General features: G+C 39.9%; 86 protein-coding genes, 4 tRNA genes, 3 rRNA genes, 5 pseudogenes and 3 CRISPR repeat arrays (1 of these 101 cut by a window edge). Of the genes and pseudogenes, 88 read left to right on the forward strand and 10 right to left on the reverse strand.

The genetic code is table 11. The annotated features are described in order from the left end of the window. Nucleotides 1-956: a CRISPR direct-repeat array (repeat unit 33 nt; unit sequence GTCGCACTCCGCATGGAGTGCGTGGATTGAAAT); it begins 359 nt to the left of the window's first position. Between the two features lie 632 nt (nucleotides 957-1,588). The 16 genes from MKY28_RS30685 to MKY28_RS30760 all read left to right on the forward strand — a co-directional run bounded on the left by MKY28_RS30685 (nucleotide 1,589) and on the right by MKY28_RS30760 (nucleotide 18,051). Beyond that, nucleotides 1,589-1,780 carry a hypothetical protein gene (locus tag MKY28_RS30685; protein WP_340938295.1) on the forward strand — a complete coding sequence of 64 codons (192 nt, stop codon included), beginning with the start codon at nucleotides 1,589-1,591 and terminating at the stop codon, nucleotides 1,778-1,780. A gap of 73 nt (nucleotides 1,781-1,853) precedes the next feature. Next, nucleotides 1,854-1,967 (forward strand): hypothetical protein, encoded by a 114-nt coding sequence (locus tag MKY28_RS30690; RefSeq protein ID WP_340938297.1) that lies wholly within the window; start codon nucleotides 1,854-1,856, stop codon nucleotides 1,965-1,967. Between the two features lie 1,702 nt (nucleotides 1,968-3,669). Then, on the forward strand, nucleotides 3,670-6,126 hold the full coding sequence (gene cas3, locus MKY28_RS30695; protein ID WP_340938299.1) for a CRISPR-associated helicase Cas3': 2,457 nt from the start codon (nucleotides 3,670-3,672) through the stop codon (nucleotides 6,124-6,126). An 80-nt stretch (nucleotides 6,127-6,206) separates the two neighbouring features. Further along, nucleotides 6,207-6,929, forward strand: coding sequence for a type I-C CRISPR-associated protein Cas5c (cas5c, locus tag MKY28_RS30700; RefSeq protein WP_340938301.1), 723 nt, complete (start codon nucleotides 6,207-6,209; stop codon nucleotides 6,927-6,929). Beyond that, on the forward strand, nucleotides 6,926-8,857 hold the full coding sequence (gene cas8c / locus MKY28_RS30705) for a type I-C CRISPR-associated protein Cas8c/Csd1 (protein WP_340938302.1): 1,932 nt from the start codon (nucleotides 6,926-6,928) through the stop codon (nucleotides 8,855-8,857). Before cas5c ends, cas8c begins: the two co-directional genes overlap by 4 nt. Further along, nucleotides 8,858-9,727, forward strand: a complete 870-nt coding sequence (gene cas7c, locus MKY28_RS30710; protein WP_340938303.1) for a type I-C CRISPR-associated protein Cas7/Csd2 — start codon at nucleotides 8,858-8,860, stop codon at nucleotides 9,725-9,727. It begins immediately after the preceding gene. After that, on the forward strand, nucleotides 9,714-10,373 hold the full coding sequence (gene cas4, locus MKY28_RS30715; RefSeq protein ID WP_017690349.1) for a CRISPR-associated protein Cas4: 660 nt from the start codon (nucleotides 9,714-9,716) through the stop codon (nucleotides 10,371-10,373). Before cas7c ends, cas4 begins: the two co-directional genes overlap by 14 nt. Beyond that, nucleotides 10,370-11,401 (forward strand): type I-C CRISPR-associated endonuclease Cas1c, encoded by a 1,032-nt coding sequence (gene cas1c / locus MKY28_RS30720; RefSeq protein WP_101314297.1) that lies wholly within the window; start codon nucleotides 10,370-10,372, stop codon nucleotides 11,399-11,401. Before cas4 ends, cas1c begins: the two co-directional genes overlap by 4 nt. A 9-nt stretch (nucleotides 11,402-11,410) precedes the next feature. Next, the gene (gene cas2 / locus MKY28_RS30725; protein ID WP_340938307.1) at nucleotides 11,411-11,701 is read left to right on the forward strand and encodes a CRISPR-associated endonuclease Cas2; all 291 of its coding nucleotides are present in this window, start codon (nucleotides 11,411-11,413) and stop codon (nucleotides 11,699-11,701) included. Between the two features lie 193 nt (nucleotides 11,702-11,894). After that, nucleotides 11,895-12,264: a CRISPR direct-repeat array (repeat unit 33 nt; unit sequence GTCGCACTCTGTATGGAGTGCGTGGATTGAAAT). A 460-nt stretch (nucleotides 12,265-12,724) separates the two neighbouring features. Beyond that, a 16S ribosomal RNA gene (locus MKY28_RS30730) occupies nucleotides 12,725-14,277 on the forward strand. Nucleotides 14,278-14,520: 243 nt separating this feature from the next. After that, nucleotides 14,521-17,446, forward strand: a 23S ribosomal RNA gene (locus MKY28_RS30735). 78 nt (nucleotides 17,447-17,524) lie between these two features. Further along, nucleotides 17,525-17,641 (forward strand): 5S ribosomal RNA (rrf, locus tag MKY28_RS30740). Together the 16S, 23S and 5S rRNA genes with 4 tRNA genes alongside form the textbook arrangement of a ribosomal RNA operon. Before the next feature lie 93 nt (nucleotides 17,642-17,734). After that, nucleotides 17,735-17,806: transfer RNA gene (locus tag MKY28_RS30745), tRNA-Glu, on the forward strand. 6 nt (nucleotides 17,807-17,812) lie between these two features. Next, nucleotides 17,813-17,889 (forward strand) — tRNA-Met (locus MKY28_RS30750). 6 nt (nucleotides 17,890-17,895) lie between these two features. Beyond that, nucleotides 17,896-17,969: transfer RNA gene (locus tag MKY28_RS30755), tRNA-Trp, on the forward strand. A 9-nt stretch (nucleotides 17,970-17,978) separates the two neighbouring features. After that, nucleotides 17,979-18,051 (forward strand) — tRNA-Lys (locus MKY28_RS30760). A 295-nt stretch (nucleotides 18,052-18,346) separates the two neighbouring features. Here MKY28_RS30760 and MKY28_RS30765 read toward each other — a convergent pair. From MKY28_RS30765 to MKY28_RS30780, 4 genes are read right to left on the reverse strand one after another with little or no spacing between them, the layout of a single operon-like run. Continuing rightward, nucleotides 18,347-18,883 carry a phage tail protein gene (locus MKY28_RS30765; protein ID WP_149847017.1) on the reverse strand — a complete coding sequence of 179 codons (537 nt, stop codon included), beginning with the start codon at nucleotides 18,881-18,883 and terminating at the stop codon, nucleotides 18,347-18,349. A 17-nt stretch (nucleotides 18,884-18,900) separates the two neighbouring features. Beyond that, nucleotides 18,901-19,398, reverse strand: a complete 498-nt coding sequence (locus MKY28_RS30770) for a phage tail protein (protein WP_100529038.1) — start codon at nucleotides 19,396-19,398, stop codon at nucleotides 18,901-18,903. 30 nt (nucleotides 19,399-19,428) lie between these two features. Further along, entirely contained in the window at nucleotides 19,429-19,938 is a 510-nt protein-coding gene (locus MKY28_RS30775) for a phage tail protein (RefSeq protein WP_340938309.1), read from the reverse strand. Nucleotides 19,939-19,970: 32 nt separating this feature from the next. Next, on the reverse strand, nucleotides 19,971-20,438 hold the full coding sequence (locus MKY28_RS30780) for a GNAT family N-acetyltransferase (protein WP_340938310.1): 468 nt from the start codon (nucleotides 20,436-20,438) through the stop codon (nucleotides 19,971-19,973). A gap of 696 nt (nucleotides 20,439-21,134) precedes the next feature. On the opposite strand from MKY28_RS30780, the gene MKY28_RS30785 reads away from it, so the two are divergent. The 6 genes from MKY28_RS30785 to vanG all read left to right on the forward strand — a co-directional run bounded on the left by MKY28_RS30785 (nucleotide 21,135) and on the right by vanG (nucleotide 30,677). After that, nucleotides 21,135-25,550 (forward strand): Ig-like domain-containing protein, encoded by a 4,416-nt coding sequence (locus MKY28_RS30785; protein WP_340938312.1) that lies wholly within the window; start codon nucleotides 21,135-21,137, stop codon nucleotides 25,548-25,550. A 108-nt stretch (nucleotides 25,551-25,658) separates the two neighbouring features. Then, nucleotides 25,659-26,753, forward strand: coding sequence for a hypothetical protein (locus tag MKY28_RS30790; RefSeq protein WP_091037026.1), 1,095 nt, complete (start codon nucleotides 25,659-25,661; stop codon nucleotides 26,751-26,753). Between the two features lie 466 nt (nucleotides 26,754-27,219). Then, entirely contained in the window at nucleotides 27,220-27,384 is a 165-nt protein-coding gene (locus tag MKY28_RS30795; protein WP_165789932.1) for a hypothetical protein, read from the forward strand. Nucleotides 27,385-27,644: 260 nt separating this feature from the next. Further along, nucleotides 27,645-28,799: an alanine racemase gene (gene alr / locus MKY28_RS30800; protein WP_340938316.1), complete on the forward strand. Its 1,155-nt coding sequence runs from the start codon at nucleotides 27,645-27,647 to the stop codon at nucleotides 28,797-28,799. Between the two features lie 139 nt (nucleotides 28,800-28,938). Further along, nucleotides 28,939-29,571 (forward strand): D-alanyl-D-alanine carboxypeptidase family protein, encoded by a 633-nt coding sequence (locus tag MKY28_RS30805; RefSeq protein ID WP_279303091.1) that lies wholly within the window; start codon nucleotides 28,939-28,941, stop codon nucleotides 29,569-29,571. 53 nt (nucleotides 29,572-29,624) lie between these two features. Next, nucleotides 29,625-30,677 carry a D-alanine--D-serine ligase VanG gene (gene vanG / locus MKY28_RS30810; RefSeq protein ID WP_340938317.1) on the forward strand — a complete coding sequence of 351 codons (1,053 nt, stop codon included), beginning with the start codon at nucleotides 29,625-29,627 and terminating at the stop codon, nucleotides 30,675-30,677. 193 nt (nucleotides 30,678-30,870) lie between these two features. On the opposite strand, the pseudogene MKY28_RS30815 reads toward vanG, so the two are convergent. After that, nucleotides 30,871-31,287, reverse strand: a pseudogene (locus MKY28_RS30815) (5-methyltetrahydropteroyltriglutamate--homocysteine S-methyltransferase); the annotation flags it as partial. On the opposite strand from MKY28_RS30815, the pseudogene MKY28_RS30820 reads away from it, so the two are divergent. The 16 genes and pseudogenes from MKY28_RS30820 to MKY28_RS30895 all read left to right on the forward strand — a co-directional run. Next, nucleotides 31,273-31,733: pseudogene (locus tag MKY28_RS30820) on the forward strand (IS3 family transposase); the annotation flags it as partial. The pseudogenes MKY28_RS30815 and MKY28_RS30820 overlap by 15 nt on opposite strands. Nucleotides 31,734-32,263: 530 nt before the next feature. Further along, complete coding sequence (locus MKY28_RS30825) at nucleotides 32,264-35,371, forward strand: hypothetical protein (RefSeq protein ID WP_340938319.1); 3,108 nt, start codon at nucleotides 32,264-32,266, stop codon at nucleotides 35,369-35,371. 1,197 nt (nucleotides 35,372-36,568) lie between these two features. After that, the gene (locus MKY28_RS30830; RefSeq protein ID WP_340938321.1) at nucleotides 36,569-37,144 is read left to right on the forward strand and encodes a hypothetical protein; all 576 of its coding nucleotides are present in this window, start codon (nucleotides 36,569-36,571) and stop codon (nucleotides 37,142-37,144) included. 299 nt (nucleotides 37,145-37,443) lie between these two features. After that, nucleotides 37,444-37,878: a hypothetical protein gene (locus MKY28_RS30835; protein ID WP_340938322.1), complete on the forward strand. Its 435-nt coding sequence runs from the start codon at nucleotides 37,444-37,446 to the stop codon at nucleotides 37,876-37,878. Between the two features lie 246 nt (nucleotides 37,879-38,124). Next, nucleotides 38,125-38,523 carry a TrbC/VirB2 family protein gene (locus MKY28_RS30840; protein WP_340938323.1) on the forward strand — a complete coding sequence of 133 codons (399 nt, stop codon included), beginning with the start codon at nucleotides 38,125-38,127 and terminating at the stop codon, nucleotides 38,521-38,523. Nucleotides 38,524-38,627: 104 nt separating this feature from the next. Next, nucleotides 38,628-38,942 (forward strand): PrgI family mobile element protein, encoded by a 315-nt coding sequence (locus tag MKY28_RS30845; protein ID WP_091037044.1) that lies wholly within the window; start codon nucleotides 38,628-38,630, stop codon nucleotides 38,940-38,942. Between the two features lie 75 nt (nucleotides 38,943-39,017). After that, nucleotides 39,018-39,893 (forward strand): hypothetical protein, encoded by an 876-nt coding sequence (locus MKY28_RS30850; protein WP_338709166.1) that lies wholly within the window; start codon nucleotides 39,018-39,020, stop codon nucleotides 39,891-39,893. Next, nucleotides 39,841-41,892: a VirB4 family type IV secretion system protein gene (locus tag MKY28_RS30855; protein WP_223200057.1), complete on the forward strand. Its 2,052-nt coding sequence runs from the start codon at nucleotides 39,841-39,843 to the stop codon at nucleotides 41,890-41,892. The genes MKY28_RS30850 and MKY28_RS30855 overlap by 53 nt, the downstream gene beginning before the upstream one ends. Beyond that, nucleotides 41,892-44,321, forward strand: a complete 2,430-nt coding sequence (locus MKY28_RS30860) for a hypothetical protein (RefSeq protein WP_340938324.1) — start codon at nucleotides 41,892-41,894, stop codon at nucleotides 44,319-44,321. The genes MKY28_RS30855 and MKY28_RS30860 overlap by 1 nt, the downstream gene beginning before the upstream one ends. Nucleotides 44,322-44,365: 44 nt before the next feature. After that, complete coding sequence (locus MKY28_RS30865) at nucleotides 44,366-46,261, forward strand: bifunctional lytic transglycosylase/C40 family peptidase (protein ID WP_340938326.1); 1,896 nt, start codon at nucleotides 44,366-44,368, stop codon at nucleotides 46,259-46,261. A 28-nt stretch (nucleotides 46,262-46,289) separates the two neighbouring features. Continuing rightward, the gene (locus MKY28_RS30870) at nucleotides 46,290-46,775 is read left to right on the forward strand and encodes a hypothetical protein (protein WP_100528083.1); all 486 of its coding nucleotides are present in this window, start codon (nucleotides 46,290-46,292) and stop codon (nucleotides 46,773-46,775) included. 43 nt (nucleotides 46,776-46,818) lie between these two features. After that, entirely contained in the window at nucleotides 46,819-47,286 is a 468-nt protein-coding gene (locus MKY28_RS30875; protein WP_188310593.1) for a hypothetical protein, read from the forward strand. A gap of 287 nt (nucleotides 47,287-47,573) precedes the next feature. Beyond that, complete coding sequence (locus tag MKY28_RS30880; RefSeq protein ID WP_340938329.1) at nucleotides 47,574-48,275, forward strand: hypothetical protein; 702 nt, start codon at nucleotides 47,574-47,576, stop codon at nucleotides 48,273-48,275. A 192-nt stretch (nucleotides 48,276-48,467) separates the two neighbouring features. Further along, the gene (locus MKY28_RS30885; RefSeq protein ID WP_091037065.1) at nucleotides 48,468-48,665 is read left to right on the forward strand and encodes a hypothetical protein; all 198 of its coding nucleotides are present in this window, start codon (nucleotides 48,468-48,470) and stop codon (nucleotides 48,663-48,665) included. 229 nt (nucleotides 48,666-48,894) lie between these two features. Beyond that, entirely contained in the window at nucleotides 48,895-51,114 is a 2,220-nt protein-coding gene (locus MKY28_RS30890; protein ID WP_340938332.1) for an S-layer homology domain-containing protein, read from the forward strand. A 503-nt stretch (nucleotides 51,115-51,617) separates the two neighbouring features. Next, entirely contained in the window at nucleotides 51,618-53,078 is a 1,461-nt protein-coding gene (locus MKY28_RS30895) for a S1 family peptidase (protein ID WP_100528086.1), read from the forward strand. A gap of 113 nt (nucleotides 53,079-53,191) precedes the next feature. Here the strand turns inward: MKY28_RS30895 and MKY28_RS30900 are convergent, their stop codons facing one another. Beyond that, complete coding sequence (locus tag MKY28_RS30900) at nucleotides 53,192-53,602, reverse strand: hypothetical protein (RefSeq protein WP_100528087.1); 411 nt, start codon at nucleotides 53,600-53,602, stop codon at nucleotides 53,192-53,194. Nucleotides 53,603-54,671: 1,069 nt separating this feature from the next. On the opposite strand from MKY28_RS30900, the gene MKY28_RS30905 reads away from it, so the two are divergent. From MKY28_RS30905 to MKY28_RS30970, 14 genes and pseudogenes are all read left to right on the forward strand, one after another. Then, a complete protein-coding gene (locus MKY28_RS30905) occupies nucleotides 54,672-55,226 on the forward strand; it encodes a hypothetical protein (protein WP_340938337.1) in 555 nt (184 codons plus the stop codon). 167 nt (nucleotides 55,227-55,393) lie between these two features. Continuing rightward, nucleotides 55,394-55,855: a hypothetical protein gene (locus MKY28_RS30910; RefSeq protein ID WP_100528089.1), complete on the forward strand. Its 462-nt coding sequence runs from the start codon at nucleotides 55,394-55,396 to the stop codon at nucleotides 55,853-55,855. 242 nt (nucleotides 55,856-56,097) lie between these two features. Further along, nucleotides 56,098-57,036 (forward strand): DNA/RNA non-specific endonuclease, encoded by a 939-nt coding sequence (locus MKY28_RS30915; protein ID WP_340938339.1) that lies wholly within the window; start codon nucleotides 56,098-56,100, stop codon nucleotides 57,034-57,036. Nucleotides 57,037-57,167: 131 nt separating this feature from the next. Then, nucleotides 57,168-57,692 (forward strand): hypothetical protein, encoded by a 525-nt coding sequence (locus tag MKY28_RS30920; RefSeq protein WP_340938343.1) that lies wholly within the window; start codon nucleotides 57,168-57,170, stop codon nucleotides 57,690-57,692. Nucleotides 57,693-57,776: 84 nt separating this feature from the next. Beyond that, complete coding sequence (locus MKY28_RS30925; protein WP_133120447.1) at nucleotides 57,777-57,980, forward strand: hypothetical protein; 204 nt, start codon at nucleotides 57,777-57,779, stop codon at nucleotides 57,978-57,980. A 291-nt stretch (nucleotides 57,981-58,271) separates the two neighbouring features. Beyond that, entirely contained in the window at nucleotides 58,272-58,685 is a 414-nt protein-coding gene (locus tag MKY28_RS30930) for a hypothetical protein (protein ID WP_340938348.1), read from the forward strand. A gap of 204 nt (nucleotides 58,686-58,889) precedes the next feature. Then, nucleotides 58,890-59,267 (forward strand): tyrosine-type recombinase/integrase, encoded by a 378-nt coding sequence (locus MKY28_RS30935; RefSeq protein WP_340938351.1) that lies wholly within the window; start codon nucleotides 58,890-58,892, stop codon nucleotides 59,265-59,267. A 34-nt stretch (nucleotides 59,268-59,301) separates the two neighbouring features. Continuing rightward, a pseudogene (locus MKY28_RS30940) lies at nucleotides 59,302-59,721 on the forward strand (tyrosine-type recombinase/integrase). Nucleotides 59,722-60,285: 564 nt separating this feature from the next. Continuing rightward, nucleotides 60,286-60,690, forward strand: a complete 405-nt coding sequence (locus MKY28_RS30945) for a stalk domain-containing protein (RefSeq protein WP_243391372.1) — start codon at nucleotides 60,286-60,288, stop codon at nucleotides 60,688-60,690. A gap of 81 nt (nucleotides 60,691-60,771) precedes the next feature. Next, entirely contained in the window at nucleotides 60,772-61,239 is a 468-nt protein-coding gene (locus tag MKY28_RS30950) for a hypothetical protein (RefSeq protein ID WP_243391373.1), read from the forward strand. Between the two features lie 10 nt (nucleotides 61,240-61,249). After that, entirely contained in the window at nucleotides 61,250-62,563 is a 1,314-nt protein-coding gene (locus MKY28_RS30955; RefSeq protein WP_340938357.1) for an S-layer homology domain-containing protein, read from the forward strand. Between the two features lie 694 nt (nucleotides 62,564-63,257). Then, a complete protein-coding gene (locus MKY28_RS30960; protein ID WP_133120448.1) occupies nucleotides 63,258-63,578 on the forward strand; it encodes a hypothetical protein in 321 nt (106 codons plus the stop codon). Nucleotides 63,579-63,839: 261 nt separating this feature from the next. Next, on the forward strand, nucleotides 63,840-65,051 hold the full coding sequence (locus MKY28_RS30965; RefSeq protein ID WP_100528096.1) for a hypothetical protein: 1,212 nt from the start codon (nucleotides 63,840-63,842) through the stop codon (nucleotides 65,049-65,051). 957 nt (nucleotides 65,052-66,008) lie between these two features. Next, nucleotides 66,009-66,965 (forward strand): tyrosine-type recombinase/integrase, encoded by a 957-nt coding sequence (locus MKY28_RS30970; protein WP_149846996.1) that lies wholly within the window; start codon nucleotides 66,009-66,011, stop codon nucleotides 66,963-66,965. Between the two features lie 147 nt (nucleotides 66,966-67,112). Here MKY28_RS30970 and MKY28_RS30975 read toward each other — a convergent pair whose 3' ends face one another. Next, on the reverse strand, nucleotides 67,113-67,538 hold the full coding sequence (locus MKY28_RS30975; RefSeq protein WP_091037132.1) for a hypothetical protein: 426 nt from the start codon (nucleotides 67,536-67,538) through the stop codon (nucleotides 67,113-67,115). Nucleotides 67,539-67,862: 324 nt separating this feature from the next. On the opposite strand from MKY28_RS30975, the gene MKY28_RS30980 reads away from it, so the two are divergent. The 15 genes from MKY28_RS30980 (at nucleotide 67,863) to MKY28_RS31050 (ending at nucleotide 83,754) form a co-directional block, all read left to right on the forward strand. Beyond that, a complete protein-coding gene (locus tag MKY28_RS30980; protein ID WP_091037134.1) occupies nucleotides 67,863-68,876 on the forward strand; it encodes a G5 domain-containing protein in 1,014 nt (337 codons plus the stop codon). Nucleotides 68,877-69,406: 530 nt separating this feature from the next. Further along, the gene (locus tag MKY28_RS30985) at nucleotides 69,407-70,705 is read left to right on the forward strand and encodes a sensor histidine kinase (RefSeq protein WP_340938365.1); all 1,299 of its coding nucleotides are present in this window, start codon (nucleotides 69,407-69,409) and stop codon (nucleotides 70,703-70,705) included. A 135-nt stretch (nucleotides 70,706-70,840) separates the two neighbouring features. Beyond that, nucleotides 70,841-71,482 (forward strand): flagellar brake protein, encoded by a 642-nt coding sequence (locus MKY28_RS30990; RefSeq protein ID WP_340938367.1) that lies wholly within the window; start codon nucleotides 70,841-70,843, stop codon nucleotides 71,480-71,482. A gap of 196 nt (nucleotides 71,483-71,678) precedes the next feature. Continuing rightward, nucleotides 71,679-72,128 (forward strand): AbrB/MazE/SpoVT family DNA-binding domain-containing protein, encoded by a 450-nt coding sequence (locus MKY28_RS30995; RefSeq protein ID WP_340938369.1) that lies wholly within the window; start codon nucleotides 71,679-71,681, stop codon nucleotides 72,126-72,128. A 259-nt stretch (nucleotides 72,129-72,387) separates the two neighbouring features. After that, a complete protein-coding gene (locus MKY28_RS31000; RefSeq protein WP_100528102.1) occupies nucleotides 72,388-72,921 on the forward strand; it encodes a hypothetical protein in 534 nt (177 codons plus the stop codon). A gap of 45 nt (nucleotides 72,922-72,966) precedes the next feature. Continuing rightward, on the forward strand, nucleotides 72,967-73,479 hold the full coding sequence (locus MKY28_RS31005; RefSeq protein WP_100528103.1) for a hypothetical protein: 513 nt from the start codon (nucleotides 72,967-72,969) through the stop codon (nucleotides 73,477-73,479). 252 nt (nucleotides 73,480-73,731) lie between these two features. After that, nucleotides 73,732-74,118 carry a hypothetical protein gene (locus MKY28_RS31010; protein WP_340938371.1) on the forward strand — a complete coding sequence of 129 codons (387 nt, stop codon included), beginning with the start codon at nucleotides 73,732-73,734 and terminating at the stop codon, nucleotides 74,116-74,118. Between the two features lie 203 nt (nucleotides 74,119-74,321). Then, on the forward strand, nucleotides 74,322-75,020 hold the full coding sequence (locus MKY28_RS31015) for a DsbA family protein (RefSeq protein ID WP_340938374.1): 699 nt from the start codon (nucleotides 74,322-74,324) through the stop codon (nucleotides 75,018-75,020). A 657-nt stretch (nucleotides 75,021-75,677) separates the two neighbouring features. After that, a complete protein-coding gene (locus tag MKY28_RS31020) occupies nucleotides 75,678-76,253 on the forward strand; it encodes an RsfA family transcriptional regulator (protein ID WP_340938376.1) in 576 nt (191 codons plus the stop codon). 814 nt (nucleotides 76,254-77,067) lie between these two features. Next, nucleotides 77,068-78,228 (forward strand): hypothetical protein, encoded by a 1,161-nt coding sequence (locus tag MKY28_RS31025; RefSeq protein ID WP_340938378.1) that lies wholly within the window; start codon nucleotides 77,068-77,070, stop codon nucleotides 78,226-78,228. Nucleotides 78,229-78,646: 418 nt separating this feature from the next. Further along, nucleotides 78,647-80,197 (forward strand): hypothetical protein, encoded by a 1,551-nt coding sequence (locus tag MKY28_RS31030; protein WP_101314455.1) that lies wholly within the window; start codon nucleotides 78,647-78,649, stop codon nucleotides 80,195-80,197. Nucleotides 80,198-80,262: 65 nt separating this feature from the next. Beyond that, complete coding sequence (locus MKY28_RS31035) at nucleotides 80,263-81,399, forward strand: hypothetical protein (RefSeq protein WP_340938381.1); 1,137 nt, start codon at nucleotides 80,263-80,265, stop codon at nucleotides 81,397-81,399. Nucleotides 81,400-81,543: 144 nt separating this feature from the next. After that, nucleotides 81,544-82,548 carry an HNH endonuclease gene (locus MKY28_RS31040; protein ID WP_100528110.1) on the forward strand — a complete coding sequence of 335 codons (1,005 nt, stop codon included), beginning with the start codon at nucleotides 81,544-81,546 and terminating at the stop codon, nucleotides 82,546-82,548. Nucleotides 82,549-82,569: 21 nt separating this feature from the next. Beyond that, nucleotides 82,570-82,890: a nucleoside triphosphate pyrophosphohydrolase gene (locus MKY28_RS31045; protein ID WP_340938385.1), complete on the forward strand. Its 321-nt coding sequence runs from the start codon at nucleotides 82,570-82,572 to the stop codon at nucleotides 82,888-82,890. Between the two features lie 342 nt (nucleotides 82,891-83,232). Further along, nucleotides 83,233-83,754, forward strand: coding sequence for an AbrB/MazE/SpoVT family DNA-binding domain-containing protein (locus MKY28_RS31050; protein WP_340938386.1), 522 nt, complete (start codon nucleotides 83,233-83,235; stop codon nucleotides 83,752-83,754). Between the two features lie 776 nt (nucleotides 83,755-84,530). Here MKY28_RS31050 and MKY28_RS31775 read toward each other — a convergent pair. Continuing rightward, complete coding sequence (locus MKY28_RS31775; protein ID WP_445670940.1) at nucleotides 84,531-84,827, reverse strand: DNA-directed RNA polymerase subunit alpha C-terminal domain-containing protein; 297 nt, start codon at nucleotides 84,825-84,827, stop codon at nucleotides 84,531-84,533. Between the two features lie 728 nt (nucleotides 84,828-85,555). Between MKY28_RS31775 and MKY28_RS31055 the strand changes: the two genes are divergently transcribed. Further along, nucleotides 85,556-92,089, forward strand: coding sequence for a fibronectin type III domain-containing protein (locus MKY28_RS31055; RefSeq protein ID WP_340938388.1), 6,534 nt, complete (start codon nucleotides 85,556-85,558; stop codon nucleotides 92,087-92,089). Nucleotides 92,090-92,866: 777 nt separating this feature from the next. Here the strand turns inward: MKY28_RS31055 and MKY28_RS31060 are convergent. Both MKY28_RS31060 and tnpA read right to left on the reverse strand, forming a co-directional pair. Beyond that, a complete protein-coding gene (locus tag MKY28_RS31060; RefSeq protein ID WP_101314450.1) occupies nucleotides 92,867-93,946 on the reverse strand; it encodes an RNA-guided endonuclease InsQ/TnpB family protein in 1,080 nt (359 codons plus the stop codon). A 5-nt stretch (nucleotides 93,947-93,951) separates the two neighbouring features. Next, on the reverse strand, nucleotides 93,952-94,350 hold the full coding sequence (tnpA, locus tag MKY28_RS31065; RefSeq protein ID WP_340938390.1) for an IS200/IS605 family transposase: 399 nt from the start codon (nucleotides 94,348-94,350) through the stop codon (nucleotides 93,952-93,954). An 816-nt stretch (nucleotides 94,351-95,166) separates the two neighbouring features. Here tnpA and MKY28_RS31780 point away from each other — a divergent pair. The 20 genes and pseudogenes from MKY28_RS31780 (at nucleotide 95,167) to MKY28_RS31155 (ending at nucleotide 114,019) form a co-directional block, all read left to right on the forward strand. Continuing rightward, nucleotides 95,167-95,418: a DUF7669 domain-containing protein gene (locus MKY28_RS31780; RefSeq protein WP_100529026.1), complete on the forward strand. Its 252-nt coding sequence runs from the start codon at nucleotides 95,167-95,169 to the stop codon at nucleotides 95,416-95,418. Nucleotides 95,419-95,673: 255 nt separating this feature from the next. Beyond that, nucleotides 95,674-96,291 (forward strand): hypothetical protein, encoded by a 618-nt coding sequence (locus MKY28_RS31070; protein WP_340938392.1) that lies wholly within the window; start codon nucleotides 95,674-95,676, stop codon nucleotides 96,289-96,291. A gap of 472 nt (nucleotides 96,292-96,763) precedes the next feature. Further along, entirely contained in the window at nucleotides 96,764-96,970 is a 207-nt protein-coding gene (locus MKY28_RS31075) for a hypothetical protein (protein ID WP_340938394.1), read from the forward strand. 194 nt (nucleotides 96,971-97,164) lie between these two features. After that, nucleotides 97,165-98,157 carry a WG repeat-containing protein gene (locus MKY28_RS31080; RefSeq protein WP_340938397.1) on the forward strand — a complete coding sequence of 331 codons (993 nt, stop codon included), beginning with the start codon at nucleotides 97,165-97,167 and terminating at the stop codon, nucleotides 98,155-98,157. A gap of 979 nt (nucleotides 98,158-99,136) precedes the next feature. After that, nucleotides 99,137-99,301 carry a restriction endonuclease gene (locus tag MKY28_RS31085; protein ID WP_279303104.1) on the forward strand — a complete coding sequence of 55 codons (165 nt, stop codon included), beginning with the start codon at nucleotides 99,137-99,139 and terminating at the stop codon, nucleotides 99,299-99,301. Then, a complete protein-coding gene (locus tag MKY28_RS31090; RefSeq protein WP_422395297.1) occupies nucleotides 99,273-99,482 on the forward strand; it encodes a restriction endonuclease in 210 nt (69 codons plus the stop codon). The genes MKY28_RS31085 and MKY28_RS31090 overlap by 29 nt, the downstream gene beginning before the upstream one ends. Nucleotides 99,483-99,837: 355 nt before the next feature. Continuing rightward, the gene (locus tag MKY28_RS31785) at nucleotides 99,838-100,050 is read left to right on the forward strand and encodes a DUF4145 domain-containing protein (RefSeq protein ID WP_133120474.1); all 213 of its coding nucleotides are present in this window, start codon (nucleotides 99,838-99,840) and stop codon (nucleotides 100,048-100,050) included. 189 nt (nucleotides 100,051-100,239) lie between these two features. After that, nucleotides 100,240-102,336 carry a CAP domain-containing protein gene (locus tag MKY28_RS31095; RefSeq protein ID WP_100529024.1) on the forward strand — a complete coding sequence of 699 codons (2,097 nt, stop codon included), beginning with the start codon at nucleotides 100,240-100,242 and terminating at the stop codon, nucleotides 102,334-102,336. Beyond that, nucleotides 102,336-102,545 (forward strand): hypothetical protein, encoded by a 210-nt coding sequence (locus MKY28_RS31100; protein ID WP_338709025.1) that lies wholly within the window; start codon nucleotides 102,336-102,338, stop codon nucleotides 102,543-102,545. The genes MKY28_RS31095 and MKY28_RS31100 overlap by 1 nt, the downstream gene beginning before the upstream one ends. 409 nt (nucleotides 102,546-102,954) lie before the next feature. Next, nucleotides 102,955-103,593, forward strand: coding sequence for a tyrosine-type recombinase/integrase (locus MKY28_RS31105; protein ID WP_340938403.1), 639 nt, complete (start codon nucleotides 102,955-102,957; stop codon nucleotides 103,591-103,593). Between the two features lie 122 nt (nucleotides 103,594-103,715). Next, nucleotides 103,716-103,844 (forward strand): annotated as a pseudogene (locus MKY28_RS31110) (Rpn family recombination-promoting nuclease/putative transposase); the annotation flags it as partial. 195 nt (nucleotides 103,845-104,039) lie between these two features. Continuing rightward, nucleotides 104,040-105,152: direct repeats of the CRISPR family, unit length 33 nt; unit sequence GTCGCACTCTGTATGGAGTGCGTGGATTGAAAT. Nucleotides 105,153-105,827: 675 nt separating this feature from the next. Then, nucleotides 105,828-106,625, forward strand: a pseudogene (locus MKY28_RS31115) (Rpn family recombination-promoting nuclease/putative transposase). 363 nt (nucleotides 106,626-106,988) lie between these two features. Then, a complete protein-coding gene (locus MKY28_RS31120) occupies nucleotides 106,989-107,177 on the forward strand; it encodes a hypothetical protein (RefSeq protein WP_340938405.1) in 189 nt (62 codons plus the stop codon). A 204-nt stretch (nucleotides 107,178-107,381) separates the two neighbouring features. Further along, a complete protein-coding gene (locus MKY28_RS31125; RefSeq protein WP_340938406.1) occupies nucleotides 107,382-108,377 on the forward strand; it encodes an S-layer homology domain-containing protein in 996 nt (331 codons plus the stop codon). Continuing rightward, the gene (locus MKY28_RS31130) at nucleotides 108,367-108,621 is read left to right on the forward strand and encodes a hypothetical protein (protein WP_340938408.1); all 255 of its coding nucleotides are present in this window, start codon (nucleotides 108,367-108,369) and stop codon (nucleotides 108,619-108,621) included. The genes MKY28_RS31125 and MKY28_RS31130 overlap by 11 nt, the downstream gene beginning before the upstream one ends. A gap of 151 nt (nucleotides 108,622-108,772) precedes the next feature. Further along, on the forward strand, nucleotides 108,773-110,026 hold the full coding sequence (locus MKY28_RS31135) for an S-layer homology domain-containing protein (protein ID WP_340938410.1): 1,254 nt from the start codon (nucleotides 108,773-108,775) through the stop codon (nucleotides 110,024-110,026). 1,172 nt (nucleotides 110,027-111,198) lie between these two features. Continuing rightward, nucleotides 111,199-111,519, forward strand: coding sequence for a hypothetical protein (locus MKY28_RS31140; RefSeq protein ID WP_100527980.1), 321 nt, complete (start codon nucleotides 111,199-111,201; stop codon nucleotides 111,517-111,519). Nucleotides 111,520-112,443: 924 nt separating this feature from the next. Further along, nucleotides 112,444-113,406, forward strand: coding sequence for a hypothetical protein (locus MKY28_RS31145; protein WP_338709039.1), 963 nt, complete (start codon nucleotides 112,444-112,446; stop codon nucleotides 113,404-113,406). Next, nucleotides 113,403-113,549, forward strand: a complete 147-nt coding sequence (locus MKY28_RS31150) for a zinc ribbon domain-containing protein (RefSeq protein WP_445670945.1) — start codon at nucleotides 113,403-113,405, stop codon at nucleotides 113,547-113,549. Before MKY28_RS31145 ends, MKY28_RS31150 begins: the two co-directional genes overlap by 4 nt. A 272-nt stretch (nucleotides 113,550-113,821) precedes the next feature. Continuing rightward, entirely contained in the window at nucleotides 113,822-114,019 is a 198-nt protein-coding gene (locus MKY28_RS31155) for a hypothetical protein (RefSeq protein WP_100527982.1), read from the forward strand. The last annotated feature ends 1,324 nt before the right edge of the window (nucleotides 114,020-115,343 follow it).

The raw sequence follows: 115,343 nt of genomic DNA on the forward strand, positions 1-115,343 counted from the left end.
GTGGATTGAAATTTAGTCCAACGTCATGCAGTAACCCGTATGAAGCGGTCGCACTCCGCATGGAGTGCGTGGATTGAAATAACGTGAAAGGTGACGCCGTTTGCTTTGTGATCGAGTCGCACTCCGCATGGAGTGCGTGGATTGAAATACTGAAGGTGATGAACTGGGCATATATCCAACGCGTCGCACTCCGCATGGAGTGCGTGGATTGAAATTCTCCGTTGTGTGTAAACCACATCATCTTACTGCCGTCGCACTCCGCATGGAGTGCGTGGATTGAAATTGCGAATTCAACAATGCCATTGAATAGGATACAGGGTCGCACTCCGCATGGAGTGCGTGGATTGAAATTGATTTGCTCAAACATCACAACCGATGGTTTTCGCGTCGCACTCCGCATGGAGTGCGTGGATTGAAATGTCTGTACAATCGATCTGTCAGAGATACACCCAAGTCGCACTCCGCATGGAGTGCGTGGATTGAAATCCATGGTTTGTATATCCTCCTATTTGGGGAGACGTCGCACTCCGCATGGAGTGCGTGGATTGAAATAGTGGTGGTAACGTTACAGTGAGTGACTATATCGTCGCACTCCGCATGGAGTGCGTGGATTGAAATACGAACATTAACGACTGAGGACGGAGGTTCACGCGTCGCACTCCGCATGGAGTGCGTGGATTGAAATTAATTTCCTAGAATCTGTTTGACCATTGGTCTTTTGTCGTACTCCGCATGGAGTGCGTGGATTGAAACTCTCACTCCTGGAGATATCGGAAACGGGTTTGCTGGTCGCACTCCGCATGGAGTGCGTGGATTGAAATGTCAACTTTATGTAAGAGACGCTCCGCAATATAGTGTCGCACTCCACATGGAGTGCGTGGATTGAAATAGCCCCCGCGTTGCATTATCACGTAGCCGAGTTTGTCGCACTCCTCATGGAGTGCGTGGATTGAAATCTCTGGTTTGTCATAAAAATCAAAACCGTATATCAGTCGCACACCATATGTAGTGCCTCGGGTTAATTACAGATAGCTTGCCGTTAGTTTTGTAATCTTTGATCTACATCAGAATTGGAGTATCGTATGAATAGACAAGCACCTATTTTTTCGCTAGAATACCTCCCGTTACTTATTCGACTTGAATGTAAGGAAACGACACGTTTGCCCGCATTTCTCGGCTCTACGCTTCATGGTGTGACTGGTTGGGCGCTAACTAGGCATTCGGAATCCTATAGGTATATATTCGAGAATCGCCGATGGGGTGGGGCTGTACAGGATATCGTCAACCCGTACATCATTGAGCACCCCGGCCAAAGCCAGTTTATGATAAAGGTGATGCGTTATGCTTCTAGCTCGTCTTAATCGGAGATGCGGTTCGTTACGCCAAGGATATTACGACGTCGTTGATCCAGGCACAGACATTCGGAATTGGAGCGGAACGTAAGGCATTCGAACTAACAGACATTTTCCATGCAGATCAGTACGGACCCATTTGGAAACAGGGACAATTCGAGATGAACGCAGCTACACCCGAAAATATTTCTGTCCATGCTCTGTAAGAACATGCTTCATGGTGCTCTATACATCTGTTGACCCCTGTTCGGATTCGTCTAGGTGGGGCGCTGGTACAGACAATTGATTTTCCCGCGATTATTCGGAGCATTACGAAAAGAATTCAGTTGTTGACGGAGCGTTATGGAGGAAATATAAACACGGATGTAGCGATGAAAATATGTGAATTGGCAAGGGAGATTAGCCCAACGTCTTCCGGATTATTCTGAATGAGATGCATCGATACTCCAGTCTGAAAAAGAATCGGTTGATTGGAGTGGCATGATGGGTTAACTAACGTTTGTGAGGGAACTGTCCCCCTTTATCCCTTGGCTGAACGCTGCCCGTATTTTACATATCGGTAGGAACTCCACGTTTGGTTGTGGACAGATCGATGTGGTCTACAGGTCGATGTAAGGTGAAGGCTTCTTTTCCATCATCATTGTTCCAGTAGTAGTAATAAATTGCGAAATGCGATGAAGTTATCTGAGACAGGTGCGAATGCCAAGCTCACATGATTTCCCTGGGAGATTCGCACCTCGAAATTTGTCGAAATTTTTAATTTTATGCCCTTTTGGCAACAAGGATATTGAGTTCATATGCTGTTGTGGGATATAGTGGAGCTAATATGTGGAAAAAGTACCGGAAATACGTATTAAGGAATTCTAAACATAACTTGGTACGTGTATTTCCGTTGTCGCACTCCGTATGGAGTGCGTGGATTGAAATCAGGACGATGGTAAGCCAATTGACATTTCAGATGGTCGCACTCTGTATGAGTGCGTGGATTGAAATCTCCTCCTCAATCTCCTTCGTAGTTGAACTGATGCAGTCGCACTCTGTATGAAGTGTGTGGATTGAAATAGCCTTGGGCTTCCTTATGCTCTCGCGGCAAGTCAGTCGCATTCCGTATGGAGTGCGTGGATTGAAATAACTAGAGGCTCCGCAAAGCGACAAAGTCGGTGCCGTCGCACTCCGTATGGAGTGCGTGGATTAAAAAATCACAATGCTAAGTAGATCATCTAGTTTATATTGGTGTCACACTCTAGAGATGGGTTGATTGAAAACGTCCGTTTGTATTGACGCATTCTAATAATTCTGGTGCACTCCGTATGGAGCGCTAAGTCATCTTTTTATGGGGTTAAAAGCAAAGCTAAGAGATTTTCAGACAAAGTAGTATGTACATGGAAGTACCCCTGGGCAGAAACATACAACTGTATCATTCACCGTGAGAGGAATAAGTGATGGCTAAGAATGATTCATAGATTGCATGGATTGAAAATGCTAAATTGACATTGTGAAGTACATAAATTAGTGGAACACAAAAGAATATATGGTTTACTATCCTACTAAGAAATCAAGGAGGAAAACATTTGATAAATGGATTTTATTTAGATGAGTCTGGAAATAATAGATTTGGAGATATGCAACAATAGCCTGTTGTTAGGGTAGGGGCTTAGTCGTTATACAGCTTGAACGGGATTTTGAAGCGCTATCTTTTAAAGTAGCTTTGCAATTCAAAGGTGAGATAAAAGGATTTACAATTAAACAGGTTAATACGTTACCGTTCTTTCAAAAATATGAATTTCACAGAGGTCTTTCTTTGATGGGGACGATCTGTATTCTAAAATTCCGATTATTGATCGGTTTAAGTTTGCTGAAGGTATGAACCTTACACCATGGTCAGTTAGTATAGTTAGCTGACATCATTGTATTTCTTACAACTGTCTTTTGCGATTCGAATACGGATGTGCACCTCTTAAAGCAAAAAAATAAAGAATTAATAAACATATATCAAAAAATATAGCTCCTCTGATTCCAAAATTATGGGAGTATTCACAACTAAGGGAGCGTACCAATGTACGCTCCCTTAAAATGGTCGAACCAATGTGCGAGTCAATCAACATTATCTAATTAATACTATACTCTGTAACTGAATCTGAGTCTACGATATAACATTTTAAACACATCTTAATGGAGATAGAAATTAAGGTTTTTCCTTAAAAATAAAAAGGAGTTTGTCGTCTGAAGTCGAAATGTTAATATAAGTATTTTTCCTAATTATTGAGTGCAGGAACAGGTTTGGGATCTCTTTTCTTAAAGGAAGAAGTGAACTTGTATGACCTATATTGCCCATATCCGTCAGAAAGATGGAGAAATTCAGACCGTTCAAGATCATTTGGTTGAAGTGCAACAAGGAGCCGAGCAGGCTGGAGAGAAAATAGGTGTCAGATATTTGGCGGGGATTGCCGGCCTTTTACATGATATGGGGAAGAATACGGATGCTTTTCGAAATTACATTCAGGAAGCAGTAGCTCATCCCGATGCCCCTCCCCGTAAAGGTTCCGTAGATCACTCCACTGCCGGTGGCAAGCTACTACATCATCGTTACCATGTCAGTGGTGCAACGGCTCAGGACAAGTATACCGCAGAATGGATTGCCAACTGTATTATCTCACATCATCAGGGTCTAAGAGACTACATCTCGCCTGATAAAACTTCACCATACCTGGAGCGTGTTGTTTCAAAGGAATTAGAACACTATGAGCAAGCGAAAGAAGAGTTTTTCAAGCTAAATCCTCCTGAACGTTTGGATAAGTTATTCGAATTAGCCACCTCAGAGCTTCAACAATACATACAAATTATCAATAAGCATAAACTTCCACGCATTGCGGGCTCACTGCTCATTAAATATATCTTTAGTTGCCTGATCGATGCAGACCGAACCAACACGAGACAATTTGAAGAAAATGAACCATCCACAGAAAAAGTAGATTACAGATCTTTCTTTCAAACAAGCTATGAATTGTTATCTCAACATTTAACTGGCCTTGAGCAAGGAAGTAAAGCAAACACACCCATTAATCGATTACGACGGGAAATGTCCAGCCAATGTGAAGAGTTCGCTCTTCGCCCTTCCGGCGTATACACCCTTTCTATACCAACGGGAGGGGGAAAAACACTTGCCAGTATGCGTTACGCCCTAAAACATGCCATTGAACATAACAAGCAACGGATTATATATATCGTTCCGTATACGACCATTATTGAACAGAACGCGGCAGAGATTCGCAGCATTTTGCAGAACGATGACATGATTTTGGAGCACCACTCTAACGTTGTAGACGACATGGATGATGAACGCAAAGAGGGCGACGAAGGGGAAACCTATGATGCGCGCAAACAGAGTCTTAAGCTTGCCCGTGATCACTGGGATCGGCCTATTATTTTTACGACGATGGTCCAGTACCTGAATACTTTCTATGCGAAAGGAACCCGAAACGTACGAAGATTACATCAGCTTTCCAATGCAGTCATCGTATTTGATGAAGTGCAATCCGTTCCTGTTCGATGCATCTCACTCTTCAACGCTGCACTGAATTTCCTGCATGTGATTGGACGCTCCAGTTTGTTGCTCTGTACAGCTACTCAACCCGCGCTTGATTTTGTGAAGCACAAACTTCATTTTTCGGAGCAACCTGAGATTATACAGAATTTAGACCGCGTTGGACGCAGTTTCAAACGAGTCGAATTGCATGATCTTACACAAGATACAGCCTTAGGCTGGGACGCAGATGAATTATCTTCTTTTGTACAGGAACAAATGAGAGAAGTAAACAGCGTACTGGTCATTTTAAACACAAAAACGGCAGTCCGTAAACTGTTTGAACACTTGAATGAAGAGGAATGGCTACAAGACAGCGGGGTTCAAATTGTTCATCTAAGTACTAATATGTGTGCTGCACATCGTAAAGAAGTCCTATCTGGAGAGAATGGCGTAATCCAACGACTGGCCAAGGGAGAACGAATCATCTGTGTGAGCACACAGCTTATTGAGGCAGGGGTGAACATCAGCTTCGAATGTGTGGTTCGATCTTTGTCTGGTCTGGATTCGATTGCCCAGGCGGCTGGTCGATGTAATCGACACGGCAAAGATGAGATTCGTAATGTATACATTATCCGATCGTCGGATGAAGTATTGACCCACTTACCTGAGATTAAAATTGGTGCCGAAAAAACGGAGCGAGTGCTCCATGATTTCAGGGAAGATCCCGAGTCACTGGGGAATGATTTATTATCATCTGAAGCAATTGCTCGTTATTTTAAATATTACTTTCATGATATTCAAGACAAAATGCATTACCCTATTCCTAAACTCGAACAGAATTTGTTTGATCTGATGGACCGGAACCGCTATTACGTGGATGCATACCAAAAGAAACATGCGACAAAACCTGAAGTTGTTAATCATTATGCTATCGCTACAGCAGAGAAATACTTTGAAGCAATATCGACGAATGCCACTGCTGTACTTGTTCCTTACGGGGAAAAAGGCAAGGAACTGATTATTGAACTGAATGGTGAGTTGGAGCCGAGTGAATTGGGGGATCTGTTGCGAAGAGCCCAGCAGTATACGGTGAACATCTATGATCACGAACTCAAGACATTAGAAAAAAGTGGGGACTTGTATCCATTGTTACATGGTCACGTCCTTGCTCTACGGGAACCAGCATACTCTGAAGACTTTGGTGTGGAATCCAAAGGGGAGGGCGCTTGGGAAACAATGATGATATGAAACGGTCAGGCTAACGTAAAGTGGGGAGCTTCATGACACATGTTTCTCCCTCCTATATCCAATAGAAAGGAGCCGAAACATTGAGAAACCAAATCGAGTTTGAGGTGTCGGGAAACTATGCGTTATTTACCGATCCACTCACGAAACTTGGAGGAGAAAAATTATCTTATCAGATTCCTACATATCAAGCCCTCAAAGGGATCGTGGAATCCATTTACTGGAAGCCGACGCTGATCTGGATTATAGACGAAGTCCGCATCATGAATCCAATTCAAACGGAATCGAAGGGCATGCGTCCGATTGAATACAGCGGGGGCAATACACTGGCCTATTACACCTATTTAAGAGATGTTCGATATCAGGTGAAGGCTCATTTTGAATTTAATCCTCATCGTGAAGATCTGGTACATGACCAGAACGAACACAAACACCACAATATCGCTAAACGAGCTGTCCAGGTTGGAGGACGAAGAGATATTTTCTTGGGAACTCGTGAATGTCAGGGCTACGTCGAACCATGCCATTTTGGTGAAGAAGAGAGCTTCTATGATCGTATAGGTGAGCTTGATTTTGGCACAATGCTACACGGAATCAGTTACCCGGATGAAACAGGAAGCAATGAGCGAGAGGTTCGCCTGTGGAAAGCGAAAATGCAGCATGGAGTGATTCGTTTTATCCGTCCGGATGAATGCACATTGATACGCAAAGCGGGAGAAGGTACAGCTAAAATATTTGGCTCAGAGAATATGCAGTCTGTTGATGATTTACACTCGGAGTGGTTCGATAATGAGGTGAGTAAATGAGCTGGCTTGCTAATTTATGCAAAACGTATGATGATCATGCCGATGTCGTAGGGCTATTTCAAATGAAGAAAAGCGGCAAGGAATACGCCTTGATTCCAATCTCGCACACAACCCAGACCGCGCATATTGAAGTGCATCTGAATGAAAAAGGAGATATCGTAAATGCCAAAGTAGTAGAAAAGAATGATGGCAGCACGGTTATCCCTTGCACCGAAGCTTCCGCAAGTCGAACGAGTGCGCCTGTACCGTATCCGCTTTTTGACAAGTTAGCCTATGTTGCAGGAGATTACACTCAGTTCTGCGGAGAAGCCAAAGGAACACCGTATCAAGATTATTTGATCCAACTGAAAGCTTGGTGCGAATCTCCCTTTAGTCACCCTAGAGTACAGAGTGTGCTTCACTATGTCAGCAAAGGCACACTCATCGCTGATTTAGTAAGCAGAGGCATACTTCATGTGGATAGCCAAGGTAAGCTGCTGGAGAAGTGGACCGCAGGGCCTGGCGACCAGGAAGGGAAAAAGCCTGACATCTTCAATGTCATTGCTTCGGATCAGAGTGGTGCATTTGTCCGATTTGCTGTAAATATTCCAGGAGAACCCGAATCCAGACTATGGCGGGATGCTTCGGTGCAACAATCATTTATCCAGTTCTACGAGATGAGTTTGCAGGACAAGGATATCTGTTTCGTGACAGGAGATTACCTACCAGTTGCTGATAAACATGCTTCTCGGATACGTCACTCAGGAGACAAGTCCAAATTGATCTCCGCCAACGACTCCAGTGGATTTACGTATCGGGGACGTTTTCGTACCAGTCGAGATGCAGCAGTAGTCAGCTACGAAGCTTCACAGAAAGGCCATAACGCGCTGAAGTGGCTTATTGATCGACAAGGAACCACTATAGACGGCAAAGTTTTTCTGGTGTGGGGTAGTACAAGTCTGGATATGCCAGAACCTCAAGAAGATTCTTTTAGTTTATGGGAAGATGAAGATGATCAGGAAGCTCTTGCTGGTGGAGATACAACACATAAGGATTTTGCCTTGCAAATCAGGAAGGCGATTGGTGGCTTTCGATACGATGGGGAGTATAACTCCAAGCATGAAGTGACTTTGATGACACTGGATGCGGCCACACCAGGACGAATGTCGATTATGTTTTATCGGAGTTTAGATCAGAACGAGTATCTGGACCGGATAACAGCTTGGCATGAGACTTGTTACTGGATACATCGCTATCGTAAAAATAAAAACGACAAACCCGTCTCGTTTATTGGAGCGCCCGCGACGAAAGACATTGCTTTTGCAGCCTATGGCCCACGAGCCAGTGACAAGGTAGTTAAAGGACTCATGGAGCGGATGCTTCCATGTATCATTGATCAACGTCCCATTCCGCTGGATATTGTTCGCAGTTCTATCCAACGTGCATCCAACCCGGTAGGCATGGAAAATTGGGAATGGGAGAAAACGCTGAGTATTACTTGCGCACTTGTTAATAAGAAGGAGGGGTACGGAGTGAGTCTGAATACCGAAACAACGGATCGTAGCTACTTATTTGGCAGAATGCTTGCCATTGCAGATGTATTAGAGAGAAGTGCTCTGGGAAAAGAGGAAAAACGAGCAACAAATGCCATTCGATATATGAACGCCTTTGCGCAACGACCAGGCAGAACTTGGAGCATTATTCAATCTAATCTCCAACCTTACCAAGCGCGAATGGGGACGAGTGCCAGATATTATAATTCGTTGCTAGATGAAGTTGGAGCCAAACTTCAATTAGAAGATTTTACAGACAAGCCACTCACGGGATTATACTTATTAGGATTTTATAGTCAGCGTAACGATTTATATACAAGTAGAAAAGATAAAGAAGCCGCGGCTGCACTTGATAAAGACGATGAAAACCAATTGAACGAACAAGGGGATAACTAAATGAGTATACTTGATCACAAAATCGATTTTGCTGTTGTACTGTCTGTTCGTAATGCCAACCCGAATGGTGATCCATTGAATGGAAACCGCCCTCGTCAGAACTATAATGGTTTAGGGGAAATCTCGGATGTATGTATCAAACGTAAAATTCGTAACCGTCTGCAGGATATGGGAGAGTCCATTCTCGTACAATCCGATGAAAAACGTAATGATAGTCACCGTTCTATTAAAGATCGTGTTGATGCCAATGAGAATGTGCAAGAACATGCCAAAGGCAAGAAGGCAAACAAAGATCTGTATGCGGAGGCTGCTTGTCATTCCTGGATAGACGTACGTAGCTTTGGACAAGTATTTGCTTTTAGCGGTACCGATGTCTCTGTGGGTATTCGGGGTCCAGTATCCATCCATACTGCGGTAAGCTTGGATCGGATTGATATTTCCAGCATGCAGATTACGAAGAGTGTAAACTCGGTCACAACGGCTAAAGATCCGGACAAAAAAGGATCGGATACGATGGGCATGAAGCATCGCGTAGATTTTGGAGTATATGTATTCTATGGCAGTATCAACACGCAACTGGCTGAGAAGACCGGCTTTACATATGAAGACGCAGAGAAAATTCGTGAATCACTGAGAACGTTATTTGAAAATGATACGTCTTCTGCCCGTCCTGACGGTAGTATGGAGGTGCACCAACTGTATTGGTGGGAGCATAGTTCCAAGATGGGGCAATATTCATCTGCGAAAGTTCATCGTTCTCTGCAAATTGAATTGAAGCCAGACGTAGCAGAAGCAAAGTCCTACGATGATTATAACTATACGGTGGTGCCACTGGAAGGCTTGGCAGTCCAAGAATATGAAGGACTATAACGAAGAGGATTATCTGCTGCTTTCGGGTATTCAGCATTTTAACTTTTGCAGAAGGCAGTGGGCATTAATTCATATCGAACAGCAGTGGGAAGACAACGTACGTACAATAGAGGGAGATCATTTGCATCGAAAGGCAGATCAACCAGCGCTTCGTGAAAAACGGGGGGATAAACTGGTGGTTCGTGCGCTTCCGGTGCAATCGAGGGAACTTGGGATCACAGGCATCTGTGATGTAGTTGAATTCATTCGTGATCCATCTGGAGTTCCACTTGCGGGAGAGGAAGGGTTATACCTTCCTTATCCTGTTGAATACAAACGTGGGAAGCCCAAACGAAATGATTCGGATCACTCCCAATTGGTAGCACAAGTCATATGTCTCGAAGAAATGCTCGTATGTGATATTCCCAAGGCCTATTTTTATTATGACGAGATCAAACATAGGGTTGAAGTCATCATTACTGCGGCAGATCGGGAACGAGTGAAGGCAAGTATTCAAGAGATGAGACATTATTTTGAGCGGAACCATACACCCAAAGCCAAAGCCGGGCCACATTGCCTGAGTTGTTCTTTAAACAATATTTGTGTACCTGATATCTTGAACAAACGCTCCGTTTCAAGTTACATCGAAAGCAGGTTGAATGAATGAAAAAGCTGCTGAACACCTTATTTGTAACATTACCCGATACATACCTTGGACTGGATGGGGAAAACATTGTGGTGAAGCAGGAGGAAGAAATTCTTGCTCGCTATCCGCTGCATAATTTGGAGGCCGTTTGTACCTTTGGCTATGCTGGAGTAAGTCCAGCACTGATGGGGGCTTGTGCGTCACGCAATGTTAGTTTGACATTTATGACACGAACGGGGCGATTCCTCGCACGGGTGATTGGTGAGGATCGAGGAAATGTGGTTCTTCGCAAAGAACAGTATCGTATCTCGGACGATGAGGTGCGTAGTGCGCGGGTTGCTCGTAATATGATTACAGGCAAGTTATACAACAACAAGTGGATTTTGGAACGAGCCACACGGGATTATGCATTACGCATCGAGACGGAACGAATCAAGAAGGTCACGGAGTCGCTAGGCGAAACGATGAAGCTGTTGCGCGAGGTGGAGCAATTGGATATATTGCGTGGATTGGAAGGATCGGCTGCCGTGCAATATAACTCTGTGTTCGATGATTTGATTCTACAGCAAAAAGAATCGTTTTATTTTTATGGACGTAGCCGACGTCCTCCGCTGGATAAAGTGAATGCACTATTATCCTTTGCCTATACCTTGCTCGCTAATGATATGAAGTCCGCACTTGAATCTGTTGGACTTGATGCATACGTTGGTTTTTTGCATCGGGATCGTCCTGGCAGAGCTTCACTTGCATTGGATATGATGGAGGAACTTCGAGGAGTGTACGCAGACCGGTTTGTACTTTCTCTCATTAATAAAAAGGTAGTTAACGATAAAGGTTTTTATGTGAAAGAAAATCTCGCAGTGATTATGGATGATGAGACGAGAAAGAAAGTGTTGAAAGCATGGCAGGAGCGCAAACAGGAAAAGATTATGCATCCGTATTTAAATGAAAAAATACCTTGGGGTCTTGTACCATACACTCAAGCGTTACTACTGGCAAGATATATACGTGGGGATCTGGATGAGTATCCCCCGTTTTTGTGGAAGTAGGTGTGACGATTGCTTATTTTGATTACGTATGATGTAAGCACGATAGATAGTGAAGGGCGTAGAAGACTATCTAAAGTGGCGAAAAAGTGTGTGGATCACGGTCAGCGAGTGCAGAACTCAGTGTTTGAATGTATACTGGATGCTGCCCAATTTAGACGATTAAGATTCGAACTGGAAGAATTAATCGATAAGGATACTGATAGTCTTCGATTTTATAACTTAGGTGATAATTACAAAAGTAAAGTCCAACATGTAGGAGCGAAAGATTCCTTTGATATGGGGGATCCATTAATACTGTAGCAGCTGCGAATGCCAAGCTCACATGATTTCCCGGGGGGATTCGCACCTCGAAAATTGTCGAAAAGGTCATTTTTGTGACCTTTTGGCAATGATTTAAGGCTAAAAATTTTTAGTAACAGTTTTGAATAAGTAGAAATATCGAAAATACGTTATTAGCTATTCTTGAAATATAGTTATTACGTCACTTTTCGCTGTCGCACTCTGTATGGAGTGCGTGGATTGAAATCGCCCACAACGCCAAATATGACGTAATGGTCACCCGTCGCACTCTGTATGGAGTGCGTGGATTGAAATACCTCATTACTGACATTATTATTATAAATATTGTTGTCGCACTCTGTATGGAGTGCGTGGATTGAAATAAGTCCTCGGAAGATATATCGACTTCCTTCTCGAGTCGCACTCTGTATGGAGTGCGTGGATTGAAATTGACCATCAATAAGACCAACAAATTTAGCGTTGGTCGCACTCTGTATGGAGTGCGTGGATTGAAATAGTCTTTGTACTATACTTATCCCAGTAATAAAGGGGTCGCACTCTGTATGGAGTGCGTGGATTCAAATTACCTGGAGAACCAGAGAGCTACGCTGAAGTATTGCAGTTCCCCGCAAGAGTATGCAGATAGAAGTACTGGCACGAGAATTAAGGGTAATTGATCGGTGAGTTGTATATTATTGATTATTTGACTTTTATCCGAACGAAGAGAAACTCCGGTTCTCATTTAAGCCTGACTAGACCATTACTCTTACCTATCACTCGATAACCAAGTTTTTGTATTTAGTAGAATACTGAGAAAGATATATTCATCCTCCAGCTGTAAGAGCTGTTGAAATTTTTTTAGGAAAAAGTCTTTACAAACTAATGTTAAACATGATATATTATTTTTCCGGCCAAATAAACGGCCTAAACAAGTTTGATCTTTGAAAACTGAACAACGAGTGAGTAACGATCTTGCTTGCAAGATCAAAAATGAGATTTTTATCTCGTCAGATTCAAAATGAGCTTATCGCTCTTTTCAATACTTTATTGGAGAGTTTGATCCTGGCTCAGGACGAACGCTGGCGGCATGCCTAATACATGCAAGTCGAGCGGACTTGAAGAGAAGCTTGCTTCTCGGATGGTTAGCGGCGGACGGGTGAGTAACACGTAGGCAACCTGCCCTCAAGTTTGGGACAACTACCGGAAACGGTAGCTAATACCGAATAATTGTTTTCTTCGCCTGAAGGAAACTGGAAAGACGGAGCAATCTGTCACTTGGGGATGGGCCTGCGGCGCATTAGCTAGTTGGTGAGGTAACGGCTCACCAAGGCGACGATGCGTAGCCGACCTGAGAGGGTGATCGGCCACACTGGGACTGAGACACGGCCCAGACTCCTACGGGAGGCAGCAGTAGGGAATCTTCCGCAATGGGCGAAAGCCTGACGGAGCAATGCCGCGTGAGTGATGAAGGTTTTCGGATCGTAAAGCTCTGTTGCCAGGGAAGAACGCTTGGGAGAGTAACTGCTCTCAAGGTGACGGTACCTGAGAAGAAAGCCCCGGCTAACTACGTGCCAGCAGCCGCGGTAATACGTAGGGGGCAAGCGTTGTCCGGAATTATTGGGCGTAAAGCGCGCGCAGGCGGTCATTTAAGTCTGGTGTTTAATCCCGGGGCTCAACCCCGGATCGCACTGGAAACTGGGTGACTTGAGTGCAGAAGAGGAGAGTGGAATTCCACGTGTAGCGGTGAAATGCGTAGATATGTGGAGGAACACCAGTGGCGAAGGCGACTCTCTGGGCTGTAACTGACGCTGAGGCGCGAAAGCGTGGGGAGCAAACAGGATTAGATACCCTGGTAGTCCACGCCGTAAACGATGAGTGCTAGGTGTTAGGGGTTTCGATACCCTTGGTGCCGAAGTTAACACATTAAGCACTCCGCCTGGGGAGTACGGTCGCAAGACTGAAACTCAAAGGAATTGACGGGGACCCGCACAAGCAGTGGAGTATGTGGTTTAATTCGAAGCAACGCGAAGAACCTTACCAGGTCTTGACATCCCTCTGATCGGTACAGAGATGTATCTTTCCTTCGGGACAGAGGAGACAGGTGGTGCATGGTTGTCGTCAGCTCGTGTCGTGAGATGTTGGGTTAAGTCCCGCAACGAGCGCAACCCTTATATTTAGTTGCCAGCATTTCGGATGGGCACTCTAGATAGACTGCCGGTGACAAACCGGAGGAAGGTGGGGATGACGTCAAATCATCATGCCCCTTATGACCTGGGCTACACACGTACTACAATGGCCGGTACAACGGGCTGCGAAATCGCGAGATGGAGCCAATCCCAACAAAGCCGGTCTCAGTTCGGATTGCAGGCTGCAACTCGCCTGCATGAAGTCGGAATTGCTAGTAATCGCGGATCAGCATGCCGCGGTGAATACGTTCCCGGGTCTTGTACACACCGCCCGTCACACCACGAGAGTTTATAACACCCGAAGTCGGTGGGGTAACCGCAAGGAGCCAGCCGCCGAAGGTGGGATAGATGATTGGGGTGAAGTCGTAACAAGGTAGCCGTATCGGAAGGTGCGGCTGGATCACCTCCTTTCTATGGAGAATCGTTTCCTGCAACGGAAACATTCAAATATGCAGCTTAGCTGCAAAACACTCACTCGTTGCTCAGTTTTGAGAGCTCAAACTCTCAAACAGCTTGCTTTTGCATGGAGCTTGTTCTTTGAAAACTAGATATCGAAACGAAACAAACGCGAATTAGAACATTCCTTTTTAGCTGAACTTGTGCAAACAAGTTTCAATAAAAACGGTAGATTGCAATTGCTCATATTGAGCAATTGGTTAAGCTACTAAGAGCACACGGAGGATGCCTAGGCGCTAGGAGCCGATGAAGGACGTGGCGAACAACGAAACTGCCTCGGGGAGCTGTAAGCAAGCTTTGATCCGGGGGTGTCCGAATGGGGAAACCCAGCTGGGGTAATTTCCAGTTACTCACAACTGAATACATAGGTTGTGTAGAGGCATACCAGGGGAACTGAAACATCTAAGTACCCTGAGGAAGAGAAAACAATAGTGATTCCGTCAGTAGCGGCGAGCGAACGCGGAGAAGCCCAAACCAGAGAGCTTGCTCTTTGGGGTTGTGGGACGTCTCACATGGAGTTACAAAGGAACCGGTTAAGCGAAGAGGTCTGGAAAGGCCCGCCAAAGAAGGTAAAAGCCCTGTAGTTGAAAGTTGGTTCCCTCCGAGACGGATCCCGAGTAGTGCGGGGCACGTGAAACCCCGTATGAATCCGGCAGGACCATCTGCCAAGGCTAAATACTTCCTAGCGACCGATAGTGAAGCAGTACCGTGAGGGAAAGGTGAAAAGCACCCCGGAAGGGGAGTGAAATAGAACCTGAAACCGTGTGCTTACAAAAAGTCAGAGCCCGTTTTAGGGGTGATGGCGTGCCTTTTGTAGAATGAACCGGCGAGTTACGTTCCCGTGCAAGGTTAAGGTGAAGAGCCGGAGCCGCAGCGAAAGCGAGTCTGAATAGGGCGATGTAGTACGTGGACGTAGACCCGAAACCGGGTGATCTACCCCTGTCCAGGGTGAAGGTGCGGTAACACGCACTGGAGGCCCGAACCCACGCATGTTGAAAAATGCGGGGATGAGGTGGGGGTAGCGGAGAAATTCCAATCGAACTCGGAGATAGCTGGTTCTCCCCGAAATAGCTTTAGGGCTAGCCTCGGAAAACAGAGTCGTGGAGGTAGAGCACTGATTGGGTGCGGGGCCCGCAAGGGTTACCAAGCTCAGTCAAACTCCGAATGCCATAGACTTACTTCCGGGAGTCAGACAGTGAGTGCTAAGATCCATTGTCAAAAGGGAAACAGCCCAGACCATCAGCTAAGGTCCCCAAGTGTGTGTTAAGTGGGAAAGGATGTGGAGTTGCACAGACAACCAGGATGTTGGCTTAGAAGCAGCCATCATTGAAAGAGTGCGTAATAGCTCACTGGTCGAGTGACTCTGCGCCGAAAATGTAACGGGGCTAAACACACCACCGAAGCTATGGCTTGATGCTTTGCATCAGGGGTAGGGGAGCGTTGTATAAGGGTTGAAGGTGTACCGTAAGGAGCGCTGGACATTATACAAGTGAGAATGCCGGTATGAGTAACGAAAAGATCAGTGAGAATCTGATCCGCCGAAAGCCTAAGGGTTCCTGAGGAAGGCTCGTCCGCTCAGGGTAAGTCGGGACCTAAGGCGAGGCCGAAAGGCGTAGTCGAAGGACAACAGGTCGAAATTCCTGTACCACCGTAAGCCGTTATGAGCAATGGGGGGACGCAGTAGGGTAGTGACGCGGACTGATGGATGTCCGTCTAAGCAGTAAGGCTGATGTGTAGGCAAATCCGCACATTGTAAGGCTGAGCTGTGATGGGGAGCGAAAATTATAGTAGCGAAGGTCATGATCTCACACTGCCAAGAAAAGCCTCTAGCCAGGTGATGGTGCCCGTACCGCAAACCGACACAGGTAGGCGAGAAGAGTATTCTAAGGCGCGCGGAAGAACTCTCGTTAAGGAACTCGGCAAAATGACCCCGTAACTTCGGGAGAAGGGGTGCCCCGGTAGTGTGAATAGCACGAGGGGGCCGCAGTGAAAAGGCCCAAGCGACTGTTTAGCAAAAACACAGGTCTGTGCGAAGCCGTAAGGCGAAGTATACGGGCTGACGCCTGCCCGGTGCTGGAAGGTTAAGGGGAGTGGTTAGGAGCAATCCGAAGCTGTGAACCGAAGCCCCAGTAAACGGCGGCCGTAACTATAACGGTCCTAAGGTAGCGAAATTCCTTGTCAGGTAAATTCTGACCCGCACGAATGGCGTAACGACTTGGGCGCTGTCTCAACGAGAGATCCGGTGAAATTTTAATACCTGTGAAGATGCAGGTTACCCGCGACAAGACGGAAAGACCCCATGGAGCTTTACTGCAGCTTGATATTGAATTTGGGTACGATCTGTACAGGATAGGTGGGAGCCTTTGAAACGTGAGCGCCAGCTTGCGTGGAGGCAACGTTGGGATACCACCCTGATCGTATCTAGGTTCTAACCTGGTACCGTAATCCGGTGCGGGGACAGTGTCAGGTGGGCAGTTTGACTGGGGCGGTCGCCTCCTAAAGAGTAACGGAGGCGCCCAAAGGTTCCCTCAGAATGGTTGGAAATCATTCGAAGAGTGCAAAGGCATAAGGGAGCTTGACTGCGAGACCTACAAGTCGAGCAGGGACGAAAGTCGGGCTTAGTGATCCGGTGGTACCGCATGGAAGGGCCATCGCTCAACGGATAAAAGCTACCCTGGGGATAACAGGCTTATCTCCCCCAAGAGTCCACATCGACGGGGAGGTTTGGCACCTCGATGTCGGCTCATCGCATCCTGGGGCTGAAGTAGGTCCCAAGGGTTGGGCTGTTCGCCCATTAAAGCGGTACGCGAGCTGGGTTCAGAACGTCGTGAGACAGTTCGGTCCCTATCTGTCGTGGGCGTAGGAAATTTGAGAGGAGCTGTCCTTAGTACGAGAGGACCGGGATGGACGTACCGCTGGTGTACCAGTTGTTCCGCCAGGAGCACCGCTGGGTAGCTATGTACGGACGGGATAAACGCTGAAAGCATCTAAGCGTGAAGCCCCCCTCAAGATGAGATTTCCCAGTATGTAAGACCCCTTGAAGACGACGAGGTAGATAGGCTGGGGGTGGAAGTGCAGCAATGCATGGAGCTGACCAGTACTAATCGGTCGAGGGCTTATCCAATAGCAAGTTGTCATTCGCATGTTTCGTTTCGAATCTAGTTTTCAGAGAACGATCTCTGAATGTAAGCTAAGCTATGCGTTTGGTGGCGATGGCGGAGGGGTTCCACACGTACCCATCCCGAACACGACCGTTAAGCCCTCTAGCGCCGATGGTACTTGGACCGCAGGGTCCTGGGAGAGTAGGACGCCGCCAAGCGAAACCCCGCTGGGGTATTTTTTTTGGCTTTTCTTGAGAATTTAAGTGATGAGAACAATTGGCAGATTTAAATTCTTCTTCAGGAGTAAGTAAGGCCCGTTGGTCAAGGGGTTAAGACACCTCCCTTTCACGGAGGTAACAGGGGTTCGAATCCCCTACGGGTCATAATAAGGCGGTGTAGCTCAGCTGGCTAGAGCGTACGGTTCATACCCGTGAGGTCGGGGGTTCGATTCCCTTCGCCGCTACCATTTTTTAGGGGCATAGTTTAAAGGTAGAACAACGGTCTCCAAAACCGTTGGTGTGGGTTCAATTCCTGCTGCCCCTGCCATTTTATTAAGAGCCATTAGCTCAGTTGGTAGAGCACCTGACTTTTAATCAGGGTGTCGAAGGTTCGAGCCCTTCATGGCTCATTGTTATATATGCATGCGGTATTAAGAGAAAAACATAGTCTCTTTGACCTGGGGTATAAACTCTTTCCAGGTGAATCCTCTGTATAGCAAGACATGGAGAAAAGGTCGAGAGTCATCTTTACAAACAATGGTCTCTTCGACAGACAAGAGAATAATTCCTATCCCATCAACGGATAATGGACGCACCATGTAGTAAAATCTAAGAACGCTATAACTTTTGAATTAATCCGATTATAATATCCCTATTGGAAAAGAGGCTATCCTTATGGACAGCCTCTTTCTTATATTTATTTCCTTAACCACGTGAAGGAAATTCGCCTTGCAAGCATATGATAAAAGTCTGTGTAATAAAAGGTTGCATATTGTTATGTGGCTGAGATGAACCGGTCACTCCTACAGCCATAGGCGTCATATCTGTGCTTGGAGTGTTATTGTACAATGGGGGCTGCGGTGCTGTGGGAATAGGCTTGGCAGCTTGGGCCCAGTACGCATCTTTAGGTGAAGTTTGATTCCCTGTCGCAACAATACCTTGAGGTGTGTGCGTATGAGCAGGGATTTCGGTTTGATTTAGCGTGACAGTTGCATCTCCAACCTTTTCTCCAACAGTACGAGGAGTTAGACCTGTTCCGGAACCTTGATGAATAACAGCGGAACCCATCAGATTGGGCAATGCAAAGGTCGATTTTCCATCTCCACCATACTGTACACCCAGTATAGAAAATAGAGCTGTATTTTGGTTAATTGACATCAATTGACCATTACATAATGCCCAGCCTTTTGGTGCGAAATTTCCAGAAAAAATTCGGATTTCACCGATATACGCATCAGCCAAAGTCATGTCCTCCTTAATTAGTTGCGAGAAGGGAAAATTCCCTGAATCGCAATGGCGTAATTCAATACGGTGTATGGTTGCATATTGTTATGCGGTTGAGAACCGCCGGCTCCTGAGAGACTTCCTGAATTCATAGTTTCTTGTCCAGGGGTGGATCCGAATGAATTCGGGACAGCTGCCCAAACGTTATTTAGTGGAGTTGCCACCGATGGATTGGTTTCAGAAGCTGTTACTTGATGGTTATGTATCGGCATCTCATTAATGGTTAACGTGTGAGCTGCTTCACCCTGTTTAGTGCCCAGAGGAATTGTATTTGACACATGTATCGGTACTCGTCCACGATAGTCTGGAAGTGCGAAAGTAGTGATACCATCTCCTCCGTAGACGTTGCCAAGCAAAGAGTAGAGAGCTTGGTTGCTGTTGATCTGCAAGATTTGTCCTTCGCAATAAGCCCAGTTACGAGGGGCATAGTTGTTGGCGAACAATCGGATCTCGCCCAAAAATGGTTCTGACATGAGGTGACCTCCTCTATTTTTTTATTCTCTTTAAGGTTGAGACGGGAATATGCCCTCTAGACAGATAATGAACGAGATGACAGTTGAAGGCATCATGTTGTCATGAGCCTGGTTTCCACCAACAGCAGATACAGATGCGTTATTCATATTCACTGTAGTGGGGTTATCTGACGTGTAATAGATTTTTCGTGGTGAGTTAGACCAGGTTGCATTAGTTGGCGTTGAGGTAATTGTAGAGGAATTTGACGCAGTGTACACCGAATGCGTATGTACAGGGAGTTGATTAGAAACTAATGTAACCGCCTCATTACCTGCTTTTTGCCCACGAATCAACGTAGGGTTTGGATGTACAGCCACTCTACCTTGCAAATCAGGCAAAGCAAACGTAGTTTGGCCATCTCCGCCATACGTTGTTCCAAGTAGAGCGAACAGAGCCTCATTTTCAGCAATGGATACTATTTGTCCATTACACAAAGCCCATCCAATAGGAGCAAAATTCCCCGCAAACATTCGAATCTCACCTAAATAAGCTTCACTCATTCGCTTTCACCTCACTAGATTCTGATGTTAATTCATTTGTTCTCAAAGGGATACCATTCCATAAGTTGATATAAACCTGTGCTGTGTACAGGAACGAAGTTAAGCTTCTGATACAGCCTCATTGCCCTGTTCATGGCGCTTAAGCGAATAGTTGCGCCAGCATGACTTGCCCGTTGTTGTAGATCCATAATTAGGCTCATACCTATACCCCGATTCCGATACTCTGGAAGTAGAGATATATCAATGAGCACCCATTCTTGCCCTTGTTCAAGTACGTAAGTTTGACCTACAGAGATATTATTTTCACGTACGATCATACGAGTTGCATCTGGGTAAGAGGCCGCATAAGACATGGTTTGAGCTCTCCATTGCATACGCAAAAATAGTTCTTGTTCCTCTAGCTCCCAGTTCCAACTTTGTAATTCGTCTTGGCGGGTTAATGAATACAACTGATACAAAAACGCTTCATCTTCGAGTTTTGCTGCAACTGTATCAATCACTTTTTATTTTCTCCTTTAATTCCAAGGTGATGGCTAGATATAGTTGTCATAATTTGTTTATAACAGATGGAAGAAGGGCTGTCATTAAAAATTTTGCAGTTTCGAATCGAATGGTGACGAAAATTTATAACAAAACTTCAAAAAAACACCTTAGAACAAGTTGGGAATGGGTTGAAAGTCATTGTTTTATGAAAAAAGTCCCTAATTTTATATTTACCTATACCAAAGTCTCGTTTATGATGAGAGTAATTTCCATTTCATCCTTCGACAAACTTCATCGGGAAATAGATAGGCAATAATAATTGCCAATTAAATCATTTCAGGGGGCCGGACATGTCTTTGTTTCCGAGAAAAAAGAGTTTGAATCGTATACTCCGAACTACATTGGCAAGTATTTTACTCATTAGTTCTTTTAGTGGTGGGGGTTTATCTTCTAAAGCGAACGCCGCTACTTGGAGTACCGTACATCATGTTCCTTCAAGTTTTCAAACTATTGTGGAATATGGCGATGGTACATTTTTGTCTTTAGGTTATTTCCTGGATTTTCATCTATCGACAGATGCCGTGACTTGGGACAATCGAAATCTGGGGTTTACAGTGGAACCCACTAATGTGAAGTTTCTGAATTCTACTTGGTTTATTACTGCCTCAGATGGAGTTTATAAGTCAAATGATCCCACAACCGGATGGACCCCTATGAATTCATTTTTTGAAAACAAGCATATCAACGATATTGCTTATAGTCCCGTTACTAACCGTTATGTGTTAGCGGGAAACGGAAAACTATATTCATTCATAGAAAATGGTACCCCAGAGGTAGTGTATACGAATACAAACCTTGATTTTTACCGAGTGGTGTACGGCAATGGGATGTTTATTGCAACAACTTATAATGAAGGACAAGTAGCTAAAATCTTCCGTTCTTCCGATGGGTTAGCATGGACTGAGGTATATACAACTAATCCCACCCAAGCCATTTTCGATGTTGCCTATGGAAACAATACATTTGTAGCGGTTGGTGATGCTGGACAGGCGTATGTTTCAAATGATGGAGTAACTTGGAGCAAGACGACAGTATTGAATTACAGCAACGTTAGTTTAAATTCAGTGACGTATGCTGCAGGTAAATTTTATACCGTTAGCGCAAATGAAAGAGTTGCAACCTCAATAAACGGGGTTGTTTGGGAAGAGGAATGGAGTAATCTATCCTCATCCATTGATTTTGCCGACGTCATTATAGGTGGAGGACGAGCAGTTGCAGTAGGTTATGACAGTCAAACATATGACGGTCATATAAAGTCTGCTCCCGCCCCACACGTGAATAGTGTGACTGTGACCCCAGCTAACCCAAGTGTGAAGCAAGGGGAAACAGAACAACTGACAGCAATCGTGGATGTCAGCGGTGGAGCGGCGCAAACTGTTACGTGGAGCAGTAGTGACACGAACGGCAATGTTACGGTAGATGCGAATGGATTGGTGAATGTGGCTGTAAACACTACACCAGGCACATATACGATTACAGCAACTTCAACAGTTGATGGTACCAAGTCAGGTAGTGCAACGATTACGGTTACCTCGGCACCGGCAGTAAACAGTGTGATGGTCAGTCCGACTAGCTCTAATGTGGTGCAAGGAGATACAGAGCAACTAACGGCCACTGTGAACGTCAGCGGTGGAGCGGCGCAAACTGTTACGTGGAGCAGTAGTGACACGAACGGCAATGTTACGGTAGATGCGAACGGACTGGTGAGTGTGTCAGCAAATACCCCACCTGGTCCTTATACAATTACAGCAACGTCAACGTTTGACGGTACTAAATCGGGTAGTGCAACGATCATGGTTACCTCGGCACCGGCAGTAAACAGTGTGACGGTCAGTCCGTCTAATCCTAGTGTGGTGCAAGGAGATACAGAACAACTAACCGCCACTGTGGATGTCAGCGGTGGAGCGGCTCAAACCGTTACGTGGGCCAGTAGTGACACGAACGGCAATGTTACGGTAGATGCGAACGGACTGGTGAGTGTAGCAGCAAATACCCCACCTGGTCCTTATACAATTACAGCAACGTCAACGTTTGACGGTACTAAATCAGGTAATGCAACGATCACGGTTACCTCTGCCCCAGCAGTAAACAGTGTGACGGTCAGTCCGTCTAACCCTAGTGTGGTGCAAGGTGATACAGAACAATTAACCGCCACTGTGGATGTAAGCGGTGGAGCGGCTCAAACCGTTACGTGGGCCAGTAGTGATTTGAACAGCAATGTTACGGTAAATGCGAACGGACTGGTGAGTGTAGCAGCAAATACCCCACCTGGTCCGTATACAATTACAGCAACGTCAACGTTTGACGGTACTAAATCAGGTAGTGCAACGATCACGGTTACCTCTGCCCCAGCAATAAACAGTGTGACGGTCAGTCCGTCTAACCCTAATGTGGTGCAAGGAGATACAGAGCAATTAACCGCCACTGTGAATGTAAGCGGTGGAGCGGCCCAAACTGTTACGTGGACCAGTAGTGACACGAACGGTAATGTTACGGTAGATGCGAACGGACTGGTGAGTGTAGCAACAAATACCCTACCTGGTCCGTATACAATTACAGCAACGTCGACGTTTGACGGTACTAAATCAGGTAGTGCAACGATCACGGTTACCTCAGCACCGGCAGTAAACAGTGTGACGGTCAGTCCGTCTAACCCTAATGTGGTACAAGGAGATACAGAGCAACTAACGGCCACTGTGAATGTAAGCGGTGGAGCGACCCAAACTGTTACGTGGAGCAGTAGTGACACGAATGGCAATGTCACGGTAGATGCGAATGGATTGGTAAGTGTGGCAGCAAATACCCCACCTGGTCCGTATACAATTACAGCAACTTCTTCTTTTGATAGTACCAAGACAGGGAGTACAACGATTACAGTGACTTCTGCACCAGAAGTCAACAGTGTAACTGTGAGTCCTACCTATTCAAGTGTGCTGCAAGGTGATACACAGCAGCTCACAGCTACTGTGAATGTCAGTGGTGGAGCAGCCCAAACCGTGACATGGAGCAGCAGTGATACGAGCGGAAATGTCAAAGTGGATGAAAATGGATTGGTAAGTGTCGCTCCAAACACAACACCTGGTCCATATACGATTACCGCGATCTCAACGGCCAACAGCAGTAAATCGGGCAACGCTACAATAAATGTAGTTACTGAAATCGAACAATACACTGTGACGATAAACAATTTGGTAGGTGGCACAATTAGTGTTGCCCCTACGATCTCCCCATCCGGTAACTTAATTAGCTTGAACATTCTACCGGATTTCGGGAAGAGAGTAAAAATAGGATCGCTGAAGTATACCTTTAATTCTGTGGATTATCCGATCGTGGGTGAAACTTTCATCATGCCAAGCGGGGATGTTACCATTAGCGCAGAGTTCGAAGATATCTCAGAGCCGATACCTTTTTTAAGTATTGTGGCTCCATTATTTTCACCTGTAACGGTTGGTTATGAACAACCTTCAGCAAAGAAATTAATCATCACGAATGCCGGGGCGGCTGATACCACCATTCGTAGTCTAACTTCCAGTGAACCCAATACATTTGTGGTTGAAGGAAGTGGCAATAATGTAGCTGCGGGTGAAAGTATCGACACGTGGAGCGTTAGACCGGTAGTAGGCTTACCAGCCGGAACCTATACTTCTGTGATTACAGCTGTTTATGGAGACGGGGAAATAGCAACAACTAACCTTGTACTTACTGTCAATTCTTCCAATAGTTCAGGTGGCGGTGGAAATTCAGGCAATAGCGGCAGTGGAGGAGGCTCACAAGGTGGCGGAACACCATCAACAAACCCACCTCAGCTAGAGCCAAGTGGTGTCCCTGTTGTAATAAACGGTAAGTCAGAGAAGATCGGCAGGTTGGATACAAAAATCGTTGATAATAGAACCATAACAACTCTTACGCCGGATCCTAGCAAACTTCTAGAATGGTTGGCGAAAGAAGGTCAGAATGCTGTAGTGACTATTCCTGTGAATGAGTCATCGGATTCCATTGTGGGAATATTAACAGGGGATGTTGTTAAAAAGATGATAGAGCAATCTGCTGTTTTAGAACTGGTCACCCCGCTTGCCACGTATAGACTACCTGCGAGCCAAATCTCAATTGAGGGGGTAGCGGGTCAACTTGGTGCGGATGATACACTATCACACATGACGATTGAGTTAACAATCTCAAAAGCTCTTCCTTCGGAATCAAGCATTGCAAAGGACTCGACGATTTCAAAAGGTGCTTTACTTTTAGTGGATCCTGTCCATTTTACGTTAATGGCTGAATTTAAAGGTTCAAGAAAGGAAATAAATCGCTTCAATACGTACGTTGAACGGTATATTCCACTTCCGGAGACCGTCGATCCAAATCAGATTACGACAGGAATTGTTGTAGGGTCGGATGGTTCCACTCATCATGTACCAACTTATGTCGAGAAGAAAGATAATCGCTACCACGCAGTGATTAATAGCTTGTCCAATAGCTTGTACACTCTGGTTTGGCACCCAGTCGAATTTACTGATGTGACGAACCATTGGGCAAAAGACGCAATCAATGACATGGGATCACGAATGATTGTTACGGGAGTTAGGGAGGATATTTTCGAACCGAATAGGAGCATTACACGTGCAGAGTTCTCTGCTATGGTTGTAAGAGGGCTGGGTATAGTACCGTTAACTGGCGAAACTTCATTTATCGATGTAAATAAGTCCGATTGGTTTGCTGATTATATCTATACAGCTCACGAATATCAATTAATTGAGGGTTATAATGATGCTGAATTTGCTCCTATGGATACCATCACTCGTGAACAAGCTATGACAATTATTGCGAAAGCGATGAAGATCACAGGTATCAATCCGGATTTATTGCCTGATCAAGTAAACACGTTGATCGGACAATATAAAGACGATTCATCGATTTCAAGCTATGCCAGAGGTCATATAGCAGCTGGTTTAGCAACGGGTATTATGAATGGTAGAACAACGACTACGATTCAACCGAAGGGCCAAATCACACGTGCTGAAGTGGCTACGTTACTTCAAAAATTACTTAAGAAGTCGAATTTGATTCAATAGAAGCATGAAAGCGAAGGATCAGACCAAGAGGGTCTGATCTTTTGCTTATTAAGATTCCAATGAGCAAATACGATCTGTATTTTTGATTAGTTAAAGAGAGGGGATTTAATGAATAAGTCACGTTTGGGGAATGCGTATTTAAAAAAGACTGTAATTATATTAGGTATGTTTTTATTGTACTTTCCATTGTTTTTAGTTATATCCATGTTACTTTTCGGAATAACTAACATAGTCGATCCGGGTGCATATTATAGATATGCTACTGAGAGCAAGTATAGTGAGGACGTCTTTTTCTCACCTGAAATTGATGCTAAAACAAAAATAGGGAATACCATTACAAAAACTTTTATTGTTATGGAAAAAGATCTACCAGATAACACCCAAGCAATGTTTCATGAGCTTTTAACAGAGGAGAGTTCATTTCTCTCACAGCTTAAAGAAAATAAGGCGTATATGGATTACTTGGTCGATAATAACTTAACTCTTGAAGAATTAATTACATATATGAAGTCGATCTCTAATTTAAGCAATGAAATTTTAAATGGTAGTTTGTACTTTTCAGCAGTAATAATATTTATCATTGTATACATCCTGTTCCGCTTTAGATTAGAGTTATATTGGTTAGCAGGAATATTGTATGTATTTTCAAATCTGGATGGTTTTACGTCAGGAATCTTTTCAAATATTTTCTATAACCCTATGCGTTGGGCGAGTATGATGATTGGACAGGAATACACAATAAATCAATACAACATGTACATAGAGTTTTTACCTAAAATCAAAGAAGCATTTTTGACTTTCATTATCTTTGACACTGTAGGCCAAATATACAGGGAGAAATGGGAGAAGAAAAGATTAAAAAAACTCACAGAGATTTATGTTTCATTAGGTGCAGCTTTAAATTTGATGAGAGATTTAAGAGCTGCAAACAGTAACACTCCCTTCATAAAGATTACTAAGGTGAACATTGATTTATATTATCTAAGTAAATATGCATCAAAAAACAGAAATGATATTGCCTTAAAAGAAGTGAGAGAGCTTACAATAATGTTTTTACGTAGAATTGAATCTAGTTCACTATCACTAGACGATGTCATCCGTTTTTTAGAGAGATTAATAGTGGAGTTAAATGGCTCGGAGGACTTCAAAAATAAAATTAATCTCGTTACAATTTTATCAAACAATCAAGTTAAGGGAGGTTGATATAAATTTTCAAGAGGATTCATTTTGGTGATACTTGCTCCTACACTTTCAAAAGGAACGGTGCTATTTCGAACGATCAGCGTCACTTCTCCGGTGGAGGTATAGTCAGCCGCCTTCCAGAGCGCTGACGACTTCCCATTGATAGGACAGAGTCCCTTCAGGCGCGCCATCATCGCACCTGGTGGTTCCCAGATCTGCGCTCAAGGTCGAGTATTGGGATTTATTTCATTATATCTTCAGAGAAGTTACGCTTCTCCACATAGTACGCTTATGAAATGGAACAGAAAGATTTTTCCCCGTTCCAATGTACGAGCACCTGTCCTTCATTTATAAAGTGGAGATAATGGGGATCTGTCTCATCCATTCTGGATTTGGTCATAATAATTTGCTTATAGATGCCTCTTGCTTTTGGTACCTTTGGGATCGATTTTTGGTTGTTTCAAGATGATGCAATAGATCGTCTCCGTTGAGAAATTCCGCAAATCGTCAAAATGGAAAATTCACCGTCGTTATGGGAGGCTTCGAGAATCGTGCAGATGCAGAGAAACATTTGAAACAATTTACGGTCCGGGAGGACTACAGTGAACCACTGTATGTTGATAGCTGGATGAGCAATGAAAATCTACAATAATGAAAGAAACCTGCCCTAGTGCAGGTTTTTTTTGTTGTAACTATGAGATGTGGAGAAGTGCAAATCTGTAATCTTACATCGTTGTCAGTTTTGTGTAAGTTTGATCGATAGGAGCTGAAGTGGCCTTAATATACACTTAAATCAATTCAACGCACCACATTCACACCTTTAGGAGGCCAAACTATGAAAAGTGCATATGCGGATCTACTAAAAATAGTAAGTAAAAACATACCATCTATTCGGTTGAGGGGATTATTCGAATGTACCGAGATACATGGGCTGAAATAGATTTAACGAAAATTCGCGAGAATGTCATACAGATCCGCAAATTTCTACCCCGTTCGGCCAAATTAATGGCAGTTGTTAAAGCAAATGCATATGGCCATGGAGATATTGAGACGGCCAAAGAAGCAGTAGAGGCAGGCGCGGATTATTTAGCGTGTGCCTTCATTGAAGAAGCCATCCGCTTAAGAAATGCCGGCTTAGCACAACCGATTCTTATTTTGACTCCGATACGTCCCGAACTTGTACCTCTGGCTCTGGAACATGATTTGATGCTTACCGTTACACAAGCTTCATGGTTTCAGCAGATGAGAAAATACAAACCTGTTCATACCCGGCATAAGCTATCTGTGCATGTGAAAATGGATACTGGACTTGGGCGAATCGGTATACGTACGGAAGAAGAATGGCTTGAAATGGTTCCATGGCTCCGGGCTCCAGATGTAATAGTAGACGGGTTCTATACTCATTTCGCGACAGCGGGTGAGACAGACAACAGCTATCTGCAGCTTCAGATTCAACGCTTCCTGGAAATGAAAGAATGGAGCAGTATATCCCAGATTCCAGTCAATCATTATCACTGTGCGGGAAGTGTGGCAGCACTTCGATTTCCGGAATTGTGTATGGATATGGCTCGAATAGGAGCTGCAATTTATGGTTTTTATCCGGAAAAACTAGTATCGAACATCCAGGTAAAGCCTGCATTCAGTATGCACAGTAGATTATTGCAAACGAAAAGATTAAAAAAGGGCGAATATGTGGGTTACAACAATGCTTATCAAACAGACTCCGATCAATGGATCGGAACAGTGCCTATCGGTTATGCAGATGGATGGTCGCAGAGAATGCAAAATACGAAGGTGTTGGTGGAGGGGCATCAAGCAGAAATTATAGGAAAAATCTCCATGGATCAATTGATGATTAAGCTTCCCATGTATTTTCCGGAAGGATCCAAAGTGACCTTCATTGGTTATTCAGGTGAACAGAAAATTACGGTTCAGGAACTGGCCAATCATATCGGTGGTGTATCTCAAGAAATAACGAGTTCCATCACGGACAGAGTATTGCGAATCTATAAAGAAGGCGGGGAAATTCAACGTGAAATCACGGGAAGTCGTACAACAACATATTGAAATCAGCGTAAGTAACGAAGAACTATGTCACGGGCACTTAGTGTTAATAAATTTTCAAAACCCAATCAGAAGGCAAGTACAAGCTAATCAACTAGAGTCCTTGGATTCCTTACTTTCAATAAAGAAGTTAAATAAGGAGATGCTTCTGGAGAAGCAGTGCTTCAAACAATTTCATGCTCTACTTAAGGCTTGTGGGGGGATGGATGAAATTGTCGCTGTCAGTGCATATCGAACCAAAGAAGAACAATCCCAAATCTATCAGGATTGTTTGATAGAACAGGGACCAGAATATACTTCCAAATACGTAGCCTTGCCTGACCAGAGTGAGCACCAAACAGGGTTGGCTATCGATGTCGGTAAATTGAAATCGAATATCGATTTTATTGCACCTTCCTTTCCTGACACGGGCATATACAGGTCCTTCAGACAACATGCCATACAATTCGGTTTTATTCTTCGATATAAGCAAGAAAAAGAATCAATCACTCGTATTGCGTATGAGCCATGGCATTTTAGATATGTAGGATACCCCCATTCCAAAATCATGGAAGAAAACAATCTATGTTTAGAGGAGTACATCGATTTTGTACAGCAATATCGGTACTCTGGAGAGCAGCTCACAGTTAAAGCAAAGGACATGACAATCCAGATATATTATGTTCCAGCGGATAAAGAGGCGTCTAGTCATATCCCGATCTTGAAATGTGATTCTTATCGGATATCAGGAACGAATCGTGAAGGATTCATTGTTACGACTTTCTCCAACAATTAAGTTATAACAATAGGAATTATATAGATTATATTACATTTTAGGAGGATTTTAAGATGCAGAAGAAGTCGATTGCGGTATTGTTTGGCGGATGTTCAGGTGAGTATAACGTATCTTTGAGTTCGGCTGCTTCAGTGATTGAAAATTTGGATACCGAAAAATACAATCTTGTGTTAATTGGAATTACGCAGCAAGGTTCTTGGCTCAGATATAGTGGAACGGTTGAGGATATTCGCAATGATCGATGGCATTTGCATCCGAGTTGTATCCCATCCTTTTTCTCACCGAGCAGAGAAGTCAGAGGACTCATTGAGCTAGTGCATACGGAATATCATGTAACACCGATTGATGTTGTGTTTCCAGTGCTTCACGGCAAATACGGTGAGGATGGAACCTTGCAAGGATTATTGGAACTGTCGGGTATACCGTTTGTTGGATGTGGCATGTTATCCTCTGCGTTATGTATAGACAAGGAACTGGCTCATAAACTGGTGCAGGCAGCAGGGATTGATACACCGCGTTCCCTTACAATACATCGAATTGAACGGATGGAAAAAGTGTTATCAGCAGTAGAAGCACTGGGTTACCCTCTCTTTGTTAAGCCGGCTAGATCAGGATCATCTTTAGGGATATCGAAGGTGAACAATAGGCAGGAATTGATTACTGGGACTGAACAAGCCTTCTTACACGATAGTAAAGTTGTCATTGAGCAAAATATCAACGGTTTTGAAGTGGGGTGTGCTGTATTGGGCAATTCTGATCCCATAATCGGCGTTATTGATGAAATTGAATTGCAGGGACACTTTTTTGATTATTCGGAAAAGTACTCCTTGTTGAGTTCGAAGATTCACTTGCCAGCCCGTATTGATGAGGATACTGCAATGAAGGTTAAAGAGAGCGCTCTGACTATTTATAAAACGCTTGGATGCAGAGGGTTTGCGCGAGTAGATATGTTCCTGGACACTGACGGAAGAATTGTGTTCAATGAAGTCAACACGATACCTGGTTTCACATCGAATTCCCGCTATCCTAACATGCTCCAAGCTAGCGGCATGACTTATGCCAATATTCTTGACCGGCTCATCGAGCTCGCCATTGGTGTGAACTGAGAGCGGTTGAACTTGCGGTTGAGCGAGGATTGGATGGATTCATTGTCGATGATCTCGTTCAAAGGAACGGATATGCAAAAATGAGCAAAAAGGCAGTTTCAGTTTTTATTGGTTCATTTAAAAGGCGGACATTCCATAACATAGGAATGTCCGCCTTTTATAAACGAATTCTTGAATTCTTTATCTATTCAACTTAAACCGTTGCTGCAACATGCTTCTCACGGGGAATCTTGGTTGCATCAACCATGTTGCGCAAGGAAGCAATGGTTTCTTCGAGTCCACGAGTTTTGAGACCGCAATCCGGATTAATCCAGAACAGTTTAGGATCCAATACACGCAAGGCACGTTCGATCATGCTTGTCATTTCATCCACACTTGGAACACGTGGGCTATGGATATCATATACGCCAAGTCCAATGCCCAGTTTATACGTGTTCAACTCAAAGCTGTGAATGAGTTCACCGTGACTGCGGGACGTCTCGATCGAAATAACATCGGCATCCATCGCTTCGATGGAATCATTCATGTCATGGAATTCTCAATAGCATATATGTGTGTGAATTTGAGTCGTGTCTTGAACCGTGCAAGTGGAAATACGGAAAGCTTTGACATCGGAGAAAAACTATATTTATCTCCCATACTTGATCTGTATAACGGAGAAATTATTACATATACGATTGGTTCAAGACCGGTCTACTCGCTTGTTTCCACGATGTTAGATCAAGCATTTTGCAGTTTAACAAAAGAAGAAAACTCCTTATTCATTCGGATCAAGGCTGGCACTACCAGATGAGACCATATCGTCATGCCCTTGAAAAACGTGGCATCACGCAAAGTATGTCCCGTAAAGGGAACTGCTACGATAACGCCGTCATGGAGAACTTCTTTGGCATCATGAAATCCGAGTTTTTGTATTTAAAGCAATTTGAAAATATCTCATATTTTAAACAAGAACTATCCAAATACATTGATTATTACAACAACAAACGCATTAAGGCAAAACTAAAAGGCATGAGTCCGGTACGGTACCGGATTCATGCCCAACAAGTTGCTTAAAGAGATAATCTGTCTAACTTTACGGGGTCACTTCAACAAGACGTGGTTTTTTATTTTTTGGAGGAGGTTTATTTCAGCAATATATTCTTTCTATTTCGACATTGAACTAACTACTTGTGGACGGCTCTTTATTGTGGGATAGAAAAAAGATAAAGACAACATGGACATTTAATTGGCAGTGAGATAATAACGTTGTACATAAATTTTTCATGTAGTTGTGTTGTTTTAATTTCAACATGCTGTGTAAAGTGATCATCGCACCATAACTATTAAAGAGATATGCATAATACATGTTAAGGAATAAGTCATGATTAAAGCATTCAGTGATGTAAGAAAACAACATTATATAAAAAGCATATTATGAAAATAAAAGTCGAAAATCATCAAAAAAAATATATATTTATGGATAAAATTAACTTATAATTAGGTATAAAGTGATAATTATCACTTTTCAGAAGTTATTAAATAGAACTTTTGGATTACATAAAGATGAATTAATAATTATCAAGACCTAAGAGGAGGAACCAGAAATGGGAGTTGCAGAAGTCAAAACTCAGTCATTGTATTCCAATGTTCAGCGGGGAAAAAAAGAAGATTTTATTTATCTAACAGCTTCCGATTTAATCTTAAAGCAAGATTACTTTTCGGATGCTACAGCTCACTACTGGGTTCAGGCAGATACCGTCCATCTGGATGGATCGATACGTTTGCCTGGGCGTAATCTAATAATAAATGCGAGAGTTATTTCTTCCCATGGAAACATATCTATTAGTACGTCTGGATTACCCGTTCCTCCGGATCAGGACTTCGTACAAGAACCAAAGGCCGATTCCGGCATCAAAGCGATCAAAAGTGGAGACGATGGCGGAAAGGGTCATGACGGTTCCAGTGGAGCCAATGGGATGGCCGGCGGGCATCTTGTACTGACAGCAGAGCGCTTCAATCTAAAAGGAGAATTGAATCTCTCAGCAAATGGAAGTAATGGAGGTCGCGGGCAAGACGGAGGAGACGGGATGGATGGCCGGCCAGGAGATGATGGAAGAGATGGCGAAACCCATATATTCTGGTTTAATGATCATTCCACATCGGGTGGCGATGGAGGTAATGGAGGAGACGGTGGTAACGCAGGAAGGTCCGGGAATGGTGGAGACGCTGGACATATTTTTATTGGATATGTGGTTTCAAGCGAAGAGCAGAGAGTAACGATGGAAACGAAAGTGGGTATCGCTGGAGCGCCAACCTTGCCCGGAAAAGCAGGAGCTGGATGTCCGGGAGGCATAGGTGGCCTTCAACTGGAGACAGTCTCGGTAGGGAAGAAATCAAGCGTTACAAAGCGCAGCAGTACGAAGAGATCCGCTAATGGAAAGGACGGCGTAAATGGCACAGTAGGGATCAGCGCAGAACATGCAATTGATGGTAAACCTGCTCAATCCATTATTGCACAGATTGGATATAGTCAATTTTATGGAGCGAAAATCGCCGATACGGAAATATATAAGAGACTATCTCCTGTAGATTTAGAAACTGGCTTAAGTGCCTCACTTGAACGTCAAACATTAACCTTACATAAGGCAGGATTGGCTTATCTGTCTGGGAGTGAGGAGAAACTCGAAGAGGCTGCCGATTTACTAAACTGGCTGCAACAGACAATACCGAATGAGTCCTGGTTTAATGAGGTACGAGCTCAAAGTACCTATTCCGAATTCCAAAGCGATATGCTGGACGCTTCCATTCAGTGGCTAGCACTACGAAATAAAGCGATGATCCTTATTACACAGTTGGGACAGGGTCTAGACTATTTTAGCCATCCATGGAACTGGGTGCCTCTGATGCCTCTAAATAAATATCAAGACTTGGGTGTCAATCTGATAAACGCAGCTCAACAAGCTGAAACGTTATATCGTGATTACATCTTGGCTGAGAACGATCAAAGAGGGCGCTTAAAAGTATTAACCGATGCCATTTCCGTTGCAGTAAATCGAATTAATGATATAGAGGGTCAAAGGCAAGATTCAATTAAAGAGCGGGCACGCTTGGAAATAGAAGCAGACAAGTTATATGAAGATATACTTTCAAAAGAGAAGTCGCTCCAGAAAGTGGCTGAAGAATTTGTAGAAGCGCTACGGAAGAAACTTGCTTTGTCCACCCTGAAGGCTACATTTGATTTGATAGTGAATGGCGTAGCGCTGGTTACCAATGTAACCCCTGCCCTAACGGCGCTCAAAACAGGCGGTGCCATAGCATCAGCAATGAGCAACTACTGGGGTACAGGAAAGACCATTGTGATAGACGATACGTTCAAAAACGCCAAAACGGTAGAAAAAGAAAAAAAGAAAAAAGAAGAGGAACTTTCTAAATCCATTAAAAATGTGACTACCGCTGCTTCTTCGGGGTTAGCAATTATAAAGGATGGAATAGAGATTTACAATCTGATGGGGCAAATGCAAGAAGCACGTGATTCCTTTGGATATTCTTCATCCATGCTTGCCATGTCACGTGAGAAATTCGAAGAGATGTTAAAACCGGTTTATGATCAAATGCCGGAAGATAAAGTGGAAGAATATCGTAAGGCCTTTAATCAATATCTCAACGTCGTTGAAGAATACCAACGCAAAAAACAAGCAGTGACAGCTAAACACCTGGAGGAAGCAAAACTATTTGCTGAAATGGCACAACGACGTGCAGATCAAGACCGAATCAAGCAGGTAATGGGAGATGACGTGGATGCGGGCTTGCCACTGTTCCATACGTATATTTTCGACCTGTACAACGGCTTAAAGCTGGCATTAACAGATTTCCTGTATCAAGAATACCAAGCATATCGCTATATGGTCCTGAGCCAAGAGCTGTTCCCGTTTGTTCAAGATAGCCACGTTGCCGAGCTTAGTCGTATTCATGCCGATATAACCGTTAAGTTGACAAACGCACTAAATGCTTCAGAAAATCCGGTGCAACCATTCAAAAACGTAACGGTTATCTTTAACGAAGCATCTTTCCCAGAGCAATTTGAAACGCTGCGAGCACATGGAACGGCATTCTTCCCCTTGACACTGGATAACCAACTCATTCGGGAGAGAATTGCAGGTAAAGCTCACATGATGGTTAGTGACTGCCACATTCAGATACCTGGTGCACGGAATGCCGCAGGAAGCATTCACATTGAATATACTCACTCTGGTCATTCAACATTTCTTGATTCGTATGGCCAACGTTTTGACTTTGTACACAACAAGAGCCACGGATTCTTTGAATATGAAGTAACTCCGGATCGAGGTGCAACAGGTGATATAGAACCGAAGGAACTCATTCGGAATGAGTCTGGTGGTGCTGTGGGTGACGGGACTAGCAGAATTATGCCAGGTTTATTGTCAGTATGGTCGATAGAGGTACCTGGAGAGGATCGAGGCGGTCTTGTACTTAATGAGGGCGTGGATTTGAGTCAAGTGAAGAAGATTATCATGACCTTCCAGGGGAAGGCAGAGGCTTATGCTGCTAAAGCTCCAGGAACAAAGTTTACCTCTTTTGTAGCAAAAAAACCTGTTTCTGAAAAGTTTGCTGATCATGAGATGTTCGGATTACCGGATACTGGAACAGAAACGGAAATAGGGAAAGAAAATTCGATCCTTATAGAACTCTAGTGTTCTATAATAACCCGACAAGAGCGAATGCTAGAGATGACTGAGTTACTCAGATTATTACATGTGTTTGTAAAGGTCCCAGTATGAAGTGGTCAATAGCACACTTAGAGGACAATTAAAAAATACCAAACTGGCGCCGGTGCTCAACCGGCGCCAGTTTATTTAATTTATGCTGCAGTCGTCTCCGGTTGTAGATGTAGAGGAGCCCTTCCGTTTTGGGATGCGAGATGAAGCTCACTATGGATGCATTGACCATGCATTTATTCGGACGTGACATAGTAGCATGTCGTAGTAAACGTGAGGATACGTACTGGAATCTTTGGTCGCTGTGAAAGACCATTATAGTTATGTCTATTTGATTGGTATATGCGTTAGCAAAGTCTGTGATGTATAAGCTCATTTTCGTTTTTATTCTCCGATGTAGTAGGCGACAATCTCGTTATTCAACACGATTTAACGATACTACCTGCGCTCACCAGCTTGGTATTGTGCAACGATGGTCACCCAATTCTGGTTAGGCCTAACTGCCTTAGACTCTCGGGTCAGTAGATTTTAACGTTCAACTACTGGCTAGCCTTCATTCGTACGACACATTCTACGATTCGGTTAAGGTTACGCATGTTCATTCTAGAATGCACTTCAAAGTAGTGGCTTAGGAACTCGTTTTTTTCTGTTCTTTTCGTTTATGGTGTTGTCGAGTCGATTTATATTTGGTATTATAGAACTATATCAATTGTTTAATTATTCTATTACCTGAGCCATGAGGCAAGCAGGTCATTCTAACTTTGAATTATTTATTGGAATATCTATGTCTAAATACACCCTTTAGGTGCTTAAGTATCATTTGGATACTTCTATGTACTTATAGGGTTTTTATTATATATGTACCTTATTTCTAAACACCTTTGGTGGAGTTTACTCTTCGGATAACCCACTATAGGTGTTTTTTATGCTATACATAAAAATGTTGGTTTTTCGACTTAACAGAACAACTCTTCCTCTAATTAATCAGGACTTAATTAATTTTCGTTCTATGTCAATAAACCCAGTTATCCTGATTTATAGATCTTACCCCCCCTGAGTTCAAAGGTGAATTATTAAAAGAGTAGTAACTTTTGATAAACAACACATAACTTAAGATAGAGGAACTCTGAAGTTAAATTAACCTAATCAAAATATGAGGGGAATCATACTAAATTGAAAAATAAATCACGTGTCTTTCAAGTGTCAGAGCTACCTGAAGCTCTCAATCACTCTTTGGAGGAACTGTTTAAAGCAATTGATGAGAAAAGTGAATTAATGCTGGAAGGGAAATCTAAAGCGAGTAGTGGTATCAGTGATGAAATTGAATCAACGTATATTTCTCAGGAATTTAAAGAGAAAGTTCATTCGGTTGATACCAGAAATGAACAGTTAAGTGCTGAGTCAATCAATGCAAAATTGGTTGTGAATCGCTCAAATTTCCCTATTGGACTACGTGAATATTGGGCTTTGAGAGATAAATATGGATCAGAGCTCGTAGATAAGATATCAACGACCCCTGCGTTAGGTGCGACTGGGGAATACGATGTGATGATGGGGAGATTATTCCAAATAAACGGCGTCACAATACTACAATATGCAGAACAACAAATCCAGATTCAGGGAATGCCTGAAATGGAGGGTGCTTACCTTGTAGAAGGCTCATTTGTTAAATCGAACTTGTTTTGTGCAAACAAATTTATTGATCTGGAAACGAATGCTCACAAAAGACTAATAACAGTGGGAGTTTAAACGCTCTCCGCTTTCTCATATATCCGATAGGTACATATGACTATTGGTTGTTTGAGAAAGCGGAGATACACACTGTCATAAGTCAAAGTTCCTAATATTTCGCAAATTCATATCGACAATATTCTAGCAGGAGTGTAAAATGATTTCATTCATATGAAGTTTCACATATTTACCCATATGAAAAAGTGAAATCGAAATATTTATATACATAATTTTTACAATAGATTCATATTTGCACTATTTTTTTATATTTTAAATCTTTTGACCTATAACATATACATTTAGTGGAGGCGTTGAAGATGTCAAAACAATTTGCAAGAACCGGTGGTATTAGCGAGGTAATGAATAAGCCACTTGACAATAGTATACTAGTAGAAGAGATCAAGGCTGCTATATTAGTGGAATGTTACCCATTAGTGATGTCAAAAAAGAAAGAAGGTTCTTTGAAGTTCTCCGTACGAAGCGGACGCCTAGCCATTAATCATGTTTTAGAGAAGAAGGTCCTAAGTCCTAAGACTATCGATGTGTGTACGGGTAAAGCGGAAAGTTCTACTCCTATTGGAATGAGCCGAAAAGGTCTTAAGACATTGGTGATGATTCTCGATTCTGTACTGAAAGAAAATGAACCGATTGATCATGCGACTATTCTAGTTAATTATTCGGTTGAGGAGAATGGGGAGTATGCTGATGGTGAACTTATTGTAGAACGAGGGATACACCATGCAAGATATTAAAACATCTCTTGACATTAAAGCTCTTAATAAGGATAATCATAGTAGATTATTCTTTAACTAACTTAATACTGACAAGCGGAAGCACCGCCTACCTTGGATCAATTCCAAAGGTTTGGCGGTGCTTTTTTTTGTTCCCAAAAAAGGGGGAATGTACGTTAGATTGTGATTACAAATTGAGTTTAACTCAGTAACACATGTTTTAAAACAAATATGTTAACACCGCTTATAAGCGAAAGGAGAATTATCTTGTTAAAAAAAATTGTATTAACCTTAGCACTTGTGTTCGCTCTATTTCCAGTATTCGGTCTTGTAGTTCATGATAGCGCGAGTGCCAATGGCTCTGTAATAGACTCAGATCTAAAAGACGGGACTATGTATAATCCCAATGGAACTCAAAAAGCTAATGTCGATAAGGTTAACAAACCTCTCAAGTTGATTGTACAAATTTTTGGAGGCGTAGGGGGCACATGTTTTGTACTGGCTGTCATGTACTATGCAGTGATGATTATCTTTGGTTCGCTTAACCCTCAAAAGGCAGCAACTTATTGGAAAGCTTTGTTGGGCTGTGCTGCGGGGGCATTTGTCTTCTTCGGTGCCGCAACCTTCGCGGATGTTATTGCGGGCTTATCAAATTCAGCGAAGTAGAAGTTAAGCACTGAGCAATGGTCACAATACCGGATATGAGGACGCTATATGTCTGAAATCATATAGGTAACGGTGACCGTTTCTCATTCACTAGGGGGTTGAGTATGAACAATGAAATAGTCGTACCGATTGATATCACTCAAGAGGAAAAATCAATTTTGGCTGTCTTGTCGATTCGACAATTTTTAATTATATTTCCTACACTCGTGTTTTGCGGAGTCTTTTTCATCTTCGGGGGGCTTCCCTTTTTGGATGGCGGTGCAGAGTGGATAGGAAAGTTGATTTTATTTGTTATCCTAGGTGCCATTGCAGCTTTCTTTGCATTTTTTAAGTTCGATAAACATGAGCAATATGCGAGTGAGTTTGTCGTTTCTAGGATTAAGTTTCTACGCTCTCAAAAAACGTTCACACATAACTAAACGAAAGAAGGACCTTAAATGCAGATTTTTATTTTTTGCATGATGGGATTCCTGGCACTAATGCTGGTATTCCTAATGATTGCAAAAAAGAGGATGGACAAGAATGAACCTATTATTGGATGGCAAAGAAAACAGCATCTTGAGGAAGTGAGTGCTGGATCCGTAGAGCATCAAAAAAAGAACCTCAATAAACACGAGGAGAAGCAACTCAAAAAAGATCGGCAGGACATGAAGGATCTGATCGGGATTGAGGATATTAAACAAGGCATCTTTGTTAAGCGAAATAACGAATATTGCCTGATCGTCTCTACAGATTCTGTCAATTATGATCTTTTGAGTGCTCAAGCTCGCCAATCCACAATTCTGGGATACAGCAGTTTATTCAGAGTTGTTCGATTCCCAATTCAGATTTTAGGGCAAGCCGTTAGGCAGGATCTACGGAAAGAAGAGAACCGTTGGAAATCTAACTTAGAAAAATGTAATGCACAAACTATGGATTACAACACAAAAGTAATTAATCATATCAAGAACAAATCCGAAAAAGAATTTCGAATATCTCGAAAAGTGTATTATGTGATCACCTACGTCCCATTGCCTAGTAAGATGGGAGCGCTCAAACCCGAACAACGCGAAGAAATGATTCGAAATGAATTATATCAACGTGCGGCAACCGTAGTAGGAATGTTAAGACAATGCGAAATACACGCGGAATTGTTAGATTCCCTCTCTGCTATGGAAGTAATGAAAAGAGCACTAAACCGGGATCGAATGGTATTGAATCCGATCGATGATTTGGTTACACATGGAAGAGAAAAGCTATCTTCGTATATTACTGTCGACGTTACTACCATGCCTGGATTTGAAGATCTAGTATATGAAGTGGAGGAAGTGCGAGACTATGTTCAAGCGTCTGAAAAAGAAGCAAGAGGACTCATCGAAGTTGCAAATTGATGATGTGCGCAAAGGCAGTAAAGATGATATACCACTTTCATTCCCCTCTATCGTTGACAATATGTTGAATGATGGAGCTCATTTTGAGAGTGATTATTTCACTTTGAAAACGGGACTTGGGAATCTGAAATATGGAAGGTCCTTTTTTGTTAAACCGAGTGGTTACCCACGTACGGTTCGAATAGGGTGGCTCGAAGCACTCTTTAGTGGGGACGATTTGGATTGTTCCGTACATATCGAACCAATTGATCGCAACGTTGCGATCAAGAAGCTTCAAGATAAAATTGACGAACTAGATACAGTTATTTATTCTGCTGCAAATCGAAATGATCAAGCCAAAATTGATGATTCCGTTCAGAAGCGCGATGATACAAAATTCCTTCAACGTCAGATAAAGAGCAATCAAAATGGGCTTTATTATGTATCCATTCAAGCAAGTGTCTACGCAAATTCTTTGGATGAGCTTAACGCGAAGTGTGTGGAAGTGGACAATGCTGTATCCGGTGAATCTATTGAAATCATAAGTGCTTTTGATCGACAGAAAGAGGCTTTTCTTTCATGTATGCCACTGGGAAGAAACTATCTTTCTAAATCTGATCGCAATTTGGATCAGCTTGCGCTAACGGCCATTTTTCCTCACGCATCATCTAAATTGAATCATCAAGGTGGATTCCCTATTGGTCGCTATGGTCGTGATTATGTTTACTATAACAACTTTGATGCATCATTAAATAACTATTCCCTTGGCATTTTTGGAGTGTCCGGGTCAGGTAAATCCGTGTTGGTAAAGCAGATTATTGCGCGGGGCTACATGGACGGTATTATGAAAAACGTCATTATCGATGTGGAACCGGAGTATCGTGAATTAACGTATGCTCTTGGTGGAGTGGTCGTTCCGATCTATCCATCCAAAGAAGATGATGTTAGTCGAATTAATCCACTCGATATTTTCCCTGAAAAAGAGATCAAGAACAAAGGCACAGAAGATGAGTTTATTGATGAGAAAATTAACTTGAATGAGAAGGTCAAAGAAGCTCTTGAATTCTTCAAAGTCATGAAGGAATCATTGACGCCAGATAATAGGGGCCTAACCGCTGTTGAAATCGGAGTCTTAAATGATATTTTGGAAGAATTATATCTCTCTCGAGGGATAACGGAGGATCCAGACTCTATTTACGAACAAATTGAACATATTGATGACTTTGGCTCTATTACGTACCGCAAAAAGTTAATTGAAATGCCGACGATCACTAATGTGTATGATGCACTTCTACATGAGGCTAAGAATGATTATGGTGAGGAGCTCCGTGAACTGTGTAACGTAGTAAAACTATTCACGAGAAACAAAGCATTTGGTATGTTCGATGGCCAAACCAGAATTATATCCGAAAATAATGTCTCTCTGGATGACGCACCTGTGGTTACTTTTGATATTAGTAAACTTTCAAGTAATGGTATAGAAAGACCTTTAGCTCAACACGTTCTTATGACTTGGGTGTGGAGTAGATTCATCGTTTCTAATCCGAAAGTGAAAAAGCGGGTTATTTGTGACGAAGCATGGATGATGATCAAGTATGCATCCATGATGGAGTGGCTTAAAATCCTTTCTGCCAGAGGACGGAAATGGAATGTATCTCTTACTTTAGTGTCTCAACGATATGAAATGTTTGAGCGAACAGAAGCCGCTAGAGATGTCGTGGCTCAGTTTGATACGGTTTGCTTCTTGAGACAAAGTGATCAAGATATTTCCCCGATACTCAATACTTTCAGGCTTTCAGAAGATGTTGGTAATCTCATCAGGACATCTTCAACTGGTCAAGTGCTCATGAAAGCCGGTAAACAGATCGTTTCATTCCAATCTGAACCGACTCCTGAAGAATGGGTATACCTGAATACGAACCAAAACGTCGAAGTTCCGATGAAGAAAAAGACAACTCGTGAAGACATGATAGGTTGGCTTGAAGATAAAACTCATATACCGGCAGGTGGTGTGGCGTGATGAACCGTTCGAATCTGCTACTGGCATTATTGTGTTTAGTAATGTTGCTTGCGGGTTGCGGATCAACGAATACTACGTCAGAAACCGTGGCTGCATCGACAAGCAAAAGTAGTGGAGCAACACCTTTAAGTACAACCGATGGGACAAGTTCAGATGTTTCTTTCAGCCCTGAAGAACTCGGTAGTGGCGGAGATAACAGTGGAGCTCTGGTCGGAGAGAAAACGCAAGAAATGTTAGACAAAGCAGAAGATGATGCGAACCTAATGAACGGTTTTATTATCGGACAAGCCAACAATCTATTTAAGATACCTGGTATTAATAGCATCCAAAACTTGGTGTTTGGTAATCCCTACAAGACATGGGGATTCGGTGAAAATGAAAAAGACGAGCTTGTTGATGGCATCTTTTATCAATCTGAAATGGATCATGTCATCAATCCACTAATTGCTACGTTTTCAGGAGTCTATGCAACCATTTTGATGCTAGCGATCATGATGTCCAGTTTAAAGTTTGGAATGAAAGCACACAGTCCTCAGTCGAAAGAAGATTTCTGGAAAGATATCCACATGTATGTAGCATCCGCGTTTTTTATGGGTCTTTTCTGGATGTTATTCCATACGTTGATGGCACTGAATTGGGGAATTGTACAAGGCGTGGGTTCTACACTTAAAGGGCTAGGAAAACCTCTAGATGGAGTTTCTATTATCGCAACCGCTACAAATGATGGTGCATACTCATTTAAGATGGGAGATCTCTTTGTATTCTTAGCAGAGTGGGGCCTTTCAGCATATCTTAACTTTATTTACATTGCCCGAAAAATAATCATTGTTCTCCTTTGTGTGATGTCGCCTTTTGCAGCCTACAGTTTGTTATTTGCAAAAACGCGTTCATTTTTTGGTACCTATATTAAAGAATTGTGCGGAAATATCTTTCTACCGGCTATTCATGCGATTATTCTATTCGTTTTCGTCCAAATGGCAGGTAATTTAGGTTCTGGGATGGGCCCAATGATATTTAAACTTGGCATGATCATTATGTTTGTTCCTATAACCGGCATGGTAAGTAAGTGGCTTAACCTCGGAGACTCGAGTTCTTCTGTAGGTCGAGCTGCGAATGCTATGGGCTTGGGGGCTATCGGCGGAGCCATGATGTTATCTAAAGGTGTCATGAATATGTCCGGAAAAGGGCGTACCACAAACACCACAGGTTCAACAGGTGGGGGAACGGAATCGCCAGGCGGATCTGAAGTTTCTATGGGGAACGATGTCGGTGCATCTACTTTAAGTAAGGCTGCAGCGGGTGGATCGGCGTTTAACAAAATCAAAAAGGCTGGCTCAATAACTGGCGGGATTTTAGGGGGTACTGTAGGTTTGCCATTTGGGGGCGCTGGTGTGGCAGCTGGTGCTGCAGTGGGATCTAAGCTAGCAACCGGTGTTTTGCAAGGTACTCGAAATTCAGCTAAAGGTTTACATGGCGCATACAGTACAATTCGGAACGCGGGTCAAGGACAAAATCCAGACGGAACTTCTTCTGGATGGAAAATGTCAAATGTGAAAGAGAAATGGAATGATCTCGCAGAGCGACGTCAGTTGATGGGTAATCTTGGCGAGTCTACTGGGATGCTTGCAGGTGGTATAGGTGCTGCGATTGGAATGTCGGTAGCCGGCCCACTCGGAGGAGCAATCGGTGGTACGCTTGGCAATAAGTTTGGAACAGCTGGTAAATCTATGGGACAAATGTTGTCAGGTGTAAGCCGTCAAAGAGCATTTGATTCTGGAAGTGGAATGCGAGCTGATGGAACGATGAGTCCACGTGGGATGACATTAAATAGTCTCTCTGAAGATCCACGTTTCAGTGGGAGTCAAGCTCGATGGAACCAAACGAATGACCGCTCCTGGTATGAAGCCAAGGACCAGTCAACTGGAAAATGGGAGAAAATTGGGGGCTATGGTGCAGGTGATGCTTCTCTCAAAACGGGTCAACAACGAATGGTAGATTATCAGATGCGTAATCCGAAACAAGACGGCCAATGGAATCGTCAAGAGAACGGTTCATATATGCGATCTATTGAACACCCGAGTACTGTTAGTCCGGTCAATGTGAGGCCACGAACTGAGAGAGCATTAGTTGGGATGAGTGGATCAACAGCGGATCTTGGAAGAAGCAGTGAGGCTTATATTGCTGACAGTGGTGGCCAAAAGCTATACTCCGACAACACGTTTGACATGCGAAGACTTAATCCTGAAGATTACTTCAATCATAAACAACCAGGCAAAGCAGGTGGAGATGACAAAGTGGCTGATATGGTTGGAAAGATACCGCAAGCTACGCGAGCAACCGGTAGGAATCTAATGCAAGGTGCTAGTCGAGTTGCATGGGCTCAATCAGGTGCATATAACAAGGGAAATAGAACAAGTGATATATCTTAATCAAATTTGGTGGGTATTGAGGATGTCTCGTAGGAGATATCCTCTTGCGATTGTGGGGTGAGAAATTGAGTGCGAATGAGATAGGCGGTCAAGCTGCTGGACAAGCAGGGGGAGCATTAAAAAAAGGCGGTACAAAAGTAGCCTCTAAAGCGGTAGGAAAAGCGGGGAAGTACCTAAAAAAACTACTCATGAAATTCTTGAAACAGCTTGTATTATCGATTGGGAAGCTTATTGTCTCATTGATAGGCCCTTGGGGATTGGTAATAATCTTAGCTATTCTTCTTACTTTAGCTGCCCTCTCTGCCATTCCATTTGCGGACTGGTTTTTAGGTGGGAATGCTCGTAGTGAAGAGCAACATGCGGCGGATGTAAAATATGAAAAAGAGTTCAAATCTGCAGCTGATAAAACAGTTGCTGAACTTTGGGGGATTGAAGCAGATAAAAACTGGCTTAATCAAGTTGTGAAGACTGTAAAACCGAGTTGGGGCATACCTGCATCTCTTGTTCGCTATGAAATCATGGTAAATGAAAAGAAAGTTGAACTATCTGATTATAAACCCGAAGAATTGATTAAGAGCTTTCAACCCTCATTTTCTTATACTACAGTCTCCGATGATAAGGAAAGAACAAAATCTATTGTAGCGTGTACGGTTACAACTACAGATGGAGAAGGTAACTCATCTACACATACGACAACTGAAGAGACTCGATCAGAAAGCACCAGAAAAGCACATGATGTGCTATCAGATATTACATTGGATTACGGCCATATGAATATTAAGCCCCTGAAGTTGTACTATCCTGGGGGTACAACGACAATAACAGATCAATGGGATCTTGTGGGTACAAGTACTAGTGGTGATTGTACTACGACCACCTATCAGCAATATGATCATACTACTGTCGATGATCGCTATGTCCCGGACTTTGTGGTTGATGGTGAAAAGTTCCAGCAAATACTAATTAACCTCGGGGTAGATAAAGATGATATGAAATTATTCTATGAGTTTATATCCGTTGCTGATCCTGATTGGAATCCTGCTTTATATGGAGGTAAGGCATCAGCGAACTATAGTGGTAATTGGTTGCCAGGCACAGCTTCAGTTCCTGCTGTGGTCTTGAGATATGAACCTATAGTAAGGAAGTATCTAGCAATGGTAGGGTTAGAGGAACATACTCAGTTGCTGCTAGCCATGATCATGCAGGAGTCTGGAGGCAAATTGCTAGATGTTATGCAATCTTCCGAATCAATTGGGAAACCACGTAATTATATTACCGATCCTGAATTATCAATCAAAGTAGGGGTAGATCACTTCTCAACAGTATATAAAGCTGCTGGGGGAGATGTGGAAATAGCACTCCAAGCGTATAACTATGGTTTAGGTTACGTTAAATATGCACTAAACGCTGGTGGATATTCTAAGGAAAATGCATTAGGGTTCAGTTTAATGATGCGAGAGATAAGTGGCTCAAAGGGATATGGTGATCCCAATTATGTAGATAACGTGATGAGATACTATAATGCAACAAGTACGGTCATAAAAGTTCCTAATGATGGCCAGATATTTGATGTACAAGAGGTACTAGACGTTATGACTAAATATCTCGGGCATCCATACTTATATGGTGGAAGAGATCCATTCGGAAAAGGTATTGATTGTTCAGGTCTTATAGAATTTGCTTTTAGGCAAATCGGAGTCGATTTGTCGGGCTCTACAAGAAATCAATATGATAAAACAGTTGAAATAAGAGCCGAAGACGCCAGACCAGGGGATTTTGTGTTTTGGTCTACCTATAAGGCGGGTCCTTCACACATAGGCATGTATCTTGGAGATGGCAAGTTTATCAATTCAGGAAGTACGTATGGCGTAAGTATTGATACTATGCACCGTTGGAGAAAGATACCTTTCTTCGGATATCGTCGTCTTGTTGAAAAATAATACTACCGAAAGGAGTAATTTAAAAACCATGACAAAAAGAAGTTTTTATGCAGTATGGTTAGCAATTGTCCTATTAGGCGGAGTAGGTATTGGCTCGTTGGCTTACACCAGTAGTCTCAACCAAGAAAAAATGAAAGAACAGACAATCATGCAACAGAATAGGCTATTTGTCGAAGGATTCTTTAACTTTGAAACGACAAATCAACGTTATAAAGCTATAAGACCTTATACAACTGAGAAGGGATATAGATCTACATTTCCTTCAGGAATAGAACTGCCTCCTGATAGTGAAGTTCATTCAACGGTAAGTGACATGAAAGCTTATTTACAACATGATCCTTCTTCTGATAAAAATCATACTGAAGTCTTAAATAAGTTTTCACTTACTACAGAATTCAATGAGATAGGAAGTGTGCAAACAATTGTCATGAGGACAGTTCTTGTGGATGAAGGACGTGGAGATGGCTGGAAAGTAGATGATATTGAGATGATTATTCAAAACACCCATGAATAACAGCCTTTGAAAGGTGGAGAATTTCATTATGCATGAGAATATAATGCAATCTGTCTTCCAAGTTATTCGACTAGCTCAGATTGTAGGGATTCCTGTTTTTGCTTGTTTATTTGGACTTGGATTTATACTTTTACTGACTGCCGGGAAAAACCCAATTCGAAAACGAAGAGGCCTGCTTTTTGTGATTGCGTTTGGTTTCGGAACTTTCCTCATTGCATACGTACCGGCGATTGTTCATACATTCGTAGGGGACGCACCCAACCAAACCTCTACTGGACAATCAGTAAAGCAACTTGTCGATTCAACCATGCCATTCGGCTCGATCATTTTCAATGGGCTTAAATGGATTGCCATTCCTGTAACGGGAACGATGTTTTATATCGGTATTTTTGTTCGTTTGATGGCTGCGAAAAATCCAGGAAGAAAGAGAATGGGTGTTGGACTCGTAATGTTTTCGCCACTCACATTGGGAGTAGTATTACTTATTCCTAAATTACTTCCAAGCTTATAGATGAAATTAATCTAAAAAATTGTACCTGGTGGGATATCTCAAGAAGATTTATGAATCTCTAACTATGCCCAGCTTCTCAGAGTGATAGTTAAATCTTAATCCTAGTGAAACTCTCGCTGAAACTTTTGAGTTCATGATACCGATTAATGTAGAATCCATACTTTTCATACGTATTGTTCAAAGAAAGAGGGTATTTCCTCGTTTTTTGCTTACTAATTAGTAGACATACGTGATTAGAACCAATCCCGTAAGGATAGTGATGATTTTTTTGATGCATCAATTATGATATGATTTGGATAAATGATTCTACTATCTTTATATTGGGATTGATATCAATGTTGAATAACTTATCTAGAGAAGAAATAGAGAAAATTCACGCTGAAATTATGTTTAAATTAGCTGCACCATTTCCTCCTAAAACGGTCGAATTCAAGAATGCAAATCCACGCAGCGCGTATATTCCTGTACATCCCATCCAATATAAGGTAAGGTCAGCTGCTGGACCATATTGGTCTTGGAGAATTACTACTGATAAACCCATCTACCATGAGGATACGGATGAAATTGAAATGCGCGGTGTCTTGAACATTCTGAATTCAAGTTCTGAAGGACAAGGATTTGCAGTTCTAGAACGGGATAAAAGTAATAAAAAAATTCAATTCTATAGGGAATCTATTCGTTCAGCGGTAAGTGACGCTTTTCGAGATGCTGCAGATTATTTTGCAGTAGGACATCAAGATTTAGCACCCTATCGTAAATGGGCGGAAAATCCAGGAGTTGGACTTAGAAGCTTGGAAGATCAATCTGAAGGACATAGTCTATCAGATACGGGCAATATTGAAGTGAAATACTGCCTTAAATGTGGCGTTGTGCTCTCACAAGATGATTTAGACTATCTAAAGATAGTGCGCTGGAACAATACAGTCTGTAAGGAACATGTTCCAGTTCATCAAAAGAAAAAAAACGATCCTAACTTTTTAGATGGTTAATATCAGTGATAGATTCAAAGCACTCAAGTAAAACAGTCACGTTCTTAGTAATATGTTCTATATTTTAGTGTTTTCTGTTATAATAATTTTTATTAAATGAATAGATACGACAGCCGGAAGCACCGCTGATTAGGATTATCCTAATTTGTAGGTGCTTCTTTTTTTTCAAAATGATTAATGGAGGAGTAATTTATGTTAATGGAAACACGTATTCCAAGTCGTTTTATCGGTATGTACCCAGGAGAATTTATGGTCGTTGGATTATCCTTTAAATCAATGCAAGAGAGGATACTACCAAGTGGAGATACTAGATTTAAAATCGGAGATATTGAAAAACCTTTAGATATTATTGCTGCTCTTCATTTAAGTGAGCAACATTTGTTGAACTGAACACATGTGAGAAGTTCAGAAGATGGATAAATAACCACCTGCTGATTATGTAAAGGATACTACAATAAAAATCATTGAATTAGTTCCAGTTATTCTATATAATTAACTTAATTGAATAATATGGACACCTACGTGGAAGAACCCGGGGTCATTGGATAACAATCCAATGGCCCCTTTTTGCGTTCGTTTGTTTCATTCAATGATACATAAAGAGGAAGGATGAATTAGTTTGAAAAGGGGAAAGAAAGTATTCTCATTTTTTATGGTACTGGCAATGTTAGTGTTCTGTTTACCTATGCAGGTATTTGCTGAAGAAATAGGTGAAAGTCGGCTTTTTAGTGTTGATTTTTCACCAAGGGTAGATATGAATAGAGAATTTAATCCTGATGTCTATACATATACAACATCCGTCAATACTTCGGAAAAAAGTATCGCGGTTACACCTTATGCCATGGACTCAAATACTACAATTCGTGTTAATGGAACTGTAGTTACCAATGGTACACCTTCATTACCGATTACCCTTGATCAAGAAATAACTCTAATTACTATTGAGGTGCAATCCATTGATGTGCCGAGCAACGTTAAAACCTATGTGTTTTCTGTTAAAAAAACGATAAATCTGGACGATGCCGGCTTGAAATCGATTGTGGTTGAGGGGGCAACACTTGATCATCCATTTAGTACAGAAAAGTCCTACTATACTGGACGTGTACAGGCTAATCAATCGTATGTGAGTGTAAAAACAACAGCATTCAATAGTGCTATAACTAAGATTAATGGTAACTTAGTTAGCTCTTCAGGAAGTCTGGTTGTAGAGATGAAAACGGGAATCAATACAATCTTTGTAGAAATGACTTCCTTAAATGGTGCATCTAAATCCTATACATTCGTTTTAACCAAGCCTGAAGCCAATAACAACGCTAATATCAGAAGTATACTCATTAACGGTAAGGATTTTGCAGAGAACGGTTCAGTTTTTGTAGATTATGTGAGCTCCAATGCTACTAATTTAAATGTCGTCATCAACCCATCTGATAACTTTAGCTCGATCAATCTGGATGGTAAATACGTTACGGCTGGATCCTCAACAAACTTAAACCTAAGACAAGAAAGTACTAGTGTATTCCCCATTGTCATTACTGCTGCTAACGGCATAACTACTAAAACTTATAATCTTCATATTATCCGCCTAGGCACATCGAATTCTACTACGGGTGATGTCAATAATAATGCTGCTTCTGGTACCTCATATGCAGGGAACACTAGTCTTGCGGTAGATAGCAAGGGAGATGTTGTTGTTACCGATGGTGCTGGTGCAACCACAACGCTCTCCAGACAAGGGTCGGGTCGTTTACACTCGGTCAACTTGGATACTCAAGCTATCCAGAAGATACTCCGTTCAAATTCTAAAGTTTCGGAGATCGTAGTAGACTATTCTAAAAAAACAGGTTTGAATGATTCATTAAATTTGAATATTGATAGTACTTTAACTAAACTGCTTCAAGATCGAAAAGTAAAGGTCAAGCTCATGTCTATAAATGGTTATGCTACAGTGGATTTAACTCTTTTGAGAGATTGGAATAACGGAGGTAGTATTACCATCTCACGTGCCAATATTGGAGTGAGCTATGAGGATGAATATATACCTGCTAGTGGTTTTATCCGTTTTGAATATACCGGTGGTCCTTTAGGTGTATACAATCCTCTGGACATAGAAATTCCAATCTACAGTGACGCTGATGTTAAACTAGCCAACGTTTATCGTTTCGATGAGAATTCAGGATTTACGTTAATCCCTAGTACAACAGAGGAAAAAGTGAAAAGATCTAAAGGAGTAAGTGATGGCGACTTTATTGTCATGAACTTCAAAAAAAGCTTTACAGATATAAAGAATCATTGGTCTTTTAAGCTCCTTGATTTTATGTCAAAAAAGCAAGTTATCTCTGGTTACCCCGATGATTCATTTAGACCTGATCGCTATGTAACACGTGCTGAATTTACTTCAATGCTTATTAAAGCCATTTCTGAACACTTGGATACAGTTAATGTGGGAGAGGAGCCCTTTTCTGATGTAAATACTAATGACTGGTATTATGCTGTAGTGGATGAGGGATGGAATGCAGCTCTAATCACGGGTATTACCTCTGACTCCTTCGGACCTAACCAAAATATAACTCGTGAACAGATGGCAGCCATAGCGGTACGTGCACTTAATCAATTGAAAATACTACCTGACATGACAAGCACACAGGCAAACAGTATTTTAGGAAAATATAATGACTCTAAAGTGGTTAGTTCTTGGGCTAAAGTTGATCTTGCCACTGCTATTGATCAAAAAATTATTGATGGTATTGGAAATAACAAGCTTGCGAGCAATGATCTAGCAACACGCGCACAAGCAGCTGTGATCGTGTATAAAGTTTTAAATGAATCAATTGGTTTCTAATTGCTAAACCAGGAGGTACTTTTATAGGTGCCTCCTTTTAGCGTCTTTATTACATGTTCTGAGCTCACTAATTCTATATTTTTCCAAACAGCTTTTGAAAGTGATTTTGTATGTCAATTGTGCAAGATTTTAAATTTTGAGAACTTCAAGGATCAATCTTTGAAGTTCTATTTACCTCTGCTCGAGTGTTATCCAGATGCATAACACGAAAACACATAACTTCCTGTAGTACTTCTCTAAATTAGCTAGACGATTTACTTTCATTTAAGGAGATACAGTTTTTTAGGTTCTAGAAAACTACTTAATACAATTCCAAAGTATCATGATATCCAATTCTCTATTTTGGATAATTTGCCCAAATTAATTTCTTGCTTTATAATATATTTGTATTATTTTATCAATAAATTCATTATTCTGGAGGTGAATATTGTCGGTCGTTATTTCTTATAACGATTTTATATCAATTTTACTTATAAACCCATAATTAGAGGAGGAACTAACAGGTGATCATAAAACGACGGAAAATACTCACCATTTCAAGTGCCATCATCTTATCATTTTCATTACTTTCTGGAGCAGCAGCGGCAGAAAATACTGAATTCGAGGAGAATCATTTTTTAAGTAATGGTGCCTTGGAAACCATGGATCCAGAGTTTTTGGAACAATTGGAGTATAGTGATGCAATTGTGAATAAACATAAGCGATACCGGCAATCTAATAATCTTGACTACTCTGAGGAAACTATCCGGGCAGCTCTTAATTCCCCTAATGCAACGAATACAATCCCTAAATATAGTATAGCTCTTACTGAAGAAGAGGAGGCTTATATTCAGGAAAGAGATGAATTGATGGTCAAATATGGTGATGAAATTTCAAAAATGATGAAGGAGAATGGGGTTACCACAACCAGCGGACCCAACAATGAAATTACTGAATCTTATAGTGACATTGGAACTTTTTATCAAGAAAAGTCCAACGGTTTGAAGTTTGTCATAAGCTTCTCCGTAATAAACGAAGAGACCAACAGAATTAAAAAAGCTATTGAAGACTTAGTTCCAGCTGAATATTTAGAATTTCGGGAAACGAACTTTTCGGAAGCTGAATTGGTGAGCGCATATGAAGGACTTATCAAGGAAAGCAGGGAAGCAGGTATCGCGTTAGAAGAAGTAACTGTTGCCGTAAAAGAGAACTCTGTCATAGTTAAGGTAGCAGATCAGAAAAAAGTTGATCTAATAGAAGAAAATCTTTTAGAAAAACAAACTTCTATTAATTCCTTGAAAGCGTATAAACCCAGTATTTTCAGAGTAGTTGTTGGACAAGCCAATGACAAACTAGAAGCTCGGACTTCTAAATTGGATACTATGGCAGGAGGCTTGCTGATTGTCAATAATAGTGCTGACTCCAAAGCAGGAACAGGCCCTTTTTGTACGTTAGGTACCTTAGCTACAAAAGGAAATGATCGCTTTATTATTACAGCTGGTCATTGTTTCAACTCTTGGGGATCAAACGTCTATCAAGGCGGTGAGCTAATAGGTACAAAGCATTATCAGTATGTAGGAGATAAAGCAGACATCGGAGTTATCAAAGTGGACGCAGGAAAAAAGATTTCAAACTATGTATACAAGTATTCGTGGACAGATAGCAGAATTACTTCGTATCAATCTAGTCCAAGCTCGCTTGATGTTGGTGATAACATTTGTTTGTCTGGGGCAAGATCAGGTTTCTTGTGTGGAGAGGTTACTAGTCTAAATACATCTATGAATGGAGGAATGGGGTACATTCAAACTGACATAGACTCAGCAGGTGGAGACAGTGGTGCACCTTATTGGTATAACGGTGTTTTGATGGGTATCCATTCAGGAGGAGAGATAAGCGGGACTCCATTTACAAGGTTTACACATATCGCAAACGCAATTGCTTATGGAGGGGTATGGACGCCGTACACATCTAATACGGTGAAGTGATTATAACTGATTTTAGGAATGAAAAAAGTCGTCAGTGCTCTCTTGCTACAGAAGAGCTGACGACTTTTTTTGAAATATTCATGTGAAATCTAAACAGAGTTATGATATCTGTATTATTTTGAATCAATTATTTGAATTTCTTGTGCAGTAATTGTAGGAGGTACAGTATCCAATTGTTCATTTTGGACCTTGAAGCGAATTTTGGAGCCTACTTTTAAATCTTGGATATTAATATCGGTATCACTGACATTTTTTAGGTCTAGCCAAAATAAGTCATATTTTTGCGATCTAATAATGTCTTGAGAAGTTTGCTCAGCCATCTTGTTTAAATTAGACGCTATTTCAGGATTATCTAAATCTTCAGTGATTAATAATTGTGTGACAGCATTACCTAATACTATGGCTTCCATTGTAAGTGTAGAATCTGTAGGTTGCTTTACGTTATTCTTACTTAGAGATTCGACATTATTACAGGAACCAGCTAGTAAAAAAGAAATGATTAGTACAATAGGTGCCCAGCGCATAATTTCACCTCCTTATTAATATAAGTACAGACGATAGATACATAACAAAAGTTGCAATATTTTCAATTTTTTCTAAGAGGAGTACGCAAACCTATATACTCCATATCCAATTTAGAACAAAATTAAAAGTTGAACATGCCTAATGACTTGTCATAACCAGTGGTGGGATAGACAAGAACATAGGGCTAATTTTTAATAACATTCTGTTCTAACTAGAAATTAATTCGAAAGCGGATATTGAAGGAGAATGTGGTATATACAGAAAAAAAGCTGAAAAAGCAAAAAGCAAAAATTATTAAATTTGTATTTGTGATACAATACTCTCCCCACACAAAAAAACAAGGAGGCTTCATGAAAAGGAAGTGCCCTTGTTTACGCTTTTAACTTCTAATAAATTCAATTCATATTATCCTAACTACTATCTAAGTTTCTTTGTTTACTTAACTGTTAATTATATTCAGTAAGATATTACTTAATATATTACTGAATATAAAATTGTTCCATTTGTTCGTTCCACGAGCCTTATATATAGGACAAAGAGTTAGCTCTACAAGATAGTGAAGAATACCTCGCTGCTGTCGCCCGGAACTATACATTCGAAAGCGATGGGGCTTGCACGTACACCCGTCTTACTATCGCAGGCAAAACCACGTGGAACCCTGACGTGAACGCGATCCTGTTCCTAGGGATCAAAAATTAGAAGGAAGGACCGGACGATGGCAACATCACATCCTATTTGCTGTGAATCACTGATTTACAATGCCCCTTGGGGGAGAAAGTTGGCCGATGACGATTGTGACTTTACCGATAAGTGTGCCGGGGATTTCATACTTTTCCGTTGTTTTATGCTTTTGGAACACAATTAGAAGTATAAAATTTCCGTTAGGCCCATTAGAACGGTTATGATAATTCAAGTATGCACACAACTAATCAGTTGACTTTCTTTTCGTTAGGCTAACGGGCAGGTTAGTTCCAGTATGTGTTAAAATGAGTTTGTTAGGAGCAGTACCTGCTTTACGACCTTCTTATTCAAGAGGTTTTTGAAATTGATTTAAGGGAGCGGAAGAAAATGGGGGCAGATTTCACAGCTTTCTTAGGCCATAAGTTGAATAGAGATAAAATTGAAATATTATGTCATGCACTAAATTCTAGATCATTAAAGCACGTTGATGAATTCATTAATTTCCTGCTCCCTCATAACCCTAAGGATGAGGATAAGCCTTTTACGGTTCATGAAGGAATTGGTGGCACTTTGGAAATCAGTGGACCTTGCGGAATGGATTTTACATTCTCGGAAAAGGTCTGTTATTTTCATCATTATATAAGATGGAGAAGCTTTCTCCTAGAGGAGGAGTTTCAACTTTATTTAAAGAAAGTTACTTTCGATTTAGCCCGTTATTTTTCATCAGAATATGCAGTTTATGTACCGGACAGTGGTTCAAGAGAGTCAGGGGTTCTAGATTTTATTTGGGAGGATGAAAATAAAGATATCCATTATATAAGGAATTGGCTTCTTGAACGTTGCGGAAGACCTAAAGACAAAATTATTGATATTTATAAAGAATACGAAGATTACTGGGATTCTGAAGGATATTACGTAGATTATTTTATTGATTTAAAGTAGGTTCTCATTCATCAAACGGTAACTGTTAGTGGAAAACAGCGTAAGGCAATCTGCCAGTTGGTAGCTGCTCCTTTTTTCGTTAAGCTAACGAGGATAGTTGAAGGAGGAGTTTTAACTTCTCATAGAAGTTTTTTACTAGAGGTTCCAAAGAAGGAGGTGTCGGATATATGATAAAAAATGAAGATGAGTTCAATAGTTTATTATCAAAGAGGAATTCAGGTGAAGTTACATACGGTTTAGAATTAAAGAGTGCTATCGAGAAAGGATGTATATTGGAGGCATTTTTGAAGCGAATGGGCCATAATGCAGATGAAATAGAGGGTAACTGGAGAATGGTTGATAAAGATTATGCTAAAAAAATTATAATTTATGTTCTTTCGAAAAACATGACCCATGATATTGATTTGAAGACAAAACCGATGGCAAATGAATTAAGTGAATATTTTTTAGATCAATTTCAGAAAGAAGCCTCATTCTATACAAACGCAAAGTTTGATTCGAAATCTGGTTACTTTAAGCTCTACTCTTGGACAACGATAAATAACTCACAATGGCATACGTTTGATACGGGAATAGTTGCAATGGACAATATACATATTGGAATCCTATGGGCAACGGACCCTTTATAAATGGATTTAAGACTGATTACTGATGAACTATAACTAAATTCACGTTCAACTAACGGGAAACTATAGCTTAATGATGCCCCGAAGGAAGCCGACGACTAAGATCGGCTTCCTTCGCTGCGCTAACGGGGGCAGGGTAATTCAATAGGATATTAGTCTTTTATGGTAAGATTATAGAACAAGAAAAGATAGTTAAAGTCGTCGTTTTTAGAATGAACAGTATGAAATTATAGGAGAGTCCTAAAATGAAAAAGAAAATGAACTATTTAATCTTAATTATAACGATCATCTTTATGGTTGGTTGTACCAACGTAGAAGATACATCCAATACAGATGTAGAAACAGATTCACAAGAAATAACCACTGATACAACAACTAAGAATAGTGAAAAAAAAGCAGCTGTCAAAGCGGTTGTTGATGAACCAGTAGGAGAGGAAACATCAACACAACCAAATAACGAATTGTCTTTAAGATACAAGCTTATCGAAGTCGATGGTGGTGATTTGTCTGGGCATCGTGAACCTAACGTTGTTGTTGACATTGGATACGGAGACCGTGAATATTGGGCATTTACTAATGAATATGGGCAATTAGTGCGTGTCATTGCTGATAAAATTATTCTACAAGACGACCGTAACGAACCTGTACTATCGTCTGGCAGATACTACCCTGATGAGGCAAAGGTTCCGGGTGTTGAAAGTGACGTTTTAGATGAAGGACATATCATTGCTGATTCTCTCGGAGGGGTATCGAATGCATATAATATTACCCCACAAGATAGCACACTCAACCGACATGGTGATCAGGCTTATATGGAAGATGCGATACGCAAAGCAGGTGGAGCCACTAATTTTGAAGCGATTGTCACATATCCGAATACAGAAACCCAAATCCCTTCAAGTTACCAGTACACGTATACGTTAAAGGGTAACAAGATCGTTGATACATTTGACAATGTGAACCCTGATGATGTAAATGCATCACTCGGATTAACAGGCAGTGAGCCTTCTGACTCAACTAGTTCAAATAAAAACGCTGACATTTCTAGTGTTGATACAAACGGTAATGGACAGGTGACGATTAAAGAAGCTAAAGCAGCAGGTTATAGTATGCCAATAACGAGTGATCATTGGTTATATCCATATATGCACGATGCTGATATGGACGGTATGGTAGGTGAGTAAGACTAAATAAGAGCAGTTTGCCGTCGCGGCAACTGCTTCTTCTCATTCAGCTATCAGGCAGGTTAGTTTAATGAAAAGGGAATAACACACCTCATATAGGATACTTTATCTCTAAAAGGGAGGGGAACACATTGCATGATATGATGAATAAGAGACAATTTATTGAGATGACAGTTAAAGAACAACGTTCTATAGTATTGAAGGTTAATAATCAAGAAGAATTTTTCCGTGGTGTTTCTAGAGAACTAAATGAGGGCTACCTATTTGTTGAAACAGAAGAAGGTATACACTTTAAATTTAAAATGGATGAAATCATTGAGATTTATGCTATCAAGTCTTCATCTCCAAAGCATAGTGCTATGCAATCCCACAGTTTGATGAAAGGTAGTAAGGATGACCTTGAAAACCTGGTACTCCAGTTTGAAAGTTTAAATGACGATGTAAAGAAACAAATTACCTCTTCTTTATCAAAAGTGCTTGGTAAGCAAGTGATCATTTCGAAAATGGATATAACTTCATACAATTTATCTGAAATTGAAATGATTGCTAACACGATAAAAGGATATATACTCACTATTAAAACACTGGATATTCGTTCTGAACTACTCGAATCATACAACAATATGGAGTTACCTCAAAAGATATGTTTTGAGTAAGGGCTAGATCACAATTGAGAATAAGCTATGGGAGGAAAAATTATAACCGCTAAAATAGAGGTCGGGCCCCTGGGAGGTGAGTATGTGAAAGAAGTAATTAAAAATGTTCTGTTAGGTACTGTAGTTTTTGTCGTTGGCTTTTCCATTATGCTGCTTCTTACAAGCTCAGATATTGAAGCTGAACTTACATATTATGCTGCCATAGCGTATGCTCTTTTATATTTAGCCAGTGTTATATCTGTCTGCACCGCAGTACTCCTTAAAAAGATGACTCAATTAAAAAAGTGAACTACTCATCATGCTAACGAGAAAAGATAGTTCAATAAAAAACCATCGTGATTGGCTGCTTTTGTTCAACTAACAGGCAGGTTAGCTTAACTAAACTTGCTAATTAGTTTGTTTATTAAGTGATAGAACATCCATAAGCATAGAGGTGTATGATAGATCTTACTTACTTGCGTTTATTCTGATGGAGATGATCTACAAAAAGTTTTGGACTACAATATATTATTGTGTGGGATATGTTTCTTTGAGCATGTCTATTGAAAGGAATGTTAATAATTGAAAAACAAAGTTCTAGTGATTATTGGTACTATTGCATTGTCTATCTCACTTATTTTTGGAGTTTCTATCGAAGGAAATAAAATTATAGAAAACAGTCCTAAAACATCTAAAGAACCACAAACACTAACTTGGGATTTGAAGGGCGACAAGGTGGACCCTGTAAAAGATTATTCTGTGACAATTGGATATTCACACATCAAACTTAATGTAAAAAATACAGGAGGACACTCTTTTAGAGTTGAAATAAAGTACAACAGTAAGAATACAGTTATTTTTAATGAAGACATTGCAGCAGATGAAATAGTGGAATTCGTAAATAATGATCTTATGCCGCTTGTTCCTTCGGGCGCTTATTCAGTAACTATTTATGGTGGATCAGGACTACCCAAAGGACAAGTTCTTCTTACACAGTCAAAAGTACCATATTAAAATATTATTATGAACAATGGAAAAGGGAAGAACTTCTGGGCTTAAAAAATGTCATGTTAATAGCTGGAGCAATATACAGAGTTAGTTTAAATCAATGAGAAAACTAGGTTTGAACTAACGGGAAACTTTAGTTAAATAGCACCAGTCTAAAACCTCTTATTTGAAGCAAACTAAAATTAATTGCTCTTATTAGGAGGTTTTATTGTGATCTTAAGTGAACTTTGGAATCATTATGAGGCGGATAAACGAATTCAAGGATTTAGCCCAAATACATTGCGTGCTTATGCTTCGCAACTAAAGATGCTGGTTTCGGATCTGGGGGATGTAGATATTTCGGGGGTAACTCTAAATCTCCTGAAGGAATACTTAGTAAAGCAATCAGATCGTTTAAAGCCAAGCAGCCTTGGGCACCGTATTCGCTTTGTACGTTCCTTATTTAAGTTTGCATATGAAGAAACCTACCTATCTAGCAATCCTTCCATTAAACTGCGTGAGCCAAAAATGGAGAAGCGGGTACCTAAGTTTTTGATGGAAGAAGAAGTGATACATTTAAAAATCTCTTGTCAGACCAGCTCTTCTTGAATTTTTGTATTGTACAGGTTGTCGTATAGGTGAGGTGGAGAAGTTAAACATTGAGGACTTGAACTGGGAAAACTGCTCTGCCATAGTAAACGGAAAAGGGGCAAAGCAAAGAGAAGTTTACTTCACCACGGAGTGTAAAGTATGGTTGAAATAATATTTAGACAGTCGCGAGGACTCGTGTAAAGCCCTGTTTGTAACAGATAACAGTCCAGTGAAACGAATGGCTATACCAACACTTAGATGGGCATTAAAGCGCTTAGCATCTCGTGGGGCGGTTGCCGCAAACGTGTATCCTCATCGTTTTCGTCATACCTATGCCTGTCAGTTGCTCGACAATGGAGCACCATTAGAATTTATTCATGACATGTTAGGCCATGAAAAAGCATCAACTACACAAATCTATGCTCAACTACGCGGTGAACGACGGAGAGAACTATATCGGCGATTTTTTTAGCTTTGTTAGCGGTAGATCTCGTTTAGGATCAGCCGCTATTCCACTATCGGGCAGGATAGTTTAATAAATGATATCGAAAATATCACCAAAGAACCGTTTTATATTTTGCCGAAAAGCTTGCTAAAGTTTTCAGCCCGCCAGCTGATTTTGAGCTGGGGCTAGATAAGAACTACCATGATTCTCTAAAAAATGTAGGAACTCAGTGATTAGTCTCTTCAAAAAAGGGGTTGGATTGGAAAAAACCACTCTACACCTTTTTGCTAATGATGTTGGAGTCTTAGAAAAAGGCAGCTAGCAATCATTTACGTTGCGAAGAGTTACTTGGGATACGGATGAATCTTGTGCTTCAATTAGATATACATTTAATTAGTTCATATAGAAAGTCAGGTTTTATAATAATATAACAATGGGATAAAATACCTATTTATAATCTATAGTACATGGTAAAATATTCTTACTATTGCCAAGTTTGTTTGATATTTAGGATTTGTTAGACCTATAAAAAAAGATACTGGGAAGTGTTAGTGAGAAGAAGTACATATGGAAAGCAGAGGGGTTTAGATCATGAAGAAACTTTTATTAACAGTATTAGCAAGTATATTGACTGTAAGCATGATAGGTTCGGGAAACGAAGCAGTTGCAGCTGCAAGCACTCCGAAGCAAGTAGAGGTATTGCTGAATACCGTAAAAATGAAGTTTCCAGATGCGAAGCCATTCCAGGATGGCCAAAGTAGTGTCATGGTTCCGATCCGCTTTGTATCTGCAGCGCTGGGTGCAAAGGTTACATACTCGAAGGTTGGCAAAGTATCCAAGGTTGGGATCTTCAGCAAAGACCATACAGTGGACATGACAATTGGGCAGACGACTGCATTGGTGAATGGTCAGAAAAAGGACTACGGTACGCAGATTATTCTGAAGCAGAACCGGACATTCGTTCCGCTGCGTCTAGTCAGTGAAGGACTTGGCTAAAAGGTAGAGTGGGACAAAATTGGCCGTTGGGTCTGGATCGGGAATAAAGACTTCCGGAGTACGGATGATAAGCAGTTTAAGATGACGAAACTGAGCGATTTCAAGGCGTATACAAAAAGTGATGTTATGTTCAAGAACATTAATGATGAGAAGTATTCAGGCATAAAGATCATCAAAGAAAGTGACCTTCCTATCCAATTAGGAAATAGCCAGGTGGTATATAGTATGGATGTCATCAAAAGTGCAATTACGGGAGATGATGAAGTTCAGATTCGTAGTAATCATAGAGGAAACCCTATTGCCTTTTTGATCAAAAATAATCATGCAAAATCGCGTGGAGTCATCGACGTAGCTTTTATTAACAATGGTGACAAAACAGGGCTGAATTACTATCCAGTTTTGAGTCAGTCAGATAAATTTCAGAATGGAAACTACATTCAAAACTACACAGACTGGATGAATTTTAAAATTACTCAAGCTGATTATATTCTTCTTAGAGATGGCGATCTCGACAATTATGCCGTAGCGATCGTTAATCCCTTCAAGTAAGGGACAAAGATTGAATGAAAAAGACAATCAGCTCGATACTGACAACTCGGTTAGCAAGATTCGTAAAAAAAAAGGGGAAGATGAGGGGAGAACAAAATTCATGAAAAAAATCTTAGTTACTCTTATTGCTGGACTTACCGCTGTAACAACAATAATGGGGGGATCGTCCATACAAGCAGCTGTATCGTTTAAAGACGTTCCAAGCAATCACTGGGCTAAAACATCCATTGATTCAGCAGTATCCAAAGGATACTTCAAAGGATATAGCAATGGGACATTCAAACCATCTGCTTCAGTTACACGTTCTGAATTTGCTTCGTTGCTTGCACGTGTGTCTAAAGCAGATCCGAACGTCGATATATCCAATGTATTTAACGATTTATCCAATCATTGGAGCAAAAAGGAAGTTGATCGTGCAGTTTCTCTGGGATTCATAAATCCTGCAGACTATCCAAATGGTTTTAAACCAAATACTCCTATTACCCGCGAAGAAATGGCTAAGTGGATTAGTTCCGGTTTAGCAGCCGCCGACACTGACTTCAAAAAAGCATTGGAAGATACTAAAACAACGCTTGTACCAGTTAAGGAATCATTCTCTCCAGGAATTTCAGAAGCTAAAGCTCCGTACATCTCAGTGGTTATCGGAACAGGAGTGATGACTGGATATCCAGATAACTCATTCGGGGTGACCCAAACAACCACTCGCGCAGAAGCTTCTGTAATATTGCTGAGAATCGCAAATATGGAAGGTAAAAAGGCTTCTTCATTTTCTGATCTGAATGAGATTAGGGCCGTTGGGACAACAAAATCTAATTTGAGTCAAGTGACACCTTTTTCAACAGCAAATGATAAAACATATGCAGTGATTTCTGGGAAAACAAAAACATTATCAAATGGTGCGGGTAAAGTATCCTTACATCGAACCATCTATATTAATACTACTAATTGGACTAACAAAAAGAGCGTTTATGCACCGTTCTTTGTATCGGAAGAAAATAAAGATTTCTACAAAGAAAACACTAATGTCATTCCGGTATTCCATGAGATTACAGTCTACCCTAAAGCGAAAAATTTTAGTTCTGATCATATCAGGACTGGACTAAATACTGCTTTGAGTGGTCAAAGGATTGCTCCTTCTTCACTACCTGAAAAATACGGTTACTTAACGCTACCGGTGTATAACACTGAACAGTTCTTTGCTAAGTATAGTGCCTCTAATGGCGTGAAGTTATGGATAAAAGAAAATAAGAACGTAGATCGAGAAGGGTTAATTGGTATGTACTATATGGATGATGGATCTGCTTTGTCTCTATACAATAAATAAAATCAATGCTTGGATGAATTGGCTGGTTCCATTTCAGATACTCGAAATATGATAGCTCATGCTAAAACAAACTATAAGCCAAAGGGAAAAGAGTGCCCATTTGAACAACTTGAAGAATTTTCTAGCTGCCTAAAAGTAGTGGCAACCCAAGTAATATGTTGGTTTGCGAGACAACACGGCAAAGGAACATAGTTCCTTAAAGCAAAAAAGCCGCTAAATAAGCGACTTCAATGGGACCATGTTTTTGTCCCTCGACATGTATGTATGACGTGGTTGGTAACTTTGTGTCAATGTACAATTATTGAGTCCATGCGTATTAAACCGTATACCTCCACGTCCGCTGAAAGATATATCCGAGTTGTCCCCCGACATTTTCCAGACTGGTAGGCAACTTTATGTCATTCTCCAGCCTGTTGGGCACTTTATGTCAATTCTCCAGATATACTGATGAGACAAAAAAATGACCATAACATGTTGTCATAGTCATTAATTCTTATCTCGTATGGAATGTATTAGTTTTCAGGTTTTGTTGTGAAAATTAGACTATTCTGCTGTCTAACAAAAACATTGTGTCATTGATTTAAATGAAGATGGAGAAGATGAGATTGTTATAATTCTGACTAAAGGTACAGGGACTGGAATACATAATTCAGAAGTGCATGTCCTTAAAACAGACTTCACAGAAATCCCTGTTATGGATCCGAAAGAATTCATTCAAAACAATTTTAAAGTGAGTCTAAAAACTGATAAAGATGTCCGTCAGTACACTATTTCGGTTGATGGACAGAAGTATTCATTTGAATTTAGTGAAATGGACTCAAGCGAATGGTTTAAACAACCGACAGTTCAAAATATAATACGATATGGAATTAAGGATAATGAGCTTATTGCAGAGCTGCCTATTCAGATTTCTGCAGGAAACTATTTAGGAGATGCGATCGTTAGATATTCCTTGGTTAATGGAAACTTAGAAACATCCAAAATAGAAATCTCAAAAGAAGGAAGCTCATTATGACCTTCCTTTTTGTTGTAAGGATCATTAAAATCGTTCTTCCTGAATCTGAACTTATGTTATAGCTTTAATGGGAGATGCCTTTTCTAAAGAGAAGTATGAAACTGAAAAACGAAAGGACTTTAACAAACAAGCGCCTGAGTTAATCCAGATAGACTATATTCTTAATCAAACAGCTTTGGCTGTCGAAAGGGCACAGGCTAAATTGATGGTAGCGTGTAATAAATATTAAAATAAATAGTTTAATAAGTGAGGTTGAAGTAATTGAATAAGATAAGATTTTATTGCGAAAAACATATTCCTGGAGTCTATACTATTTTCGATGTACAATACACTAAAAATTTAATAACTATATTTGAAGAAAATAATCTGATATGGGAACAGTCAGATCCAAGATCGATGTTGATAGTTTATGGATTGAAAACAACACCAAGAAGTGGACCAATTGATGGTGAATGGTATATGATTTCCAACGAATTTTGGAGTGATTTTGAATTCACTCCATTAACATTCTCAGAAGATCCAACTACTCTAGAATCCCTTACTATCAGGTTAAAGGCAAAGGTTAAGTCAACTGTGCAACCAGTAAACTTTTCATCCATTCGGACGGAGGGGCCGGATAATATCGAACTAAAAAAATTATTGTTTAATCAGTATACTCCACCTAAAAATCACAAATTAACGGAGGAATTATTCCCTACGGAAATGGCCGAACTTGAATTGCTCGTAAGAGATGTGGAATGTGGAAATTGGAACGAAATTAGACACATGCCTTCGGGTTTTAGACTTATATATGATATGGGCAGTGATCTAACTTGGACAGGAGCTCAGATTATTAATATTGTTCAAAAGGCTAAACTGGAGAATGATTTTCATTTAGTAATTAGCCATTGGGATCTTGATCATGTCCAATCAATACTTGGAATGTTTGATGATGAAATAAAAAATATAGTTTCTTTTACCGCACCTTCTAGAATTCCAAATACAAATACAGTTGATCGTATTTTCGAACGGCTACTGTCAAATGGAGTGACACCATGGATTGTCATGCCACCACTACGTCAGAGTAATTCTAAAAAAATTCATTTAGTTCCACTCTTTAAAGTTGGGTTTTTAACATTGTATCGATCTACAGATGGTTATAGAATCAATCAATCTGGAATAGTATTATTAATCCATGGTCCCAATGCTCCCGCACTTCTTACAGGAGATCATTACTATCCTGAGATACTTAGAGATGTAATTATCCCCAACAATCTTGTTGATTTTGAGATTGTGGTACCTCATCATTGTGGAAGTGCAGGGACATTTGATGTAAGTAGTTGGAGTAAATTAGCTATTCGTGGAGCTATTATTTCTACGTTAAGAGGCAGATATAGAAATCTTCCTATAAGTGCTACTCATAATTTCTTTTCTGCTATATCTAACTTTCACTGTACAGACTGCATGAACACTAGCATAGTACATATAATTTGATTTGATACTAGTTCTTATATTTATATAGTGTATTGCGAACTTTTTAGTCAGGTGTGCTCCTTAAATGGGAATTGATTTAAATATTCGTGTGTCTGTTTAGGTCATGTAAGAAAGTTAGTTTTGACCGTCAATTCAAGAGCAAAGTTGTAGAAGAACTTCGGTACTCTTCCCGAAACGATAATTTAATAGAACCAAAAAAAGCAGTCGACATTAAATTGATCGGCTGCTTTTTTAATGGTAGAGAAGGGGTCATCACACTTGATGATAATGTTGACGAATATCCTCCAGTGAAAGTTTTTAGATAAATTATTTGATTTCTCAATACCTCACATTCCCTACCTCTTTTTATTATATATCTTCTCAAAAAACTAAAAAGTATTCAAGTTATTTAGTTTTAATATATTAATTAAATTATTAAGTAATATGAATACTCATATATTTCATAAAGTATTAAATAACTTTAACATATAAGTATTCAGTTTATTTAATAAAGGATTGCTAACAATCAGTTTAAACAAAATTATTAGTGTAATGTAAAGGTGAGAGTCTACATTGGTTTACCGTAGTAAATATTATGTAAACTTTATAAAGGTAGTACACTTGTATATTTCTAAAGTAGGTGTCTTTACCTCCAAATTTCAAGCTCTTTTGACTTAATACAGCTACATATCGTTAGAGAACACCTCACAAAATGAGCTAAAAGAGAAAAGAAATGATCTTCAAGAGGACCGTACGTGCTATAATAAAGTGCACCAAATCCATATTTTGCGCCCTTTTAGTTTAAAGGCATTTTTACTACTGATGATGGGAAGTTATATGTAAATTCCAATCTTCATAAGTTTTATATTTATGAAAATTATAAATACAAATAGGTATTTTTATATATTTTATAATTAATTTACTTATATAGATGTATTTTGAATGTGATTAAGAGATTAATGTTAGGAGGGAAAGTTAATGAGTAATCCTTATGAGCTCGAGGATTTGTATAGTGAGCAGATTCGAGCTTTTCGAATATACCTGAAGCAATCCGGATACACGGCCTCAACACAGAAAGAATATATGAGAGAGTGTTTGACCTTTCTAGACTCATTAAACGGTTCCCCGCCCCAGGAGGTAGGGAAATTGCATATTATGGAGTTTCTAAATGACAAACAAGCAGCAGCAGATATAACACGGAACAGAACTCTTTCCGCTATCAGGACATTTTATACGGCATTAATGGATTTTGAGCTTGCTTCTAAAAATCCGGCTGCAGAAGTGAAAAAGTCCAAAACGGAAAAAAATAAGAAGCCCGTGTATCTCGAGGAAGAGGATCTCACAGAGAGCCTTAAATTTATCGAAGGGCGTTACCGAAACAGAAACATAGCTATATTCTTACTTATGGCTTACTGTGGATTACGGGTAGGGGAAGTTCACCGGTTGAATTTAAAAGACCTGAAAAAGACTAAAGGAGTAATAGAAGTGTTTGGTAAGGGTAGAAAATGGAATGAAATACCCGTTCCAGACGTTTTACTAGACTACCTACTAGAAGTTGAAAAAGAGAGGATTTCGCCTTATAGCCTTAGGGAAGATGCATTCTTTGTATCTCAAAAAGGGAGAAGACTCTCGATCAGACAGATTCAAAAGCTAGTTAATCAAACATTTGAAGCATTCAAAAAGAGTAATCCAAATGTAAGTGATATGAAACTATCTTGTCACAAGCTAAGACACTCATTTGCTACGATGCTTCTCAAAAATGGAATTGATATACGAGTCGTAAAGGAACTTATGGGCCATTCATCAATAGAGACTACAATGATTTATACTCACGTTAACGATGAACAAAAGAAACTGGCTATGGCAACCATGAATGTTCCTTTAGATTCTATCGGCCAATCAAGTGTTTATTTGCAAGAGACCCCTCATCCTTAGATGATTAACAACTCATCAGCAATGAAGGATACGAACTGAACGCATCTAAATCGAATTGATATGAGTTGAAATATCATTAATGAAATATAGTTTAATGTGAGTTCAAAGTGAGAGGCATGATAACGCCTCTCTATAATTCTTTTTTTTCTAGTCATCTGACTTCTTAGACTGCATGTCTAGCCCTGTAATTGGCTCAGAATCTGGAGTATAGAGACTTATTTCGACGATAGACTCCACCAAGCGTATAATTATAAATATGGCTAAGATCAAGATAGAAGTGTTTGTATAAAAGTCATTCCCCGTAAAATAGCCAATGATTAATCCTGAAAACAGAAAAACAAATTTAATAATATTATCACTATTGGTTAATCTAAATACATAGACTATTATCCCAATAAAAAATGCTTCAACTGCTGTAAAGTATGCTACGGCACAGAAGGCCAAACATACTGTGATAAGGGCAGTGTCTATAAAGTACATCCGAAGTTCTACTTTTTTTAAAATTACCAGAGAAATCAAGCTTAACACAATTAATAAACATAAAATTATAGCTATTGGCCAGTTGGCATCCATAATGAACAACACTCCTTATTTTGAATTCTTAGAATTAGATGGACCGTCGTTGTCCGAATTAATCCATTGTTTTATCCTCCCTTTCTAAAGACAAAAAAAGCACCACTATAAACCTTAGAGGTTATAGTGGTGCTTCCACATTTCAACGTATTTATTTCATTCAATTTTATCATATTAAACTCAGATGCTCAAAGAGTATTTAGGCTTGTCTGACTGATGGTTGTACTTTATACTAAGATTAATCAAATATCTTGAATCTGGAAGCACCAGACTGCTCTAAAAAGCGGTTTGGTGCTTTTTTTATTTTATTGAAGGAGTGACTTTATGTATTACCGTAGAACAAAAAAATGGCTAATAGCGTTGGCAATTTCAGTTCCTATCTTATCTGGCTCATCTTTGGTGTATATTCTCCAGACAGAAAAGCAACAGAGTATTGGGAGCTTGCAGCTACCCAAATATCGTGTTGTCGTAATGTCTGACAACCACAATACTACAGTGGATACGCATGCTGAAACAGTTGGAGAAGTATTGACACAGCTAAATATTAAATTAGGTACTCAAGACATTGTAGAGCCTGCTGCGACGGTAAAGTTGACCTCTAATACACAAATTAGAGTTACGCGGCTTGCGAAATCTGAAAAAGAATATGAAGAAGAGATCCCGTACACAATAGTAAAATATAATGATCCTGATCTGTTTATCGGTGAGGAAAAAGTAATACAACAAGGGATACCAGGGAAAGAGATAGTTAGTCGATCTACAGTGTTAGAAAATGGTCAAGTATCGTTAGAACACGAACGTTCACGAAGAGTGGTCCATCCCTACACGCCAGAGGTTATTGCTGTAGGGACAAGGGTTCCTGAACCTAAAGTAGAGTATAACCATACTGATGTAATTGAAAATATAGCTGCTACAGAAGATGATAATATCAATCAACCACAAGAGAGTTCAATAGTTCTCGTAGAAAACAAGAAAAAAATCACCACGATTGAGGAAAGACCGGTAGAATATAAATTTATTTTGGAAGAGGTTGAATTAACTGCATTTACAGCAGGTGTTGAGTCTACTGGTAAGGATCGAGGGCATCCACAGTATGGTATTACAGCTTCAGGAGCTACAGTGGAAGAAGGTCGAACAATTGCAGTTGATCCAAGTGTAATACCAATGGGTTGGTGGGTGTACATTGAAGGTGTAGGCTATCGAAAAGCGGAGGATACAGGTAGTGCGGTAAAAGGTAATATCATTGACGTATTTATTGAAGATCTCGACAGTGCGATACTTTTTGGTCGACAAAAGAACAAAATGGTGTACGTAATTGGCCCGAACAAACCAAAATAACTTAGTTATTAGGAATTACATATTAATTAAACCTTAATTTAACATTTTTTCGCCCCTGTCAAATTAATTTAGAACGTACAAATGCGAAGCACTCATCGTCCTTTAAGGGCGGTGCGTGCTTTTTTTATTCGAATTTGCTTTTAAATCTATACAAATTGAATTTGATACTTTGATAGTAGGTCTGAGAGAAAAGCGTCTATTATAAAAAATACTAAGGAGTCTAGTACTTGTATAGTGGAGAGTTTTAGTCATGTAATAATTAAATTGTTCGATTACAAGAAAAACAGATGAGCAATAAATTAATTGGTCAATTAAGAAGCGTCTAGGTAGTGTCTTTACGTATTAGATAGATAGGGATTACGCTGTTGCCTTTTAATCAGTATAGAAAGCAACTAGTAGGCCTAATTTAGAAGTGTTATTTAAATTTAAAATATCACTTTAGTACATATCTTTCAGTATCCTTGAATAAATAATGGAGGATAGTGTCGATAAGGATAGAGAAGTATACTTAATCAAGCTGGAGGAACAACATGAAGGCTTTTCTGTTCAAAACGAAACAAGTGAAAATCATTCTTATAATTGCTATTTTACTACTTACTATTTTAGGTCTATTAAATCAGACATACTATAACTCTACTCGAGAAGCGCTAATTTACGAGCAAGTTGAAAAAATGAAAGCTGAAGCATTAAACATTAGCATCTCTATTCAATTATCACATAGGGGGGGGAGGTCATTAGAGAATTTAATTGAACAGAATGTAATGTCAACTTCATTACGAGAGGTAACGGTGTTTGATCCATCCATCTTTCTTAAACAACAGAGGAAACATCAGAAAATTGGTGATACAGAGAATTATGATCAAGGAATCCTTTTCGGTACTTACCAGTATGAGATTGAAGAAGATTATGATTACGTGAGAAGGGCATATGAGGGTAAAAAAGAATTCACCTTTGAAACTGAAATAGACCGTAAACCCATTCTAAAAGCTTACTTCTATTTCCATCTTGGGTATCCGGTGATCATTAGTATAGTATCGGACATTAGCAAAATTAATAATTACATGGTCTCATTTCTTCTTAAAATGCAGTTGCTGATTGGAATTTCTACTCTACTCGTATTGATTGTACTAGGAATTATATCGAGAAATTACACAAGTAACATAATTATGGGGCTACAATCTGAAGAGGCAGCATTTTTTAGTAACATGGATCTTCTCTTCACTACGGTTAAGGAACAACGACATGACTTTAATAATCATATGTCCACTATTCAATCACTAATAGCTACTGAGCAATATGAGGAACTTAGAAAGTTTACAGATGAGATGATTGGAGAAGTAACAATTATTAATGATATCATCAATATTAATTCTCCAGCACTAGCAGGTTTGATACAAGCTAAATTAACATATGCTTCAAACCATAAAATTGCATTTAGTTATGAGATTAGCAGCATGCAACTCGAATTTTTAAAGAGTACTGATCTTGTAAAAATAATAAGTAACCTGATTGATAACGCCTTTGACACTGTAAAAGCACTACCTGAGCAAGAAAGAAAAGTAGAGCTGACTGGTTACTTAGAAGATGATCGATTGTTATTCAAAGTATTCAGTAGTGGTCCTCCAATTCCTGAAAATTTAATTGATAAACTCTTCGAAAAAGGATTTAGTACCAAAAAAGATAAAGGACATCATTCTGGATTGGGTTTATATATAGTTCAGAGGATCATTAAACGATATCATGGCCGCATAACTGTTGATTCAAGAGCCAATGGAAACACATTTACTATTTCGATACCTATAAAATCAAAAGAGATCTGTTCTCTCTAAGAGGTTTACCGTCTCTTCCGATTATGATAAAATGAATCAGAAATGAATACATCTAACGCGAAGCACGCGCATGTCCTAAAGGACTGCCGTGCTTTTTTTGCGTTTTAAACTACTTAGGAGGGATGACAAACAATAATGATTGCTCTTGATGCGTTATTTGTTGATCAATACGTGGAGCTTGAAGACAAACAAGGTAATATGTTGGTTGCACAAATCAAAGCTATTGATTCAGAGACATTTCGAATTGGCTCCATTGTGGTTAAACATCGGATATCGATACCTAAACTCGTAAAGAAGGAGGTTTACATATATTTTGCAGGAGGATCAGGAGAAAAATTTCAATTCAAGACTTGTGTTCTTTCCCAATCTAGAGGTGAACCAGTAGAGCTACAGCTTTCCATTCCAGAGGACGTTTCCATATTAACGGTACAAAAGAGAGAATTTTTTCGGGTACCTGCAACCGTGAGTTTTAAACTTGATGTTGGAATAAGTGATCATCCGATGAAAAGTTATATCACGAAGGATATAAGTGGAGGTGGGCTTTCATTTATAAAAGATGGACATTTGTTTGAATACAATTCGGAAGGGCTCAACGGATTATTATTTATCGAAGCAAGAGATTCCACTCATGAAATTCCCTTTAGAGGGAGATTCGTGTATCAGAATTTAATTGAAAGTGGTCTTCAAATTGCATTAGAATTTACAGATATACGGGAATCACATCGAGACATTATAATAAAATATTGTATGAGAGTTCAATTGCAGCGTAGACTTTAGCATGAATAGTCGGTCTAATATTAACTGAATTAATGATTTATGATGCTAATTTCTAATGACGTAAGCATGTTGTATCCAGCACCCCATCAAAATCAATGAGATAAAATGTAGTGATGGGGTGCATGTTTCTTGATTGTTATAGGAAATTATTGTGATATAATGTAATATCTAAAGAAAGGTTGAAAGGACGTGAGCGATGAGTTTTGTTCGAAAAATTGAAGTAGAAGGTAGATTATCTATCCCTAAAGAACTTCGAGATAGGAGACATATTTATTGCGGTAGTGAACTCATCATTAAAACAGAAGTGGATAAGTTGATTCTTATAATTCCTCAATCAAATTGTATACTTTGTTGTAAGAACACAGGCTCGAAGCTTATTGATTTTAAAGGAAAAATTGTGTGTTATCAATGCCTAAAGATGGTGAAAGCTAACTCTACAGCGTTAGAGAAAACTGAAGAACTACTTGATAAGACAAGCAGAACCTCTAATCTGATTAAAATGAAAAAGTTAATTGAACTAGATCCTGAGATTAAGCAATATCAAATTGCTGAAATATTAGGCATTTCTCGATCTAGAGTTTCTCAAATGAAAAAAGTCAGAAAACGAGTTTATAACAAAGAGAGTATTCGGTTGCAATCAAACTGAATAGCGACAATGCAGTATGATTAGTTATTACATAGAATATCACTGAACTCCTAGTAGGAACATAGAAACAAAGTCTGAGACCCCTCTTAAAAAAGATTGGGTAATGCCTTTATGGGAATTCTATAGACAGATTGTATCTCAGGGAATATAATGGAACTAATTAAATAAGAGAAGCGAGGAAGCACCTCGCACTTAGTCATTACTAAGTGTGAGATTGCTTCCTCTTTTTGCGTTTTAAATTAGTACCAGGGGGTTAGTCATGAATACGTTGGATGTAGTAATCAATCTGCTTGAAACAGGGAAATCATTATCTTTGTTAGATAATCAAACAAACGGAAAGATGAATAAAAGGGACGCGATACATAAAATTGCCCAGATAATTAATGAACTCCTTGGTTATGATCGTACTACGGTTGTGACAAATTATATTGATGGAAAGCTGAATCTGAAAAATACAATTCTTAAATTAGTTGTTAAAGACATTGAAATATCAATTCCCTATCCACCAGAATCGATTGTAGGTAATATTGGACATTCTTATTCGAATTCAAATCTAGTCACACTACCTATTAAAAATCCAGTACAGTCATATTTTCATGGTAAATGTATTGAGGCTGTTCGGAAAGCCTCTGAACAATATGGTAGTTTTCTCTCAAGAAGTGATTACACAACTTTCGCGCAAAACAATCAAGGTTATCCTTGTGCAGAAACCATAATTAAATACCTGGGACAAGGTTCGACAAAGTGGAAAATAGCTATATCGAACGCTTTACAGTTAAGGTTGGCAAAGTAAAGCATCTATCGAAATTATTAAATTTATTTGTAGGGGGAGAAGAGAATGGCTCATTATCTTAAAGTAAACAAAGGAACGGAACAGTGGAGTGTTATCCATCATCAGTTTACATATCATGAAAAGTGGTTTAAATATAACGATGAAATTAGTAGTTTTTTAGGTTGGGATGTTAAGGAGGAATTTGGACTATATATGAATGTAGAAGTTTTAACACTAGAAAGGGAACACCTAAAAAAGTATAGGCCCGAGTGGATCGAGCAATTTAAAAAAAACTCCAAACCGGCTGAGGCTAAAATAAAATCGCATGTTAATAAATCTTGGATCAAATTATGTAAGGAATTGGGGTTAGAAGTTGCAAGATTCATTGATGTTAGGATTTCAACTGCTCTTCTTAATGAGCGTATTAACGTTCATCAACTGGAGGATTATTATATAGAAATACATAGTGAGAAGATCTTTTTGCCAAATAATTATAACTGGGGGGAAGAAGTTGATACCCCTTCCTTTTTAAGATTACAAGCCGATCATATTGAAATAAAGAAACTACAGAGTGCGTGAATGTCTTACAGGCACTGATCAAAGACCATTTAAATGTTAATGAGTATTTATTTGATGTATTTACAAAATGGGCTTCCTGCGTGCTACATCTAAATCCACTTGTACTTGCCAGAGCATTATTGTTTGTTTACACGGCAGATACTCAAAGGATATAATAAAATTAACTGAATAACGACATGAGGAAGTACCTCCTACAACTGCTTAGGCTGTTGCATGAGGTACTTTTTCTATTTATAAGGAGTGAAATGGATCGTGAGGAAAATCATCCGCAGCATTTCATTATTCGTGCTTTTATTTATTGCTAATGGATGTAATCAGTCAACAAGTGTCTTACCTACTTTGCATGATTTAACCGAGAATTCCTTCATTGCTTACGATGAAACAATATTATCAGGTAAACAAGTGAATAGAGTATTGGACCGTTATACAGAGGTGGTACCTATAGTTGTTGTGAAAGACGGAAAAAATTATGTTTTTGGAGGAAAACAAGTCCTAATGGATTCAAATTTCAAAAGAACTACTAGTGATATTCTCGATAAAGAAACTCTTATAAACTTTGAAGCAACCTATAAAAGCCTTGTAGTACGTGACCTAAACAATGATATTGTGGGTATTAAACTAATAGAGAGCATCCCCTAAGATCTCTCTTGAGTTCATTTAGATTCTTAAAAGTTTGATTAGACACCAATTCATTCAATATTCACTTGGTTTTATGTACAAGCTGATGTATAATCTAAAGTAATTGAATACCCGGGAAGAGGAAGCACCTCAATAGGACCACATGGTCTTATTGAGGTGCTTTTTTTGTTTTTTCGGTACAAACTAACGAGGGAGTGTTATCAATGAAAATTGAGAAAAAAAGGAACTCACTAAAGAAAGGGATAATGGTATTTACCTTAATGGGATTACTAGTAGTTCTTCTTATGGTTCTTTTATCAGGTTTTAAATCAAAAGAGGAATTCCCCACTTTTCAGGATGTAGACGGTAAGATAGAAGTCATGGCAGGAGAGTACAAACTTGATAAACAAGCTTATATAGGTGATCCACAAGCGCCGGTTAAGGTCATTGAATTTGTCGACTACAAATGTCCCTATTGTATGGCCTGGAATAATGACAATTTCGATAAATTCAAAGATAAGTTTATTGATACAGGCAAAGCCCAACTCTATATAGTTAATTATCCTTTCTTAGGCCCAGACAGCATAAAGGCAGCAATGGTAGGAGAAATTCTTTGGAGACAAAATCAAGAGGCGTTTTGGGAGTATCACCATGCAATTTATAAGAACCAAGGAGAAGAAAGAACCGTTTGGGCGAATGAAAAGTTCCTACTTAAATTAATCGATGATTATGTACCGCATGGTAATTCTAAATTGGTTGAAGAGAGCTTAAAGAAACTAGAGGGGTTATATGAAGTAAAAGAAGATTTTAAAATCACCTCCATTAATGGCGTTGCGAGTGTACCAACATTTGTTGTAGAGGGAGATAAATACGTTAATCCTAGTTTAGAACAGCTATCTGAGATCATAGAATCAAATATGTAGATATTAACTCAAACTCATTTTATATGATCACTAAATTTGGTATGTTTTCTCAAAACCAACAGGGGAATTAGTTGTTCAATTTAATTTTACATACTAGAGAAATCAAACAGCAGGGGGGATCCTCTGCTGTTTGATGTTTTTCTTGAGGAACCTACGAAAAAAGAGAATACTTCGAAGATCTTCACCGGCTCCGTGATAGTCAAAAGCTCTAGATCCAAATAGAAAGTAAAATTAAGGAGCTTCCACCCTGGAATTTTTCTAAGGGATACAGTGAGCATCATCTCTGTCGACGAAATTGTAATTTGAATAGTCATACTTACTGATTAACTCAGTTATTGATCTCTTCGTCGATGCTGAGCTAACTATTTTGTACGCTTGTATTGTGACTGAATGCTGCAGAAGGTAAGTCGTTGGCTTTACCAGATGAATAAGTATTTAAGCTAATTACTATGATAAAAACATTGAATCTTATGTCCAGAGTTGCTAGTACTACATAGGTATTTAAATATTTTATTCTGTGGAGTAGAGTAATCAATTAATGTTCGTAGATATCTTTTAGAAATGTAAAGAGATAAAATTCAGATCCTTGGGAATATGTTCATATATTTTGGGATATAAATAGAAATATCAATATATCAAATTCGGGGAGTGTTCATTATGGAATTGCGTAAAGACAGTTGGGACGTTGAAGCAGATTTGTTTTTAGCACAGACTGTATTACAACATATCGAATCTGGAAGTACACAATTAAAAGCATTTGAAGAAGCTAGTGAAAAATTAAAAAGATCAAAAGCAGCGTGTGGTTTCCGCTGGAATGGATCCTTACGTAAAAAGTATGAGGACGCTATTCGAAAAGCTAAACAAATCCGAAATCAAAACAAAAGTGATGGAAGTATTGTAACTATAACTAATTCAAGTACGATTGCTCATGAACTGAGTCCCATAGAAGAAGATAATACGGTTTATTCACTTCAAGACCCCATTCAACTAGACCAAGAGTTTGTAGTTACCTTTAATGAAATTATGGATAATCTGAATTCACATATTTCGTTGCTAAGAAAGATGACTCTAGAATTAGCAGGTCGTCTCGAAGAAGCGAATAATAAGAATGAGAAGTTGAAAAGTGAATATGCAAACTTACAAAGTGAAATAATTAACGCTGTTGACATGAATGTTTTTATGAGACTCGCTGATAAGATATCAAATAATAAAATAGAACAAATAACTGGGTAAACAAAAAGCAGCCGCGAGCTGCTTTTTTTATTTTCTTCAAGCTTGTGAAACATCAACTTAACTAAAAGATCAGGAGCAAAATGGATTATAAGTATTTTTGGGATATTATACCTATATCCTTTGATCATTTAGTGGTAGAATATTCTTGTTATTGGCAAGTTTGATAGGTATTACGGAACAAAAAAATACATTCAAGATTATGGGAAGGACGTGTAAATGAGCAGCATAACACATTCACATAAGAGCAGATCCCTAATAAAACTAACTCAATGTAGAAACACCCCACGTAACATTTAGATTCAAATTAACAAATCTGTTTAATCTCAATCTGAAAAAAAGGTCAATCCTAAAGAATACATAGCTTATATCAAGGAAGTATAGTCTGCTTTTAACATGTGGAGCGTGAAAGAATTGAAAAATCCGACTCAACTCTTATTAAGTGGTGCATTGGTATTGGGGATGTATTGATTCACCGGAAACACAAATCAGGCTGCAGTTACCTTATTTAAAGATGTACCTGCCTGCCATCGATGCAGCCGTAGCGAATGGCTATTTCAAAGGATATATTTGTTGGCACATTTAAGCCAGGTATGATGGTAACCCGTGCAGAGTTTGAAACATTTCTGGCTTGAGTGAGGAAGAAGTAAATGATGCAGTTCTTTAGGTTTCCTAAAACCCTCGGATTATCCGAATGGGTTTAAACCGAGCACGACGTTGACACGCGAAGAAATGGCGAAGTGGATCATCTACCAATGTGATTCAAAAGACTTATTATTGAATTTATTTTTTTCAAATTATCGATTAAGGGGACCTTATGAAAAAACTTAACTTATGCTTTCTTATTGTTATATCGCTCTTACTAATGGCTAATCCTATATCAGCAGCATCCACATCCTATGATTCTCTGCCTACGCCAGATTGGAGCATTGCACATAAGGATAGCTCTGACATTATAAGAAAAGTGGCACACTTTGCAAGAACAAAGGATTATCTTTATTTTATGGATTCGTCAGGGAAGGTCACCGTGTATAAAGAAAAAACCAGAGCTAAAGTTGGGTCAGTTGATGTCATTTCATCTTCCCGTGTGATTTTTGCGAAATTTGGTTATAAAAATGAAATTTTCTCTAATGGAAATATGTCATTTATTACTGCTTACATGGATGAAAAAAAGAATCGAGAATTCTTCCAACTCCGTGTGTATTCTCCAAATGGTAAAAAACTATGGGGTTATACATTTACAGAGAAATCCTCCGACGAAGTAGGATCTTACATCATGAATGATGGTACACTGCTTGTTCATTTAAAACTAAACACCTCCAGTTATGTGACATATCGTTTCAGTGCCGATGGTAAACTACTCAATAAGAAATCAATTAACGAATTTATGTACTACAAACAAAATGGCTTTATTACCACTCTTTCTAATTGGTCCTCAGCAGGTGAATACAAGTCTACGCTTTCCTTTTATGACGATCACTTGAATAAATCATTTAGTTACCGGAATATTGGTTTGTCTTTTATGGGTATCTTAAAAGATAAAACAATGTTATTTACAAAATTTGATCAAGGAGAGACAACGGCAGTTATTGCTAAAAACTCACAAGGAAAAACACTCTGGACAAAAACACTGCCAGAGTCAGCTGGTCCTTATATTGGTAATACGAAAATTTCAACTAACTCATTTTTAATGAAAAGTAAGACTTCGATTTACGCTTTTGACTCAAAAGGATTTATAAACAAAACCAAAATATCATCAAATTCTTTTGAGTTATTTGAATCGGATGAAGGTTCAACCATTCTTTTTCAAGATCAAAACCAACTTGGAATTCTGGATCGAAAATCACTAAAAATTAAATCACTGTACAAATTCAACATGGATTTAGGAGACGGACAATTATACTATGAAGGTAAGGGGATAGTTTACGTCCTGAATTATGCTTCAAGTAATGTGAGTAAATTTACTCTTTCATATTGAATTGAATGACGACCTCTCAAAAGGAGGCCGTCGTTTCTATTTCAGAAATCTTCAGAAAGAAAGGCGCCTGTTCTGCTCTCAGCTTATGATTGATCTCCATCTTGCTCGATAGCCATCCATTTCGCCTCATTCCCATGTCTGTTCGTGATACAAAATTTATGTAAGTCTTGGCGTTTCTTTGTGCTTACTCAATATTTAGCTTTCTTTTAACCTATAGCAGAAGGTAGATCTATTATTTTGACAAAGAATTGTTAGGTAGTTTATTTAAGCTGAGAGTTTATCGTTGATACTCCATTCCAAGACGAACGCATCCAACCATTAATTATGGCAATTATCTCACTCGAGAAGATTGAGAATGAATCCTTAGTTTGTAATGATGATATACCTAAAATAAATTGATTTGGATCGGAGAGTACTAATGAAAAAGATACATAATATAGCGGTTATAATCGTGTTGTTACTTGTTTTAGAGTGGACTGTTCCTGGAAAATTAGCTATGGCTAATGAGATTCCAACCGATAGTAGAGATAAGATCTATTTTGAATGGATGCAAGATTCGAACTTTCGTAATAGAACAGGAGACGCCATTATTCGGAAAACTACAGTAGACTATCATACAGGTTTATTTACCAGTGAAGACACAGTGGTAGATTATGTAGATAAGTCTTCGGAGTACAACTTCAGAAAGATTAAAGGCATGAATACAAAAAATCCATTGATAAGCTATTCGATCCTACAGAGTGGTTCCACCGAAAAAATTGTGAAGTATGATAGCCGCACTAAGGTATTTTCCATTATTGCTAACCGAAATACAGCGAATGGAAGGATAGACGGCGTTTATCCAGATGCAAACATGTATGTAGTAGAGAAAGGAAGTCGCGAATACCTGGTGTACTCTATATCGACCAATAAGCTTATACATACAGCCAAAGAACGACCTACCGAGCATAACGATATATTTGTGACGAATGTATTGTATCGTAATTATTTTGATCCAGCACCTAAAGTAGGCGCATTATATGTCGAGGCAGGATTATATTTCGATTCAAAAAACTATACCTATGTTACATATCCTGGTGAATTCCCCTACGAGATCAGGCCTGATGGAAGTAAACTGAAACTTAAATCTTATCAAAAAAACAACTCAGATGACTTTGTGTACAAAAGAACATTAAGTTCTTCTGTTGTATATAAGCAAACGAAGAAAAAAAGGTCATACAAGCATGAGCTTATTATTCATGGTAAGTCACATACTTTGTTAGAGTCTGATACGAGCAGAGCAAATTATGCATTTGGTATCGCTCAATTTAGCCCTCATGGGAAATATGTTGTGCTGTGGGTCAACTACACAGAGAACGGTAGAAGAGTCAAAGGTAAAGAGGAGTACCGTATATTTGATACCTCTAATGGGAAGTTAATTCAAACAATACCGATTAATTCGACAGGTTCATCTTCTGCCATCGACTATGGCATGAGTTGGATGGGTGGCACCGATCATATTATTCAATCTGGCTTGCTAAATTTTGGAGCGTATCGAATTGTAGGCTCTGATCTGATGACACCTCGAAGATACGGCAATGTCGTTGATTACTCACACGCAGATTCCTATTTCTATACGTTTGGCATGGATAATTATTTAACTATTAATGACCCTATACCAGTTAAATTCAAAGGCAAGTACATGCAATATGGGGGACAAGGATCGTTTCGAACGACGGACCTGACAATATATTCTCCAGTAGATGAACTTGTAAAACTGCTGGGGGGTAACATAGATAACAGCAATGGCAAGATCACTGTGACTTACCAGGAGAGTTCTTTTACTCTAAATCGCAGTAAGCAAATTGTATGGAAGAATAGAGTGTATTATCCGTTACGGGAGTTATTAACCGGGATATCCCTGAAGCTCCTGGTTGACACTAACTATCTAACGTCGAATGACTGGAGAGAACTGCAGATAATAAAATAACGTTCCACAATGAAGTTACAAGATCGAATTCATTATTTAAATCAATAATTTTAAGGAGCTACTTTATGAGAAAAACACTATTAACACTGACCGGTTTTATTTTTCTACTCTTAATGACGGCTACTCCTATGTATGCAGCAGCAACATCCTATGACTCCCTACCTAAGCCAGACTGGGTTGTTACACACGATGAAGTTAGTAACTTTGGAAAAATAAAAGATTATCTTTATTTGATGGATTCCTCAGGAAAGGTCACCGTCTATCAAGAAAAAACAAAGACTAAAATAGGATCTGTTGATGTCATTTCTTCATCATGGGTGCAATATAGTGGTGGATTTGAATATAAGAATCAAATATTATCCAACGGAAATATGTCATTTATCACATCGTACAAGGATAAGAAAAAAAATAGAGAATTCCCTCAACTTCGGATTTTTTCACCAAAAGGGAATAAGCTTTTGGATTACACGTTCACAGAAAAAACTACGAATGAAGTTGGGTCTTATATTATGGACGATGGTACATTGCTCGTTTATTTAAAACTTAATTCTTCTAAATATATGACATACCGTTATAGTGTAAATGGAAAATTGCTTAGTAAGAAAATGATTAATGAATTTATGTATTATCAACAAAATGGATATATCTCAACCATTTCTAATTGGTCCTTTGCTGGAGAGTATAAAAGTACACTCTCTTTTTACGATGATCAATTGAGAAAAGAATTTAGTTATCGAAACAATGGTTTGTCTTTTCGGGGAATCTTGAAAGATAAAACGATGATATTTACAAAATTTGATCAAGCTGGGTCAACGGCAGTCATTGCTAAAAATCCACAAGGAAAAACGCTCTGGACGAAAACAATATCAGAGTCTGCTGATTTTTTAATTGGAAACACAAAAAATTCATCTAACTCATTTATGTTACAAAGTATTAGCTCCATTTATGCTTTTAATTCTAAGGGTTTTGTAACCAAATCGAAAGTTTCAACTACAGGTTCATTTTGGATACGTGAATCAGCAGATGACAAAACTCTTCTCGTTGAAAAACAAGATGGACTACTAATTTTAGATCGAAGAACGCTAAAAACCATAACCTCATATAAAATAGACACTTCGGATAAACAATTTAATTATGCCGGTAAAAGGGTTGTTTACATTGTGGATCCACTGACTAGTAATGTGAGTAAATATACACTTTAATATCGAATAGGAATGTTGTTAGTTGCAGTGCAGTGGACTTGCCGAATTCTCATTGGACAAACTTCGATTGCGAGTATTGGTAATGAAAGTAAAATCTCTCATAGTTCATAGATGGATGTTGTATCAACATTGTGAAATAACAATATGATAGATCGGGGTAAAATAGTGGACTTCTTAGAAAAATGGCTACACATAATCCGTAATTGTTCTTTTGATAACACCTACAAAATGGCTTGGGCTAAAGCAATTACAGAAATTGCAGTAGAGCAAGAAAATTCAATTCAAATAGAAGAAGCATTTCTGGTTGAAATTCAGTTAAGGGATATTGCCAAAAAGGTTCTTCGCTATTATTTTGAACAAACCCTATTCTTTGATCTTCAGCAAAGTTCGAATCCTGTGAAGCCGCCTGTCATGTTGAGCATTGCGAAGGAACTGATAGCCACTTATCAGGCTCGTACAAGCTCGATTAAGCCAGTAAAATGGTTTAAGTCGAATATTGAGGCGGTATGCAGTTCAGAGTATGAGAAGGCTGTTTCTTCTACCGTAAGAGCTCTGAAATCGGATGTAAGTTACCGCTTCCTACGTGTTGAAGGTAAGGAAGTGGAAGGCGTATATCAATATGTACAGAAGGCGGATAGTTTATTTATGCAAGGAGAGGATGTACTTGCGCTTAAAGGTAGTCGCCTAATTGTATTTGATGCCATTAATTATCGATGGACGCAGATGTTAGAGAACTTCAATCACTCTCCACGACTTTCAAAGAAAGTACGAATAATCGACGAAGATCAGGTACGTCGAAAACCGCTTGGTAAGTTTGCAGAATTCATTGAAGCTGAGAACCCTGAATTTCACTGTTTTTTATGTGGAGAAAAAATTGTAGCTGAGACACCTGCTATTGATCATGTTATCCCATGGTCATACCTCTACTCCGATGATCTTTGGAATTTGGTATTTGCACATCGATCTTGTAACAGTAGTAAGTCAAATGTGATACCGCATGAGGAAAAGATTATTCAGCTAGAAGCAAGAAATCAAGTGCTTCTTCATCGTTTGAAGGAGAATAGTAAGCTGAATAAGCATGTCTCTGAGCTAGAATTGGCTATCGAGAGCAACATCGTACGGAAATTCTGGATTGCATGTCTGGGTTGAAAAAGATAGGAGGGTTTTGAGATGAAGACGTATAACAAACTTGTGCGTGATAAGATACCGCAAATTATTGAAACAAGCGGCAAATTATATGATGTGAAAGTCCTTAGTGAAGAGGAATATGAAACCGCACTTAAGTTGAAGATGCAAGAAGAATTAAACGAGTTTCTTGAAGCAAAAGACAATAACGAGCAGATACTTGAGCTGGCTGACTTGTTAGAGGTAGTCTATAGTTTTGCCCTTAGCCAAGGTACAACGGTTGAGGAACTAGAGAATATTCGTAAACAAAAACATGATGAACGCGGTGGGTTTGACAAGAAGATTATGCTTTTAACTGTCCAGTAGTCAACACCCCCTCACTTCATAGGTGGAAAAATTGAATGGCAACGATATTCTATTTGATTAGTGCCTAACTTAACTCATGTTTTCAGTCGTAGTTTAAATTGTAGTTGCATTATAAGTCGCTCTTTATGCGGCTTTTTTATCTTTTTAGGCATTATTCTTCTGTCATGAGGAGAAGAACGGATTCCGATTACCACGTAGACGTCTGCTAGTGGTAATCATATTATATTTCCTTTTGGTCTAGCACTAATAACACTCATAAACGTAAACTTGTTGTAAAAAATCATGTTCACTCTTACAATAAAAATAAGACATGCAGTTAATATTTTCGTGGGAGGAATTTCGATGAAACGGACCGGAATGAAGAGATCTTTGGACCGACTTGGACGTATTGTCCTTCCAAAGGAATTACGGGATACGATGGGAATTCATATCGGCGATCCGCTTGAGTTTTTCACTGAGGGAAAAGAGTTGATTTTAAGAAAGTATAAATCGACATTATGTGTGTTCTGCGGAGATCTGGATACAGATATGTATTTTAAAGAACAATTCATATGCCGGACCTGTGCACTAGACTTAAAACTTCAAGATAACATTCCCCAAGAGTACGTTCCTCAAATAGTAAAAATTCCTGCATCCCCGGAGGGTATCGTTCCTGATTCTAAACAAGATACCTCTAACGATTTCAATGAGAGAGCCAGCAACGATTATCCAGATTGGAGGCCAAAAACTGCTATAAAACTCAAACAGTTAAAAGAAATCATTGAGCAACAGCCCGACTTGTCTCAACAGCAAATTGCAGATGAGTTGGGCATTAGTCAAGGACGCATCTCCCAATTAAAGAAAATTCTTATGAAAGGAAATTAGTTCCGAAAAATGTAAAATAGTTTTTGCTTACCTACCGATACAACTTCCAGATTGGCTATGTATTATATATAGTCTAACGTTAGAAGGAAATCTGTAGCCACTAGTCAGTACTGTTTATGATTTCTTATCAGCAAATTCGACAAACGGCAGAAGAATTGATTTCGATGTTGACTACTAGTACACATCAGCTTGTAAATTACACATTTGAAGTCATTGAACTTAATGGTGAAGACACAGTAACATCATTCCATCAATGAGCAGATAATAAGTCAGTTCTTGGTCTTTTTCTAATAGGTAATGCTGAAGGAGAACAGCTTTATTTTCTGATAATTGCATGGAATCAAAAAGTTGACGATAATTATTATTTAGTAACATTCCCTTATAATAAGTCACGACCTATCACAGAATTACATAAAACAGAAGCATTCGGTAAAACGGCGGCTACTTCACTTGTTTGGAAGTATAAACCTATGAAACGAGATGGGAAAAATCAAGAAAGAAAACAGTATTTTAAAAATTACTATGGTAGTTTGAACGTTATCTCTACCTCAAGTTAACTCAGAGGTTGAGATGTTTATTGAGGATCTGTTCTTGCCGTGCAAAACCAGGATGAGGATGATTTATCTATACCTACTCGATAGATTGACTGAGTTTCCGGAAGGTCGTCTGTTGGAGAAACGTCACTTACAAAGAGAGCGAAACTTAACTTTGATTAAACTTGCTAAGCAGCTAGCAATTGATGGAGCAGCCATACTAAATAGAGATTCGATAGCATATTAATTTCCGACCCAGAATCTCTCATTTAATAGTTGGTATAATCTATTCTGTGAAGCCGTCCCAAATAACCTTATCTTGCATAATTCCATGTAACTGATATCCATCAACTGTTCGATGGTGTTAATTCTATGGCGCATCAGGCATAAATACATTCTCTTTTCAAATGAATGGTCCACGGGTGTTAAGAGCTCCTCAAGATCCAAGTTATATTCAAAATTATCAGCCAAGTTGAAGATCTCTCGCAAACTCAATGTCCATTTGATTGCACCGATAGAACAAAACAAATACACATTCATTCTAAAATTTGCTGAAGCAAAATTATATAGGGAGATTAAAGACTGGATCTATGCCAATATGAATTACATATTCGTTGTGGCAGGGGACTGGGTTTCTCAGCGAACATTTCAAATGTTTACACTGCCCATATATCTACTAGAAAACAGATAACGATGATCAAGTAATGGAGATCTAATTAAATGACAGCAACCTAACAAAAATATATCTTACTTATCATGCATAGATAGGTAGGTGATAGTATGTTGATAGATAATATAATTAATGTTAAAGTTACAATAACTGAATAACTACAAATTGCGAAGCACGCGATTATCCTAATTAACATAGGGATAATTGCGTGCTTTTTTTGTTTTTATTTGGCAGCTCCTCCTCGGTGCGGCCGACACAGGAGGGTTTCCAAAACAAAATACTCATATGTAAAGTGGCTACGAAAGCCACGCTATGGGTGGAAAGGAGTTAAATATGTACGCTAACGATATGGGAGAAGGTTCTAAATTTACTTTTTTGAGAGATTCACATATTAAGGGAATAACCAATTTTCCGGTTTGAGAATTTGGATGGGTGGCGACTAGAAGAGATCCCTACGCCTGGTTGTTATTGTTTCACGAATAGTAAAGAATAAACTTTAACTTTTGGAAATCATTACAATTATGCCCGTTAAATGGCTCCGTCATATTTAGAATCAAAATCGAATGAACAGGAATCATTGTCTATTAGAGAATATATCTTGAATAATAAGGATTTTTTTACAAGCAATAAAAAAACGAAAGAAGGCAGGTATTTTAAGATGAATAGATTGAGGAAAGCACTTATTTTGATGCTAACGATAGTCATTACCTTGTCTGGAATGACAATCTACCCAAGTAATAGCCAAGCTTCTGTTGCGCACAAGTGGTCTATGTACACGGTAAAGCAAGGGTATGCCTATTGGGACATAAGAGGTAATATATTTAAATCGGATTGGATTACGGGTTACAGTTCTTTTACTTTTGATAAGAATACTGGAACTTTTAACCTAGATGGTAATTACGGTCAAGCTAATACAGGTGTGGTTTATACTTATGATGATGCTCCTGGAAATAGAGGTAAAATAAAATATACTAGAGCATATAGTGAAGGTATGGCTGAATCAGGAGTTCTTGAAGCTTATGCCGCACCTATACCTGATACCTTAGTAGGGAGCGTGTACAGCTCTGTAGCCAATACCTACCCAAATAATGCTGTTGATCCTGATGGGTTCTATTATAAGTATGAGGGTACCATAAATAATAAAGTACCTGTTGTAGAAATTACTACTAAAGGAGATATGACCTACCTAAATGATCAGGAATCCTTTAGTATCTCTGGAACTGTACAAGATCCCGATAGCGACAATGTATTAATAACAGGGTTTATAGGTGGTATTGGTAAATCTGTAGAAGTCCATAATACAACTTCAAAAAGTCAATGGGTGTTATCATGGGATATAAGCGAGCTTCCATTAGGTACATATAGCCCCATTATATCTGCTGAAGACGGTATAGACATTGTAGAGGTAAAATATCAAGGTAATATAACTATTAAGCAACAAACTTATTATTACTGGAGCAAATTTAGAGTAGATAAAACACCACTTATCTCGTGGGCTAGATGGACATCTGATCAACACCCTAATTTACCTGGATTTTTCACAGGATACACTACTGATCCTGGAATGCATTCTTCTAAAGTTACAGGTACTTATTTTTACACACTAACTGCACAACAACCTGTAGGTTATATCCCACATTTTAATGATAATAGAAATGTAATTAGATATACCAGAGTTTCTGATCGTTTGTACTATCAAGAAGATCTACATTGGGCAGCGAATGGTGGACAAGATATAAAAGGTTCATTAGTACAAACTAACATTAAAGCAGCTCAAAACACTTATCCAGTAGATGGAGTTCACACAGATGGATTCTGGTACACAAGGGTAGGATTGGTGCCTAATACAAATCCAGTCATCAATGTGACTCAATCGGGTAACAAATCTATAAATTTAAAGACCGGGAGTGACACCTTTGTTATTTCCGGCACATCTACAGATGCAGATAACGATACCTTGTCCATTTCAGCGAGTATAGGTGGGGTAGAGAAACAAGTAGTTTTAAGTCAAACTAAGGATGATAAGGCTTGGACTCTTGTCTGGCGTACATCCGAGTTTAGTAGTAGTGGTACTTTCAGTAGGCCAGTAATTACAGTCGATGACGGTAAGGGTGGAATTTCAACAGCAACATATACAGGAAACCTAATCGTAAATACAGATTCCTTGTACTATTGGGATAAGTACACCACCAAAAATCAGGTGACTAGTTATAGAGAATCTAAAGGTACTACCTATAAAAGTGATATAGATAATATTTCAGGTTATCGTAACTATACGTTTAATAGCACTACTGGTGAATTCTCTGGTGTAGGAGAGTATCAAACGGCTCCAACATATCCAACTTGGGCAGGTACTAGATTATATTCGATCGGTTACCTTCGAAGTATGACAGAGTATGAAGTTACTAATCTGGAACAAACTCAAGTTACTAGACATGAAGCTGTAGCTAACTCAACAAATAAGATTAAGGATACGTTAGTGCAGAGCAATATTTTAGATATAGACAAAACTTATCCGGATGATGGGTTACACACAGATGGTTTCTGGTATATTAAAAAATCAACCACAAACATGCCACCGGTACTTTCAGTAGATAATTCTGATCAAAATATCGGTACAGCATCTGAGAAAATCAGCTTGAAGGGTAGCGCATTTGACTCAGAAGGAGACGAAATTTCCATTTCAGCAACATTAAATGGTATTACTAAATCGACCAGTGTTACAGGAGCTGGAACTTGGAAACTTGATTGGGCGGTTAATGAAGTCCCGGAAGGAACATATACGAATGTTAAAATTAACGGAAATGATGGGAATAAAGGCACGGACACAATAACCTATACCGGGAGAATCAACTTTGATATGGTCGCTCCTGAGAAGCCGGAGGTTACCTTATCTGAAAACGCATGGACAAACAAAGATGTGAAGCTGATAGCTAAGCATGGTGTCGATATTGGCAGTGGTGCGGATTACACTGAATATACGAGAGACGGTGAAACATGGCACAAGTACAATGATCCTTTAGTTATCGGGGATTCCGGAGAATGGACATATCAGTTCCGTACAAAGGACAAGGCAGGGAATGTTGGCCAATCAACGGAAGTCACTGTGCGAGTCGATAAGCAAGCACCCACAGCACCAGTGTTGAGTTTGTCTGAGGAATCCTATACACAAGATCCGGTAACGATTACCCTGAAGAATGGAACAGATGACCTAAGTGGGGCAGAACGGACAGAGGTTAAAGTAGGGACAGGAAATTGGACAACATATAATGGGGAAATGATTGTCGATGAGGAAGGAGAAACAGAAGTATGGGCGCGGACGATTGATGTCGCAGGTAATATCAGCCCTGAAGCAACTGCAAAGGTCCTCATCGATCGCACTGCACCAACAGAGCCGAGTTATACTCTCTCAGAGAGTCAATGGACAAACAAAGATGTGACATTCCAACTAAATGGTAGTCAAGACGCATCGGATGTATATTACGAGTACAAAATTGGTGATAGTCCTTACACTACGGGTGAAAGTGGCACCATTACAGAAACAGGTGAGCATACAATTACAGCTCGCGCCGTGGATGCAGTAGGGCTCATCAGTCCGGAGACTCAATTCGATATCCGAATTGACAAGGAACTACCTGATGTGGATTATGCACCTAATGGACTGCAATGGTCGCTGCAGGGTACCGATGTTCAAATTAAGGCATCTGATAGGTTGTCGGGTGTAATTGAACCGGTATATGTAGAGATTAGTCAAAGCGGACAACCGAGTGAAGCATGGCAGGTAATGCCAGACAACGGCAAAGTGACCATAGAGGACAAAGAAGGTATCTGGTATGTGCATACACAAGTGAAAGACAACGCTGGAAACACCGGTACACATACGTCCAACCCATATCAAGTACAGAAGGCACCCGATGCCCCAACACTGGAAGCAACAGCAATCAGTGCTTCTGAAGTCAAACTAAGCTGGGATTTACCTGGCGGAAATCGATACACATCAGGCTACACGTATACCATCAAAAACATGAATACCGGTACAGAGAAGATATTGGAGTATCCGGTTCATGAATACGTGGACCAGCAGCTACAAGGTGGTCAAATTTATAACTATCAGCTGACGATTCGAAATCATGTCGGGTCAGTGGAGACACAAGCCACTGCACTAACATATCCAGCTAGTCCTGGAGTCGAAATCAGTCCTATCTTTCGGACACCAGGAGAAATGTTGATTAACATAGATTCTGTACCGACTGCAACCAATTATCGCTTGAAGTTGATTGATAACCAAGGTGATATCATAGAAAACGGATTAGTTTCAAGTACTCAAAAAGCATTAACTGGACTAATTCCAGGAAGCAGCTACACGGTTCAAGTATCAGCAATTAATGATAGTGGTGAGGGCTTGGCTACTAGTGTCGGATTTTTAACCCTTCCAGAAACGCCAATGGGATTTACAGCTATTGAAATTAAAGAAGATAGCGTAATTTCAGAGTGGCAGAGCGTTACAACGGCAACCTATTACGATCTCTATCGGAATAACGAGCTCATGTATAACGGGGGGGATCTAAACTATAAAGATACTGGCTTAACCCCTGGAACAGCGTATGAATACGTAGTGGCAGCTGGAAATGAAACGGGCGAAGGTGATGTCTCGGAACCTTTGAATGTAATGACCTTGCCTGAACAGGATAACTCCCTAAAAATGCACGGTTTTAGTACAACAAGATTCACTGCGCAATGGAACGGCGTCCCAAGCGCAATCAAGTATCTCCTTCAGGTGTATGATCTCGAACAAAATCTTGTTGCCGAGTATCAAGGTCCAAATCTGGAATATACGGCTTCAGGACTTGAACCAGGAAAGGAATACAGCGTGTCACTGGTAGCTTTCAATCGAACAGGTGCAGGAAAAGCGAAGATTGTAAGGACAGTGACATTACCGAGTAATGTTGAATCTGTACAAGTCACTGGGATTGGAGAAACAGAAGCGGAATTCAACATATCATCCGTGACAGGTGCAACCCATTATAAAATTGAACTGAATGGAGAGGAATTCCTGACGAATGATCTCAACTATGTTTTGTCACCGCTTCAAGGTAGCACGGAATATAGTGGGACCGTACAAGCTGGTAATAGCTCCGGTTGGAGTGAACCGACAGCATTCAGCTTCTTGACTAATCCGGTGCGACCAGCATTACTGACGGTGAAGACTTTCAGTGAAACGGGGATGACATTAACCTGGGAAGAAGATAAAACGGCATCTCGCTACTGGATCACGGATGAGCAAGGTAATAGAACGGATGTAACAAGATCAGAATTTGACGTTGCGGACTTGCAACCAGGGTCAGAATACCGCTTTAAAGTAGCAACCGAAAATGCGACTGGCATAGGTTCTGAATCTGAGATCGTGTGGAGTACCCGAACCGAAGCGCCAGAACTAGAACGAGTGGATGTACAAAATTCAGATGCAACATTGAGTTGGACTGAACCCCAGGGGGCATTTCGATACGAGATTACAGATAAAACATCAGGTCAAGTGTATTACAGCGGATCGGAACCCGTTGCACACCTTGCGCAGTTGCAAGTGGGATATGTGTATAATTTAACGTTATCAGCATTCAATAAAACGGACCACGCGTCAAAAGGTGTACTTGTGAAACTGGTGACTCGAGCTGAACTGAACAATAGCAATGTCAAAATTACTGATGTGAAGTCTCACTCCGTAACAATGGAGATCGAGACAGCAGGACAGGAAATCCAGGAGTTCGTTATTTTACGAAATGGTGTGCAAATTACGAAGGTAGAAGCAGGAAGCCAAGTGAGCTATACAGACACTGAGGTGGAACCAGGTAAAAAATATGAGTATGAGATCATGCCAGTAAATGAAGGCGGCGAAGGAAAAGGCGTTAAACTGACTGCATTAACGGCAACGAAGCAAGTGTCAGCTCCAGAGGTGAAATCAGGGGATGATTGGGCAGAAATTAGTTTCCAAGCCGTAGAGCAAGCAAGTGAGTATGTGGTTCTGGATAAGAATGGAACTGAATTATGGCGTGGAGATACCTTGCCGATCCGTCTGGAAGGGCTAGAGCAAGGAACAAAAACTATCTTGAACATTGTGACAGAGAATGCAGCAGGGTATCCATCAGCACCGGTATCAGTCCCTGTGTGGACCCTACCATCAGTGCCTATGGGTATTGAGTCTAGTGCTTCAGAGAGATCCATTACGCTCAACTTCAGCAATGTGATGACAGAAGGCTTAACTAATTTTGTGATTTATAAAGCTGGAAAGGAAGTAGGACGTGTAGGTGCTGGGGAAAAATCCTGGACAGATAAAAATCTTACACCTAATACCGAGCATGTATACGAAGTGAGGGCTGTAAATCTTGGAGGAGAGAGTACGAAGGGGATAAAAGTGGAACAAACCACGAAACAGGAACAACCTGTAAATCCAGGCAGCCCTTCAGCTCCAACCCCTCCGACAAATCATGATAAAGATTCAGACAATCCTGAAAATGACAAACCTGATGATGTTGTTAAAGGAGATCAGCAGGATAATGAGCAGTCTGGATCGGTATCGGGTGTGTTTAAAGATGTGTCCGATTCAAGTTTTGCTAAAAATGAGATCGAAACCTTAGCGAAAGATGGTGTTATAAAAGGCATTAGCACAAATGCATTTGCTCCAAATAAAGAGATCACACGTATGGAATTTGCTGCATTAATTGTGCGTGTCCTAAACGCCAGTCCTGATGAATCCATCACAATGCCGTTCCAGGATGTTAAAGATAATGCATGGTATAGTGCAGAACTAAATGCAGCTATTGTTAATGGTATTGCAAAAGGATTCAATAGAAATGAATTCCGACCGAATGCTGTAATTAATCGAGAACAGGCAGCAAAGATGTTGGTCAATGTGTTGACTAAGGAAGGCATAACACTTTCAACTACAGCTCAACAATTCTCTGATGATTCGGATATTGCAGTATGGGCATTAGATGATGTAAAAATGGCAACAGAGCAGAAGTTCGTACAAGGGTATCCGGACAATACGTTCCGCCCGAAACACGGACTGACACGTGCTGAGGCAGCTGTAATGATCTACCGTTTACGCGATCATTTAAATTCGATTTCAAAGTGAAATGAACAAGCTATACAAACAACAATAATTTGATTAGCTTGAATGCGTGACTCTTTAGAAAACGGTAGGTACAGTCTGTCTCGTAGAGTCTGACGATAATTGAATATTTCACACATTTAGGACGGCGATGGAGCCGTCCTATTTGTCTCTGTTCCGAAATATCAGTCTTAACATCTTTCAGGATCCCATACGTTGCTTTGGTCTTTTGTGCCGGGGGTATAAACAAGACTTTAAAAAATCTTCCCTAGTCTTTTATAAAGAACAAATTTTCACTTTAATGAGTACCTATTTTAAAAGGTCACGCCTGTGTCTGATTATATTTAACATGAAGCTACTGAGAAGCATACGAGAAATAGGGATATGATAGGACTGGAAATAATTCCAATCCAGTGCGAATTGATAATACAGAGGTTGCTTAACGAGCAAGAGAATTAGGACAGAGGCATTTGGAATAAAAACATGTTCTTATCCCTAATTAGGGAATGTATCTAGTTGCTTTTAATTTATTTCGCCAACCTTAGGTTAGAGAGGTGTATGGCCCAGAATACAATAAATATATGGAGGAAAGGTTAACATTGGAAAGTTTTTCATTTAGAAAATATCCCAATGATATGGTATAACTCTTCTTGCTTTGACACTCCCACCCCTAAAGGGGCAAGATCACTAAAGTGATTGGGATTCTTAGCTAAGCTTAACGTCCTCATTTCATTTCTGCTTTGGACAGATGCTAAGATTAGGGTATGCCATTACCCCTCCTAAGACAGTGCATATAGCACCTTAGGCTGATTGACTGTTACCGCCAATCACAGTTGCGTAGCGAATATTCATCGCCCCAACGATATCACGATGTTTCTTGAATCCACATGGGCACTTATATCTTCTATCTTGCGCCTTGTTCTTTTTTGAACATGCTGGACAGGTTTGACTTGAATATGCAGGGTTCACATATTCCACTTTGATCCCTGCCATATTTGCTTTGTATTCAATGAATTGTGCCAAACGGTAGAATGACCAACGGTGTAGATTCTTTTCGTTTTTACGACTTGTTCTTGTCGTCTGCCTTATATTCGTTAGTTGCTCTAAGCGAATGACAGAAGTCTTATTTTCGACTGCGAAATTAACGATTTCACGACTGACTTTGTGGTCTTTGTCTTTCATCCATCGTTGTTCTTTATCATCTAACTTGCGAATAGCGTTCACTTTCTTTTGTTTTCCTAGCTTTTGACGAACACTACGAAACTTCCGTTTCTTGTATTTGTTTTCTCGCCCATTCCCAAAGAAGCGAGCGTGATCATGATCTGTGATGGCTACGGCAGGGACTTTCAGCCCTAAATCAACGCCCAAAATCCGCATACCCGTTTTTTCAGTTGTTGGCATGGTGACAGCAATTTGGGCTATCCACTTACCTGAGCTTTTCGTGACACGGAGCGTACCAAGTTTATGCTTCAAAAGGTCAACGTTTCGATGGTCTTTGTCGATGAACAATGCACGAATTTTTAAACGCTTAGATTTTCCCTCCACCATGAATGGAATGGAAATGTGCGTGAAGTCCAGAGAATAGTTTTGGTTATTCCATACGCAAATCGGTTTCTTTAGGATCGGTATGATTGCGTATTTACTTTTCTTAACTTTGGTAGAGAAGACACTATTTGCATCTTTAATCGTTTGATTTTTTACTGCACTTGGTAGATTAGCAGGAATGTCTTTTGTTGTCTTCTTCAACCTTTTCTTTTCTTCTACCATCTCGGCTACGAGTGTATTAACAACTCGGATATATTCATGACTACTTTGTTGCAATAGTTGGATCTGCTCTTTAGTCGGCAGCAGCTTTACCTTAACCGTTATGGTCTGAGACAGTTACTTCACCCCCTTGTCTTTTGTTGTTCAACATAACGCTTGATGGTCTCACTTGATACATATCCAGCGGTAGAAACAAAATAGGAACGTGTCCACAAACTGGGCAAATGCAGAAGGTGTGGAAACTCTTCTCGTAGTTTTTTTGATGTGACTCCTTTTATTTTTGCCATGATATCAGCAGGGCTTAATGTTGAAAGTGCATTGAGAAACATATGTGTATGGTCTTTGTCGCACTCCATGGCAACAATCACAATTTTAAGCTCTGCACATACCTCATGCACCAGTTCCTTGAAGCGCTGTTCTACCTCTAATTTGAGAAATATCTTTCTTCTGTATCGTGGGCAGAACACAAAATGATAGTTCAACAAAGATACGGTTGTGTTTGTTCTTCTATATTCATTCACATCTATATTGTATCAGTTTAATAGATGAATTGAAGCAAGCTAAAAAAATTAAGAACGCAGACATTTCGGATACTTGAAGCATCACAATAGTGATACTCCGTATCCGACCTCACTTTCATCCCACATCTAAAGAATTGGGCTTTATCGTTCGGAGATTCTGTAACTCCCTAAATAATTTCCCTGTTTTAAACAGTGCATCTGCAGTTTCTTGAAATTCTACGTTTTCCCTAGCTAAGAACTGTTTAGAAGGTCTTCCAACTTTCCTAGGCAGCTTACCTACATTCTCCGAAAGAATCATGTCCATAAATTCGCTTTGATCGTAAGTATACTCTGATCTATCCTCGAACCACTGTATCATCTTTGTTTGATACTCCAGTAATCTTATTCGTAGCTTCTCCAGATCAACCGGGTATCCTCGCTAGAACAAAACATAGATGTAATCCTGCTGACGTCTAATATTCTTGTTTTCATTCAGTTCGTTTATTAAACATATAGCATCTATGGATCGCTCATCAAACAGTTTCACCACACCGGTACGGCTCGCATTTCCTTCACTTGTTTTTTTGCCTATAAGTAGTCCATATCCAACGTAGCGTTCAATCTATTTATCATTAAGTTCAATGCCGCGTGATTTAGCTTGGGCTTTTAGTTCCTTCTTCAACAATTGTCTCACCTCGTTTTTTCATAATAGTCTGTCCAATTAATAAAAACAAAGGATTCGAATGGGGAAATAAGAGCATAGATGATACACAACTTATATTCTTCTGAAAGATAAGTCATGTTAAGATAAAAGAAATCGTTAATGGAGATAATCCGATGGGAGGGGTAAATTGTAGAGAAGAGATTTTGAGGGATACTATAGCAATTGTTTCAGCTAAAGGGATTCTCCTCTTTACACCTAAGGAAGTGATAGATTATATGAAGAGGGCGAACACACTTTTCGCTGAATCCACCATTAGAACCCACATTACTTCTAGGTGCTGCTCTAACACTGCACATCATCACAAATCTTCTTATGAAAACTATGAGCAGGTACAACCAGGTCACTACAAAATACTCAATCTGTAATATATATCTGCTTGTTAGGATGTAAGAGGCGATAGGGGAGGGATAGGTAACTGAATATAATCCTTCAGTATAAAACAAAGAATCGGGAATCCTAAACCTCGTAGGTGGGGGATAGGCGATAGTCAATCGATTAAAATTCATACTATACTGAAATCTATAGTGAAGTTATTTAACTACAGTTAGGGATATGAAGCATACGAAAGAGGAACATTAGAGAAACAATAACCAAATAAAAAAAGGGAAGGGAGCTATTGGATGAAAGAAGATAATAGGCTTAATATAATGGTTTACACACTAAATAGTGGTGTTAAGGGTAAGGTTGAGCTTTCTAAAGAGCAATCTGAAGAGTGGATTACGTGTTATAACAACGAGACTCGATTTATAACCTCCGTTGGTAAAGATATTTTCGGATTAAATGCAACTCTGGTAGCTGATTTTAAACTCGAACAATCCGAACAGCAAATTGAACTTGATACCCTTAACAGTTCCCAAACTAAAGAGGATATTACAGAAACAGAATTGAATCATGATAAAAGTAACTTACTTGAAACGGATATTTCATTATCCATACCTAGGGTTACATTCAAAATTGCTTGCAAATGTTCTGCTACATACTGCGCACCATATAAAAAAACTACTACATTCTCAAAATGTAAATATTGCGGTGAACGAGTCTTTGTAGATTACTCTGCTGGAATTATTGACACTCACTTTGGTAAAGGTTTATTCATGACAAATAAGAAGTACGTTAATAGAGAATGCCCGCTTCCCGAGGGCTATGATGAGCTAGTTGACACATACGTACCTAGAGACCAATTGCTTGCGAAAACGCTTCGAGATACACAAGAACATATCAGGGGTCGAGACTATTGAGAAGAACAGGATGGGCATGATCAGACTTGAACCGTTCAATCCGCAGCGACTTTCCACAATTCATCGCTTGGATTAATTCGCCCAGGTTTATGATTTAATTGGGGAGGGAGGACCTCCTAGCCATTACATATGAAGTGGCGCCGGGAAAGTTCCAAGTTGCTGTAGTTGAAACAATAATATTAAAGCAGGTATTTCACATTCTAAATATGCTTATAACAATGTATATGTTGAATGTCACGTTACGTAGATATAAAGGAGATTAATTATTTTAATAGTGAATTTTAAATTGATAATTTTGAATAAGTAAAATATAATTAAAGATTGTTTCATGTTAAAAATTACCTAGAGGGGAGGGAGAAAGTGAATCTAAGTAAATAAACACTAAATTGGGTTCTTATGCAAAGTTGCAAATGGTCTTAGTCAATCAGTATGTAAGCCTGAAGGAAGGCGATGTACTATTAAATTTATTGAAATGAAAGGAAGGACTGGGGCGCTTTTATCTCATCTGCCTTCTACCAAAAATGGTCAACGGAAGTCAGATGTCTGCCCAACCAACCACTTCTCCCAAGAATCTTTTGATCGTCCAAGCAACAATATAAGACTTCGCCATAACCATTTGGATAAAGAAGTAGAGCAGGTTATTCTAAAAATAAATAGTTGGAAAATGGCGTACTTTTAGGTGTGTTACCTTTATATGACGTCATGTTTTCTCTTCTGGCCCTGATTAGGTATATAACTAGCCATTATCAATAAGGGATTGCTACTTGCAGCTATCTTTTTGATTTTACTGTTTGCTAGAAGTGGATTGCTCATTTATAAGTTAGAAGTTTACATATATCAGAGTTTAATGAAAAATCAACTGGAGGTTTCAGCGTGAAAAAGAAATTGAGATTAGCATTACTGCTTTCTATTGTTACCATTCTATTATCTGTACTTTGCATTCCTACTCAAGTTTCCGCAAGCCAAAAAGCGATCCAAACGATTAAATTAAAACCTGGCGAAGCGAAGAAACTCAATATTCCCTCCCATTATACCAATAACACCAACGAAACGATGTATCTAAAACCCCAAGTTTATTTGTCCGGTTGGGGTCACGCTGGAGGAAACATGGTTTCGGTCACAAGCTCGCCAGCAATACTAAAATTGCTTCCGGGCGAAGGTGGCGCGTTTTCGTATACCGTCAAATTCGCCCCAAAGGTGAAACCTGGGAAATACCTGCTAGAACTCTCGGTATATGAAATCGGTGGTTATGTATGGAACGATTTTATCATCGAATTTATCGTTGAATCTGAAGAACCTAGTATTCTAAAAATCTTTAATGATGATCCTCACAATCAAAAGCTTTATGTTTACCAGAGTAGCCAAGGGACATACGGCTATGTTGATAAAAACAGAAAAATCATCATTCCGGCTAAATTTCAGACAGCCAAACCATTTAACGCTAAAGGGGCAGCCCCAGTCAGCATCAATGGAAAGTATGGATTTATCAATAAAAAAGGAGCCTACTTAATTAAGCTGCAGTTTGACGAAATTGATGATACTGGTTTTCATGAAGGATTGGTTGGAGTAAGAATCGGAAAAAACTGGGGTTTCATCAATGAAAAAGGAAAAGTTGTTGTGAAGCCTAAGTATGCTCGTATCTTTTTTTATTCGGAAGGGTTAGCTCCTGTAACTCTACACAACGGAAAAGTCGGCTTCATCGACAAAAAAGGTAAAATGGTCATCCCCGCGATTTACAGTAGTGTAACGAGCTTCAGTAATGGACAAGCTATCGTTTATAAGAATGGAAAGGCCTATTACATCAACAAAAAAGGAAAAGTGATCAAGGAGGCTAAAGACATTCTGAAGTGGGAATATGATGAATAAAAACTAGTATGAACAATGAAGTCCATCTCATTTGAGATGGACTTCATGTTTTACAGAACAAAAAGTTTTTCTTATTATTTAATAGCCGAGATCTTTTATGTGCCCGCATCTCAGTTCGATGATGCCCCAACACTGACTTCACTGGAATATAGATACTCTACCACCACTTTAACTGTAACCTTACCCTTATTGAGCTAATGCTTACATACTAAATCATGATACTCAAACAGAAGTTAAACAAGAGAGAAGAAAAGTAACCTCTATGAAACGTTTACTAATTTTACTCAATGCGAATCTTATCCCCAATCCCTGGAATGCTTGCTTCCATATTGTTGAAGGACAAATAGGCCATCTTGGAGTGGCCATAAGGTAAATAGATGATATCTGTCAGAAGAGCGAGACCAGGGATTCTTTTGTTGAAGTCCCTCTATAAAAAGGATGGGTTAAATTCGATGCTCCTGAGTCGCCTTAGCCACTCGTTTGTATGGTTTGAGTTTCAGATGAGGACAGACCAAACCGAATTTCTTCATCAATCCACGACTTCGTTTGAGATTATACATGATACTGATTTAGATGAAACGTGAAGCTTCCGGCGATGAGAGGTTTTCTTCGCCAATTTGAAGACATCTTCATCGCGCTGAGCCTTCTTTAAGAGTCCCCTCTGCTGCTTGAAGATAACGATTTAGCCGGATCATCCGTTTTAGACCTTGGCTTATAGCTTGTTGCATGAATTCAAAATCTTGATTTGCATAATACTGTGATCACAAATTCTATCTACAACCTTGAAATATATGGTATTATTGTACTGGGAATTAGAAGGGGTGTAGGTCTAATGGAGTATATTATTTTTCTGCTGATTATTGCTTAAGTTTTTGTGTTGTCTATATTACTTCTCATCTAGTCGAGAAAACAAAAGATCGTTGTATTTGATAAGGAGGACTACGAACTAAGAGATATTACATTAGCTGATATTGATAGAATGGAAAACGGCTCCGGTTTTGAGTTGTACTTATACAGATTATTAATCGAACTAGGCTATTCTGGTGTCTATAAGACTATAGGTAGTCGTGACTTTGGAGTTGATATCGTTTTTACTGATCCAGTTGGAGTTGAAAATGTCATTCAAGCCAAAGATATTCGGTAGAAATCCGGTAGGCATTATTGCTGTTCAAGAAGTTTTCTCTTGTATGAGATACTATAAGGCTAAAAAAGCGGTTGTCATCGCAACAACCAGATTCACAGATTCATGCGAAACGCTGGCTGGTGTAAATTACGTAAAATTAATTGATCTTACGGACAAGTCTAGCATTATAGAGGCTCTCTGATGATACCTTTGCAACTCATAATATAATTGAAGCGGAACCCAGAAGGATACTTGATGGCTATGAGAAATGGCGAGAAAAGTCTGAGGTTGTACCGTCAAAGTATATCCACTCTCCTAATAATTCGATTTCATTGATTTTAAGCCATTAGTGATGAAGTGCCGATATAATTATTATACGGAATCTAAAGCAAGTAAACTATTAGAATAGTGGGGTAGGTAAATGAAACGAATTACAAGTGAGAACTATTAGAATGCAGATGAACCTTTTAATTTTTTCGGTTACAGAGATCCTCTGACAGGTGAATATCAAAAAATTACGGAGACATCTCTAATAGAGTCGATTGATAACACTATCAATGGATCAAGCATTTAAAGCTTTTGAGGCAACGATTTCCCATATTCATGAAAAGATATGCGGATCAAATTACACTGGAACCACTCGTTTGCAGCTCTCGTCTATGATAGACAGGATGTCAAAGAGAAATATGATTGATCAAGAAAAGCAGTCTAGATATCACAAGCTAAGAAATATTAGAAATATGAACGCTCACCCATCTTTTCAAACGTAACTTGGATTGCCTCCTTATGATGTTTTGAAGAATATATGTTCAGAGATAGATTTCTTGATTCATGCTTTACATAATCAGGACAAGTGAAAATTAAATTTTTGAATAATCGTTATGGGAAATTGGATGCGAACGCGTCCCAAACATACTAGTAAAATTCGTAAATAAGGGATGCAGAGAGGATAAACGAATATGAAATCAAGCGAACGCAGCAAGAAAGACATGCAAAATCAAGGGAATACCCGGAAAAAGGGACGTGGGTGGGGTATATATATGCTCGCTGCAACCTTTGCCCTAACTGTCATCGTGCCGGCTTATCCAGTGGATCACGCATCGGCGGCATCGGCTACGATGGTCTCCCAAGGAGGATTCACACAGGATCAACTCGACGGATTGGCTTATCTGAATGAGATTCGGGCGAAGGTAGGCGTAGGCCCCTTGGAGCTTGATGCGAGATTGTCTCAGGCGTCTCAAGCACACGCGACATATTACAATACAACTCAGTTCAAAGGAAGGACGGCCCATGAGGAGGGACCGGGTACCCCAGGGTTTACGGGAGTGACAGCAGGAGACCGGGGAAAGGCAGCTGGATGGCCAAATAAATCGATAGCTGAAGTCATGTCTTTTAATATGGCAACAACACGTCAAGCGGTCGATGCCTGGCTAAGCACCGCTTATCATCGCCAGATTATATTGGATGAGCAGTACACATCGGTCGGCATTGGATTACAGAATGGTACTGCTGTCATGAACCCAGCCTTCATGAAGTTACAGAAGGATAGTACGGAAGCGAGAGTATATCCGTATGACGGAATGAAAGAAGCGGACGTTGGTTTCTACGGATTCGAGAGGCCGAATCCTCTTGTCCGCTTCGGTGTTGAACACTCGGGTGGCATCATCTCCGCTTCAGCAGGCTTCGCCATCGATTCGTTTGAAGCCAGCATTTTGGATTCTCAAGGACAAGATGTTCCGTACTACAGTGAACTGCATGGCAATACGGTGTTCTTGTATCCCAAGGATGTGCTGGACGGCTACAGCGTCTATACGGTGAAGTTTGATTATACGCTGTATAAGGAGTCGCAGCGACGAAGCAAAACTTGGTCGTTCACGACAGGGAAAGGAAACACGATGAAGGGTTTATCTGCTCAATACGACGAATTGGTGTTGAATTCAGGAAGTAAGTTGCCGATGCAGATCGTGGCCTCTTACGACGACGGGACATTCGCAACTCCAAAAACGGCGATCGCATACTCCAGCAGTTCCCCTGCGGGTCTGAAAGTTTCGCCGGATGGCATGCTCGAAGCAGTTAAGCCTGGCAGTTACAAGGTAACGCTCAGCTCCGGTGAGGTGAAGGGAACAGTACCGGTACGAGTATTCGAGCGCCTCAAGAGCAAGAGCTACCCATCAACTGATCCGGCCAAGGTCAATGATATCGCAGGACGTGCCGACCAAGCAGCGATAGAGTGGGCGCTTCGTTCAGGCATCGCTGGAGCGGACGCAAAAGGAAAATTCCGGCCAGAAGATTCCGTGAGTGAAGCTCAGTTCCTTATCATGCTGCTACGCACCTACAAAATTGATGACGAATCGTATGCTTCCAAGAAAAAGAAGCACTGGGCGGAAGGCGCATACAACGTGGCCAAGGCCCGCAATCTGCTACTGTTCAGCTCAGGTCCGGGCAAAAGCGAATTCCGGGATAAGCCAATTAACCGTTATCGCGCAGCTGGCCTGATCGCGTCGATGGACGGTGTGAATTTCGATTTTACCTATGCAGTGAACTACGTGCTGGCTCATAATTACATGCGCGGAACTGAAGGCAATCAGAGTAAGATGTTTGGTTCCAACGATATCGTTACTCGAGCACAGGCAGCAGTGATTTTGATGCAATTGCAGTCCAACATGAAGCAATTGGTTGGAGCACCGAAATCAGGCACTTCCGAGAAAAAACTACCTGAACAGCTGTTTCCGGAAGTGTATATTAAACCGGCACTTGGTAGCAAAACGTTGATTGTTGAATTCGGCACAGACGGCAGGTTGTTGGTGGAAGGGAAATTCATAGATCAGGCGAGCAAGCAATTGGAGATTCAGATCGATCAGCATCAGGATAGCGTTCAAAGTGGAAAGATGCTGGAGAAAATTCCAGTGCAGATTGATTCATCAGGTCACTTCTCCATTTCGTCCACGGGTACGTATAGCGATGCTACACTAAATGTGTATCTAAGGACGCAAGGAGTGGTTTATGCCATCGGGGTCAAAAGAGGCACAATGAACGCGTCGGATTTTTCGAAATAATGACCGAACAAAATGTTCACAACTTAAGAACGATAGGCGAAGAAGCGTCCGAGCAGGTGAGGACGCTTCAACGTGTCGTGTCGCAGGACAAGAATATTGCTCCATTCAAAGTCGCTATTGTAGCGGCTTTTTTATTTTATCGGTACAAGTTAGTGTCCCGAGCCAAGGACAAGAACTTGTACCGATTGCCGGAATGGAAAAGAACATAGTCCGATTACCGATTAGGTGTACATCTAAGTGTAGAAGAGAGTCTCTTTTGAGCGATTAACTGATAACAGTATGATTAAGAGACTAGCTTCAACGCTAAGAGGTATCCACCGGAACTGTAATCGTATTTGAATTAGATAAATTAAGTTCGTTATCAAGCACTTTAGCTAAGAAAAGGAAGCTGAATGTGATTTTGGAGCAAGGGAGGAGAATATTCAAATATCGTACTTAGTGCTGATCTGTGCTTGTTAATTAATTTGCAATTTTAAGTTTATGTGTATGTACTTCATATAATTAAGAAATATATGTGCTATTATAATAGCGGCAAACATGAATTTGACGCACTTTTATTTTAAATTGATTTTAATGTATGAAGTAGACTCATTATAGGTGAACTCCCGAACATTCTATATGGCTCTGATTGATTTCGAACTTGCCTCAAAAAATCTGGCTGCCGAAGTGAAAAAGTCTAAAACTGAAAAAAATAAGAAATCGATCTACCTGGAGGAAGAGGATCTATCCGAAAGCCTTAAATATATAGAGAGACGATATAAAAACAGGAACAGTTTGATATTTTTACTTATGGCCTACTGTGGTCTCCGAGTTGGGGAAGCTCATAGGTTGAATTTAAAAGATTTGAAAAAAACTAGAGGAACGATTGAAGTGTTTGGGAAAGGTCGAAAGTGGAATGAGATACCTGTACCAGACGTATTACTGAACTATCTACTCGAGGTAGAAAAGGAAAGGATGTCTCCTTACAGACTTCAGGAAGAAGCATTCTTTGTATTTCAAAAAGGCCGCAGACTATCCATTAGGCAGATACAGAAAATCGTCAATATCACATTTGAAGCATTCAAGAAAGGCAATCCATATGTTAATGATATGAAACTTTCATGCCATAAATTAAGGAACTCTTTTGCTACCATGTTACTGAAAAATGATGTAGATATACGCGTTGTGAAGGAACTTATGGGGCATTCTTCGATTGGAACAACTATGATTATACGCACGTTAATGATGAAAAGAAGAAGAGAGCTATGGCAACCGTAAATGTTTCGTGAATACAAAGCTTATGCTGGTAAGGCATAAATAGGTTGATGGCTGCATGAAATTTGCTTTGAACACTTTAATTTTTGGTATAATGGAAGTGTATATAGAGTGGAATTGCTGTTATGGATTTGCTTGATCCCAGAGTAAATTTTGTCTTCAAACGTATCTTTGGCAGTGAAAATAATAAAGACGCATTTCTGAATCGAGTCCTTACTGAAGCAGGAGATCCACCACTTACAGAGATCATTTTAACAGGTGCGAATGCCAAGCTCACATGATTTCCCTGGGGGATTCGCACCTCGAATTCTGTCGAATAGCTCTAATTCATGACCTTTTGGCAATGAATTAGAGCACGAAAACTAGAGGTAATCATTGTATAGTAGTAGAAACGCTGAAAATACGTTAATATCTGTTTATGAAGCATAGTTATTACGTCACTTTTCGCTGTCGCACTCTGTATGGAGTGCGTGGATTGAAATCCTTTTTCGAGGTAGTTGAAGGTGATCACTTCGTCGTCGCACTCTGTATGGAGTGCGTGGATTGAAATACAGCCACGACAGTAGGAATAAAGATAACATCATCGTCGCACTCTGTATGGAGTGCGTGGATTGAAATCTCGTTGATCAGACACTCAAGAGATTCATCCAAGTCGCACTCTGTATGGAGTGCGTGGATTGAAATAATTTCGGCACAAGCGCCACGACGTTTGTCTTAAAGTCGCACTCTGTATGGAGTGCGTGGATTGAAATCATTCCTGCCGCGATCTCCCCAGCCGTTTTCATGTGTCGCACTCTGTATGGAGTGCGTGGATTGAAATAATGAATACTGCTGCTGTTACTGCTGATTTTTCGGGTCGCACTCTGTATGGAGTGCGTGGATTGAAATTTTGGATTCCGGGCCGATCTCGACCATATTGGGTCGCACTCTGTATGGAGTGCATGGATTGAAATTGGAACAGCAACGTCATGAGTGCTAAGAAATTCAGTCGCACTCTGTATGGAGTGCGTGGATTGAAATCAGTACTCTTCCTGCATCTGCATGATGTCTTGTGTGTCGCACTCTGTATGGAGTGCGTGGATTGAAATTTCGCGGATATCGATGACTGGCGTGATGAGTTCGTCGCACTCTGTATGGAGTGCGTGGATTGAAATTACAACCGCACCACAAGCGCACCACTGGCCGGAGTGTCGCACTCTGTATGGAGTGCGTGGATTGAAATATCCTTGCGGCTCACCTTTGGCTTGACTGGTGCATGTCGCACTCTGTATGGAGTGCGTGGATTGAAATCATGTAATCTATTGCAAGCGTTTAGAGGGCACCACGTCGCACTCTGTATGGAGTGCGTGGATTGAAATTTCTTTAGCATCCTTTACATCCTGTTTTAAGTCCGTCGCACTCTGTATGGAGTGCGTGGATTGAAATAGGCGAGGTGGGCAATGTTCGCCCAACCAACACCGGTCGCACTCTGTATGGAGTGCGTGGATTGAAATTGATGGAGTAGATGAAACAGGAGAAGGTGGGGCAGAGTCGCACTCTGTATGGAGTGCGTGGATTGAAATCAACTAGAAAATGCGAAGGAGCAGGCATTTGTGCGTCGCACTCCGTTTGGAGTCAACCATCAGTTGCTTTATGTTTAGAGAGTATCCAAACTTTTATTGTTGCTGTTGTACCATTAAGAAATAGCCCTTATGCTACAACAAAAGTCGATCCTTCAATGGATCGGCTTTATTTCATTGGAGCAATTTAGCGAGTAGAAGATGGAAGAAGATGCACATTCGACCCAACAAGCAGCCCAATCATTTGCTTCATTACAGCAAGGTTTAAAATGAGTCGCACAAAGAGTAGCTTTTTTTTTTACTCACAAAAAAAAGGAAACGAGAATGAACATCAGAATCGTGCCAATGCGCAGATTAATGTAACAGCCTATCCCGGGTAGACCTTCAGCCAGGCGATCTTGAGTATGAGAAGCTTCGCCTGGTATTGAACAGATTGGGTATGTGGAACCTGTCGTCTGGAATAAACAAGCGGGGAAGAAAGTCGGGCAGTAATCAGTGCACTGAATTAAAGCAAAGCCACAACAGATAAGCCAAGGATTCTATTGTTCCCTTGAACGCCATTGGCGAATAGAACCCTTATGCTGGACAGGCTTAAATAGGTTGATGCCTGTATGAAACTTGTTTTGAACGCTCAGATTTTTGGTATAATGGAAGTGGATATAGAACAGAGTTGCTGTTATGGAATTGCTTGATCCCAGAGTAGATTTTGTCTTCGAACGTATCTTTGGCAGTGAGAATAATAAAGATGTATTACTGGCATTTCTGAATCGAGTCCTTACTGAAGCGTGAGATCCACCACTTACAGAGATCATCCTCATGAATCCATACACGGACAAAGATGATCCGCTCGATAAGCAATCGATCTTTGATGTTTATGCTAAAACCTCAGAGTAAAAAACTGATTGATATTGAAATGCAGCTATTTAATAAGTACGACATTGAGAAAAGAACGTTGTTTTACTGGAGTAAACGATATTCCAGTCAATTTCATGAGGGAGAGAAGTATCAGGAATTGAAAAATGCGTCACAATTAATATCCTGAACTATGCTTTTTTAGCCAATGATAATTACCATAGTACTTTTCATCTTCGAGAAGACCGGACAGCTTTAACCCTAATTGATGATATCGAGATTCATTTTCTGGAATTACCTAACGTTATTCTATCACAAGGTGGTCTTGAGAACTGGTTGTTGTTTCTGAAGGGTGTGGATGCTACACATTGGGAGGTGCTGAAGATGAATGAACCAGGATTAGAGAAGGCTATGGATACCTTGCAATTTTTGAGCCAGGATTCCGAAGCGCGTCAGAAATATTTGCATGATGAAGCGTCGATGCTAGAAGGAGCTCGAAAAGCGGGTATCAAATCGGGTATCACAGAAGTGGCCAAAAATATGTTGGATTTGAATTTGGATATATCAACGATCGCTAAGGCAACTGGGCTCACTGAACAGGAGATCATTCAATTGAAAAGATAAGCCCTTTTTTTTAAGTCGCTAAAATAGCGGCTCTTTTTGATTTCAAGTATTCGTTCTTTACTGAGTTTTTATTGTGAACATTATTATGAAGTATATTAATGAGTTCAAATTAATATTCGGAACAAGCTTTTCTTTTTGGGGCGTATGGGATAATATACCTATATAAAATAAACGCATAGTGGCAATATTTTTTCATAACTGGGAAGTTTGATAGGTGTTTAGGATCTGTAAGTCCTATAAACAGTAGAAAACATAAGAACAAGGTAAAATCCATGTGAGAAGCAAGTACATACTAAAGTAGAGTTTTAAAAAGAAAAGTAGAAATTTTCTTTTATATCATTAGCAGGAATAGTGACTACTAGCATGGTGGGTACAGAATCAGCCGTAGAAACAAGAGGAAAAGCAACTGTAGAAGTTTTACTGAATACGAAGATGATGAATTTCCCGGATGCAAAGCCGTTCCAGGATCGTCAAGGTATTGTGATAGTTGCAATTCGCTTCGTTTCGGAAGCCTTAGGAGCAAAAATGTCTTACAGGTTGGACGAACTTTAAAGTTAGCCAAGCTGATTATATTCTTCTTAGAGATAGCGACCTGGACGACTATGCAGTAGCTATTGTCAATCCGTTAAAGTAAAAAGAAAACAGCTAGGAGGTCTGTGATCAATAAAATTCTCGTGAATCTGAATAGAGTATTAGTTTGAACAACTTAGTAAGTTTAAATTTGATTATTAATTGAAAGAAATGAGGACAGAGCTGGTGAAGAAAAAATTAGTCGTTACGGGTGCAGTGATATCTCTCTTAGCAACAACACTTCAGATACATGCAGAAACTCCTACTTCTCTGCATACAAATCTGGAATCAAACCAGATGATTTCAAATGCAAATGAAAAAAAGGGGGAATCATTCAAAGATATTCAAGGTCACTGGGCGGCGACTAGCATTCAGACGGCGCTGAATAAGGGGATTGTCAGTGGTTATCCCAACGGCATGTTTTATCCAGAAAATAAAGTGACACGTGCAGAGTTTCTAAAGCTCATGGTCAGCTCACTGGGGCACAAGGTAGGGACACCAACAACAAAAGCACAATGGTATGATGACTATGTCAAATCAGCTAAAGTGAATAATTTGTATGTGGAAACCGATTTTCCATCCTCGGACTGGACCAAACCCATGACGCGAATGGAGATGGTATATGTAGCAGCACGGGCCATCGGGCAAGTGGGGGAGGATAACTATGACTTTCTATACATTGCTGTGAAAAATGGACTGCTTTCGGGTACGGGTAATGGAAGACTTGATCCAGAGGGTACCACCACTCGTGCTCAAGCTTTGACCGTCATTGACCGAATCGAGAAAGTACGAAGTGGGGAAACGCTGAAGGTAGATCTTGCAGCATTAAACAATGCTGAGAAAGCCAAAAATGCAGATAGAGATCCTTGGGGGCGTATCATTCGAACCACGAATCTCCCAAGAAACGCTAAGGATTTCCCCTATGTATTGGAAGACTGTCTGAATGAAATGTATGAGATGAAACCCAACATCATTGTGGATACGACGTCAGCCCAACTAGCCAAGTCGGATGAATATTTTAATTATAAGCCTATTATGGATCAGTGGAGACAAACCACAGAGAACTACTATAACTTGATGCTTAATGTCGATTACAGAACGATTGATGAAGAGTGGGCTAATGAACTATTTTCATATCATAATCAAGGGTTCATTAGTTGCCGAGCCTTCTATGCTGACTGACGCCGATCGATTAGCAGGTTACTTTATTCGCACTAAATTTGAATTTGAAATCAAGGCATATAACAAGTATGAGGACGTAATGTTTGACGAACGTTTCATGAAGGCAGGCCCCTTCAAAAAAGGAAAAAAATATGAAGGGTATTCGGATATTCCGCTCTCTACAAATTCAAACACAGAAGATTTAAAAGTAAGTGGTATGGCTACTTTATTTGATCGAAACTCTATAGTTCGTGAAGTGAAATGAAGGCTTTAATAACGCCAGTAAAGATCCTTCACAAGTATGGAACGGGATCTAAAGTACAAATGGTTGGATTCAATTAAAGGTTAACCCGAAAGAATACATAGCTTATCTCAGGAAAAAACAGTCTGATTTTTATCTATGGAGCGTGGAAACAATGAAAAAAGTAACTCAACTCTTATTAAGTGCTGTATTGATAATAGGTATATACCCATTCACCGAAAGCACAAGTCAGGCTGCAGCTACCTCATTTAAAGATGTACCTGCAAATCATTGGGCGAAAGCATCCATTGATGCCGCAGTAGATAAAGGTTATTTCAAAGGATATAGCAATGGGACATTTAAACCGGGTGCGACGGTGACGCGCGCAGAATTTGCAACATTGCTGTCCCGAGTGGCCAAAAGAACGGCGAAAACGGATCAGGCAAATGTGTTTAAGGATTTGACCGGCCACTGGAGTGAGGAAGAAGTGAATCGTGCAGTATCCCTGGGGTTCTTGAACTCTTCAGATTACCCGAATGGGTTTAAACCTAGCACCGCATTAACACGGGAAGAGATGGCGAAGTGGCTCAGTTCAGGCCTCGCTGCTAAAGATGAAGAGTACAAGCAAGCGCTGAAAGATACAGAAAACACGCTGGTTCCTGTAGCAGAATACTACAAGGGCGGATTGAAGAAATCAGCATATCCCTTCGTATCAGTAGTTCTGGGAACCGGATTAATGAGTGGCTATCCAGATGGCACCTTTGGTCCAGGCAAAACGACCACACGTGCAGAGGCAGCGGTTATTTTATCACGTTACGAGCAGATACAGGAGAATGAGGCAACTTCGTATAGAGATCTGAATGAGATGCGCGAAGTGGGATTGACTGGTACAAACCTAACTTCTGCTACGCCGTATGTTTATCTGAAATCAGAAGACGGTACAATTGCAAGCTTTGATCGCATCGTTGGTAAATCGGCCAAATTACGCAATAATTTGGGTACCATTATGCCGCATAGGATGATTGTTACCCATGCAAATTCTAAGAAAAGCGTTCTAAATCTTTATGGGAAGATGTTCATTGACAAGAATTACAGATATCCTATTAAACAGGAATTATATGAGGTTTTTATCGAAGTAACGGTAACTCCGAAGGGTGATAATTTAAGAAATCTAGCTTTCTACCAAGCTATAGCCGACGTTTTTACAACGGTAAACAACTTTGATAGTGGAACAGTAGAAGCTTATGGCATCAATAATCTGCCGGTTGAAGAGTACGTGGATTCTGGTTTTTTCAAAAAGGAAGTGCCACGAAAGTTCTGGATGCGGTTTGCGTTAGCTAAAACTTCAGATGGATCTTCCACAGGAACCTGGAAAACCTTCACCATAGACCAAAATACGAGTTCTTCTTTTAGTCTCCCACTAAGATAAGTCGAATGAAGAACTGCTACAGACTTAAACAAAAGCAGGGCGGACCGGGGGGAAGTAATGGTAAATCCATAGTAAGTGGTGAAGATGTTGCTTCGTTCATCAGCCAATTTAATTTAGTACGGGAAATGGAAGGTATACAAATTATTATAGGTTTGGAATGGAGTATTTCAAATCAATCTTAATCTATAGGTATATAGCAAATTACTATTTTTAACTTTGGAGGTCCTATGAACACTAAGCTTATCTAACTTTATTAATGGTATTATTGTTACTTTTCTCACAGGAGTAATGACCCCTTGGGACAGTGTTGTTTACGGTAGTGCCGTTGATTCGAATGCTGAGACAAAAGATAAAACTAACCTACAGTGGATACCTCACAATTATAGGATAAATGGAACAGGAAAACCTATAGTGAGGAAAACGACAGTCGATTACACTACAGGTTTATTTAAGAATGAGGATACTGTACTGGACTTCATAGACACCTCTTCTGAGTACTATTTCAAGTCCATTAGCGGGATGAACACGAAAAACCCTTTAATCACTTATGCGATATAAAAGGGCGGAGCTACAGAAAAACTTCTAAAGTATGATAGCTGTAAGAAAGTTGTTACTACCCTCGCAGATCGAAATATCAACGATGGAGCGATTGACGAAGTTTACCCAGATACAGGGATGTACGTCGTAGAGAAGGGAAGAAGAGAATACCTAGTTTATTCTTTAGCTACCAATAAACTGATACACAAAGCAAAAGAAAGACCCATGGAACACTCAAATATTTTTGTAACTAACTACTTGTACCACAATTACTTTGATCCAGAGTTGTCTATTGGAGCATTATATGTGGAAGCAGGTACGTAATATGATTCAAAAAATGAATATGTTTCTTACCCGGGAGAATATCCTTACGAGATCAAGGTTAATGGAAAAATAATAAAACTCCATACAACTAGAGAAAATGCCGCAGATGATTATGTTGACAAGAGAAAGTTCGCTCAATCAAGTCCAAATGGTAAGTATGTCGTACTCCAGGTGAACTTCATTGAAAACAATCGATCGGTCAAGGAACAGCAGAATACCGGGTTTTTGAAACTCAGACAGGGAAACGGGTTCGAACCATAACGATTAATACGACTGGATCATCTTCTGCCATTGATTACGGAGTCAGTTGGATGGGGGGCACGGATCATATCTTTCAATCTGGTCTTTTAAACCAAGGTGCCTACCGTGTCATCGGGAGCGATCTAATGACACCTCGAAGATATGGTAATGTTGTTGACGATTTTACTGAACCTTATTATAGCTTTTCACTAAATGATTACTTGAGTATAAATGATCCTATTCCGGTGAGTTTCGAGGGGAAATACCTGAAGTATAGTGGTCAGGGAACGTTCAGTCAAACTGATCTAACTATGTACACACCTGTTTCGGAATTAATGGCTCTCTTAGGTGGAACCATTAGCAATAAAAACGGTAAGATTACCCTTACTTAACAAGAGAAGTCGTTTAATCTGAATCCCAAAAAATAAATCTTTTGGAAGAACCGCACCTATTATCCAATTAGATATGTTCTAACTGGCGTGGGATTAAAACTTTTTACTAAATCTAACAAACTAGCTTCCGAAGAGTGGAGAGAACTTCAGATTGTGAAGTAGTTTTCAAAGTGTATGTCGGAGGACTAGAACATAGTTTCTTTGAAGTCGGTAAATTAGCGGCTTTGTTATTTTGTCGGTACAAGTTCTTGTCCCGAGCCAAGTACAAGAACTTGTACCGATTGCCGGAATGGACAAGAACATAGTCCGATTACCGATTAGATGTACATCTAAACATTGATCACATGCACTTAAAGCTTTATTAAGTACCATAATACATGAAAATGTTCACAATATTATGTGACAACTGACAAGATGAGAGGTAAAACACGGTTGCTAGGTATTAAAAAGGCGAAACATCGGACATAAAATAACTGCTGAGGACAAGAACATGTTCCTATTTCCGATTAGATATATACCTAACAATTCTCTGTCCTCTAATTGAGCGGGAACATGTTTGTTTAGAAGGCGGTTTTCCTGCAGTAGTAATCATTAAAGGGGATTCCCATGGTGAACCGAGAGGATATACCTATATTAAATGAGTATATAGCGGTAATATTCTTATTATAATCTGTTTTGTTAGTATTTAGGTCCTAAAATACCTATACATAGTAAAACACCGAAAATAAGTACATACGAACTTGAGGTAGTTAAGAAACTAGTTTTAACCGTATTAGTTAGATAGGATGTAAGGCTGATGGTTTCAGGAACAGAAACGTACGTACTAGAGCATTTGAATAGGAGGTCTCTTTAACAAAGAAATCGTTTGTAGAATCTATATTTAACTTGGTTGCTGAGTAGAAACCTAAATGATGGAGTAAAGGAATGAAAGAGATGAACAAATGGACGATGAAGGAAACATTGAAAGGAAAGACCTTTTCCATAATTATCCTAACGATTATTTTGACCATTGCAATCAATAAATTGGTCAATCGAATAATGACTCAAGAGGTGATTTTTGAGGGGGGGTTATACTCTTCTTATACAAACCATTTCTCACTTGGTATCTATGGTGTGATATTTGCAATCCCCGCTGGATTTATAAGTATTTTAGTTGTAAAGCTCTTTACGAATAAGATTAAAAGGCAGTCTAATCCCTTTGATGATGAAAAAAAATTCAAATGGCATAGTATGTATGGAACTGTTTGCGGATTTATTATTCTGTTTCTTCTACTTAATTTAACCAATACGTATGCATCTCAAATGCTAGTATCTGATGTATGGGATGGTTTCATACATCTAGCTATTTCATTCATTATTCCAATTGTCTTTGCTGTGATATCTGCAAAGTTGATCAACAAAGTTATGGTTCGTATAACAAATACAAACGGAAGATTGATTGAAGAGATAGAGGCAGGAAAATACGATAGAGAGATTCTAAGCCAGAGAGATAAAGCTAGAATGTTGAAGTTATTAAAAAAAGGAAGCGTATCTTCCTTGAAGGGAGGAATGATGCGGCTCAAAGTCATTGATTTTTTACTTTTGGTCGGTGGTACTATTGTATTCGTTCTGCTGTTAGTACTGGATAAGGTTGTCTCATTATTTAGTAATCCAAACCATGGTACCGGATGGAGTAATGGGGAAAGTAATTTACACGAAGAGAGAGAACGATTAAAAAGTAAGGCATATGATAACGCTGAGGAAAAACGGGAACAGGCCGATTTTTCAAAAAAAATGTTTGTAAAACAAGCTAATTATAACGTTAGGTATTCGCAATCAGAATGGAATCGAGCAGTTCGAGATGAAAGAGAATATCAAAGGGCAAAACGTGATGCAGATTCGTTATAGTTTGTCAGCTATGTTCATGTTGTGGTTACAAAAATGTGGAGGTAAAAAATCTGGCTTTGTACGAATGGATGTGCCCATCCCTCCAGACCGTACATGATCGTGATCGAAATGCGGCCCTCAATCTACTGCAACTCGCCAACTAAATGGCATACATTGGGGGAGGAACTCCCCTGTAAGCTGAGGCAGTTGCACTATTGACCAAGAAGCACCCCACCTCTTAGGTAGAGTGTAGTTCACATATCGAGGGATAGGAGCTCCAAGTCAGAGCCAATAAGCTGAATGAACAAAAACTGTCTGGACAAATTAGTGAGAAAGATTTCTTGAGAATGGAAAAAGGCTTAGCTAAACTTGAAAAATGATCCGTCCATATAGTGTGAAACTTTTACGTACAATTGTTTAAGGAGGATATCTTCACATGAAACGTATGTCAATTTCTGAATTGAATGAAATTTTAGTAAAAGCAACATTCTCGGCCAGACAAGAGGCCAAAAGCAATGGTGTGCCCATTGTATATGAAGAAAATGAAAAAATGATCAAGGAATATCCGGATGGCAGAAAAACAGTGATCATATATGAAGAAAATGGTAACAAAAAGGAAATTGAATACCCGTGAGCAAACCCGTCATGACTGTTTTTGCTGGAACGAATGGAGCAGGGAAAAGCACACTAACTAGAACTTTAACGATCAGTTAGGAGAGGTTATTGATCCGGATGCCATTGCAAAAACTATCAATCCTTGTCTTCCGGAATCGGTTTCTCCATCAGCTGGAAGAGAAGCTATCAAACATTCAGTGAATGTATACAGAACGGAAAAAGCTTTTCCCTTGAAACAACGCTTGTCGGTAAAAATGCAATGCGGAAAATAGAACAAGCCAAAAAGGCAGGGTTTGAAATAAACCTGTATTACTTAGGTCTTAAAAACGTGGAGTATCACATCGAGCGAGTAGAAATGCGAGTAAGGAATGGTGGACATCATAATCCAGAAGATGATATCCGAAGACGATATGACCGATCGATCGCTCTTTTATTTTTGATAATACCTCAAAATTTAGATTAGTAATGGAGGTTGAAAGAGAAAAGGTTCAAACTTTATCTCAAGATATTCCCCAGTGGGTTAAAGGTGCCTTTTTAAAAGGATCGGAGAAAGAACAAGATCACACTCGTGCGGACGAGATTACTCGCGAAGATATACAAAAACAGAAAACGAAAGGGCAAGATTTCGAACGATGATTAGAAACGGAAAAAGTTAGCAAATAAGCTACTTTAACTCCATACGATTGGAGTGGTACAATAGCATGAAAAGGGTCTATCTTAACTGATTCTCAAAGGATGTATATTTCATATACAACTGCAAACGGCAAGAGTTTTTATTGGAGACATATTAGTGACTTACCCAAGATAAGAAGAACTGTTGTGGACAGATTGATTGAACTGGGTAATACATTAAAAACAGTCGAACCAAGAGATTAGAATCGACTATAGTCAACAAGATCATTATTGATGTATAAAAACAACTGTGGTATTATATACTACATAAAGAAGACGGTGCGCTATACCGTCTCCCTGCACAATTATTGTTGAGTAGGGAATCCCATCTCCATTAATGATGACAAAGACGGAAATAACCCACACTTTTGGCGCGAACCTCAGAGTGGGTTATTTCTTCTTCTTATCTACATACGTTAGTACCGCAATTAGAAATGTTGCGAACATTATCACGTCTGAGAAGGAGAAGTTCATAGCGCTCACCTCCTTTCGGAGATAAGCTAACCGCACTCAAGGCAAATCATGCCATTTGATTATAGCATATAGGAAGCGTATTTTGAATCATAAAAATAAATTGGTGGTCGCGGCATACAATCTAGCTACTTTGCACATACATAGAAAACAGGGTGATTGAATCTGGAATAAAACGGATGAATTTATATGAATTATCA

It is taken from the genome of Paenibacillus sp. FSL R5-0473 (genome assembly GCF_038004565.1).
Taxonomy (GTDB): domain Bacteria; phylum Bacillota; class Bacilli; order Paenibacillales; family Paenibacillaceae; genus Paenibacillus; species Paenibacillus amylolyticus.

Excerpts from the sequence above, each read along its gene's own strand:
- cas3 (WP_340938299.1), top strand. The coding sequence starts at position 3,670 with ATGACCTATATTGCCCATATCCGTCAGAAAGATGGAGAAATTCAGACC.
- cas8c (WP_340938302.1), top strand. The coding sequence starts at position 6,926 with ATGAGCTGGCTTGCTAATTTATGCAAAACGTATGATGATCATGCCGAT.
- cas7c (WP_340938303.1), top strand. The coding sequence starts at position 8,858 with ATGAGTATACTTGATCACAAAATCGATTTTGCTGTTGTACTGTCTGTT.
- cas4 (WP_017690349.1), top strand. The coding sequence starts at position 9,714 with ATGAAGGACTATAACGAAGAGGATTATCTGCTGCTTTCGGGTATTCAG.
- cas1c (WP_101314297.1), top strand. The coding sequence starts at position 10,370 with ATGAAAAAGCTGCTGAACACCTTATTTGTAACATTACCCGATACATAC.
- MKY28_RS30770 (WP_100529038.1), bottom strand. The coding sequence starts at position 19,398 with ATGTCAGAACCATTTTTGGGCGAGATCCGATTGTTCGCCAACAACTAT.
- MKY28_RS30775 (WP_340938309.1), bottom strand. The coding sequence starts at position 19,938 with ATGAGTGAAGCTTATTTAGGTGAGATTCGAATGTTTGCGGGGAATTTT.
- MKY28_RS30785 (WP_340938312.1), top strand. The coding sequence starts at position 21,135 with ATGAATTCATTTTTTGAAAACAAGCATATCAACGATATTGCTTATAGT.
- MKY28_RS30790 (WP_091037026.1), top strand. The coding sequence starts at position 25,659 with ATGAATAAGTCACGTTTGGGGAATGCGTATTTAAAAAAGACTGTAATT.
- alr (WP_340938316.1), top strand. The coding sequence starts at position 27,645 with ATGTACCGAGATACATGGGCTGAAATAGATTTAACGAAAATTCGCGAG.
- MKY28_RS30805 (WP_279303091.1), top strand. The coding sequence starts at position 28,939 with ATGCTTCTGGAGAAGCAGTGCTTCAAACAATTTCATGCTCTACTTAAG.
- vanG (WP_340938317.1), top strand. The coding sequence starts at position 29,625 with ATGCAGAAGAAGTCGATTGCGGTATTGTTTGGCGGATGTTCAGGTGAG.
- MKY28_RS30825 (WP_340938319.1), top strand. The coding sequence starts at position 32,264 with ATGGGAGTTGCAGAAGTCAAAACTCAGTCATTGTATTCCAATGTTCAG.
- MKY28_RS30835 (WP_340938322.1), top strand. The coding sequence starts at position 37,444 with ATGTCAAAACAATTTGCAAGAACCGGTGGTATTAGCGAGGTAATGAAT.
- MKY28_RS30845 (WP_091037044.1), top strand. The coding sequence starts at position 38,628 with ATGAACAATGAAATAGTCGTACCGATTGATATCACTCAAGAGGAAAAA.
- MKY28_RS30850 (WP_338709166.1), top strand. The coding sequence starts at position 39,018 with ATGATTGCAAAAAAGAGGATGGACAAGAATGAACCTATTATTGGATGG.
- MKY28_RS30855 (WP_223200057.1), top strand. The coding sequence starts at position 39,841 with ATGTTCAAGCGTCTGAAAAAGAAGCAAGAGGACTCATCGAAGTTGCAA.
- MKY28_RS30860 (WP_340938324.1), top strand. The coding sequence starts at position 41,892 with ATGAACCGTTCGAATCTGCTACTGGCATTATTGTGTTTAGTAATGTTG.
- MKY28_RS30870 (WP_100528083.1), top strand. The coding sequence starts at position 46,290 with ATGACAAAAAGAAGTTTTTATGCAGTATGGTTAGCAATTGTCCTATTA.
- MKY28_RS30875 (WP_188310593.1), top strand. The coding sequence starts at position 46,819 with ATGCAATCTGTCTTCCAAGTTATTCGACTAGCTCAGATTGTAGGGATT.
- MKY28_RS30880 (WP_340938329.1), top strand. The coding sequence starts at position 47,574 with ATGATTTGGATAAATGATTCTACTATCTTTATATTGGGATTGATATCA.
- MKY28_RS30885 (WP_091037065.1), top strand. The coding sequence starts at position 48,468 with ATGTTAATGGAAACACGTATTCCAAGTCGTTTTATCGGTATGTACCCA.
- MKY28_RS30900 (WP_100528087.1), bottom strand. The coding sequence starts at position 53,602 with ATGCGCTGGGCACCTATTGTACTAATCATTTCTTTTTTACTAGCTGGT.
- MKY28_RS30905 (WP_340938337.1), top strand. The coding sequence starts at position 54,672 with ATGGGGGCAGATTTCACAGCTTTCTTAGGCCATAAGTTGAATAGAGAT.
- MKY28_RS30910 (WP_100528089.1), top strand. The coding sequence starts at position 55,394 with ATGATAAAAAATGAAGATGAGTTCAATAGTTTATTATCAAAGAGGAAT.
- MKY28_RS30915 (WP_340938339.1), top strand. The coding sequence starts at position 56,098 with ATGAAAAAGAAAATGAACTATTTAATCTTAATTATAACGATCATCTTT.
- MKY28_RS30945 (WP_243391372.1), top strand. The coding sequence starts at position 60,286 with ATGAAGAAACTTTTATTAACAGTATTAGCAAGTATATTGACTGTAAGC.
- MKY28_RS30950 (WP_243391373.1), top strand. The coding sequence starts at position 60,772 with ATGACGAAACTGAGCGATTTCAAGGCGTATACAAAAAGTGATGTTATG.
- MKY28_RS30960 (WP_133120448.1), top strand. The coding sequence starts at position 63,258 with ATGGATCCGAAAGAATTCATTCAAAACAATTTTAAAGTGAGTCTAAAA.
- MKY28_RS30970 (WP_149846996.1), top strand. The coding sequence starts at position 66,009 with ATGAGTAATCCTTATGAGCTCGAGGATTTGTATAGTGAGCAGATTCGA.
- MKY28_RS30975 (WP_091037132.1), bottom strand. The coding sequence starts at position 67,538 with ATGGATGCCAACTGGCCAATAGCTATAATTTTATGTTTATTAATTGTG.
- MKY28_RS30980 (WP_091037134.1), top strand. The coding sequence starts at position 67,863 with ATGTATTACCGTAGAACAAAAAAATGGCTAATAGCGTTGGCAATTTCA.
- MKY28_RS30985 (WP_340938365.1), top strand. The coding sequence starts at position 69,407 with ATGAAGGCTTTTCTGTTCAAAACGAAACAAGTGAAAATCATTCTTATA.
- MKY28_RS30990 (WP_340938367.1), top strand. The coding sequence starts at position 70,841 with ATGATTGCTCTTGATGCGTTATTTGTTGATCAATACGTGGAGCTTGAA.
- MKY28_RS30995 (WP_340938369.1), top strand. The coding sequence starts at position 71,679 with ATGAGTTTTGTTCGAAAAATTGAAGTAGAAGGTAGATTATCTATCCCT.
- MKY28_RS31000 (WP_100528102.1), top strand. The coding sequence starts at position 72,388 with ATGAATACGTTGGATGTAGTAATCAATCTGCTTGAAACAGGGAAATCA.
- MKY28_RS31005 (WP_100528103.1), top strand. The coding sequence starts at position 72,967 with ATGGCTCATTATCTTAAAGTAAACAAAGGAACGGAACAGTGGAGTGTT.
- MKY28_RS31015 (WP_340938374.1), top strand. The coding sequence starts at position 74,322 with ATGAAAATTGAGAAAAAAAGGAACTCACTAAAGAAAGGGATAATGGTA.
- MKY28_RS31020 (WP_340938376.1), top strand. The coding sequence starts at position 75,678 with ATGGAATTGCGTAAAGACAGTTGGGACGTTGAAGCAGATTTGTTTTTA.
- MKY28_RS31025 (WP_340938378.1), top strand. The coding sequence starts at position 77,068 with ATGAAAAAACTTAACTTATGCTTTCTTATTGTTATATCGCTCTTACTA.
- MKY28_RS31030 (WP_101314455.1), top strand. The coding sequence starts at position 78,647 with ATGAAAAAGATACATAATATAGCGGTTATAATCGTGTTGTTACTTGTT.
- MKY28_RS31035 (WP_340938381.1), top strand. The coding sequence starts at position 80,263 with ATGAGAAAAACACTATTAACACTGACCGGTTTTATTTTTCTACTCTTA.
- MKY28_RS31040 (WP_100528110.1), top strand. The coding sequence starts at position 81,544 with ATGATAGATCGGGGTAAAATAGTGGACTTCTTAGAAAAATGGCTACAC.
- MKY28_RS31045 (WP_340938385.1), top strand. The coding sequence starts at position 82,570 with ATGAAGACGTATAACAAACTTGTGCGTGATAAGATACCGCAAATTATT.
- MKY28_RS31050 (WP_340938386.1), top strand. The coding sequence starts at position 83,233 with ATGAAACGGACCGGAATGAAGAGATCTTTGGACCGACTTGGACGTATT.
- MKY28_RS31775 (WP_445670940.1), bottom strand. The coding sequence starts at position 84,827 with ATGAATGTGTATTTGTTTTGTTCTATCGGTGCAATCAAATGGACATTG.
- MKY28_RS31780 (WP_100529026.1), top strand. The coding sequence starts at position 95,167 with ATGGGAGGGGTAAATTGTAGAGAAGAGATTTTGAGGGATACTATAGCA.
- MKY28_RS31070 (WP_340938392.1), top strand. The coding sequence starts at position 95,674 with ATGAAAGAAGATAATAGGCTTAATATAATGGTTTACACACTAAATAGT.
- MKY28_RS31075 (WP_340938394.1), top strand. The coding sequence starts at position 96,764 with ATGAAAGGAAGGACTGGGGCGCTTTTATCTCATCTGCCTTCTACCAAA.
- MKY28_RS31085 (WP_279303104.1), top strand. The coding sequence starts at position 99,137 with ATGGAAAACGGCTCCGGTTTTGAGTTGTACTTATACAGATTATTAATC.
- MKY28_RS31090 (WP_422395297.1), top strand. The coding sequence starts at position 99,273 with ATGTCATTCAAGCCAAAGATATTCGGTAGAAATCCGGTAGGCATTATT.
- MKY28_RS31785 (WP_133120474.1), top strand. The coding sequence starts at position 99,838 with ATGGATCAAGCATTTAAAGCTTTTGAGGCAACGATTTCCCATATTCAT.
- MKY28_RS31095 (WP_100529024.1), top strand. The coding sequence starts at position 100,240 with ATGAAATCAAGCGAACGCAGCAAGAAAGACATGCAAAATCAAGGGAAT.
- MKY28_RS31100 (WP_338709025.1), top strand. The coding sequence starts at position 102,336 with ATGACCGAACAAAATGTTCACAACTTAAGAACGATAGGCGAAGAAGCG.
- MKY28_RS31105 (WP_340938403.1), top strand. The coding sequence starts at position 102,955 with ATGGCTCTGATTGATTTCGAACTTGCCTCAAAAAATCTGGCTGCCGAA.
- MKY28_RS31120 (WP_340938405.1), top strand. The coding sequence starts at position 106,989 with ATGGTGGGTACAGAATCAGCCGTAGAAACAAGAGGAAAAGCAACTGTA.
- MKY28_RS31130 (WP_340938408.1), top strand. The coding sequence starts at position 108,367 with ATGCTGACTGACGCCGATCGATTAGCAGGTTACTTTATTCGCACTAAA.
- MKY28_RS31135 (WP_340938410.1), top strand. The coding sequence starts at position 108,773 with ATGAAAAAAGTAACTCAACTCTTATTAAGTGCTGTATTGATAATAGGT.
- MKY28_RS31140 (WP_100527980.1), top strand. The coding sequence starts at position 111,199 with ATGGGGGGCACGGATCATATCTTTCAATCTGGTCTTTTAAACCAAGGT.
- MKY28_RS31145 (WP_338709039.1), top strand. The coding sequence starts at position 112,444 with ATGAAAGAGATGAACAAATGGACGATGAAGGAAACATTGAAAGGAAAG.
- MKY28_RS31155 (WP_100527982.1), top strand. The coding sequence starts at position 113,822 with ATGAAACGTATGTCAATTTCTGAATTGAATGAAATTTTAGTAAAAGCA.